Here is a 114,707-nt window from a genome sequence, read left to right as displayed (position 1 = left end):
CGTCCTGAGTGCAGGGATGGAACCCCAGCCAGAGGCCAAAGCGGTCTGACAGCGAGACTTTCTCCTCGACCGCCTCGGACGGGCTGATCGCGGTGGAGCGTTCGTTTTCGATCATGTCGCGCGGCATCAGGTGGCGGCGGTTTGATGTGGCATAGAGCAACACATTTTCGGGCCGGCCCTCAATGCCGCCATCCAATACGGCTTTGAGTGATTTGTAGTGCTGGTCGTCATGGCTGAAGGACAGATCATCGCAAAACAGGATAAAGCGCGCGTCTGATCCGCGCAGCAGTGCCAGCAGGCGCTGCACCGAAGGCAGATCTTCGCGCGCGAGTTCCACGATCTTCAGCGGCAGGCCCTCGGCCAGAACTGCGGCGTGGATCGCCTTGACCAGCGAGGACTTCCCCATGCCGCGCGCGCCCCAGAGCAACGCGTTGTTGGCCGGCAGGCCGCGCGCGAAATGGCGGGTGTTGTCCAACAGCGTGTCACGCGCGCGGTTGACACCGATCAGCAGCGCCAGATCCAGGCGTGCCACGCGGCTGACCGGCTCCAGCCGGTCGGGGTCGGTGTGCCAGGCAAAGGCATCGGCCGCGCCAAAATCAGGGGCCGGGCGCGGGCTTGGGGCCAGCCGCTCTAATGCGGCGGCGATGCGGGAAAGCGCGTCTTCGGTCATGCCGGGTGGTCTTCCTCATCCGCCTCTGGGTCTTCCCACAGACCTTGGGCGCGCAGCTCTGCCTCGCGCTTTTTCTCGATCCGGCGGATCAGGAAAATTGACACCTCGTAAAGCGGATAGACGGCCAGAAACAGGATCAGCTGGCTCAGGATATCGGGGGGCGTGACCAGGGCGGCAGTCAACAGGATCATCACGACCGCATATTTGCGCGTGCCGGCAAGCCCGGCGGAGGACACCAACCCTGCCTTGCCCATCAGGGTCAGCAGCACCGGAAGCTGGAAGCACAGGCCAAAGGCGATGATGAGTTTCAACGAAATATCAAGCGTTTCATTGACCTTACCCTGAAACACAATGTCGATGCCTTGCTTTTTGACCGCTTCAGTCAAAGGAGTCGCCACCGGCATATCAGCAATCGGTGCATCGGAAATGGCAGGCAACAGCGCCGAGACGACAGAGGTCGCATCTGCAAAGCCGAGAAAGAAGGTCATTGCCAGCGGCGTCACGATGTAATGCGAGAACACCGCGCCCAGAATGAACAGCACAGGCGAGGCGATCAGGAACGGCAAGAACGCGTTCTTCTCATTGCGGTACAGACCCGGTGCCACAAAGCGCCACAGCTGATAGGCGATGACCGGGAAAGACAGTGCCAGCCCCGCCACCACGGAAATATGAATCAGGGTAAAGAAATACTCCTGCGGGGCGGTGTATTGCATGATCGGGTTCGGGTTGCCCAAAGCCCGCATCGCATCTTCAATGGGAGTCAACAGGAAGCCAAGGATCGGTTCAGCCACCAAAAAGCAGGCCACCATGGCAATGATAAACGCAGACACCGCCCAGATCAGGCGGTTGCGCAGTTCGGCCAGATGCTCGATCAGGGGCGCAGAGCTGTCTTCGATATCGTCTGCTTTGGTCATACGTCGGCCTTGGGGGTCTGATCGGATTTCGGTTTGCGCGGAGCGCGCGGCTTTTTGATCGGGGCCGAGGCGGAGGCCGCATCGGTGGCCGCCGGGGTCGCAGCAGGCGTGGCGGGCTTCTTCAGCTTGGCCGCAGTTTCCTTGACAATGGCCTGCCGCGCGGCCTTGGCATCGGCCAAAGCCTGCGTCGCTGGACCCATCGCCGGGGCCGGTTCAGGGGGGGGCGCTGCAGGCGGGGCGGCTTGCGGATCAGGTTGCAATGCGGGCTTGGCCGCAGTGGTCGGGCGGGCTGCGTTTTTCAACGGATCCCACTTTTCAAACTTTGCAGTGGCTTCCTTGACCGCCTCCAGCCCCATTGATTTGGCAGAGGTCACGCTCTTCAGATCTTTTGCCACATCTTTCACACCGGACTCGTCCGCCGCCGCTTCCATCGCCCGCGAAAACTCGCGCGCCATGCCCCGCATCTTGGCGGTAAAGCGGCCCAGACTGCGGAACAGTTCGGGCAGGTCTTTGGGGCCAATCACGATCAGCGCGACGATCCCGATGACAAGCAATTCGGACATGCCGAGATCTAACATGGCGCAGGGCTTCCTTTCCAGTCAGCGAAAAATCAGGTCAGACCTTGTCTTTTTCCGCTTCGGGCGTCACGTCACGCGCAGGCGTATTCGATGCGTTTTCAATTTCTTCCGAGCCGTCCTTCACACCCTTTTTAAACGCGGTGATGCCTTTGCCCACCTCGCCCATCAGGGATGAGATCTTGCCACGTCCAAACAGGACCAACACCACCACCGCGATAAGTAGAAGGCCGGGAAGGCCAATATTGTTAAGCATGTGAAATCCTCCTGCTGATCAGAACGGGGTGTTGCCCGTCCGTGCTATAGTCCATGTATCGCCCTCACACCGATGTTCCTAGCCATATTCATCCCGACAGACAGGGCGTTGCCACCAGATACCTGACAGCTATATGTCAGTTGCCCCCTACCGGAACCCGCCATGCGCCGCACCGACCGCCTGTTCGACTTGATCCAGATCCTGCGCGACGGGCGGTTGCACCGTGCCGGAGAGATGGCAACCCGTCTGGGCGTGTCGGTGCGCACGATCTGGCGCGACATGGCCACGCTGATGGCATCTGGCCTGCCGGTCGAGGGAGAGCGCGGCGTAGGCTATATCCTGCGCGCGCCGATCACCCTGCCGCCGATGATCCTGACCGGAGCCGAGCTCGATGCTCTGCGCGCGGGCGTGCGTCTGGTGGCAGCGGGGCCGGATCAGACCCTTGCCCGTGCAGCCCGCATTCTGGCCACCAAGATTGCAAGCGTAACCCCGGCCCCGCCCGAGGCGGATGCAGATGATCTGTTCGTCTTCACCGGCAAGGAAACCAACCGGGCCACCGCGCATGTGCCTTTGCTGCGCCGCGCCATCAAGGCCCGGCAGCGGTTGACGCTGACCTATATCGATCCCGAGGGGCGCGAGACCCACCGCGACATCCGCCCGCTTGCGCTGGATCTGACAGGCAGGATCTGGACACTTGGCGCATGGTGCGAACAGCGCAGTGGCTTTCGCAGCTTCCGCGTAGATAGGATCATGGCAATGGATGAAACCGGCGAGACCTACCCCAATGAACGCGGCAAAACGCTGGCCGATTACCGCGCGCTGATGTCGGGTGAGGGCTGAACGGCTAGCGCGCCGGAAAGACAAAACAGCGATCGCGCCGGATCATCAGCCACAGCACGGTGCCGACCTTGGGCAAGAACACCCCCGGCACACTCGCCATCAGGGTTGATCCATCAAACGCCATGCGAAACTCGACCAGACTTTCGCGCCCCAAATACCGCGACCGGATCACAGAACCACTGGCCGGCGTGCCTTCTTGCGGCGTCGGATTAGGGCCGCGCCCGGCGCGGTCAAAGTCGATCTTCAGATGCTGGGGCCGGATCACGATGTCCACCGCCGCGCCGTCCTGCTGGCCCGGTGTCAGAAACGCCCCAAAGGGGGTCTCAGTCAACGCGCCACGCGACACGCCACGGATCACGTTGATATCACTGAAAAATGCAGCTGCCGCCTTGTCGACAGGGGTATTATAGACGTTATAGGGCGCGCCACTTTGCACAATGCGCCCGCCCCGCATCAACGCAATTTCATCGGCCATCCGCATCGCCTCATCCGGCTCATGAGTGACCAGCACAACAGCGGTGCCCTCGGACTTCAGAATATCCAGCGTGGTGTCGCGGATGCCATCGCGCAAGCGGTTGTCCAGACCTGAAAACGGCTCATCCATCAGCATGACACGCGGCCGCGGGGCCAAGGCCCGTGCCAAAGCCACGCGCTGCTGCTCGCCCCCCGACAATTGATGTGGATGCTTTGCACCAAAGCCGCTCAGTGTGACCCGCTCCAGCAGTTCATCCACCCGCCGCATCCGCGCCGCCCGGTCGCCCTTTAACCCAAAAGCGACATTGTCGGTCACCGTCAGATGCGGGAACAACGCGAAATCCTGAAACATCAACCCGACCGAGCGGTGTTCGGGCGGCAGATGCCGCCCCGGCCCCGACACCTCTGCGCCGTCAATCACAATGCGGCCCGCGTCAGGCCGGTCGACCCCGGCAATCATCCGCAGCGTGGTGGATTTCCCGCAGCCCGATGGTCCCAGCAAACAGGTCACCTGACCCGCCGCCACCTCAAGGCAGACATCATCCACAACCACCCGGCCCGCAAAGGACCGGCTCAGATGATCCACAATCAGGCGGGGCTGTGGCACTTGCATCGGTTTCCCAGTGTTTTCGTCAACTTGCCCTAACAGCCCATCCGCCCCAGAGCAAGACCCGCCCCTGCCGCATTTTCTGTTCTCAAATATCCCCGCCGGAGGCCCGCCGAGAAGACGCGCCAACGGCGCGCGACGAGACAAAAACCGCGCGCGCGCAGCGCGCTCAATAAGATCAGTCCGGGCAGATCAGTCCGGGCAGATCAGTCCGGGTACGTGCTACTCAGATCGTGGCATTGGTGGCACCACCGTCCAGCAAGATATTCTGCCCGACGATAAACCCCGCGTGAACTGAACACAAAAACGCACAGGCCGCGCCAAATTCGGCCGCCGTGCCATAGCGCCGCGCAGGGATGGTGGCGGCGCGCCGCGCGCGGGCCTCGGCCTCGTCAATCCCTTCGGCCTTCATCACGCCTGCGTCCAGGGCTGCGGCACGGTCGGTGTCGTGGATGCCCGGCAACAGATTGTTGATCGTCACCCCATGCGGCGCCACCTGCCGCGCTGTGCCCGCGACATAGCCGGTAAGACCCGTGCGCGCGGCATTCGACAGGCCCAGTTGCGCAATCGGTGCCTTGACCGACTGGCTGGTGATATTGATCACCCGGCCCCAGCCCGCGTCAATCATGCCAGGCAAAAGCGCGGTCATCAGGGCAATCGGTGTCAGCATATTGGCATCCAGTGCACGGATGAAATCATCGCGCGCCCAGTCGCTCCACACCCCCGGAGGTGGGCCACCTGCGTTGGTCACCAGTATATCGACCGCCCCTGCCGCCGCCAGCACCTGTGCCCGCCCGTCTTCGCTGGTGATATCGGCAGCAACCGTAGTGACCGTCACCCCGTAAGCCGCCCGGATCGCGGCTGCGGTCGCCTCCAGTGCATCGCCCCCGCGCGCATTCAGCACCAGATCGACTCCGGCCGCCGCCAAAGCCTCAGCGCAGCCCCGGCCAAGCCCTTTGGACCCGGCGCAGACCAACGCCCGTTTTCCCTTGATCCCCAGATCCATAGTCGCCCCCATACCTTCGGTGTTTCCCTGTGCGTAGCAGCCCAAGCCGCGTTGACGCAAGAGCGCCTTCGGGCTAAGGCAAACAGCGTGGTCTCTGGGGCGGCCATCAGCTTTCAGAACGGATAAACGCAGCATGACCCCTCCGCTTCCCGATCCGGCTACGCTTCCCGGCCACGCCTGTCAGGTGTTTCCGGCGCAAAGCATTTACGTCATTCACGGCGTCAACAGCGGCGATGGCCTGACCGGTCCGCATGAGGTATGCGAAGGAGATATTTACGCGCTGGAAGAGGGTGTGCAGGCGCTGCGGTTGATCCTGTCGCATGGACAGGACGGCCAACGGGTGGCCAGTGGCAGCCAGATCGGCAGCCCGGGTGATTCTGTTCGGCTAGAGGCGCGCTATACCCTGATGGCCCCCGATGGTGACAAGATCGACCTGCTTTTGATGCGGCTTGACGACGGGACCGGGCTGGCTTTGCCTCTGTCGCCGATGTCCGCATTGGCGGATTATACACTTGTCGCCATTGACGACACACCCGAAGCAGTGCGGCTGGCCGATCTGCTGTGTGTGTCCTTTGCGCGCGGCACCATGATCACCCTTGCCGATGGCCGCCAGCACCCGATTGAGGCCCTGCGCGCCGGTGACAAGGTTCTGACCCGCGATCATGGCCCGCAGCCTTTGCGCTGGCTGGGCAAGGCCACCTTGCGCGCCCAAGGCGTTTTTGCGCCCGTGGTCATCACCGCTGGCACGCTTGGCAACGCTGGCGATCTGATCGTCAGCCCGCATCACCGCATCTTTTTGTATCAGCGCCAGCGACGCGCGGGGCTGCAAACCTCGGAACTGCTGGTCCAGGCCAAGCACCTGGTCGATGATGAACGGGTATTCCAGCGGATCGGCGGCTTTGTCGATTATTTCTCTTTGGTGTTCGACCAACACGAGATCATCTATGCCGAGGGCGTGCCCGCCGAAAGCCTGATGGTGAATGATGCGACCCTGTCCCGCCTGCCTGCCGATATGGCACAGGATGTAAAAGCGCAGTTTCCCGGCCTGGCTCAGGTGCAACATTTCGGGACCGAGGCCAGCCGCCAGTTTCTGGACGAAGTGGGCCGTGAGGCGTTGTATTCGCCACCGCGTCGGGGCCCCGAGGAAAAGTAGCGCGCCGGGGGTGATGGACGCGCGTTTCGCTTTGCGATAAACGCGCCGATATGTTGACCAATCGCCCCCCGCTTCCGCCCGAAATCGCCCGCAGGCGCACATTCGCCATTATCGCTCACCCCGATGCAGGCAAAACCACGCTGACCGAAAAATTCCTGCTGTTTGGCGGTGCTATCCAGATGGCCGGACAGGTCCGCGCCAAGGGAGAGGCGCGGCGCACCCGGTCTGATTTCATCAAGATGGAGCAGGAACGCGGGATCTCGGTTTCCGCCTCGGCCATGTCGTTCGATTTCCGCGAATATCGCTTCAATCTTGTCGACACCCCCGGCCACTCGGATTTTTCCGAAGACACCTACCGCACGCTGACGGCGGTGGATGCGGCGGTGATGGTGATTGACGGCGCCAAGGGTGTGGAAAGCCAGACACGCAAGCTGTTCGAAGTCTGCCGCCTGCGCGATCTGCCGATCCTGACCTTTTGCAACAAGATGGATCGCGAGGCGCGCGATACGTTTGAGATCATCGACGAGATTCAGGAAAATCTGGCGATTGATGTGTCGCCCGCAAGCTGGCCCATCGGGTCGGGCCGCGATTTTCTGGGCTGCTATGACATTCTGAACGACCGGCTGGAACTGATGGACCGCGCTGACCGCAACCGGGTGGCCGAAACCATTCAGATCAATGGGTTGGACGACCCGAAGCTGGCCGAACACGTGCCAGCAGAGGCACTTGCCAAGCTGCGTGAAGAGTTGGAAATGGCGCGCGCATTGTTGCCCGCGCTTGACCGCGAGGCGCTGCTGAATGGGTCCATGACGCCGATCTGGTTCGGCTCAGCGATCAATTCGTTCGGGGTAAAGGAACTGATGGACGGCATCGGCAAATTCGGCCCCGAGCCGCAACCACAACCCACTGCCACCCGCAAGGTCGCGCCCGAAGAAACTGCCGTGACTGGCGTGGTGTTCAAGGTGCAGGCCAATATGGACCCGAAACACCGCGACCGCGTGGCCTTTGTGCGGCTTGCCTCTGGCCACTTTGCGCGCGGCATGAAGCTGACCCATGTGCGCAGCAAGAAACAGATGGCGATTGCCAACCCGGTGATGTTCCTCGCCGCCGACCGTGAACTGGCCGAGGAAGCCTGGGCCGGTGACATCATCGGCATTCCGAACCACGGCCAGTTGCGCATCGGTGACGCCCTGACCGAAGGCGAGGCTTTGCGCTTTACCGGTATCCCGTCCTTTGCGCCCGAATTGTTGCAAGGCGTGCGCGCTGGCGACCCGATGAAAGCCAAGCATCTGGAAAAGGCGCTGATGCAATTCGCCGAAGAAGGTGCCGCCAAGGTGTTCAAGCCAATGATCGGGTCCGGCTTTATTGTCGGCGTCGTCGGGGCCTTGCAGTTTGACGTGCTGGCCAGCCGGATTGAGGCGGAGTATGCCCTTCCCGTTCGGTTTGAGGGCAGCCAGTTCACCTCGGCCCGCTGGGTGCAGGGGCCAAAGGCCGAAGTGGAAAAGCTGATCAACATCAACAAGCAACACATCGCTACCGATCACGATGGCGACGTGGTGTTCCTGACGCGCCTGCAATGGGACATTGACCGGGTGTTGCGCGACTATCCCGAATTGCGGCTGACCGCGACCAAGGAAATGATGGTCTGACGAGGCCCTTGGCGCCGCGCTACTGCGCGGCGTCTTGCTGTGCCAGATCAGCTTCCGACACCTCATCCGTGATAACGGTGAAGGATTGCAACAGATGTGGCCCGAAAGACGTGATCATCGGCACATCGACTGCATCGCGCCCATACGCAATCACGATCCTCCCGATCCGCCGCATGTTGTTGCGCGGATCAAACGTGTGCCACGCCCCGCCCAGATACACCTCCATCCACGCTGCGTAATCCATCGGGTCGGCGGTGTAGGGGATGCCGAAATCCCCCAACTGGCCGTTCACATACCGCGCCGGTATGTTCATGCAGCGGCACAGGGTGATGGCGAGATGCGCGAAATCGCGGCACACTCCGCGCCCCTCTTGCCACGCATCAAAGGCGCTACGGGTGTTGCGCGCGTCCTGATAGTTGAACGTGATATGGCCATGCACATAGTCGCAGATCGCCTGCACCCTGCCCCAGCCCGGCGCGGTGTTGCCAAACAGATCCCAGGCAAGCTGGCTCATCCGGTCCACCTCGCAATAGCGCGACGACAACAGATACATCAGCGCCTCATCTGGCAGGTCTGATACGTCATGTTCGGGTGCATCGGGTGTGACCGGGTCCAGCAGACCACTGTCGCGCATATAACCAACCCCGTGAAGCCGGATGACCCCCGATGGCGCGTTGAACCGGCGGCAGATATTACCGAAGCTATCGGTATAAATCTCTTCTTCCACATCGGGAAAGCGGGTGTGAACCTCAGGGCACAGCATATCGCCCGCGCGCTCTGTCCGGGCGCTGACCATGGTCACAACAGGTGTCTCGCGCGCGCAGTATAATGTGAAGTCATAGCCGTAACGGATAAGCATAGAGAGCCCTTTCAATCGGCTAGGCGCTTCACGCGCGGAACAAGCGTAGCATAGGGGCGCAGCTGTCCCTAGGCGTGTGTGACGATTCAACGTGTTGGCAGGGTATTGGTTGCATCCGTTGCCTCAAAAACCGCCACATTGACCTGAGCCGCGTTTTAAGATAGGGCAATACACAGTCCCGCATACGGCGGGCTTGTTGCCGGGGCGCCGGATTGGATGCGTCCCTTTTCATGATTTGTGGGCCGATCCCACAACCAAAGGACGCTGATGCTTAAATTCTCTGACCTCGCGCTGGACCCGCGCGTTCTGCAAGCCGTTATTGATACCGGCTATGAAACCCCTACCCCCATTCAGGCACAGGCGATTCCCTTCGCTTTGGAAGGCCGCGATGTGTTGGGAATTGCCCAGACCGGCACCGGAAAAACCGCAAGCTTTACGCTGCCGATGATCACCCGGCTTGGCCGTGGTCGCGCCCGTGCGCGGATGCCGCGCAGCCTTGTGCTGTGCCCCACGCGCGAATTGGCTGCTCAGGTAGCGGAAAACTTTGACGCCTATGCCAAGCACACCAAGCTGACCAAGGCGCTGCTGATTGGCGGCGTGTCCTTTGGTGAACAAGACAAGCTGATCGACCGTGGCGTTGATGTGCTGATCGCAACGCCGGGCCGCCTGCTGGACCACTTTGAGCGTGGCAAACTGCTGCTTACCGGGGTGGAGATCATGGTGGTGGATGAAGCCGACCGGATGCTGGACATGGGCTTTATCCCCGATATCGAACGCATTTTCCAACTGACCCCGTTCACCCGCCAGACCCTGTTCTTCAGCGCAACCATGGCGCCTGAAATTGAGCGGATCACCAACACCTTCCTGACCAACCCGGCACGGGTTCAGGTTGAGCGGCAGAATTCTGCCTCGGCCACCATCGAACAGGCGCTGATCCAGTTCTCGCCATCGCGCAAAGATCGCAGCTTTACCGAAAAGCGCGCTGTCCTGCGCAGTCTTATCAAGAGCGAGGGTGAAGCCTGCACCAACGCGATCATTTTCTGCAACCGCAAGATGGATGTGGATGTGGTGGCCAAGTCGCTGAAAGCCCACGGCTTTAATGCGGCGCCTATCCATGGCGACCTGGAACAATCGCAGCGTATGAAAACGCTCGATGCGTTCCGTGACGGGTCGTTGCATTTGCTTGTGGCCTCTGACGTGGCCGCACGCGGACTGGACATTCCGGCGGTCAGCCATGTGTTCAACTTCGACGTGCCGTCGCACCCCGAAGATTACGTCCACCGCATTGGCCGAACCGGCCGCGCGGGGCGTCTGGGCAAGGCCTATACAATTGCGGTGCCGAACGACGACAAATACCTGTCGGCCATTGAATCGCTGGTCAAGCAACCGATCCCACGTGGCGTCCTGCCAGAGGGTGCGTTGACGGGGCTGGACGAATCCTCCTCCGACCGCCCGCGTGAAGCGCGTGGCGATGCGCGCGGCAAGACCCGTGACCGTGACCGCAACCGCAAACCCAAGCGCGATGAAACTGCGGCCCCCGCCAGCATGGTGCCGATTGAACAGCCCGAAGCGGTTGTGGCGCCTTTGGCAGAGGTGGCCGAAGCGCCCGCGCCGCGCCGCGAAGAACGTCGCGACGACCGCCGGACCGAACGTCGGGACGCTCCGCGCGATGATCGGCGCTCGGAACGTCGTGAAGATGCAGCTGCCCCGCCCCAACAGCGTGAGCGCCGCGATGATCGTCGGGGCGACCGTCGCGATGATCGCCGGGATCACGCGGTTGTCGGCATGGGCGACCATGTGCCAGATTTTATCCTGCGCAGCTTCAAGATTTCGGCCGTCACGCAAGATGATGTCGAAGATGAGCCTGCAACCGGCACTGACGGTTGATCTGCTTTTCATCCCACCAAATATCAAAGGCCCTGCAGCGATGCAGGGCCTTTTCTTCGGTCTGAAGGACCGGGGGCCTTTCAGCCCCCGCGTTATTCTGCCTGAAGCCGGCTGACCACAACGGTCACTTCCGGCTTTTTGCCAATTTCTTCCATCGCAACCTGCCGCACGATGCGGCGCAAAGCCTCGTCGAGTTTGGCGTCATCGCGCAAGACCTTAGCCCCGGCGCTTTCAAGATAGGCCGACAGATCGCCTTCCAGCGTCTCGGCCAGATTACGCTCTCCGCGGCCCACTTCGGGCAGGCCCGACAGTTCGACCCAAGCCTCGCCCAGCGGTTCGTCGGATTCGTCCAGAATGACAGTGACCATCGCATGACCGTTCAGCGCCATGCGAATACGGTCTCGCACCACACCGTCCAGCGCGCCGATCAGAACATTGCCATCCAGATACAGCCGTCCGGTTTCGATATACTCGACGACTTTCGGGGATTCGCCCGTCAGATCCATCATCATGCCATTGGTGACGATTTCGGCCGCGATCCCGGATTCGGTCGCGATCTTGGCATGTTCGCGCAGGTGGCGGTGTTCGCCGTGCATCGGGATCAGCATGTCGGGCAGCAACAGGCGGTGAACATGCTCCAGATCAGGGCGGTTGGCATGGCCCGACACATGGTAAAGCCCGCCGGAATCGTCCACCACATCAACGCCCATTTCGGAAAACGCGTTCATGATCTTGAGCACACCGCGTTCATTGCCCGGAATGACTTTGGATGAAAACAAGAAGGTGTCCCCGTCTTTCATCTGCAATCCCAGATACTTGCCCCGGCTAAGCTGCGCCGATGCCGCCCGGCGCTCGCCCTGTGATCCGGTCACCAGCAGCATCAGGTTGCCGCGCGGAATATCCAGCGCTTCTTCAGGGGACACAAGTCGCGGAAAGCCGGTCAGCACGCCGGTTTCTTCCGACGCCGACAACATCCGCCGCATCGACCGGCCCAACACGCAGATCGACCGATCCGACGCGCGCGCTGCCTCGGCCAGCGTTTTCAGACGGGCGACGTTTGAGCCGAAGGTGGTCGCCACCACCATCCCCCCGCACGAGGAAATCAGATCCTTGAGCGCGGGGCCAAGGGTGGATTCCGACCGGCCCGGATGGGTGGAAAACACGTTGGTTGAATCGCACATCAGCGCCTTGATCGGACGCTCATCGGCAATGGACTTGATCGCCACATCATCCCAAGGCTCGCCCACAACCGGGTTGGCGTCGATCTTGAAATCGGCGGAATGAAAGACCCGGCCCGCAGGCGTGTCGATCACCAAGGCGCTCGCCTCGGGGATCGAATGGCTGACCGGCACGAATTGCACCTCGAACGGCCCGGCCTTGATCACGGCAGGGCGCGGCTCAACCGTAGTAATTGTGTCCAGCGGCAGACCAACCTCGTCCAGCTTGAGCCGGCCAATGGTGGCGGTGAAACGGCGGGCATAGACGCGTGATTTCAGCTTGGGCCAAAGCAGTCCAAGCGCGCCGATATGGTCTTCGTGCGCATGGGTGATGAAGATACCATCAATCCGGTCGGCCCGTGCTTCCAGCCAAGAGATATCGGCCATGATCAGATCAACACCGGGGCTGCCATCCATATCGGGGAAGGTCACGCCCAGATCGACCACGATCAGCCGTTCGCGGCCCACGGGGCCATAGCCATAGACATAGCAGTTCATCCCGATCTCGCCCGCGCCTCCGAGGGGAAGATAGATCAGACGGTTCGCGCTCATGCAGTTTCCTTGTTGAAGTCGTGGATCAGGACGAGGCCATGCATGGTCAGATCGTCCTCGATCATGTGAAATAAGTCGGTGCCTTGGGCGAACAAGGAGGCAAGCCCCCCGGTCGCAATAACTTTGGTGGGACGGTCGCGTTCGCGGCGCACTTCGCGCACGATGCCCTCGACCAGCCCGATATACCCCCAATACACGCCTGATTGCATACAGGCCACCGTATTCGTGCCGATGGTTTTGACCGGTTTGGCGACATCAATATGCGGCAAGGCGGCGGCGGCCATGTGCAGCGCCTCAAGGCTGAGGTTGACGCCCGGGGCGATCACCCCGCCGACATAGGCGCCGTCTGTATCCACCACATCGAAGGTGGTGGCGGTGCCGAAATCAACCACGATCAGATCGCCGCCATGCCGATGATGCGCGCCCGCTGTGTTCACCAGCCGGTCCGGCCCCACGGTCGTGCCCTGATCTACACGCGGTGCCACCGGCAGGCGGCATTCCGGCTTACCCACGACCAAGGGGCGACAGTTGAAATAGCGATCACACAGCACCCGCAAATTAAACACCACGCGTGGCACCGTGCTGGAGATGATAGCCTCGGAGATGGTGGCTTTGGTGCCGGTCATGGTCATCAACGACGAGAGCCAGACGAAATATTCATCCGCCGTGCGCTTGTGATCCGTGGCGATGCGCCAGGTGGACATGAACCGCGTGCCATCCCAGATGGAAAACACGGTGTTGGTATTGCCGCAGTCAATGGCGAGAAGCATGAGGATGAATTCCGGGCGTTGGATCTGGTGGACCGGGCCGGACCGAGGGCTTCACACCCTCGGACCCCCGTGGAGTAGTTTCGCCAAGATGAAGGCGCGGGTGATCAAAAGAACACCTCGGCGGCGGGGATGGCAAGGGTTGTGTGGGGCGTGCGCAGGATCAGGTTCCCATCGGCGTCGATGCTTTCAAAGATGCCTTGTCGGTCATGTGTCCCCGTCCGGGCGCGGATCGGCTCTCCCAGACGGGCCGCGCGGCCCAACCATGCGGTGCGGATCGGGGCGAAACCCTGAGCGATAAAGACTGCTTCCCATCTGGCATAGGCCGGGGCGAGAAGGGCCAGGAAACCCTCGGGCGTGAGACGTTGACCGGACTCTGAGAGCACAGAGACGGGCGGCGTGGCACCCGGCTCGACCTGAGCGGCGTCTGGATGGCCAATCAGGTTCACGCCGATGCCAATCGCAAGGGTTTGGCTGCCCTGCCCTGCGGTCTGGCATTCCAGCAAAATACCCGCGACCTTGCCCCCCGACAAAAGCACATCATTGGGCCATTTGAGGGCGATGGCCTGCGGGCTGCCTGTTGCCACGCTCAGGGCATCATGCAGTGCAAGTGCTGCAACGAAGCTGCGCAGGGCGATGGTCTGCGGCGGCTCGGATGGCTGCATCACATGGGTTGCATAGAAGTTGCCACGAGGGCTGGCCCAGGGTCGCGCGCGGCGGCCCCGGCCTGCGGTCTGCTCGGCTGCCAGAATCCACGCAGGCCCCGGCAGATGCGGGGCCCGGCGAAAGGCTTCGGCATTGGTGCTGTCAACGAAAGGCAGGGCAACGCGCCCTACCCGGTCTGGCCATGTGCTATCGGACAAGAGCTTCGGCGGCGAGCGCCGCGACAGGTTCCAGCCCGAACAGGTTGACGATGCCCAGGACCATGATCACAGCCACGCCGATCATCATCACCCATTGCACGGGGGCCATGTTGCTGTCGGCGGGTTCGCCTTCTTTGCCAAAGTAGATGAAGAAGACGATGCGCAGATAATAGAACGCACCGATGACCGATGCGACAGCCCCCGCAATCGCAAGCCAGACCATCCCTGCATCCACCGCTGCCTTGAGCACATAAAACTTGCCGAAAAAGCCCAGCATTGGCGGCACGCCGGCAAGGCTGAACATGAGGACCAGCAAGGCAAGGGCCTTGAGCGGTTCTTTTTTCGAGAACATGTTGAGCGACTGGATGTCGGTGATCGGGCGGCCATCGCGTTCCATCGACAAGATGAACGCAAAGGTGCCCACGTTCATCGTGACGTAGATCGCCATATAGATCAGCATGGCCTGTACGCCCTGGGCTGTCCCAGAGGCAAGACCCACCAGTGCATAACCCATGTGGGCAATCGAGGAATAAGCCATCAGGCGCTTGATATCGCGCTGCCCGATCGCGGCAATCGCGCCAAGGAACATCGACACCACGGCAAGCGCTGCCAAAACCTGCGTCCATTCGGCAGGGATGCCGCCAAAGGCGTCATGCACCAGACGCGCGATCAGGGCCATCGCCGCAACCTTTGGCGCGGTGGCAAAAAATGCGGTGATCGGGGTGGGCGAGCCTTCATACACATCCGGCGTCCACATGTGGAAGGGCGCGGCCGAGACCTTGAACGACAGGGCCGCCAGCATGAACACCAGACCAATGGTCAGACCCACCGGCGTATCACCGCCCAGCGTGGACAGGATGCCCGCAAATTGCGTGGTGCCCGCATAGCCATAGGCGAGCGATGCGCCATAGAGGAACATGCCCGACGACAGCGCCCCCAGCAGGAAATACTTCAGCCCGGCTTCCGACGATTTGGTGCTGTCGCGGCGCATGGCGGCCACGACATAAAGCGACAAAGATTGCAGCTCCAGCCCCATATAAAGCGTCATCAGATCGCCTGCCGACACCATGACCATCATGCCGATCACGGCCAGCGTCACAAGGATCGGGAATTCAAACCGCAACAGGTCACGGCGCTGCATGTAATCTTGTGCCATCAGCATCACGCAGGCCGCGGACACAAGGATGATCACCTTGGCAAAGCGCGCAAACGGGTCGTCAGTGAACAGCCCGCCAAAAGCCATACGCTCGCCCGCGGCGCCAAAGCCGATGTAGAGCGCAAGCGCGAAGAACAGGCCAGAGGTGGCCCAGACCAGCGTGGCAGCGGTCTTGTCCTTGCCCCCGTATGCCCCGAACATCAGCGCCCCAAGCGCAAAGGTGGCCAGAATGAACTCTGGCAGGATGGTGTTGAAATCAGCTGCGGTCATGGTTCCCGCTTCCTTTACTGCTGGGCCAGTTGCGTATCACCCAAGACGGGGATCGCGGCCTGATAATCGGTCACAAGAGCGGTGACGCTGGGGCCGATGATATCGGTGACCAGCGACGGATAGACGCCCAGAAGCAGGGTCATGAACACCAAGGGCGCAAAGATTGCCTTTTCGCGGCGGGTCATGTCGGTGATCGACTTGAGCGCCTCTTTGATCAGCTCTCCCATCACCACGCGGCGATAGAGCCACAAAGCATACGCCGCCGACAGGATCACACCCGAGGTGGCCACGGCAGCGACCCATGTGTTCACCTGGAAAACGCCGACCAGCACAAGGAATTCGCCCACAAAGCCAGAGGTGCCCGGCAGGCCCACGTTGGCCATGGTGAAGAACATGAAGATCATCGCATAGGCCGGCATCCGGTTCACCAGACCGCCATAGGCGTCAATGTCCCGAGTGTGCATGCGGTCATAGATCACGCCCACACACAGGAACAACGCGCCCGAGATAAAGCCGTGGCTGATCATCTGGAAAATCGCGCCGTCAATGCCCTGCTGGTTGGCGGCAAAAATCCCCATCGTCACATAGCCCATATGGGCCACCGACGAATAAGCGATCAGCTTTTTCATATCCTGCTGCGCAAGGGCCACAAGCGAGGTGTAGACGATGGCAATCGCCGACATCCACAACACAACGGGCGCCAGCACATCCGACCCCACCGGGAACATCGGCAGGCTGAAGCGCAAAAAGCCGTAGCCGCCCATTTTCAGCAAGATCGCAGCAAGCACCACCGACCCTGCGGTGGGGGCCTGCACGTGCGCATCCGGCAACCATGTGTGCACCGGCCACATCGGCATCTTGACCGCAAAGCTGGCAAAGAACGCCAGAAACAGCATGGTCTGCAATCCGCCGACCACCGTAATCCCCAGCACCGAGAATGTCTCGGACGCAAAATCATGGGTCAGCAGCGTTGGAATATCCGTCGTGCCCGCATCCCAATACATAGCGATCATCGCGACCAGCATCAGGACAGAGCCAAGGAAGGTATACAGGAAGAACTTGAACGCGGCATAGATCCGCTCTTTGCCGCCCCAGATCCCGATGATCAGGAACATCGGGATCAGCCCGGCCTCAAAGAACAGGTAGAACAGCACCAGATCCAACGCGCAGAACACGCCCAGCATCAGCGTTTCCAGCATCAGAAACGCGATCATGTATTCCTTGACGCGGGTTTCCACTGTCCAGCACGACGCGATGGTGATCGGCATCAGGAACGTGGTCAGCATCACAAACAGGACCGAGATACCATCGACCCCCATCTTGTATTTCAGGCCAAGGATCCAGTCGTATTCTTCAACGAACTGCATGCTGGTGTTGCCCGGATCGAACCCAGCCAAAATGAACAGCGAGACAAGGAACGTTGCCGATGTGGCCAGCAGCGCCAGCCACTTGGCGTTGTTCTGGGCAGCGACGTCATCGCCACGCAGGAACAGCGCCATGATGACGGCAGCCACTGCGGGAATGAAGGTGATGATGGAAAGCAGGTTGTCCATGGATACTCTTTCGCCCCCTTACTGCGCGCCAGACAGCGTGAGCCAGGTGATCAGGGCAACAACCCCAAGGACCATGGCGAAGGCATAGTGAAAAACATAGCCGGACTGCGCCCGACCGGCGAGGCGGGTCAACATGGGAATAATCCCCATCGCCACGCCGTTGATGGACCCGTCAATAACAGCCCCATCGCCCTTTTTCCAAAGGAAGCCCCCCAGCCACTTGGCGGGGCGCACGATTGTCCAGTCATACAGCTCGTCGAAATACCATTTGTTCAACAGGAAAAGGTAAAGCGGGCGCTGGTTGGCCGCCAGTCGCCCCGGCAGCGACGGGTTCTTGATGTAGAACAACCACGACAGCGCAAAGCCAAGCACCATGGCAACAAAGGGGCTGACCTTGACCCATGTTGGCACATAATGCGCGTCATGCAGCACGGTGTTTTCCGGCCCGATAAAGATGGCGCCTTTCGGTGCCACAGCGGCCTGATGCGCGGGTTCAGCTTCTGCGGCGCCTTCGGCAGCACCTTCTGCGGCTTGGGACGCTACGACGGCTCCTGCCACCGGGGCGGCCTCTGCCTGTGTCTCGTGATGTGCAGCATCCAGACCGAACCAGTTGCGCACCTTGTCTTCATCGCCAAAGAACACGCTGTACCAGATCATCCCCGAGAACGCCGCGCCAAGCGCCAGCACCCCCAGCGGGATCAGCATGACGGTCGGGCTTTCGTGCGGCTCGTGGGGGTGGTCATCGTGACCGTGTACGTGGCCATGCCCCACCGTACCGGCGCGGTTCTTGCCGTAAAAGGTCATGAACATCAGACGCCAGGAATAGAAACTGGTCATCCCTGCCGCGACCACCAGCAACCAAAACGCGCCTTGATTGCCAACAAAGGCCGATTCAATCACCGCATCCTTGGACAGGAACCCGGCGAACCCAATATGGGTCAGCGGAATGCCGACACCCGTGATCGCCAGCGTGCCGATCATCATCGCCCAAAACGTGTAGGGGATTTTTTTGCGCAACCCACCATAGTTGCGCATGTCCTGCTCATGATGCGTGGCGTGGATCACCGAGCCTGCGCCCAGAAACAGCATCGCCTTGAAGAACGCATGTGTGAACAGGTGGAACATGGCCACCGAATAGACGCCCACACCCGCCGCCACGAACATATAGCCAAGCTGCGACATGGTGGAATAAGCGATCACGCGCTTGATATCGTTCTGCACCAGACCAATCGTTGCTGCAACAAAGGCCGTCGCGGCCCCCAGCACGGTGATCATCGTCATCGCCGAGGGTGCATATTCATAGACCGGCGACATGCGGCAGACCAGAAACACACCGGCAGTCACCATGGTGGCCGCGTGGATCAGCGCCGACACCGGGGTCGGGCCTTCCATCGCGTCGGGCAGCCATGTGTGCAGGAACAGTTGCGCCGATTTCCCCATCGCGCCAATGAACAGCAGCACGCCAATCAGGTTGGCCGCGTTCCAGTCGGCCCACAGGAACCGGACGCTGGTTTCTGCCAGGGCCGGAGCGGCGGCAAACACCTCATCAAAGCGGATCGAGTCGGTCAGGTAGAACAGCGCGAAAATGCCAAGGGCAAAGCCGAAGTCACCCACGCGGTTGACCACGAACGCCTTGATCGCGGCCGCATTGGCGCTTGGCTTTTTATAGTAGAACCCGATCAGCAGGTATGAGGCCACGCCCACGCCTTCCCAACCAAAGAACATCTGAACAAGGTTGTCAGAGGTGACCAGCATCAGCATGGCAAAGGTAAAGAACGACAGATAGGCAAAGAACCGTGCACGGTAATGCTCGTGATGGCCCCAGTTGTCGTCATGCGCCATATAGCCGAACGAATACAGATGCACCAAGGCCGACACCGAGTTCACGACGACCAGCATGATCGCGGTCAACCGGTCAACCCGGATGCCCCATTCACTGCCCAGCGTGCCAGATTCGATCCAGCGCAACAGCACCACGCGGTAGGTCTCACCGTCAAAGGTCAGAAAGATGATCCATGAAAGGAATGCCGCCAGAAACACCAAGCCGGTGGTGATGATCTGCCCGGCACGTTCGCCAATGATGCGCCAGCCAAAGCCGCAGATCAGCGCGCCAACAAGGGGCGCCAGAAGAATGATCGTTGCCATGGGTTCAGCCTTTCATCACGTTGACGTCTTCAACGTCGATCGTTCCACGGTTGCGGAAGAACACCACCAGTATCGCAAGCCCAATCGCCGCCTCGGCCGCCGCAACGGTCAGGATGAACATAGTGAACACCTGCCCCACCAGATCGCCCAGATGGCTGGAAAACGCGACCATGTTGATGTTCACCGCCAGAAGCATAAGTTCAATCGACATCAGGATGACGATGACATTCTTCCGGTTCAGGAAGATGCCGAAAATGCCGATGACGAACAAAGCCGCCGCGACTGTCAGGTAATGTTCCAGACCAACCATTCTCAAGTCCCTCCGGGTCTTTGCCCCGTTTTGTCTTTGTCGCAGAGGCGGGGTGAACCCCGCCCTACCCTATTTCTGAAGCCTTAGAGACCTTGCCCCGGCTTTACGTCTTTCAGCTCCATCGCCTTGGCCGGATCGCGCCACATCTGATGCAGCACGTTCTGGCGCTTTACATCCTTGCGGTGGCGCAGGGTAAGCAAAATTGCACCGATCATGGCGACCAGCAGGATCAGACCCGAAAGCTGAAACAAAAGCAGATACTTGTCATAGATCAACAGCCCCAGTGCGCGGGTGTTTTCCACCTGATCCATCGCGGGTGCCACCGCCTGACGCAAGCCCATCGCGCCTTCGGCCTGAACCCAAGCACCAATGCCCAGCGACAGCTGCATCAGCAGCACCACGCCGATCAGCAGACCCAGCGGCATGTAACGCGCGATCTCGCCCTTGAGCGCGGCAAAGTCGATGTCGAGCATCATCACCACGAACAGGAACAGAACCGCGACCGCGCCGACGTAGACGATGATCAACAGCATCGCCACAAACTCGGCGCCCAAGAGCACAAACAGCCCGGCCGACGACAGGAACGCAAGGATCAGCCAGAGCACCGAATGCACCGGGTTGCGGCTGATGGTGACCATAAGACCTGCCGCGACCACGACGATCGCAAAGGCATAAAAGGCATAATCTGCGACGGTCATTCGTCAGTCCCCTCAGTATCGGCAAACACGCTTTGCGCAATTTCCAGCGCTTTTTGCATGGCCGGCAGGCCGCCGAACATGCTCATCTGCCAGATCACCTCGGCGATTTCGCGCTGTGTGGCCCCGGCGGCAAGCGCATGGCGCACCGACAGTTTCAACTGCGGCTCGGCTTGCGCGCCCAGAACGGTCAGCGCGGCAATGGTGACCAGCAGGCGGGTTTTGGCATCCAGCCCTTCGCGGTTGAAGGTCTTGCCGAACCACATCTCCATCATGTCTTTTGGCATGGTGGGGAACAGCTTTTCCATCCCCCCCATCTTGATGCCCTCGGCCCCTGGATTGAAAGAGCGCAGCATTTCCTGCCCGCTTTCCATCATCTGTTGCAGCATCTTGGTGTAAGCGTCATTCATGGCCATCACCGATACGGTGCGTCGAGTTCGAGATTGCGGGCAATTTCCGCCTCCCAACGCGCGCCATTATCAAGCAGTTTGTCCTTGTCATAGAACAACTCCTCGCGGGTTTCTGTGCTGAACTCAAAGTTCGGGCCTTCGACTATGGCATCAACTGGGCAGGCTTCCTGACAAAAACCGCAATAGATGCATTTGGTCATGTCGATGTCATAGCGGGTGGTTCGCCTGCTGCCATCGTCACGCGGTTCGGCATCGATGGTAATGGCTTGGGCCGGGCATACCGCCTCGCACAGCTTGCAGGCGATGCAGCGTTCTTCGCCATTGGGATAGCGGCGTAGCGCGTGTTCGCCACGGAATCGTGGCGACAGCGGCCCTTTTTCATGCGGATAGTTCAGCGTGGCCTTAGGTGCGAAGAAGTACTTCATCCCCAGGGCAAACCCCTTGAGAAAATCCTGTAACAGGAAATACCGGGTCGCGCGGTTCCAGTCGATGTTAGCCATCATCAGCCCCCAATCGTCCAGCGGGCCCAAGCGCCGCCCAGAACTTCGAATTTCGCAAGGAATGCCACCAGCACAACCCAACCCAAGCTCAGCGGCAGGAAGACTTTCCAGCCAATGCGCATCAGTTGGTCGTAGCGATAGCGCGGCACGATGGCTTTCACCATGGCGAACAGGAAGAAGAAGAACGCCATTTTGATGAACATCCAGAAGAAGCCATCAGGCAGCCCCGGAATGGGCGACAGCCAGCCGCCAAAGAACAACAGCGTCATCAGAGCGCACATCAGGAAGATGGCGATGTATTCTCCGGCCATGAACAACAGGTATGGGGTCGAGGAGTATTCCACCATGAACCCGGCCACCAGCTCGGACTCCGCTTCCGGCAAGTCAAACGGCGGGCGGTTGGTTTCGGCAAGTGCGCTGATGAAGAACAACACCACCATCGGCAGATGCGGCAGCCAGTACCACGAGAACAAGCCATAAGCCCCGTCCTGCGCCGCGACGATGGCCGAGAAGTTCATCGACCCGGTCGAGATGATGATGCCAATGATGATCAGGCCCAGCGACACCTCATAGGAAATCATCTGCGCGGCGGACCGCAGCGAGCCGAGGAACGGGTATTTGGAGTTCGACGCCCACCCCCCCATGATCACGCCGTAAACCTCAAGCGAAGACACCGCGAACACGAACAGGATCGCCACGTTGATATCGGCCAAAATCCAGCCATCGTTGAACGGGATCACCGCCCAGGCCAGCATCGCCAACACGAAAGACAACATGGGCGCGAGGAAGAACACCGGGCGGTCAGCACCCGCAGGCACCACGATTTCCTTGACCACATATTTCAGCGCATCGGCCACCGATTGCAGCAGGCCAAAGGCCCCCACAACGTTTGGCCCCCGTCGCATCTGCACCGCGGCCCAGACCTTGCGGTCGCCATACACCAGAAACAACAGGCTGATCATCACGAAGCCCACGATCAGCAGGCTTTGCGCCGCGACCAGAACCAACGTGCCCATTGGCGTTGCCAGAAAGTCAGACATTCTCAGCCTCTCATCTTCAAATCGTCGGTATCCCAAGCGCCCCACAATCACGCACCGTCACTTCGGCGTCGATCGTGCGGAGTCCGGGTGGCAGTGCGGCCGAGATCAGATAGACCGCGTCCCCCCGCCAGGTATTTCCTGTCTTCGCCACTGTGGTCCGCACATGGCGCGCAAACCCAAATCCACGGATCAGCGCGTATTGTGCAGCCGCACAGCGGCCATATGCTTCAACATCATCATTTCCGCGCCCACCCTGAAGGGCGACGCGGAAGCTGACCATGTCGTCTTGCAACAGCACGGTCTGAATGCCCTGATACGATGGCACGAAGTCGCCCTGTGACACGGCCCCAGTCTCGGCACAAGCCGACAGCGCCACGAAAGCGGCGGTCAGGCTGGCAAGAACGGGCGCGTGGGGCATCGGCTACTCCGCCGCCAAAGGTGTGGCCGCCCGCGCTCGGGCCATGGCGGACAGTTCCGCCATCACCTGCGACGACCGCGCAATCGGGTTGGTCAGGTAGAAATCGGGGACCACGGGGCGGAAGGTTGCCTTTGCCGGGTCGCGCAGCGCAAGCGGGGTCCAGCCATTGTCGGCCAGATCATCAATCTGCCCCAGATGCGGATGAGCCGCGACCAGTGCACGGCGCAGGGCGGCCAGTGAATCCCACGGAAAGGTTGCCCCCAGTTCTGCTGACAAGGCGCGCAGAATAGCCCAGTTTTCCTTGGCTTCACCCGGCGCAAAGCCCGCGCGCATCGCCAGTTGCGGACGGCCCTCGGTGTTGACGAACAGGCCATTTTCCTCGGTATAGGCGGCACCCGGCAAGATCAGGTCGGCCCGGTGCGCGCCACGGTCGCCGTGGCTGCCCTGATAAATCACGAACGGGCCAGCTGCGATATCCACCTCATCCGCGCCAAGGTTATAGACCACCTGCGCGCCATCCATCGCGGCAGACATGCCGCCATCGGTCACAGCGCCAACATCCATGGCGCCGACACGCGCAGCGGCAGTGTGCAGCACCAGAAACTTGGCCCCCATCACCTCGGCCAGTTTCATCGCCTGAGACAGAACCGCCTCACCATCGGCTTCGTTCAAGGCACCCTGGCCAACGATCACGATCGCATTCGCCGTCTCTGCCGCGTCAGCGGTCGCCTTGACCAAGGCCGCACGGTCATTGCCCGCGTGGCTGTGGTCATAGGTCAGATCTGCCGCCTGCCCGATCAGCGTGATATTCGCGCCCTTCGCCCATGCCTTGCGGATACGGGCGTTCAGTACCGGAGCCTCGTCGCGCGGATTGGTCCCGATCAGGATGATCGTCTTGGCCGTGTCAATATCTTCAATCGCCGCCGTGCCAACATAGGCCGAGCGGTTGCCAGCGGGCAGCTTTGCCCCATCGGTGCGGCATTCAATGCGGCCACCAAGGCCTTCGACCAACGTTTTGAGGCTGAACACAGCCTCAACCGGGGCCAGATCGCCGACGATAGCCGCAACGGTCTTGCCCTTCATCGCGGCCGCAGCGACGGCCAAAGCCTCACCCCAGCCCGCTTTGCGCAGCTTGCCATTCTCGCGGATATAGGGCGTGTCCAGCCGCTGGCGGCGCAGACCATCCCAGATGAACCGGGTTTTGTCGGAAATCCATTCCTCGTTCACGCCATCATGGTTGCGCGGCAGGATGCGCATGACTTCGCGCCCCTTGGTATCGATACGGATGTTGGACCCCAAAGCATCCATCACATCGATGGATTCGGTTTTCGTCAGCTCCCACGGCCGCGCGGTAAAGGCATAGGGTTTGCTTGTCAGCGCGCCCACCGGGCACAGGTCAATGATATTGCCCTGAAGGTTCGAGTTCAGCGTCTCATTCAGGTAGCTGGTGATCTCACTGTCTTCGCCGCGCCCGGTCTGGCCCATCTGGGTGATGCCCGCAACTTCCGAGGTGAAGCGCACGCAGCGGGTGCAGGAAATGCAGCGCGTCATGGTGGTGGCGACCAATGGGCCAAGGTTCAGATCCTCGGACGCGCGCTTTGGTTCGCGGTAGCGGCTGAAATCAACGCCGTAAGCCATCGCCTGATCCTGCAAGTCACACTCGCCGCCCTGATCACAGATCGGGCAATCCAGCGGGTGGTTGATCAGCAAAAACTCCATCACGCCTTCGCGGGCCTTCTTGACCATCGGGCTGTTGGTTTTCACCAAGGGCGCTTCGCCATTCGGACCGGGACGCAGATCACGAACCTGCATGGCACAGCTTGCCGCCGGTTTGGGCGGGCCGCCGACCACTTCAACCAGACACATCCGGCAGTTGCCCGCGATTGTCAGGCGCTCGTGATAGCAAAAGCGCGGGATTTCCACGCCTGCCACCTCGGCCGCCTGAATGATGGTCATAGCGCCATCAACCTCGACTTCGATGCCATCAATGCTGATCTTCTTCAGGTTCGTCATCTGCTTACTCCGCAGCCATCGTGGCAAAAGGGACGGACAGCCGCCCCCGCGCCGTGTTCTGAGCCGTGTTCTGGGCCGGGCAGCGCACTGCCCGGCTGAATATGTGCGCCAAGGTCACCGTGTTACCCTCAGCAATGCGCCGACAAGACTGCCGCGCGCGATCTCTTCCGTGCCCGCCGCGCAATAAGCGTCAGCCTTGCCCGGAACCGCCCCTTTGGACGCCAGCCAAGCCGCAGCTTCGGCGCGCCCACGCGCTTTTTCAGACTTGCTTTCCACAAAGGCCCGCACTTCGGCAGCGCTATAGCCCTGCGACAAAGCATAATCGCGCAGCTTCAAAAGTTCGTTCAGCGCGCGCAACTTGCGCGGCTGCATCGTCGGGCAATTGTCCGCAATCGCATCGGCAATAAACCCGCTGCGCAGCGTGTCGTTGATCCGCTTTTCCTGATTGATCGGCACCAGCGCAAAGGCGGGCACGGCAAGCATCAGGGCGGCAAGTGTCATCGGGATCAGTTTCATCAGGGCCTCCTTGGCATTCCATGCCAAGGAGATAGGCGCTGTTTGCGCTGATAGGCGATGACAAGACCGGGTGTTCACGCAAACTTGGGCTGTTATCGGATAGCGCATCAGACGCACCCCCCGACATAAACCCATGTACCCGCCTCAAACCGGTCATAGACACCTGGGCGCAGGCGGCGGCCCTGCGCGGCATAGGTGGCATCGGCCACCCGGCGCGCGGCGGCCCCATCATACTGGCGGAAGGGTTGGCCATTGTTGGTCACCCGCAACGGGGCAACAGACGGCGCAGCCGCACCCTGACCAGCACCTTGCGGGGCTGGTTGCACACAAGCGCCAAGCGCCAGCGTCAGGGAAAGGGCGGCGCTCTTGCCCATCACTCAGCCGCAACCGCGCTGATGCGCCCGGTCTTCTTGGCCTTGATCCGGTCTTCGATCTCATCGCGGAAATGGCGGACCAGGCCTTGGATCGGCCAGGCCGCGGCATCGCCAAGAGCGCAGATCGTGTGGCCCTCAACCTGCTTGGTCACCGACAACAGCATGTCGATTTCCTCTACCTCGGCCTCACCACGCACCAGACGGTCCATCACCCGCATCATCCAGCCGGTGCCTTCACGGCAGGGCGTACACTGGCCACAAGACTCGTGCTTATAGAACTTTGACAGCCGCCAGATCGCCTTGATCACATCGGTGGACTGATCCATCACGATGACAGCCGCCGTCCCAAGACCCGAGCGCTGCTCGCGCAGCCAGTCGAAATCCATGATCGCATCATCGCACTGCGCCGCGTTCAGCATCGGCACCGAAGACCCACCGGGGATCACCGCCTTGATGTTCTTCCAGCCGCCGCGCACACCGCCGCAATGACGATCCAGCAGCTCTTTCAGCGGGATCGACATTGATTCTTCGACCACGCAAGGCGCGTTCACATGGCCCGATATGGCGAACAGCTTGGTGCCTGCGTTGTTTGGGCGACCAAAGCTCGCAAACCACTCCGGCCCACGGCGTAGAATGGTCGGCACAACGGCAATAGATTCCACATTGTTCACGGTTGTTGGGCAACCATACAGGCCAGCGCCAGCCGGGAACGGCGGCTTCATCCGCGGCATGCCCTTCTTGCCCTCAAGGCTTTCCAGCAGCGCGGTTTCCTCGCCACAGATATAGGCCCCGGCCCCATGGTGGAGGTAAAGGTCAAAATCCCAGCCCGATTTTGCGGCGTTCTTGCCCAGCAGGCCCGCGTCATAGCATTCGTCTATCGCGGCTTGCAGCGCCTCTTTCTCGCGGATGTATTCCCCGCGAATGTAGATGTAGCAAGCGTTGGCATTCATCGCAAAAGCCGCGATCAGCGCACCCTCGATAAGCGTATGCGGATCGTGACGCATGATTTCGCGGTCTTTGCAGGTGCCCGGCTCGGACTCGTCAGCGTTGATCACAAGATATGCCGGACGCCCATCGGACTGCTTTGGCATGAACGACCACTTGAGGCCGGTCGGGAACCCCGCCCCGCCGCGCCCGCGCAAGCCCGATGCCTTCATCTGTTCGATAAGCGTATCGCGGCCGCGTGCGATGATCGCAGCCGTGCCATCCCAATGACCACGCTTTTTCGCCCCGGCAAGGCTGCGGTCATGCATCCCGTAAAGGTTGGTAAAGATGCGGTCCTGATCCTTGAGCATCGTCTTTTCCTTATCCCCGACGCGAGCGCCAGATCTGATACGTCACAACCAGCGCCCAGATGAACGCGGCAATTGCGGCAAAGTCGAACAGAAAGACATAGCGGGCATCCCAGCCCCGTTGTCCGCCCAGATATTGCACGCCAATCCAAAGCAGCATGGTCCCGGCCAGAACGAATGCCACAAGCCGGGCCTGAAGCGCCAGTTTGCGTGCGTGGTCTGGGTCTGGCCGGTTCATTCAAGCCCCTTAGTAGTCGTTGGTCTTGGCCCGGATGCGGAATGCCTCCAGCCCTTCGGTCACGATGATCTTGGCCTGTGGCACCCATTTGTCGCGGGTCACACGGCCACGGAACCCTTTCAGATTCTGGTCCATCCAGGCGATATCTGCCCCGGACCAGCCAGCAATCTGGTCAAAGTGGAAAAAGCCAAGCTCGTGGCACAGCTTTTCCAGCACAGGGCCAATGCCCTCAATTTCTTTGAGGTTGTCAGCGGCCCCACCGCGCGCAGCTGTCAACCCCTTGGGCTTCACCGCTTCGGATGCCACAGCGCTGGCTTCGGCTGGGGTGCTTGCCGGGTCATCCTTTGACACTGGCTTGCCCTTTGACTGCGCTGGCGCTTCCTGCACCGTCACGCCAGTATCATCCGCCGGACGGCCCGCACCCGGTTTGGGTTCGCTGAACTTGGCACCACTTTTCGGCGCTTTCGGTTTGCCCAGCCATGGCGTGGTCAGCGGCACTTCGGTGCCATCAATCCGCTTGACCGTCTCGCCGATATCCACCGCAAGCTGCGCGCTGGCGTTATAGGGTTTGCGCCCCGCCTCATGGTCTTTGAGCGAGGTCAGCCCGGTCAGCGGCTCGGACGCGTAACGCCCGTTTTGCGGGCCGGGAACCGGCACTTCGCCAGCGCTGAACCGCGCGATCAGGTCGCGCAGCTTTTCAGGCGTCAAATCTTCGTAGTAATCCTTGCCGATCTGGGCCATCGGCGCATTGCTGCACGCACCCAGACATTCGACCTCTTCCCACGAGAATTTGCCATCTGACGACACTGTATGTGGCTGCTTGGCAATCAGTTCCTGACACACCGCAATCAGGTCTTCGGCACCGCAGATCATGCACGACGTTGTGCCGCATATTTGGATATTGGCAATTGACCCAACCGGTTGCAGCTGGAACATGAAGTAGAATGTCGCCACTTCCAGCGCGCGGATATAGGCCATACCCAGCATACCCGCCACATATTCAATCGCCGGACGCGTCAGCCAGCCATGCTGTTCCTGAGCGCGCCACAAAAGCGGGATGATGGCAGAGGCCTGCCGCCCCTCGGGGTATTTGGAAATCTGCCCCTGCGCCCAAGCAAGGTTTGCGGGCGTGAATTCAAACGAGGCAGGCTGGTCTTTGTGAAGGCGGCGCAGCATTAGCGGTCGATCTCCCCGAACACGACGTCCATCGTGCCGATGATGGCAGAGACGTCAGCAAGCTGATGCCCCTTGCAGATATAATCCATGGATTGCAGGTGCAGAAATCCCGGCGCGCGGATCTTGGCGCGGTAGGGTTTGTTGGTACCGTCGGCCATCAGATAGACGCCGAATTCACCCTTGGGAGCCTCAACCGATGCGTAAACCTCACCAGCGGGCACGTGGAACCCTTCGGTGTAAAGTTTGAAATGGTGGATCAAGGCTTCCATGCTGGTCTTCATCTCGCCACGCTTGGGCGGCGTGATCTTGCCACGGGCCAGCACATCGCCCTTTTCCACCCGCAGTTTCGCGCAGGCCTGCCGGATGATGCTGGTCGACTCGCGCATTTCCTGCATGCGGCACAGATAGCGGTCATAGCAGTCGCCGTTCTTGCCAATCGGAATCTTGAAGTCAAATTCGTCATAGCATTCATAAGGTTGGCTGCGGCGCAAATCCCATGCCAGACCAGAGCCGCGCACCATGACACCAGAGTAGCCCCATGTCAGGATATCTTCCTCTGTCACGATACCGATGTCGGCATTGCGCTGCTTGAAAATGCGGTTTTCGGTCAGAAGTGTGTCGATGTCATCCAGAACACGCGGGAATTCCACCGCCCATTGGTCGATATCTTCCACCAGCCGGTCGGGCAGATCAACGTGAACGCCACCGGGGCGAAAATAGGCGGCGTGCAGGCGGGCACCACAGGCCCGCTCATAGAACACCATCAGCTTTTCACGTTCCTCAAAACCCCAGAGCGGCGGCGTCAGCGCCCCCACGTCCATGGCTTGCGTGGTCACGTTCAGCAGGTGGTTCAGCACCCGACCAATCTCGGAATAAAGCACCCGGATCAGCGATGCACGGCGCGGAACCACTGTTCCGGTCAGCCGTTCTATCGCCAAACACCATGCATGTTCCTGATTCATCGGCGCCACATAGTCGAGCCGGTCGAAATAGGGCAGGTTTTGCAGATAGGTGCGGCTTTCCATCAGCTTTTCGGTGCCACGGTGCAGCAGGCCAATATGCGGATCGCAGCGTTCGACAATCTCGCCGTCAAGCTCCAGCACCAAGCGCAAAACGCCATGGGCCGCAGGGTGTTGCGGGCCGAAGTTGATGTTAAAATTGCGGATTTTCTGCTCGCCCGTCTCAAAGTCGGTCGAACCGTCGTCATAGGTGTTCTTGCGGATATCGCCGTCCATATTATCCTGCCTTGCTCATGACGTGAGGCCCGATTTTCGACACATCAAGAAAACTCGGACGCTTTGCATCCATTGCTGACAAATCCCAACCGCGTGGCACCGCGTTGCCAAACGCATCGTAGACGCGTCGATAAACCGAAGCCAGCAGCCAGCGAAAGATCATTATTTGGTCTTCCGTCATTTTTGCCTCGACTCCGGCCCTGACACGGCGGCTGTAATCTCCCGGCTTGAAGCCGATATTCAGGAAATTACACAGTTCCAGCATGGCGTTATCCGAGAACAAAGTCTCGTAAAACATGTATTTGACACGATCCTTGGGCAAATGCCCAAGCGCAAACAAAGTGCCAGGATAATTGCTCCGCGCGAGCATATGATCTTCATGCCCCTCAAGCAGTGAGGAAATCAGCATCTCTGCGGTATACTGAACCTGACCACTGGCCCTGCGCCTGCGCAGTTCCATCTGCACCTGGGACCACAGACGGCTGACCGGATCGCGCAGAATGTAGATCATTTTGGCACCGGGGAAAGCCTGAAGCATCGAGGTCATAACCCCTGGCCCCAAGGTGCAATAGGCTGGCGTGATATCGGCCACCCAAGGCGACGCCCCGGCGTCCTTCACCATAAACCGACGGTAAGCGGCGTGGTCTGACTCTTTGGATTCGTGCATCTTTACAAGGTCAAGCACCGTATTAAGCGACACCGGATCTCCCGGTTGCGCGCCCCGATTTTCCGCCCCATCACCTGCCGTTTCGAGCATGCTTTGCACGGCATTGCGTCGCGCATGATAGAATCCTGCCTGATTGGGATCATGCAACACGTTGAAATAGTGCATTTCCTTCACTGGCGGAACATGCACCTGCGGATGCGCGGAAAAATAGTCGTAAAGCCAAGTGGTCCCTGCCTTTTGCGCACCAACGCAAAAGAGGTGGTTTGGCACAGGTGCAGACACCTATTTGCCCCCCTCGGCAGACTTGCGCGGTGCCCCCGCCTTGTCGTCACCGGGCAGCACGTATTGCGCGCCTTCCCATGGCGACATGAAATCAAACTGCCGGTATTCCTGCACCAGATTGACCGGCTCATAGACCACGCGCTTTTGCGCCTCATCGTAGCGCACTTCGGTGTAGCCGGTGGTGGGGAAATCCTTGCGCAGCGGATGGCCGCGGAAACCGTAATCGGTCAGGATGCGGCGCAGGTCAGGGTGGCCGGAAAACAGGATGCCGAACATGTCGAACACTTCGCGTTCAAACCAGTTGGCACTAGGGTACACATCAACCAGTGACGGCACCATGTCCTGTTCCCCCACCGCGATCTTGATGCGGATGCGGTGGTTTTGATACATCGACAGGAAATGATAGACCACATCGAAGCGACGCTCGCGGGTCGGGTGATCAACCGCAGTAATATCCACCAACGACGAAAACCGGCAGCCCGCATCGACACGCAAAAAATCGCTGAAATCAGCGATATGGCTGGCGACCACCTCCAGCGTCAGTTCGCCAAAAGCGATCCGGCTGGACAGCACATCATTGGGCCGCTTCATCTCGATATGGGCGGCAAGCTCTTGCAAGGCTTCCGATATCTGGGCTTCGGACATGTCGTTTCTCCTCAGCGGGTCAGGGTGCCTGTGCGGCGGATCTTCCGCTGCAACTGCAAGATGCCATACAAAAGCGCCTCAGCGGTCGGGGGGCAGCCCGGAACGTAGATATCGACCGGCACGATCCGGTCACAGCCACGCACCACCGAATAGCTGTAGTGGTAATAGCCGCCGCCATTGGCGCACGATCCCATGCTGATCACATAGCGCGGTTCCGGCATCTGGTCGTAAACCTTGCGCAGCGCCGGGGCCATCTTGTTGGTCAGCGTACCCGCAACGATCATCACGTCAGACTGGCGCGGGGAAGCGCGCGGCGCAAAGCCAAAGCGCTCCACGTCATAGCGCGGCATCGAGGTGTGCATCATCTCGACCGCACAGCAAGCCAGACCAAAGGTCATCCAGTGCAGCGACCCGATGCGCGCCCAATTGATGATATCTTCGGTCGAGGTCAGCAAAAACCCCTTGTCCTGCAAATCGCGGTTCAGGGCTTGGGTAGCGACATCCATATCACCGCCTGCCGTGTTGGCTCCTGCCATCACTCCCATTCCAAGGCCCCCTTCTTCCATTCATAGGCAAAGCCCACAGTCAGCACGCCAAGGAACACGATCATCGACCAGAACGCAGTCATACTGATTTCTCCAAAGGCAACCGCCCAAGGGAACAGGAACGCGACCTCAAGGTCAAAGATGATGAACAGGATCGACACGAGGTAAAACCGCACGTCAAATTTCATCCGAGCATCATCGAACGCGTTGAACCCGCATTCATAGGCCGACACCTTTTCAGGATCGGGATTTCGCACCGCAAGCACTGCGGCAGCCAGAAGCAAAACAAGCCCCAGCCCAATCGCAAGTGCGAGTAAAACGATGATTGGAAAATACTCTCGGAGAAGTGCGTCCACGAGATGCTCCTTCGGCTGGCGACTGCGAGCTGCGGATGCTGGCGATCCGCTTGCACTCTTGCGAACTCGTTTACTCTGCTCCCCCACCGGGGTCAACGGAGAGGGGCACGAAATCCGTCTGGAAACGCACGAGATTCGTAAATTGTATGCACTTGAATACTGCGCGCCCGCGCCGCATGCCGCAGCGCAGCGTCCGAATCGGCGGTGGCTGCGGTCCCGGCGGATCGCGCCCACGCCTTGCCCCACCGCCCCACGGGCAAGGCGCGTGGCCCCAGCCCGTTCCGCCGCGCCATACCGGGACGGCGGAGCCATGTAACACATTGATTAATAGTTGCATTATTGCGAATAGATCCCTGACGCCAAGGGGTTGCGCGCGGCGCGGCAGCGGTGCTGCGGCAGGGGCAAAGGCCGATGCGACCACCGATTCACCTCCCATACGCGCAGCACATAGCTGAAAGTCTGCGTCACTATTTCAATTTCGCCAGCAAACCTGTCACCAATGGCACCACGCAAAAGGAGCCCTTCGGCGATGAATGCATTTAATCCAACGGTCGAATTTGACGCAATCCGCGACGGTGTGGCGCGGGTCTGTGCCGGGTTTCCCGGCAGCTACTGGCGCGATCTGGACAGCCGCCGCGCCTATCCGACAGATTTCGTCAACGCTTTGATCCGCGAAGGATGGCTTGGCGCGATGATCCCCGAGGCCTATGGCGGGTCGGGGTTGAGCCTGTCGGCGGCGGCGGTGGTGCTTGAGGAAATCCACCGTCAGGGCTGCAATGCCGCCGCCTGCCATGCGCAGATGTATACGATGGGCACCTTGCTGCGCCATGGCAGCGAGGACCAGAAACGCCAATACCTGCCGGGCATCGCCGATGGGTCGTTGCGGCTTCAGGCCTTTGGCGTGACAGAGCCGAGTTCCGGCACCGACACGCTGGCGCTCAAGACCTTTGCCCGGCGCGAGGGGGATGAGTATGTCATCAACGGCCAGAAGATCTGGACCTCGCGGGCCGAACATTCCGACCTGATGATCCTGCTGGCACGCACCACCCCCCGCGAGGAGGCGCAGACGCGCACCGATGGGTTGTCGGTGTTCCTGATCGACCTGCGCGGCAAGATCGGCAATGGCATCGACATTCGCCCGATCCGCACCATGATGAACCACGCCACCACCGAGGTTTTCTTTGACAACCTGCGGATCCCCGCCACCGCCCTGATCGGCGACGAGGGCAAGGGCTTTCGCTATATCCTGTCGGGGATGAATTCCGAACGCATCTTGATTGCCGCCGAATGTATCGGCGATGCGAAATGGTTCATCGACAAGGCCTCGACCTATGCCAAGGAGCGGGTGGTCTTTGGCGCCCCGATCGGGCGCAATCAGGGGGTGCAATTCCCGCTGGCCCGCGCCTATGCCCATATGATCGCCGCCGAGGCCATCGTCTACCGCGCCGCGGCCCTGTATGACGCGGGCCACAATCCGGGGGTCGAGGCCAATACCGCCAAAATGCTGGCCGCCGATGCCAGTTGGGAGGCCGCCGAGGCCTGTGTGCAGACCCATGGCGGCTTTGGCTTTGCCGAAGAATATGACGTGGAACGCAAATTCCGCGAGGCGCGGCTATATCAGGTGGCCCCGATCAGCACCAACCTGATCCTGTGCTACATCGCCGAACAGGTGCTGGGCCTGCCCAAAAGCTACGGGGCACCCGCATGACCGCCGATCTGGACGGAATTCTGGTGGTTTCGTTGGAACAGGCGGTGGCGGCCCCGCTTGCCACGTCGCGACTGGCCGAGGCGGGGGCGCGGGTCATCAAGGTCGAACGCCCCGAAGGCGATTTTGCCCGCCGCTACGATACGCTTGTCCATGGGGAAAGCGCCTATTTCGTCTGGTTGAACCGGGGCAAGGAATCCATCGCGCTGGACCTGCGCCGTGCCGAGGATCTGGCGCTGTTGCGCGCGATGGCGGCCCGGGCGGATGTCTTTGTGCAAAACCTTGCCCCCGGTGCTGCGGATCGTCTGGGGCTTGGCCGGGACGCTTTGTGCGCGGCACATCCGGGGCTGATCTATGTCTCGATCTCCGGCTATGGCGAGGAGGGGCCGTATCGCGACCAAAAGGCCTATGACATGCTGATTCAGGCCGAGTCCGGGCTTTTGTCGATCAACGGCACCGCGCAAGGCCCGGCGCGGGTGGGGATTTCAGTTTGTGACATTGCGGCGGGGGAAACCGCCTTTGCGGGCATCCTGCAATCGCTGATCGCGCGGGAGCGCAACGGCATTGGACGGCATGTCGAGGTATCGCTGTTCCAGACGATGGCGGACTGGATGAACGTGCCCTATCTGCAATCGCATTACGGCGGGATGGCCCCGGCGCGGATGGGGGTGCAGCACCCCAGCATCGCGCCTTATGGCGCCTTTGTCTGTGCCGATGGCCGCGCGGTTCTGCTGTCGGTGCAAAGCGACCGCGAATGGGTCAGCTTTGCCGCGGGCATTCTGGGCCGGGCGGACCTTAGCCAAGACCCGCGCTTTGCCACCAATGTCGCGCGGGTGGCGCATCGCGACCAGATCGACGCGCTGATTGCCCCGGTGATGGCCGCCCTGCCCCGCGATCAGGCCATTGCGCTTTTGAACCGGTCGGGCATCGCCTGCGGGCGACTGTCGGATCTGGCCGATCTGGCAGACCATCCACAGGCCCGCCGCACCCGCGTGGCCACGGCAAGCGGACCGGTGGATCTGATGGACCGGGGTTTGCGGTTTTCCGATGCGCGCGATTCCCTGCCTGCGGTGGTGCCGGGCGTCGATGAACATGGCGCGGCCCTGCGCCACGAATTCGCGCCGCCCCCCTAGGCAGACCCCAGCGGCAGGTTGCGCGCCACCGCCACAAAGGCGCGCAATTGCGGGCTTTGATTGCTGCGTTTCCACACCAGAACCGTGCGGGACCGAAACTGCGGATGCATGATCTGGCGCACCTCGACCGTGCGGCCCAGAAAGCCGATCAGGCTTTCGGGATAGATCGTCACACCCAGCCCCGCCGCAACCAGACCGATCAGCGCCAGCGTATTTGACGCCTCCAGCGTGACCCGAAGCTTCACGCCCTCGGCGCTGAACAGATCATCCAGCCGCCAGCGGTATTCATCCCATTCGCGCATATCGCCAAGGATTAGATCCTGATCGGCCAGATCGACCGGGGTGATCGTCGGGCGGCGCAACAGGTCGTGGTTGCGCGGCGCCACCACATACAGCGGCTCCGAGGTCAGCGGCAGACTGTAGTAATCGGGATGATCAAACGGTCCGATCATATACCCCACATCCACCTCATCCTGTGCCAGCGCGATCTTTTGCCCTTGGGTGCGGATATAGCGCAGCGCCACTTCGACATGGGGGTGGGCGGTGCGAAAGCGCGCCACCGCCTGCGGCATCGCCTCGGTCGCGGCAAAGGCCATATAGGCCAGCCGCAGAGTGCCGGCCTTGCCCTCGGCAATGCGGCGCGCAGCAACGACCGTATCGTCATAGCGCTGCACCAGATGGGCGTTGTCATCGTAAAACCGTCGCCCCGCCTGAGTCAGCGCCACATCGCGCGTGGTGCGTTCCAACAGGCGAAACCCCAGCGCATGTTCCAATTTCTGAATCCGGCGGCTGAGCGCGGATTGGTCAAGGTTCAACCGGTCCGCCGCGCGGCGAAAGTTCAGCTCTTCGGCCAGCACCAGAAAGGACTGCACATGTTCCACCCCGGCAAATCGCGCCATATCCCGCCCCGATCAGTAATGCATATCGCGCATCAATACTTGCGAACATGCCATTTCTCCAAGCGGATTTTATGCGGCATCTTGGTGTCATCGCTTTCGATATTGGGCAAGGACTTCAGGTCGGCGCCCGTCATTTTCTGCATCAATGGAGAACAAAAATGAGTGATGTTGACGCCAAGGAACTGGACCGTCTGCTGCAACAGGCTTTTGACACCGCGTCAAAGCTGTATCAGGAACGCGGGTTCCAACGCCGCGTGGGCTTTGGCAAGCGCCCCGCTCTTGTCAGTGTCGATCTGGCCAATGCCTGGACCCGCCCGGGCAACCCGTTCACCTGCGATCAGGAAAAGATGGACGGCGAGATCATTCCGGGCATGCAAAAGCTGCTCAAGGCGTTCCGTGCTGCAGGCCTGCCGGTGATCCATGTCACCACCGCCTATGAAATCACCGACCGCAACGCCGATTTCACCGACATGGGCCTGTGGCACAACAAGATCCCGATTGATGTCGTGAACCTGAAAGACAAGGATCTGTGGGCCATCGACAGCCGCATCGCCCCGGTTCCGGGCGAATACACGCTGCTGAAAAAACGCGCCTCGGCGTTTCATGGCACCGAACTGGGCGGCATCCTGCGCGCCAACAACGTGGATACCATCCTTGTGACCGGCGTGACCGCCTGCGCCTGTGTGCGCCAGACGGTCTGTGACGGCATCGCCGATGGCTTCCGCCCGATCGCGGTCCGCGAATGTATCGGCGACCGCGTGCCGGGCGCTGTGGCATGGAACCTGTTCGACATCGACGCCAAGTTTGGCGACGTCCAGACGGTCGAGGAATGTCTCAGCTATATCAACGGTCTCGCGGCCAAAGCCGCAGCCTGACCCCGGCGACGGGCCGCCCCCGTGCGGCCCGCCCCTCTTTCCACGGCCAAAAGCGCCGGGACGTTCAACAGGAGAGCAATCATGGCCAGAATTGGCGTCGATGTGGGCGGCACGAACACCGACCTTGTTCTGGAATGCGCAAAGGGCGTGTTCTACCACAAGGTGCCAACCACCCTCAAAAACCAGTCCATCGGCGTGGTGCAAGGCGTGCAGGGGATCTGTCAGATGGCCGGGATCGCGCCCTCTGATGTCGAGACCATCGTGCATGGCACCACCACCGCAACCAATATCACCATCGAACACAACGGTTCCGATTGCGGGATGATCACCACCCAAGGCTTCCGCGACATCCTGCACATCGGGCGGCACAAGCGGCCCTATAACTTCTCATTGCATTTCGATGTGCCGTGGCAAAGCCAGCCGCTGGTCAAGCGCCGCAACCGGGTGGCGGTGGCCGAACGCATACTGCCGCCCGACGGGCGGATCGAAACGCCGCTGGACGAAGACGCGGTCCGCGCCGCCTGCGCCCTGTTTCGCAAGCGCGGGATCAAGTCGATCGTCATCGGCTTCATGTTCGCCTTTCTGAACGACGCTCATGAAAAACGGGCGCGCGACATCGTGCTGGAGGAAATGCCGGACGCCTACATCACGCTGTCGTCCGAGGTGGCGAATGTGATGCGTGAATATGAACGGTTTTCCACAGCCGCGATGAATTCCTATGTCGGGCCGAAAACCGCCTTTTACCTGCGCGATCTGGATGCCCGCCTGCGCGAGGCGGGTGTGACGTCCCGTCTGCGGATCATGCAATCGAATGGCGGCGTGTCGACCGTCGATGCCTGCGCGCGCCGTCCGGTGCGCATCCTGATGTCGGGGCCTGCGGGCGGTGTGATCGGCGGCGCATCCGAAGGCGTGATGGCCGATGAGCCGAACATCATCACCGTCGATATCGGCGGCACCTCGGCCGATATTTCGACCATCCCCGGCGGCGTGGTCAAGATCATGAACCCTCGCGACACCTTTGTCGGCGGCCATCCGGTGCTGACCCCGATGATCGATCTTGTCACCATCGGCGCGGGCGGCGGATCGGTTGCCTTTATCGACGAGGCCGGGGCCTTTCACGTCGGCCCGCGCTCTGCCGGATCGGAACCGGGACCGGCCTGCTATGGCCGGGGCGGCACCGAACCCACCGTCACCGACGCCCAGATCGTACTGGGTCGGCTGGACCCGGACATGGCGCTTGGCGGCGATCTGAAGCTGGATGCCGCCCTGTCCTTCCGCGCGGTCGAGGAAAAGATCGCAAAGCCGCTGGGGCTGAGTGTGACCGATGCGGCACTTGGGATCATCAAGATCATCAACAACAACATGGCGCTGGCGATCCGGTCCAATTCGGTGGCGCGCGGGGTTGATCCGCGGGCGTTTTCCATCATGCCCTTTGGCGGGGCTGGCCCCCTGCACGGGGTCGCGCTGGCCGAGGCGATGGCCTGCAAGGATGTAATCGTGCCGGTCGCCCCCGGCATCACCGCCGCGGTCGGCCTGCTGAAAACCGACCTGCAATATGAACATACCGAAGCGGTGATTGTAGAGTTGGGCAAGGCCGGGGCCGCCGATCTGGCCCGCATCAATGCCGCGACCCAAAGCCTGCGCTCCCGCGTGCAAGAGGAGCTGGACAGCGACGGCATCGCGCGAACGGCGCAACAGATCACCGTGATCGCGGAATGCCGCTATCATGGTCAGGGGTTCGAGCTGCGCGCCACCCTGCCCGAGGGCGAGATCACGGCCGAGAACCGCCATGTGATTTCCGACAGCTTCCACGACCGCCACCAGACTGATTACGGCTACAGCTACCGCGAGGCCGAGGTCGAACTGATTACCCTGCGCGCCATCGGCTCTGCCTCGGTGCGGCGGGTCGATATTCCGAAAATCGCCCGCACGGACGGATCGGGCATCGCACATGCGCTGATGTTCACCCGCCCCACCACCTTTGACGATGGCCGCACGCTGGACACCCCGCGCTATGACCGAACCAAGTTGCGGGCGGGAGATCTGGTCGAGGGCCCGGCGCTGCTGCACCAGCACAATGCCACCACGCTGATCCCGCCCGGATATGTCGCCGAGACGCTGGATTACGGCAACACCCGCATCCGCCCCATCACCGCGTAAGGAGGGCCCGTCATGAACAAAATCACCCCGATCGCCGAGACAGTCGATCCGATCACGCTTCAGGTCATTCGCGGCAGCTTCGAGACGATTGCCGAGGAAATGGGCCATGTGCTCTATCGCATGTCGTTTTCCTCCATCATCCGCGAAAGTCAGGATCTGGGCGCGGGCCTGTTTGATGCCGATTTCAACACGCTGTGCGAAAGCGAAAGCACGCCGATGCACATCGGGTCGATCCCCGGCTATCTGCGCGGCATTGCGCAGACGTTGGAGGATGGCGAATGGTATGAGGGCGATGTGGTGGTGCATAACCACCCCTATTACGGTGCCTCGCATACCCCCGATCTGGCCATCGTGGTCCCGGTGTTTTATCAGGACCGTCTGGTCGGCTTTGCCGGAAACACCGCGCATCATGTCGATATCGGCGCGGCCACCCCCGGCCTGATTATCGACGTGCCAGATGTCTTTGCCGAAGGCATGTTGTTTGCCGGAACCAAGCTTTATCGCAAGGGCGCGCCCAACAATGCGATGTGGAACTATATCCGCCGCAATTCCCGTGCCGCGGGCCAGTTGGTGATGGACATCGAGGCACAGGTCGCCTCGGCCCGGATGGGGGCGCGCCGCTTTGTCGAACTGCTGGAGAAATACGGCGAAGACACGGTCTTTGCCGCCGCACGGCAGTTGATGGATTATGCCGAGCGCATGACCCGCCAACGCATCAGCGCCATTCCCGACGGCGATTACACCGCCGAAGGCTGGCTGGACGACGATGGCCGCAATCGCGATGCGCAGTTGAAGGTTAAGGTGACCGTCCGGGTGCGCGGCGATGAGGTCGAGGTTGACCTGACCGGGTCGGCCGACCAGACCCCCACCGCCTATAACGTACCGTTCGAGGGCTCGACCAAGGTGGCGGCCTATGCGGGGTTTCGCAAGCTGCTGCTGGATGCCGCGACATCCGATCTGCGGGTGCCGTCGAACGAGGGCTCGTTCCGCCCGATCAAGGTGACGGCCCCCTTGGGGTCGATCTTCAACCCGCGCGCCCCCGCCAGTGCAGAAGCGCGCTTTACCCAATGCAACCGAATGATCGACCTTATCATCCGGGCGCTGGCCCCTGTGATGCCCGATCAGGTGATCGCGGGGTCGTCTGCCTCGATCAGCTTTGCCGCCTATTCGGGGCTGCGGCCCAATGGCGATTACTGGGTGTTTCTGGAGGTAAACGAGGGCGCCTATGGCGGGCGGCCCCGGTCGGACGGGCCGGACTGCATCGACAACCTGATGGCCAACACCCGCAACAACCCGCTTGAAGATCTTGCGATGCATATCCCGATGATCTGCGACCGCTATGAGTTGCGCGATGACGCCCCCCCCGGCGCGGGCGCGCATCGTGGCGGGATCGGGGTGGTCAAATCGCAACGCGTGCTGACGCCAGCCTTTATCACCCACGAATCCGAACGCCACACCGATGCGCCCTGGGGCATCTTTGGCGGGGCTGACGGCGCGGTGGGGCGTTGCACCATCACCAACCCCGACCGTCCGGGCGAAGAGCAAGAGATGTATTCCAAATTCTCGGGACTGGCGGTACAGGCCAATGATGTGATGACCTATTACAGCCCGAATGGCGGCGGCTATGGTGATCCACTGACGCGCCCGCCGCTCAAGGTGCTGGAGGATGTGCTGGATGGTTTCGTGCGCGAGGCCGATGCGCGCGACAGCTACGGCGTGGTGCTGGACCTTGACGCGGAAACCGTGGACATGCCCGCAACCGAGTCCTTGCGCACAAAAATGCGCACCATTCGCGGCTGAACCTTCTTCTGTCGGCACAACAGCTATGCAAGGCCCCGCCCCGATGTGCGGGGCCTTGTTCTGTGGGCGAAATGGGGCAGAGTTGAAAAAAGTCCGCCGGGGGCCTTGCACCCTGCCCTCCCAAGAAAGGCCCTAGCATGTCCCGTTTCCTGATTACAGCCGCCGCCCAGATGGGCCCGATTTCCCGGTCGGAAACCCGCAAGCACACCGTGCGCCGCCTGATCGAGATGATGCGCGAGGCCCGTGGCCGGGGCGCGGAACTGGTGGTGTTCACCGAACTGGCGCTGACCACCTTTTTCCCGCGCTGGATGATCGAGGACGAAGCGGAACTCGACAGTTTCTATGAAAGCGCCATGCCTTCCGCCGACACGCAGCCCCTGTTTGACGAGGCGCGGCGATTGGGGATGGGGTTCAACCTTGGTTATGCCGAACTGGTGGTCGAAAACGGGGTGAAACGGCGGTTCAACACCTCGATCCTGGTGAATTCCAAGGGCGAGATCATCGGCAAATACCGAAAGGTCCACCTCCCCGGCCATGACGAACCACAGCCCGGACGGGCGTTCCAACATCTGGAAAAGCGGTATTTCGAACCCGGCGATCTGGGCTTTGGGGTGTTTCGCGGCTTTGGTGGCGTGATGGGCATGGCGATCTGCAATGACCGCCGCTGGCCGGAAACCTATCGCGTCATGGGCTTGCAGGGCGTCGATATGGTGATGCTTGGCTATAACACGCCCTTTGACCATACAGGCGACGAGGCGGTGAACAGTCTGACGCTGTTTCACAACCACCTGTCGATGCAGGCGGGGGCTTACCAGAACGCGACATGGGTGGTCGGCTGCGCCAAATGCGGCACCGAAGAAGGCTCGCGCATGGGCGGGCAAAGCGTCATCATCGCGCCTTCGGGCGAGATCGTGGCACAGGCGGTCACCGTGCAGGACGAGGTCATCACCGCCAAATGCGATCTGGATATGGGCCGCATCTACAAGGAAACTATCTTCAACTTTGCCCGCCATCGGCGCCCGGAACATTACGGGCTGATCGTGGAACGCACGGGCGCCATCCTTCCCCCCGAATGACAGGAGATTTGCGATGACCACCGTGATCAAGGGCGGCACCATTGTCACCGCCGACCGCAGCTATGACGCCGATGTGCTGATCGAGGGCGGGCGCATCACCGCCATTGGCGAGGCGCTGTCGGGGGATACGGTGATCGACGCGACGGGGGCCTATGTGATGCCGGGCGGGATTGATCCGCACACGCATCTGGAAATGCCTTTCATGGGCACCAGCACCGCCGAGACATGGGAAAGCGGCACCTTTGCCGCGGCCTCGGGCGGCACGACACTGGTGATCGATCACATCATCTCTGACCCGGATGAACTGCTCACCCCGCTGGATTTGTGGAACGCGCGCGCTGCGCGGCAGGCCAGCATCGACTACGGCTTTCATATGTCGATCACCGGCTGGTCGGAACGGGTGTTCGACCAGATGGAAACCGTGGTGGCGCGCGGGGTCAACACGTTCAAGCATTTCATGGCCTACAAGGGCGCGTTGATGGTCAATGACGACGAAATGTTCGCGTCCTTTACCCGCTGTGCCGGGCTGGGGGCCATTCCCTTTGTCCATGCCGAAAACGGCGATCTGATTGCCGGATTGCAGCAAAAGCTGATGGCCGAGGGCAATTCCGGCCCCGAGGCGCATGCCTATTCCCGCCCGCCCGAGGTCGAGGGCGAGGCGACAAACCGCGCGATCATGATTGCCGATGCGGTGGGGGTGCCGGTCTATATCGTACACACCAGTTCGGAGGAGGCGCATGAGGCCATCCGCCGCTGGCGCCAACGCGGCACGCGGGTCTGGGGCGAGCCGCTGATCCAGCATCTGATCCTTGATGAAAGCGTCTATGCCCATCCCGACTGGGATTTTGCCGCGCAACGGGTGATGAGCCCGCCGTTCCGGGACAAGAAACACCAAGACAGCCTCTGGGCAGGTCTGGCCGCCGGGTCCTTGCATGTGGTGGCCACCGATCACTGCGCCTTTACTACCGCGCAGAAACAGGCAGGCCGGGGGAATTTCACCAAGATCCCCAATGGCACCGGGGGGCTGGAGGACCGCTTGTCGCTGCTCTGGACGCATGGGGTGATGACGGGCCGAATCACGATGAATGAATTTGTGGCCGTCACCTCGACCAATATCGCGCAAATCCTGAACATCTATCCGCGCAAGGGGGCGGTGATGGTGGGGGCCGATGCCGACATCGTGGTGTTCGACCCCAAGGCCAGCCGCACCATCCGCGCCGTCGATCAGAAATCCATCATCGATTACAATGTGTTCGAGGGCTATGAGGTGACGGGCATGCCGCGATACACCCTGTCGCGCGGCGATGTGGTCTGGGGGCCGGGGGCGGTGCAGCCGCAACCGGGCCGGGGTCGGCACATCGACCGACCGGCCTTCCCCGCAACGTCGCAGGCGCTGACCACCTGGCGCGCCCTGACCGCCCCGCGCCCTGTTGCGCGCTCCGAGGCGATGATGCCGATCGGCGTTTGACCCGATCCGACACGACAGACACAGGGCGCATCCTGCCGGGTGCGCCCTGTTGTGTAGCGCCCAAGTGTGCATGGATTTTGTACACCAGCGCACAACTTTTGGAAAATCAGATAGCTTTGAAACGGATAGCTTGGCGCACTATCAGCCTGTTTCGGCATATCTTGCAGTGAAAACCCCTTATTTCCAGTAACTTCATCGCGTCATCGTTGTTCTGATCCGGGGCGCCGGACGATGCCCCGAAAAGACGGTATGCAAAAATCCCTTTGTCAGACCCGCGATCCATGCCCCATGCTATCGGTCAAGCTCAACCGCGCGTCAGCCCTGCCCTTCCGGGACACAGGTCGCCGCGCCAGTGACACACAGAGGGCAGCAAGATGATCAGGGTCGGGGTCGACGTCGGGGGAACCTTTACGGATCTGGTGCTGGAACGTGTGGACAGCGCCGGTCAGCAAAAGGTGTTTACGCACAAGGTCTCGTCCACGGTGGCGGATCAATCCGTGGGCGTGGTGCAGGGCGTGGTCGAACTCTGCGCCATTGCGGGCGTGCAACCGGGCCAGATCGACGCGCTGTTCCACGGCACGACCGTGGCCACCAACATCGTGATCGAACGCAACGGGGCCGAGGTTGGGATGATCACCTCGCAAGGGTTCCGCGACATCCTGCACATGGGCCGTCACAAGCGCCCGCACAACTTTTCATTGCAATTCGATGTGCCGTGGCAAAGCGCCCCTCTCATCAAGCGCCGCAACCGGATTGCGGTTGCCGAACGGCTGATGCCGCCCGACGGTCGGGTGGACACGCTGCTTGATGTGGATGCGGTCGAGCGCGCCGCCGAACTCTTTGCCCAACGCGGGCTGGAGGCGGTGGTGATCGGCTTTCTCTATTCCTTTGTGAACAATGACCATGAATTGCGCGCCAAGGAGATCGTGCGCCGCGTTATGCCCGATGCCTTTGTCTGCGCTTCCAGCGAAGTGGTGAACACCATCCGCGAATATGAACGCTTTTCCACGGCGGCGATGAACGCCTATATCGGCCCGCGCACCGCCCGCTATCTGGACAACCTGCAACGGCGCTTGCGCGAGGCAGGCGTCACCGCCTTTGTCCGCATCATGCAATCCAACGGCGGCGTGACGACGGTGGAACAGGCCTGTCGCAACCCGGTGGGGCTGTTGCTGTCGGGGCCTGCGGGGGGCGTGATCGGCGGGCGCTGGACCGGCGAGGCCTGCCAGCAGCGCGACATCATCACCATCGACATCGGCGGCACCTCGGCCGATATCAGCGTGATCCGCGATGGCGATCTGACCATCAAGAACCCGCGCGACACCGAGGTGGCCCATATGCCGGTTCTGGTGCCGATGATCGACATCGACGCCATCGGCGCGGGCGGCGGGTCCATTGCGTATATCGACAGCGGCGGCGCGTTCCGGGTCGGTCCGCGCTCGGCCGGGGCGGAACCGGGACCGGCGTGCTATGGCAAGGGCGGCACCCTGCCCACGGTCACCGATGCGCAGGTCGTGCTTGGGCGGCTTGACGCCGAACATTTCCTTGGCGGCGGGCTGAAGATCGACCCTGCCCTGTCGGAAACCGCGATCCGCACCCATCTGGCTGAACCTTTGGGCCTGTCGGTCAAGGATGCGGCGCTGGGGGTCTTGAAGATCATCAACAACACCATGGCGCTGGCGATTGCATCAAATTCCGTCGCACGCGGGATTGATCCGCGCAACTACAGCCTGATGGCCTTTGGCGGCGCCGGGCCGCTGCATGGCGTGGCATTGGGCGAGATCATTGCGGTCAAGAACGTGATCTCGCCGCTGCATCCGGGCATCACGGCGGCCATGGGACTTTTGGTGACGGAACCGCGCTATGAATATACGCAATCGTCGCTTACCATCCTGCAATCGGCCACGCCCGAGGCGCTGGCGGGGCTGAACGCCGCCTATGACCGCCTGCGCGCCGAAGCCACGGCCCAGCTTGCCGCCGATGGCATCGCGCCTGACGGGCAGATTTTCACCCGCATCGCGGAATGTCGCTATGTGGGTCAGGGGTTCGAATTGCGGGTTGAGGTGCCGGACGGCCCGATCACGGCAGAATCTGCCCAAGACATCGCGCGCCGCTTCTTTGCGGTGCATCGCACCGAATACGGCCATGCCTTCGAGGATCAGGCGGTGCAGATCGTTACCTTGCGGGTCATCGGATCGTCCCGGTCCGAGACCCTGCGCCTGCCGCCTTTGGAAAAAGGCGGGCGGCGCAACCCGTCCGAGGCGGCGCTTTATGCCCGCGCCACCACCTTTGACGATGGTGCCACGATCCAGACCACCCGCTTCGACCGCATGAAGCTGCGCGCCGAGGATGTGGTCACAGGGCCTGCGGTGATCGTGCAGCAAAATTCCACCACCATCGTGCCGCCCGGTTATCAGGCGCGCGTGATGAAACTGGGCGATCTGGTGATCGACCGCACCCATCAGGAGATCTGAGGCCATGACAAAGACCATTGATCCGATCACCCTGCAAGTCATCGGCGGCGCGCTGCATGCCATCGCCGAACAGATGGGCAACGTGCTGTATCGCATGTCCTATTCGTCGATCATCCGCGAAAGTCAGGATCTCGGCGCGGGTCTGTTCGATCTGGATTACAACACGCTGTGCGAGTCGGATTCGACACCGATGCACATCGGGTCCATCCCCGGCTATCTGCGCGGGATCGAACAGAGCCTGCCCAAGGAGTCGTGGCGCGAAGGCGATGTGGTGATCCACAACCACCCCTATTTTGGCGCCAGCCATTCGCCCGACATCGGCATCGTCATGCCGATCTTTTACCATGGCGAACTGGTGGGCTTTTCCGCCAATACCGCGCATCATCTGGACATTGGCGCCGCCACCCCCGGCCTGATCATCGACGTGCCGGATGTCTTTGCCGAAGGCATGTTGCTGAACGGCCTGAAACTGGTCGAGTCGGGGCGGCGCAACGACACGCTGTGGCGCTATATCAGCGGCAATACAAGGGTGCCGGGTCTGGTGATGCGCGACCTTGAGGCGCAGATCGCTGCCGCCGAACTGGGCGTGCGCCGCTATTGCGAATTGATGGACACCTATGGCCGCGACACTGTGGAACAGGCGTCGCGTCAGTTGATGGATTATTCCGAAATGATGCTGCGGCGCGAAATTGCCAAGATCCCGGATGGCGATTACTTTGCCGAAGGGTTCATGGATGATGACGGCCGCACCCGCGGCAAGCGCCTGCCGATCAAGGTCACCGTCCGCGTGCGCGGCGATGATGTCGAGGTGGACCTGACCGGATCGTCGCCGCAGGTGCCGACCGCCTTCAACGTGCCGTTCGAGGGCTCGACCAAGGTGGCGTGCTACTTTGCTTTTCGCGCGCTGCTGCTGGATACCTATACCCACCCCGAATACATTCCGCAAAACGAAGGCAGCTTTCGCCCGGTCAAGGTCACGGCGCCCCTTGGGTCGATCTTCAACCCGATTGCGCCCGCGTCCTGCGAGGCGCGGTTCAACCAGATTCAGCGCGTGGTCGACCTTATCATCAAGGCGCTGGCCCCGGTCCTGCCCGACAAATGCACCGCCGGAAACGCGGCCTGCCTGTCCTTTGCAAGCTATTCCGGTCTGCGCCCTTCGGGGGAGTATTGGGTGCTGATCGAGGTGAACGAGGCCGCGATGGGCGGGCGCCCCAGATCGGACGGGCCGGACACGATCGAGGAGTTGATGCGCAACACCCGCAACAACCCGCTGGAAGATCTGGGGATGCATCTGCCCATGGTCTGCGACCGCTATGAAATCCGCGACGATGTGTTCCCCGGCGCGGGAGAGTTTCGCGGCGGAATGGGGGTGGTCAAATCCCAACGCTTCCTGACCCCCGGTTTCATGACCCACGAGTCCGACCGCAACGAAGATGTGCCATGGGGCATCTTTGGCGGGCATGAGGGGGCGACGGCGGCGGTGCGCATCCACAACGCCAATGGCACGGATGAACCGCGCGACGTGGACGCAAAATTCTCGGGGATGCGGGCGGAATTGAACGATGTGGTCACCTATCTGTCGCCTTGTGGCGGGGGCTATGGCGATCCGCTGAACCGCGACCCGAAAAAGGTGCTGGACGATCTGCTGGACGGCTACATCACCCCGGACCACGCTCGTACGGTCTATGGGGTTGTGTTCCAGCCCACGACCGATGGCTACGGCTGGGGTCTGGACATGGCCGCCACCACCGATCTGCGCGCCAGCCTGCGCGTCGCCTAACGCAAGGGGGAAAGACACGCAGCATGGAGTTTCTGGACCTCCAGTATTTCGTCAGTATTGCCGATACTGGCAGCTTTACGAAATCAGCCCTGCAAAACAACGTGGCGCAATCCGCGCTCAGCCGCCGGGTGCGTGATCTGGAAACCGAGATGGGCAATGCCCTGTTTTACCGCAACGGGCGCGGGGTGGTGCTGACCGAGGCGGGGGAAACCTTTCTGACGCGGGCGCGCGGTATCTTGGCCGAGGTCGAGGCCCTGCGTCAGGACATGCGCCAAAGTACGGGGGCGCTGGATGGCACGGTCAAGCTTGCCGTGCCGCCCTCGGTCGGGTTGATCCTGCTGGCCCCGCTTTTGTCGCAGATCCGTATCGATTATCCCCAGATCCGAATGAAGGTGCTGGAGGGCTTTTCCGGCCATGTGGCGGATTGGCTGTCGGCGGGCAAGGTCGATCTTGCGGTGCTTTACAAGACGAAATCTTCGGCGCTGCTGGATGCCGAGCATCTTCTGTTCGAGGATCTATATCTGATTTCGGGCGCGCAGGCCCCGGTCTTGGGCGATGGTGGCGCGGTCAGCCTTGCGCAGATCGCGCCAGAGGAACTGGTCTTGCCCGGTCTGCCGCACGGGTTGCGGGTCTTGGTGGATTCCGCCAGTGCGCAGGCGCAAGTGCCGCTCAACATCGCGATGGAGTTGGAAACGCTGCCCACCATCTGCGATCTGGCGGCCACCGGCACCATCCGCACCATCCTGCCGCTGACGGCGGTGCAGGCCGGATTGAAGGCGGGCAAGCTGGTGGCGCAAAAGATCGACCAACCTGCGATCAGCCGGGAATTGATCCTGGCCCATGCCCCCCACCGCGCGGCAGCTCCGGCGACCAAGGCCGTGGTGCGTCTGATCCGTAGCCATATTGCAGAGCTTGTCCGTTCCGGCCTTTGGGTCGGGCGGATTTAATCATTCTCAAAGGGACACCATCATGAGCGACGTCTTTCCGACCCTGTTCTCGCCCGTCACACTTGGGCCGCTGACCCTGCGCAACCGGATTGCCATGGCCCCGCTGACCCGCCAGATGGCAGAGCCAGATGGCACGCCCACAGACGAGATGGCCGCCTATTACGCGCGGCGCGCGCGGGGGGGGCTTGGGCTGATCATCACCGAAGGCACCTATGAGCAAGAGGCGTTCCAGTCCCGCGCCTATCTTTCGCAACCGGGCATCGCCACGGCGCGCCATGTGGCGGGCTGGGCAAAGGTGTGTGATGCGGTGCATGACAATGGCGCCAAGATCATCATCCAGCTGATGCATGGCGGGCGGGTCTGCGATCCGCGCACGCTGAACGGGCAACCGGGCGTCAGCGCGTCCGACACCCAAAGCGGGGGCTGGACGCTTTACACCGACAACGATTACGAAAAGCAGATCCGCAACATCAAGGGCGACTGGCCGCTTGTGACCTTTCCGCCCGCCCGCGCCTTGACGGTCGAGGAAATCCACGCGGTTGCAGATGGTTTTGCCGACGGCGCACGCCGCGCCATCGAGGCCGGGGCCGACGGGGTCGAGGTGCATGGCGCCAACGGCTACCTGCTGTGGCAGTTCATCACGCCCAAAACCAATCTGCGCACGGACGACTTCGGCGGGTCGGCAGAAAACAACACCCGCTTTGCCCGGCTGATCGGGGAAAAGATCCGCGCGGCCATCGGGCCGGACAAGCTGATCGTGCTGCGCCTGTCGCAGGACGGCGTGGATGATTTCACCGGGGCTTGGCCGGGCGGCACCGACTATGCCCGCGCGGTGGGCGAGGCACTGAAAGGCTCGGCCTATGACGCGCTGCATTGGGCCAGTTTCAACTATCTCGACAACCGCGACCCGAACGACCCCACGCCGATGCCGACGGTCCTGAAACAGGCTTCTGGCCTGCCAGTCATCACCAATGGCGGCATCGCGGACGGCCCGCAATCCGAGGCGGCGCTGACCTCGGGGGCGGCGGATATGGTGGCCATAGGGCGGCCGCTGTTTGCCCAACCGGACTGGCCCTATATCGTGCGCTCGGGTGTGGACTATCCTTGGCTGCCGTTTGATCGCAAATATGTGGTGCAACCGCCGCTGGATCTTGGCCTTGCCTATCCGATGGGTCTGGTGGACCCTGAATGGCCCTTGCCCTGACGGCACGGCCCCACAGGACGCAAGTAGATGACAGAATACGCAGACTGGATGCAGCGCAGCATCACCCGGCAGGATGTGGTCAGCGATCGGCTGATCGGCCAGATGCAATCCACCCTGCCCGATCATCTGGCACCGGGTCCGGTGCCGCTGGGGCTGTTCTGGACCTTGGCCCCCGATGCGCTGACGTCCGACCGTCTGGGGCGTGACGGCCATCCCCGCCAAGGCATCTTTCTGCCGGAACTGCCCCTGCCCCGCCGGATGTGGGCGGGGGGGGAAATCCGGTTTCACGGGGATCTGACCCCCGGCGACGTGGTAACAAAAACCAGCCGGATCGCGTCGATCGTGCCAAAGTCAGGCTCCACCGGGGATCTGATCTTTGTGACGATGCAGCATGACTATGCGGTGGGCGGCCAAAGCGTGATCGACGAACGGCAGGATCTGGTCTATCGTGCCGACCCCGCGCCGGGGCAGGCTGTCCCCGCCTACCCGCCCGCGCCAGACCTTGGCCCGGCGATTGCCCGCCGCGCGCTGCACAGCGACCCGGTGCTGCTGTTTCGCTTTTCCGCCCTGACCTTCAACGGCCACCGCATCCATTATGACGCGGATTACGCCCGCCAGACCGAAGGCTATGACGGGCTGGTGGTGCATGGCCCGTTGCAGGCGATGGTGATGCTGAACATGGCGGCGCAAGTGCTGGGCCGAACTCCGGCGCGGTTTACCTATCGGGGGCTTTCGCCGCTGATTGCTGGTCAGCCCGCTGTGATCGAGGCGCGCCAGAACGGCACCGACCTTGTGTTGCGGGTTGTTAAACCCGGAGGCCCTGTCACCATGAGCGCGAGCGCATCCGCCTAATCGCCCGCGGCCCTGACCAGCGCCTCGGCCCGGAACCCGCTGGGGGTCTGGCCGAATTTTGCCTTGAACAGACGCGAAAACTGCGCCTGATCGGAAAAGCCGAAGCGGTAGGCCACATCCGACATCGGGCCGGGATTTGGCATCAAGAGCAGATCACGCGCCGCCAGAAGGCGCTGTTCGCGGATGAATTGCGACACGGTGCAGTTCACATCGGAAAACAACTCGTGCAAATAGCGTTTGGAAATGCCACAGCCCTCGGCCACGGTTTCGGGCGACAGTGTGCCTTGGGCCAGATTGCGACGGATCACCTCCTCTGCGCGGCGTCGATGGGCCGCGCGCACCGAAGACCCGGCGCCCTGTTCAATATCCGCGCCGCGGTCCAGCGCCAGCGCCAGAAGCTCGATCAGATGCCGCCCCAGAACCCGCCCGCTGGCCGGGTCCTCGGCCCCGGTGCGCTGCACCTGCTGGGCCATGGTGGTGAACAGGCTGCCGATGCCCTCGCGGCCGTTGATGACATGGGCGCAAAACAGATCAGGATTGCGCAGCCGTTCCGCAAGCAGGGGCTTGTCGATTTTCAGCACGCACAGGTCATTGGCCGCGCCATAGGAAAACCTATACGGCTCGTCCCCGCGCTCCAGAATGAACCCGCCGGGATCACAGCGCACCTCGCGCCCCAACTGCCGAAACTCGACCGGGGACTGGCGCGGGATGGTTATCAGATACTGTTCTTCGGACGCGGCGGCGATGTGGTGGCGGTGGCGTTCATATTGCACGGCTTCGGTCCGCAGGCGCGACAAGGACACATCGCCCGCATCCTTCATGTCCAGCGTGCCCTGAAAACTGGCCGCGTTGCGAAAGGTCAGGTCCAGTGGGAAATAGGCACGCGCAATCACCGCATTCCAATGGTCGGCACGCGCCGATGCGGGAAGACTGTCTGTGCTGTGCGACCGAATGTTCACGTGCGTCCTCCGCTGTGGGGCAAAGGGTTCCTGCGCCATTGGGTGCGCTTCCACGTCATAAGTCAATTCCCGCAAGCGCCCTGCATAGCAGAAATCCACCGCCTTTACCGTGCGGTGCCCGATCTGCAGACCGTTGCGCGCTCTGTGACAAACGCTTGTGCGCCCGCAGACAAGACGCGCGCCGCAATCAACGGCAGGCTTGGCCCATAAAGAAACAAAAAGGCCGGGATTCGGTACGTTCAGGGAGCCTGCACATCCCCTCGCCCAAGGGCGGGGCCCTCCCTGTCTTGCCAAAGGCCCGATCCCCGAACCGGAGGTTGGCATGGCCAAACGCAACGTCGATCCGATTACGCTGTCCGTGGTGCGCGGAGTGCTGGAAACCACACAGCGCGAGATGACCCTCGCGCTGGAACAGACCGCCAGAAGCTCGGTCTTCAACCTTGCGCATGACTATTCCACCGCGCTGTTCAACGCGACGCCGGAAATGATCCTGCAAGGACAGGATATTCCCATTCACCTTGGCTCGCTGATTCCAGCGATGAAATCGGTGGCCGGGTATTTCGAGGGCGACATCCACGACGGCGACCTGATCTTGCACAACGATCCCACCTATGGCGGCAGCCATATCATCGACACCTGCATGTATATGCCGGTGTTCTACGAGGGCGAGCTGGTGTTCTGGACGGTGTGCAAGGGCCACCTGACCGACATCGGCGGGCCAGTGCCTGCGGGCTACAACCCCAATGCGACCGAAATCTATGCCGAAGGCCTGCGCATCCCGCCCGTCAAGATCTGGGACAAGGGCAAGCCGCGCAATGATGTGCTCAACCTTTTGCTCATCAACATGCGCGCGCGCCGCGACCAAGAAGGCGATTTCAACGCGCTGATCGGTGCCTGTCAGGTGGGCGCGCGCAATCTCAAGCGGTTGATGGACAAATACGGCAAGGCCTTGGTGCAGGAGTGCATTGCCGAACTCCTCGACATGGCCGAGGCGCATATGCGCGGCCTGATCGCCGAGGTCCCGGATGGCACCTATACCGGCACCGCCATTCTGGAAGATGCGGGCCACGGCTATGGCGATTTCGAAATCACCGCCACCGTGACGATCAAGGGCGACGGCTGTCACATCGCCATCCAGTCGCCGCCGCAGATCCCGTATTTCATCAACAGCTATGAGGGCAACAGCCATTCCGGCGTCTATCTGGGGCTGATGATGTTCGCGCAATTGCCGCCCCCCTACAACGAAGGGCTGTATCGATGTGTCAGCACCGACATGGGGCCAAAGGGCACCTTGTGCAATGCAAAGGCCCCTGCCCCGCATATGAACTGCACCACGACGCCGATGGAAACGCTTACCGATGCGGTGCGGCTGGCCTTTGAACAAGCGGCCCCGCACAAGGTCTCGGCAAGTTGGGGCCATGCCAATGGCTGCAACATCGCCGGATGGGACAAGCGCCACGACGAGGAATATGTCACCATGGTGCTGGCCTCGATCATCTCGGGCGCCGGGGCCACCGCGCAGGCCGACGGCTGGCATGCGGTCGGGCCGGAATGTTGTTTTGGCGCGCTGACCAGCGGAGACATCGAAATGCTGGAACACAGCTACCCTATCATCATCCACCGCTATGGGCTGATGGAGGATTCAGGCGGCGCGGGCAAGCATCGCGGCGGCTCCGGCACCTGTTGGGAGGTGGAACCACTGGACACGCCGATGACGCTCATCACCTTTGGCGAAGGCCGCCGGATCCCCGCCATGGGGGCGGCGGGCGCAAAATCCGACTGGATCGAGAAAAAGGTCGGGCGGCTGGAAATCACCCGCAACGGCGAAACCCAGATCATCACCGACAATGTGATCGAGACCATCCAACCAGGCGAACGCGCCGCCAACAAGAACCCCGGCGGCGGCGGCTATGGCCCGGCCTTTGCGCGCGAGGTGCAAAAGGTGGTCGAGGATGTCCGCAACGGGCTGGTCAGCCTAGAAGGCGCGCGGCGCGACTATGGCGTCGTCATCACCGACCGCAGCAGCCTGAACGTCGATCATGCGGCAACGGACGCGCTGCGGCGGGCGGGCACCTGACCTGCCATTGGCGCATCTGTTCACGACTTTCCTCGGGCGACTTGCGGGGCAGACAACCCCCGCCGTTCCGCCACATCGCCGCCTGACGGGCGGGCGCACTCAAAAGGATACACCCCATGCAACACAAATACCGTCTGGGAATTGATGCCGGCGGCACCTTCACCGATTTCATCCTTGCCGACCGTTCGGGCGACCTGCGCATCTTCAAGGCGCTGTCCACACCGCAAGACCCGACGCAGGCCATCCGCAACGGTCTGGCGCTGATCGAGGAAGAAACCGGCATCACCGCCACGGAGATCGTCTCCAACGCCGACCTGTGCATCAACGGCACCACGGTGGGCCTCAATGCGCTGATCCAGCACAAGGGGGCGCGCACCGGGCTGATCGCCACAAAGGGACATGAGGACAGTATCGAAATCCGTCTGGGCCATAAGGAAGACGGCTATCGCTACGACCCGGAATATCCGCCCGCGCGGATGCTGGTGCCGCGCTATCTGCGCTGTCCGGTGCGCGAGAGGGTAGTGTCCACCGGGGCGGTGCATACGCCTTTGCACGAAGAAGATGTCCGCGCCGCCTGCGAACATTTCCTGCGCGAAGGCGTGGAATCGGTGGCGATTTCCTTTGTCTGGTCGGTGCTGCACCCCGAACACGAGTTGCGCGCCGCCGAAATCGTGCGCGAGATGATGCCCGGCGTGCGCCTGACCGTCGGCAGCCAGCTTTACCCGCAGGTGCGCGAATACACCCGCACCTCGACCGCCATCGTCAACGCCTATCTGGCCCCGATCCTCTCGGCCTATGTCGAGGCGGTGGACGGCTATTTCCGGTCCTTGGGCGCGCGCAACCCGGTGCGCTATTTCCAGTCGAACGGCGGGCTGGCGCTTGGCTCGGTGGTGTCGGACCAGTCGGTCTATGCCATCAACTCCGGCCCCGCCTCCGCCCCACAGGCAGCACTTTATATCGGCGAGCCATGGGACCTGAAGAACATTATCACCGTAGACATGGGGGGCACCTCGTTTGACATCACGCTGACCCGCGACGGGCGCGCGAATGTGTCAAAGAACATCGACTTTCTGCGCTATCGCATTGGGATTCCTATGATTCAGGTCGAAACGCTTGGCGCGGGCGGCGGGTCGATCGGGTGGATCGACTCGATGGGGCTGTTGCAGATGGGGCCACAATCGGCCGGGTCCGAACCGGGTCCGGCCTGTTACGATCAGGGCGGCGAGCGGCCGACCACGACGGATGCGAACCTTGTGCTGGGCTATCTCAACCACGATGGTCTGGTGGGCGGGCGTCTGCCGCTGAACGTCGAACAGGCCCGCAAGGCGATCACGGCCGATCTGGGCCACCCCCTTGGGTTGAGCACGGAACAGGCCGCTTACGGCATGTTCACCATCGTGAACAACAACATGGTCAACGCCATCCGCCGCGTGTCGGTCGAACGCGGCTATGACCCACGCGATTTCGTGCTGAACTGTGCAGGTGGGGCGACGGGCGCGCATATCACGGCGCTGGCGCGGGAAATGGGCATCCGCCGGGTGCTGGTGTCGAAACTTGCCTCGGGCCTGTGCGCCTATGGCCAGATCATCTCGGACGTCAAATACAACTACATGGCCCCCGCCCCGGTGCGTCTGGAGGGGGCAGATGCCGCCGCCAAGCTGGACGGTCTGTTCAACGGGCTGGAGGACAGGGGTCGCCGCGATCTGGCCGAAGACGGCTTTGGCCCCGACCGCATCTCGATCCGCCGCTCGCTCGACATGCGCTATGTCGGTCAGGTCCATGAATGCACCGTCGATGTCGATCCCTTCGCGCTGGACGCGGCGGCGCTGGAAAAGCTCAAGACGGCCTTCCATGCCCGTCACGAAGAACTCTATACCTATTCTGAACCCGGCAGCGTAGTCGAAGTGGTCAATGTCGAAAGCGCAATCTGGGGACGTGTGGACCGTCCCAAGCGAATTTCTGTTGAAAAGGGCAAAGGGGCCGACCATGCTCTGGCCGGGACACGCGCGATGATCTTTACCGCCGACGGGGAGTCGCGGGAAACGCCGGTCTATACGGGCGCAAAACTTGGTGCGGGCGACCAGATCATCGGTCCTGCCGTGATCGAGGAAGTGACGACAACGGTGGTGATCGAACCGGACTGGACGGCAGAACTGCACGAGTCTGGCGTCTATGTTCTGGATTACAAAGGCTAAGCCACGGACGTTTCATGTGGGGTCGTCACAGGCGCCCCCACCCAAAGTCAGGAGAAACAGGTGTGACGATCATCAATTGCGACATGGGCGAAGGCTTTGGCCTTTATCACATCGGCGATGACAAGGGGCTGATGCCGCTGATCGACGTGGCCAATGTGGCCTGCGGCTTTCATGCGTCCGATTTCAACCACATGCGCAAGACGGTGCACCTTGCCAAACAGCACGGGGTCAAGGTGGGCGCGCATCCGTCGCTGCCCGATCTGCAAGGCTTTGGCCGGCGCGAGATGAAGATCGGGCGCGAGGAATTGCTCAATTGCCTGATCTATCAGATTGGCGCGCTCAAGGGCTTTCTGGACGCTGAAGGCATGGTGTTGAACCATATAAAACCGCATGGCTCGCTCTATGGCATGGCCGCGCGGATGGAGGACATCGCCCATGCGGTGGCCGATGCTGCCGACATCTTCAGGGTGCCGCTGTTTGGCATGGCAGGCACGCTGCATGAACAGGTCTATACCGCGCGGGGACACATTTTTGTGTCTGAATTCTATGCCGACCTTGATTACAATGACCAAGGCGGGCTTATCATCACCCGCGAACATGCCGCAACCGACCCCGCGGCGGCGTCTACCGCTTGCCTGCGCGCGATTTCGGATGGGGTGGTGCGGTCGGTGGGCGGGGTTGACGTGCCGGTGCGCGCCGACGCGATCTGCGTGCATTCCGATACGCCGAATGCGGTGGCGGTGGCGCAGGCGGTGCGCGATGCGGTGCGCCCCCGCGCCTGATTCGACCAGACAAACAAGAACCGACCAACAGGAACAAGACCATGGCCAAACAGATCCTCTCTCCGCTTCCCGGCACCTTCTACCGCAAACCCAGCCCCGATCAGCCGGCCTTCAAATCGGTTGGCGACGCGGTGGCGGTGGGCGATGTGATCGGGCTGATCGAGGTGATGAAATCCTTCAACGAGGTGGTGGCCGATCAGGCCGGCATCATCACCGGCTTTCCCACCGATGACGAAGAACCCGTGATGGCGGGCCAGCCGCTTGTCGAGTTGGAGTGACGATGCTCATCCGCAAACTTCTGATCGCTAACCGGGGCGAAATCGCCGTGCGGATCATCCGCGCGGCAAAGGAACTGGGCATCCGCACCGTGCAGGTCCACAGCGCCGCCGATGCCGACAGTCTGGCCGTGCGCATGGCGGATGAGGCGGTGAACATCGGCCCGCCCTCGGCTGCGAAATCCTATCTGAACATCCCCGCGATTTTGCAGGCCGCAGCCAGCACCGGGGCCGATGCCGTGCATCCCGGCTACGGCTTTCTGGCCGAAAACGCCGATTTTGCCGATGCGGTGGTGGCGGCGGGCATGGTCTGGGTCGGGCCTTCGGGCGATGCGATCCGGGTCATGGGCGACAAGGTGGCCGCGCGCATCGCCGCTGAAAGCGCGGGCGTGCCGGTTGTGCCAGGGTCGGATGGGCGGATCGACGATCTGGCACAGGCGCGGGCCGTGGCGCTGGCCATCGGCTTTCCGGTGATGATCAAGGCCGCGGCGGGCGGTGGCGGGCGGGGCATCCGCATCGCGCATGACATGGCCGAATTCGACCGCCTGATGCCGCAAGCCAGCGCCGAGGCCAAGGCCGCCTTTGGCGATGGTGGGCTGTATATGGAAAAGGTCATTGAACGCGCCCGCCACATCGAGGTGCAGATTCTGGGCGATGGCGCACGGGCCGTGCATTTCTTCGAACGCGAATGTTCCTTGCAGCGTCGCCGGCAAAAGGTCTGGGAGGAAGCGCCCTCGGCCACCCTGCCCCAGCCCATGCGCGAAAAACTCTGCGCCTCTGCCGTCGCCTTGGCCGAGGCGGTGGGCTATCGCGGGGCGGGAACCTTGGAATATCTCTATGACGATGCCACGGGGCATTTCTATTTCATCGAGATGAACACCAGGATTCAGGTCGAACATCCGGTGACGGAAATGATCACCGGCGTCGATCTGGTGCGCGAGATGTTGCGCATCGCAGGCGGCGCGCCGCTGCGCTACCGGCAGGAGGACATCTCCCTCAAGGGCCATGCGATCGAGGTGCGGATATGCGCCGAAGACCCCGCGCGCAATTTCCAGCCCGGTCCCGGCACGATCGAAGCGCTGACCGTGCCGGGCGGCGCGGGCGTGCGCTTCGATACGATGCTGTATCAGGGCTATACCGTGCCGCCGTTTTACGATTCCCTTCTGGGCAAGCTGATCGTCTGGGACGAAGACCGCGCCTCGGCCATCACCCGGATGCAGCGCGCGCTGGAGGAATTGCACATCACCGGCCTGCCCACCACAAAACCGCTGCACCAATTGCTGGCCCGCGACCGGCAGGTGGCAGTGGCCGATTTTCACACCCGCTGGCTGGAGCCGTGGCTGCAAGAGAACGCACATCGTCTTGGGACTGAGGAGACAACGGAATGAAGACCAGATACTCCTTTGGGGGGGATGAACACATCTTTGTCGAATGTGACGAGGAAATGTCGCTTGAGGCGTTCTTCAAGGGCATGTCGATCACCAACGCGCTACGCGAGGCAAAGATCAAGGGCGTGACCGAAATCTGCCCGGCCAATGCGTCCTTTCAGGTGCGCTTTGACCCCGACGTGATCGCGCCCGACGACATGATGCGCGAGCTCAAGGCGCTGGAGGCGGCGGCCCAGTCCGCGCCCTCGACGCTGGACACGCGCATCATCGAGGTGCCGGTGCTCTATAACGACCCGTGGACGCACGAGACGCTGATGCGGTTTCGCGAACGCCATCAGGACCCGACCTCGACCGACATCGAATATACGGCCCGGATCAACAATCTTGACGGCGTCGATGGCTTTGTCAAAGCCCATTCCGGCGCGCCGTGGTTCGTGTCGATGGTGGGGTTCGTCGCGGGTCTGCCGTTCCTGTATCAGATGGTGGACCGTGCGCGGCAGATCCAGTCGCCGAAATACCTGCGCCCACGCACCGATACGCCGCGCCTGACCGTGGGGCATGGTGGCTGCTTTGCCTGCATCTATTCGGTGCGCGGTGCGGGCGGGTATCAGATGTTCGGCATCACGCCGATGCCGATCTATGACCCGGCGCAGACCACGCCCTATCTGCAGGATTTCATGTGCCTGTTCAAACCGGGGGACATCGTGAAATGGAAACCCATCGACCGCGCCGAATATGATCATACGGTCGCCGAGGTCGATGCCGGGCGCTGGATGCCGCGCATTGCCCCCGTGCGCTTTTCGCTGGCAGAGTTCCAGAAGGATATCGACGGCACCAATGCTCGTGTGATGGAGGCTCTCAATGGCCATTAACGTGCTCAAACCCGGCCTGTCGACCACGGTGCAGGATCTGGGTCGTCCGGGATATTACCACATCGGGATTCCGCAATCTGGGGGCATGGACAGCTTGTCGCTGGCCGCCGCAAACCTGCTGGTCGGCAACCCCGCCGGGGCTGCGGTGCTGGAGGCGGTGTTCATGGGGCCGGAATTGGAATTCACCGCCGATGCGGTGGTGGCCGTCACTGGGGCCGACATGCCGCCAAAGGTCGATGGCGCGGAACAGGCGGGCTGGACCTCTTTTGGGGTGAAAAAGGGGCAGGTTCTGTCCTTCGGCTTTCTCAAGTCGGGGGCGCGGGCTTATATCGCGGTCTCGGGCGGCATCGACGTGCCGGTGGTTCTGGGCTCGCGCTCGACCTATACGCTGGGCGCGCTGGGCGGACATGAGGGGCGCAAGCTGATGGCGGGGGATGTTCTGCCGGTCGGGACTGGCAGCGGCACGGCTGGCCGCACGGTCCCAGAGACCCTGCGGCGCAAGCCCGGCGCACCTGCCGAATTGCGGATGTTGCCGGGGCTGTACTGGCACCGCATCACCGAAGCGGCGGGCGCGCAATTCTTTGACGACACCTGGAAAGTCGCGCCAGAGGCCGACCGCATCGGATACCGGTTCAAGGCCGGCACGCCGCTGGAATTCGTGCCACGCGACCAACCCTTTGGCGCGGGGTCGGACCCGTCGAACATCGTCGATGCCTGCTATCCCTATGGCTCGGTGCAGGTGCCGGGGGGGACCGAACCCATCGTGCTGCACCGCGATGCGGTGTCGGGGGGCGGGTATTTCATGGTAGGCACGGTGGTATCGGCCGATATGGACCTGATCGGCCAATTGCAACCACACACACCGACGCGCTTCGTCAAGGTGACGATGGAACAGGCGCTGGCCGCGCGCAAGGACCGGGCGGCGGTGCTGGCCGCCATCGAGTCGAGCCTGAGCTGACCGCGACACAAGACACGATCCGCGCGGGCGGCTCCATCGCCCGCGCCCTGTTGAAAGACCCGTGACCATGGACAATGTTTCGCCCGCCACCCTGACTGCCCCGCCCGTCGTTCTTCGGCGACGTCTGCGCGTGCGCGGCACCTCGATCACGCTGCTGGACCCGGTGCGGATGCGGGCCGCCGCCGATCTGGGATTCGATGTCGATTTCGAATTGCTGGAGTTTCCGATCTGCCAAAGCCGGGCCGCGATGGACCCCGAAGGCTATGACGTCTACGAGCAATGCTTTCACAACCTTGATATCGTCTGGTTCTGGGGCGCATTGCAGCCCATCGACATCAGCCGCATCCGCGATTGGGGCAACATCAGCGCGCTGGCCAAGGAAGGCGGCGTCAGCAAATACGCGTGGCGCGGCCACGGCGACGCACCGGTCAAGAAACTGTATGTGCAACCGGGCGGGTTTCTGGGCCCCAAGCCCACACGGCAGATCTCGATGCTGCCCACGGTTCACAACATGGACAGTTTCGGCTTTGACGCGCGGGTGTTCGGCACCGGGCCGGATGTGCGGCCAAGCTGGTCGTGGCTGCTGGACCGGCGCGCCAAGGGCCGGATCGCGCTGGTGGACGAACCGGCCATCGGCCTGTTTGATGCAGCCCTTGCCGCCGAAGCCTCGGGCGAGCTGGAATTTGCCGATATCGGCAACATGACCATCGAGGAGATCAATGCGCTGATGGCGCTGCTGGAGGATCGCCGGGCGCAGGGCTATTTCTGCGGCGCGTGGCGCGACGGCGAGGCGGCGGCAAACCTGATCCGCAACGGGTCGGTTGCGGTGCAAAGCATGTGGTCGCCGGTCTATGGCAAACTGGGCGCGGGCTTTGGACATTTCGTCGAATCCGCCCCGATCGAGGGCTACCGCGCCTGGCATGGCGGGGCCAGCCTGTCGCGGCATCTGCGCGGCGCGGGGCTGGACATGGCCTATGAATACCTGAACTGGTGGCTATCGGGATTTGCGGGCGCGGTCATGGCGCGTCAGGGTTATTACATCTCGAACCCAGAGCCGATAAAGGCGCATCTGACGCCCGAGGAATGGGCCTATTGGTATGACGGGGCCGCAGCCCGGCACGACCTAGCCGGCCCCGATGGCGATACGGTGGTCAAGGCGGGCGCCCGCCGTGCGGGTGGTCCCTATCACGAGCGCAGCCGACGGATCGCCATCTGGAACACCGTCATGGATGAATACAACTATGCCACACGGGCATGGGACCGCTTTATCGGGCGCGTCCGCGAGGGGGTGGCCGCATGATCCGTTCGGCCAATCCCCTTGCGCAAGAACCGCGCTATGAGCTGATTACCCGCGTTTTGCGCAGCAATATCCGCAGCGGCACCATACCCGAAGGCTTTGTGCTGCTGGAAGGCCCGATTGCCGCCGTGATGCAGACCAGCCGCGTGCCGGTGCAATCGGCGCTGCGGCAATTGCTGGATGAAAACCTGATCCACCGTTTTGACGGGCGCGGCTATCTGGTGGGCAGCGGGGCGCAACCCGTGGTGCCGCTGCGCCGCGATATCCGCGACCTGCCGCTGGACATCCCAGCCGAGGTGGATGAGGCGCTGCAAACCCGCGGCACATGGCGCCATGTCTATGATCAGGTCGAGGAAGAGGTCGCCTCGTGCCAGATCTTTGGCGAATTCCGCATCGTTGAAACCGAATTGGCCGACTATCTGGGCGTCAGCCGCACCGTGGTGCGCGACGTGCTGGCCCGGTTGCAGGAACGTGGCCTGATTCGCAAAAGCGCCAGTTCGCACTGGATCGCCGGGCCACTGACCGCCCGCACCGTGAGCGAGAAATTCCAGCTGCGTAGCATCGTCGAGCCTGCGGCCTTGCGACTGGCCGCGCCGCATATCCGTTATGCCGATGTCGAGACCGTGCTGGACCGGATCGGCAAGGATCCGGCGATTTCGTCGGAATATCTGGGCGACGCGCTGCTTGAACTTTGTATCGCGCAGGCACCGAACACGACCCTCGTCGAAATGATCCGCAGCAATGGCCTGCTGCTCTCGGCGGTGGATCGGGCGCTGATCGGCCTTGGCCTGCCCCGCGACGAGACCACGATCGAGCAATATCACACACTGTTCGACCTGATTGCCCGCCATCCCATTGATTCTGCGGCAGAATACCTGCGAGACCACCTGTCTATCGTGGCCCGCCGTTATCTGGCGCGGATGAAGATTGTCGCCGTTATCAGTGAAACCGGCTCTTTCTCCCCCTACCTTAGTCCGGTCTAAAATGAACATCGAATTGTAAGTCCATTTTTTTACTCGACGAAGCTTTGGCGTCGGCTGGATAATTGTGCGTATTTTTGCTTTCATTGCCCATATGCGAGCAATATCGAAACTTTTTTAACGGTTGACAGGTTATTAAAACCGTTATTTCATACGATATACAGTTTTTATGTTTCGACCGCTGCGCCACGATGGGACAAGGCGGATGACCAGAACTAGGGCAGCCTGCTCCGGCGGCTGGCCTTTACGCAGACGAGGTGATGGTGGAAACGGCAGTCTTTCGACTTGAGGGGGTGACAAAGCGCTACGGCGATCTTGTTGCGCTGGACAACGCCACCCTGTCGGCGGGCGAGAACGAGTATATCTCGTTCCTCGGGCCGTCAGGGTCGGGCAAAACCACGCTCTTGCGCGTCATTGCCGGGTTCGAACAACCCGAACAGGGCCGGGTATATTTTCAGGGTCGCGACATCACCAACACGCCCGCGCATGAACGCGGAATCGGGTTCGTGTTTCAGAACTTCGCCCTGTTCCCCCACCTGACCGTGATCCAGAATATCGGCTTTGGCCTGACGCATGGCAAACACGGGCTGAGTGCGGCCGAGATCGACCGCCGCAGCCGCGAGATGATTGATCTGGTTGGCCTTTCGGGAATGGAAGACCGGGGCGTGGACCAGATTTCGGGCGGCCAGCGTCAGCGCGTGGCGCTTGCCCGCACCCTCACCATGCAGCCAAAGCTTGTCTTGCTGGACGAACCTCTGGGCGCGCTGGATGCCAACCTGCGTGGCCGGATGCGCAACGAATTGCGCGCCATCCGCGAACGGCTTGGCGTGACCTTTGTGCATGTGACGGGCAGCGAGAACGAAGCCCTTGCCATGGGCGACCGCGTGGTCGTGCTGGACCGGGGGCGCATCATCCAGAGCGGCACGTCGGACCAGATCTATGACACGCCAGCCTCGCCCGATGTGGCGCATTTCCTGAACCGTTTCAACATGTTCGACGGCACCTTGTCGGGCAACCAATTCAGCGGCGTCTTTGGCACTGCGCCTGTGTCGCGCGCATCGCGCGCCGACCGAGATGTCTATGCCATCCGCTATGACCGGATGCGGGTGCTGCCCGTTTCGGCAACACCCGACGGCCCGGCGGTCAAGGCGACCTTCATCGCCGCAGAATACCTTGGGTCGTCGATCATGAACTTCTTTGAGGCCAGCGACGGGCATGTGATCGAGATGGAACACCATCTCAGCCTTGGTGCCCCCGACAGCTATGAACCCCGGCAGGACTACCTGCTGACGTGGAACCCCGAACAGGCCATCGTCTTTGGCCGCGAGGCAGCGTGATGTCCGATACCCTCACCATCGAAAAGCGCCAGAACGCCACCACCCGGTTGCTGCTGGCCCCCGGCATCATCTGGATGTGCCTCTTCCTCGTGGCCCCGATCCTTATGATCGTCTATGTGTCCTTCTGGACCCAGACCACCTTTACCATCTCGCCGGAACCGACGCTGGCAAGCTGGAAACAGTTCTTTGGCTCGGCCACCTATACCGGGTCGCTCTGGACCACGATTCGTATCTGGCTGATCGTGCTGACCACCACATTTCTGGTTGGCTACCCCACGGCGCTCTTTGTCGGATTGCTGATCAAAAGCAAGACCTTGTCCACCATTCTTCTGGTGATCTGCGTCATCCCATTCTGGACATCCTTCCTGATCCGCGTGCTGGCCTGGCGGCCCATGCTGGGCAAAGAGGGAGCGGTGAACATCGTCTTGATGAAATTGGGCATCATTCGTGAACCGATCGAGGTTCTGCTGTTTACCGAATTGTCCGTCATCATCGGCATGACACAGATATACTGCGTGTTCATGGTGGGCCCCATCGCCTTCATGCTGGCCCGCATTGACCGCAACATCATCGAGGCCGCGCGCGACCTTGGGGCCGGGTTTGGCCGCATCTTCTGGAAGATCATCTTTCCGCTGTCGCTGCCCGGTGTCGTCGTAGGGTCGATCTTTGTCTCTGTGATGGTTTTGGGTGAATTTGCTACCTCTGGCGCCTTGTCGGGCCGCAAGGTCAACCTGTTGGGCAATATCATCGTCACACAGGTCGGGTCGCTGAAATGGGCAATGGCCTCGGTGGTGGGGGTGATCCTGACTGTGGTCATCGGCATCGTGATTGCAGGCTTCCTACGCATCGTCGACCTGAAGCGGGAGCTGTAAGTCATGGAATCGCGTATCCTTAAACCTTTGCTTGGTTTCTACGTCGGCCTGTTTGTTCTGTTCCTCTATGGTCCCTTTGTGGTGCTGACGATCATCTCGTTCCAGCAAGGGCCAGAGGGCGGGCCGCAGTTTCCGATCATCGAATGGTCCACCTATTGGTATCGACATATCTTTGGCCTGACCCCGCCGTCGCGTATCGCGCCGCTTCCGGTGGGCGAGGCGTTAATGCGCTCGCTGATCCTTGCCTTCATGACCATGGTTGTCTCGACCGTTCTGGGCGTGATGTCGGCGCAGGCCTTTCGGCGCAAGTTCAAGGGGTCGACAGTCGTGTTCTACCTGATCGTGCTGGGCATGATGGTGCCGGGCGTTCTGACCGGGCTTGGCACCTCGCTTTTGGCCAATAACGTGATCGGGATTGAACGGCACTGGTATACCACCGCCTTTGCCACCCATGTCGCCTATACCTTCCCCTTTGCCTTCCTCGTGATGCTCGCCATCCTCAACCGCTTTGATGCAAGCGTGGAAGAGGCGGCCTGGTCGCTGGGCGTGGACCCTTGGACCACGTTCCGCAAGGTGACCTTTCCGCTGATCTTTCCGGGTGTCTTGTCGGCGATGCTCTTTGCCTTCACGCTGTCCTTGGATGAATTCCCGCGCACGCTCTTTGCCTCTGGTCGGGATCAGACCTTGCCGCTGGCGATCTACGGCACCTTCTCGGTGGAAATTCACCCCAATATCTTTGCCTTCGGGGTGCTGACCACGCTGTTCTCCTTTGCGCTGCTGTCAGTCTACGGGATCCTGATGGCGATGTCCGTGCGCCGCGCCAAGAAAGCCGCCATGCAGGAGGATATCGCATGAGCGTGGCAATCGTCACCGGGGCCGGATCGGGGATCGGGCGCGCCATTGCCGAACGTCTGGTGGCCGATGGCTACAAGGTTCTGGTCAATGACTTCCGCGCCGAAGCGGCGGCAGAGGTTGCGGCAGGCCTTGGCGCATCGGCCCACGGCATCGGCGGCGATGTGTCGGACGAATCCGATGTTGCTGCGATGGTGGCGGCAGCCGAGACGGCCTTTGGCCCGGTGACCCATCTGGTCAACAACGCGGGCCACGTGCATCAGGGCCGGTTTCTGGACCTGACGGTTGCTGACTTCGACAGGATGATCGCGGTCCATTTGCGCGGCAGCTTTCTGTGCACGCACGCCGTGCTGCGCGGGATGCTGGACCGGGGCGCGGGCGTGATCGTCAATGTCGCTTCGCAACTGGGTCAGATCGGCGGGGTGGAGCTGGTGCATTATTCCGCCGCCAAGGCCGGGATCATCGGCCTGACAAAGGCCCTGGCGCGTGAAGTGTCGGCGCAGGGCGTGCGCGTCAATGCGGTCGCCCCCGGCCCGATCAACACCCCCTTGGTGCGCAGCCTGTCCGAAGATTGGCAACGCGCCAAGGCCGCCACCCTGCCCTTGGGCCGTTTTGGCGAAGCTGAGGAAGTGGCCGCCACGGTGGCGTTTCTCTGCTCGCCCGCGGCGTCCTTGTTTGTGGGCCAGACGCTTGGCCCGAATTCCGGAGATGTGATGCTATGACCGACACCGTTCTCATCACTGGCGCAGGCATCGGCATTGGCCGCGCCGCCGCCCTGGCCTTTGCCCGCGACGGCCATCATATCGTCGTGACCGACGTGCTGGAAACCGAAGGCAACGCCGTTGTGGCCGAGATCATGGCCGCAGGTGGCAGCGCCGAATTCCACAAGCTGGACGTGCGCTCGACCGAAGCCGCCGATGCGCTGGTGGCACAGATCGAGGCCACGCGCGGCGGGATCGATGTGATCGTCGCCAATGCCGGGATCGCGCACAAGGTGCCCCTGCCCGCCCTGACGGATGAAAAATGGGACCACACCTTTGACATCGACCTCAAAGGCATCTTCCGCGTGATCCGCCCGGCCCTGCCCGGCATGAAGACGCGCAAGAAAGGCTCGATCATCGCGTTGTCCTCGATCATGGGCGTCGCCTATGGCTGGGACGAACATGTGCATTATTCCGCCGCCAAGGCCGGTGTCGTCGGTCTGGTGCGCGGCCTCGCGGTGGAGCTTGCCCGCGACGGCATCCGCGTCAACGGTGTGGCCCCAGGCTACATCCGTACCGCGCAACTTTTGTCCAAGGAAAACTCGCTTGGTCCCGAAGGGGCCGAAAAGGCGGGGGAATTCATTCCGATGGGGCGCATCGGCGAACCCGAAGACATCGCGGATGTGATCCAGTTCCTTGCATCCAACGCTGCCCGATACATGACCGGACAGGTCATTGTCGTCGACGGTGGACTACTCGTCGGGCGCTACTGACCCGGCGATAACAAGAAGACCAAGACAACAACCAACACGGCAATCAGGAGGTATCTGAGAATGACAATGAATTCCCTATCCCGCCGCCGCTTTCTGCAGGGAACTGCAGGATCGGTCGCCCTTGCAGCCGGCGGTATGCCCTTTCTGGGCGCGCAGCAGGCCTTTGCCCAGGATCTCGCGTCGCAGGAATTGCGCACGGTCGGCCTGTCGGTGACGGTGCAAGAGCGCATCCTCAACGACTTCAAGACGGCATCGGGTGTGCGTGCGGTGTCGGGCAAGGCCGACATCTTCCCCAACACCCAGACCGAACTTCTGTCCGGCTCCACCGCTTATGACTGCTGGGAAACCATCGGCGAGCGTCTGCCATCGATCGTGATGACCGATCTTGTGGCCCCGATCCCGGTGTCGGCGCTGTCGAACTGGACCGGCGTGGGCGAAAGCTTTACCACGCCATCCGACAAATGGGACCGCAGCGCGCAGATCGTCGGCCAGATCTGGACCGACGAGAGCCAGACCGCACTAAACATGGTGCCGACGGTCTATAACTTCGACTCGATCGGCTATCGCCCCGACCTCGTGTCCGAGGAAGAGGCGTCGATGTGGTCGTCGCTGTTCGACCCCAAGTTCAAGGGCAAGACCGGCCTGAACGTTGACCCGCTGATCGCCTTTGGTCAGGCCGTGATGGCCATGAACGAATTGGGCCTGCTGGAAGTGCCAAACCCAGGCAACCCGGACGCAGCCGCCATCGAAGAAGCCGCGAAGTTCCTGATTTCCAAGAAGAAAGAAGGCCAGTTCCGTGCGCTTTGGGGCGACTTCGGCGAACTCGTCAACCTGCTTGCCTCGGGCGAGATGATCTTGGCCGACGCATGGCAGCCTGCCGTGATGGCGGTCAAGGCGCAGGGCGTGCAATGTTCCTATGCCACCATGAAGAACGGCTATCGCGGCTGGGCCATCGGGGTTTCGGCGCTGAAATCCTCGCCCAACTTTGACGCGGTCACCGCCTATGCCGATTACTGGCTGTCGGGTCCGCCAGCCGTGGCTGTGTCGGAACAGGGGTACTATTCGCCCAACGACAAGGTCAAAGCCATCATGGCGCCAGAGAAATACGCGTTCTGGTATGAGGGCGCGCCATGGGTCGGCGCTGAAGAGCGCGGCATCAAGGAAGGCGATTTGCGCGACGGTGGCTCGCTTGCCACCCGTGCGGCCAACGTCGCCTACTGGCACCAGTGGCCAGCAGAATACGACCTGCTGATCCAGAAGTGGGACGAATTCCTGTCCGCCTGATCCACCCTTGACCCTTGCGACCGGGGCGACACCCGCCCCGGTCGTGCAAAGACATGAACCCCGAGGACGAGCCCGTGGCCTACGACCTATCGCTTTCCAACATCGGCAAGGTATATGACAACGGCACGCCCGCCGTCATCGACTTCAATCTGGATGTCGACAAGGGAGAGTTCATCGCCTTTCTTGGCCCATCAGGCTGTGGAAAGACCACCACGCTGCGCATGATTGCGGGGTTTGAATCGATCACCTCGGGTGATCTGATGATCCGGGGCAAGCGCATCAACGACATGCTGCCCGAACATCGCCCCACGTCGATGATCTTTCAGAATTATGCGCTGTTCCCGCATATGACCGTGCGCCAGAACGTGATGTTCGGGCTGGAGGTCAAGGGCCTGCCCAAGGCCGAGGCCGATCGCAAGGTGGACCGCATCCTTGACAAGCTGGGCCTGACCGAAGTGGCGGGGATCCGCACCACCCGGCTTTCGGGCGGCCAGCGTCAGCGCATCGCCCTTGCGCGCAGCCTTGTGGTGGAACCCGATATCCTTTTGCTGGATGAACCCTTGGGCGCGCTGGATGCCAACCTGCGCAAAAGCATCCAGAACGAATTGAAACTGCTGCAACGCGATCTGGGCATCACATTCGTTTTTGTGACCCACGCCCAATCCGAGGCGCTGGCCCTGTCGGACCGCATCGTGGTGATGAACGCGGGCCGCGTCGAACAGATCAGCCCGCCGCGCGAACTTTACACCCGCCCGCAAAGCATTTTCGTGGCCCGCTTCATCGGGGCGAACACGCTGATTGCCGGAACCGTTCGGTCGGGCGGCAGTGAGGACGTGATGGTGGACACCGCCTTTGGCCCCTTGGCCGCCCATGCCCCTGCGGGCGGGACCTCTGCCGGGGCGCAGGCTTCGATCGTTCTGCCGGCCGAGTCGATGCATGTTCTGCCCGGCACCATGGCCGAGGCCGAGGTGCGCGCCCAGCATGGCAGCAATGTGATTGCCTGCACGATCAACCGCTTGCAGCTTGTCGGCCATATTCTGCAAATCGCGCTGACCCTGCCCAATGGCGAGGCGGTGTCGCTCGAAGGCCATGCCGACAAGTATCGTGACACGCTGACGGCGGGCAGCACTGCCTTTGTGGCGTGGAACCCGTCCGATGCCACGCTGATCCTGCAATAGGCCAGACCATGACTGCACCCACCGCAAGCATTCTGGCGCAAGACCTTCGGGCGGGGCGCCGCGATCCGGTTGATCTGGTCGATGAGGTCTTTGACCGCATCGACGCCCATGACGACCCTGCGCTGTTCATCCGCCAGACCCGCGACCGCGCCCGGGCCGAGGCGCGGGCCGCGCGCGAGCGGCTGCAGGCCGGGTTTCCGGCAAGCCTGCTCGACGGCGTGCCTCTGGCGTGGAAGGATCTGTTCGACCTTAGGGGCACGGTCACGACTGCAGGCTCGGCGGTACTGCGCGACGCAGCCCCGGCCCCACAGGATGCAGCGCTGGTGCAGGCCGCGATGCGGGCGGGTCTGGTGACCATCGGCACCGTCAACATGACGGAATTTGCCTATTCTGGCATTGGCCTGAACCCGCATTACGGCACGCCGCGCAATCCGCGTGCGGGGGGTGTCGCCCGCTCGCCCGGCGGGTCCTCCTCGGGCAGCGGGGCGGTGGTGGCGGCGGGTATCGTGCCCTTGTCCATCGGCACCGATACCGGCGGGTCCATCCGTATTCCGGCTGCGTTCAATGGGGTGGTGGGCTACAAGACCTCGACCGGGCATCACCCGATGGACGGCGTCTTTCCCCTCTCGCCCACGCTCGACACACTTGGCCCCTTGGCGCAGACGGTCGAGGATTGCGTGCTGGTCGACACAGTCTTGCGCGGTCTGACGGCCCCGCGCGCGGTGGCCTGTGCCGCGACCGAGATTGACTGTGTGATCCCCGACGCGGTGATGTTCGAAGACCTTGACCCGGCGGTCGCCCGCGCCTTTGACGACACCGTGCAGCGCCTGTCACGGGCGGGCGTCCGGGTGCGGCGCATCGCCTTGCCCGAATTGTTCGAGACCGCCGAGATCATCGCGGCCCTTGGCCCGCTCACCTCGGTCGAGGCGGCCATCGTGCATGAGACGCGGTTGAACACGCCCGATGAGGCGCGGATTGACCCCCGCGTGATCCGCCGGATCCGCATGGCCGACAAGATGACAGCGGTGGATCTGTCGCGGCTCTTGTCCCATCGCGCACGGCTGATTGCGGCGGTGGGCGCGCGGATCGGCACCAGTCTGCTGATCTGTCCCACCACCCCAAGCGTGGCCATGCCGACGGCCCCGCTCGAAGCGGATGTGGAGGAATTTTTCCGCCACAATTTCCGTACCTTGCGCAACACCGCCCTTGGCAATTTTCTGGATTGGTGCGGCCTTTCTATCCCCAATGGCATCGACGGCGACGGCATGCCAACCGGGCTGATGATCTGCGGCACCCATGGGCGCGACACCGCCCTTTTGTCCGCAGGACTGACACTAGAGACCCTCGTCCGGGGCTGATCCCGGCCAAAGACCAACAAGGAGGAACGACAGAATGGCTAAGAAAATCATGTGTGCCTTTGGCACCGACATCGACTCGGTCGCCGGATGGATCGGGTCCTATGGCGGCGGCGACAGCCCGTCCGACATCCAGCGCGGGATTTTCGCCACCGAGGTTGGCGTGCCGCGCCTGCTGCGCCTGTTCAAGAAATACGACCTCAAGACCAGCTTCTTCATCCCCGGCCACAGCCTTGAGACCTTTCCCAAGGAAATGGAGATGATCGTCAAGGACGGGCATGAAATCGGCGCGCATGGCTATCTGCACGAAAACCCGATCGCGATGACCCCGACGCAGGAAGAAGACGTTCTGGTCAAGTCCATCGAGTTGATCGAAGGCCTGACCGGGCAGAAACCGCGCGGCTATGTGGCGCCGTGGTGGGAAATGTCGAACTCGACCGCGGCTCTGCTGCTCAAGCACGGCTTTACCTATGACCACAGCCAAGGCTACCGCGACTTCCAGCCCTTCTATGCCCGCGTGGGCGACAGCTGGAACACCATCGATTATTCCAAATCCGCCAAGGACTGGATGCATCCGCTGAAGCATGGCACGGAAATCGACCTCGTGGATATTGCGGCCAACTGGTATGTCGATGACCTGCCGCCGATGATGTTCATGAAAAAAGCGCCAAACAGCCACGGCTTTGTCAACCCGCGCGACATCGAGGAACTGTGGCGCGACCAGTTCGACTGGGTGTATCGCGAAATGGACTACGGCGTGTTCGCCTTTACCATCCACCCCGATGTGGCCGGCCGTCCGCAGGTTCTTATGATGCTGGAGCGGTTGATCGAACACATCAACAAGCACACCGGCGTCGAATGGGCGACCTTTGAGGATATCGCAAACGATTTCCGCAAGCGCTATCCCTTTGCCAGCGGAAATCGTCCCGAAGTCATCTGACCTTACAACCGGGCGCGCGGGAACAGTTCCGCGCGCCCCTTCCTGCAAGACCGCCTGCGAAAGGTCATCCCATGTGCAATGCCTGTGGCAACCCCGCCGCCCCCGGTCACTGGACGGACGCCGGAACGACAACCCCCGGCGACCGGCTACGCGCGCGCTTTCACCGTGCGGCTGTGCTGCGCAACGTGCTGCGCCCCTACGGTCTGACCGCGCATGACGACGGATCGGTGCCGGGCATCCAGCTTTCCACCTTGTCGGGCGCTGTCACCATGGTCGATACGCTGGAGGATCTGTGGCAAGAGGCCGAACGCCTGGCGGGCCGCAAAATCGATCCGCTGGACCCGCGCTATCTGAATGACTGATCCCGTGCCCGACACCCGCCTGCGGCTGACGCTTCTGGGCGGCTATCTTGGGTCGGGCAAGACCACATGGCTGCGCCATCAGTTGCATGTGGGGGCTTTTGGGCCGCGCGTACATGTCATAGTGAACGAGGCCGCCGAGGTTCCCGTCGACGACGCCTTGCTGTCGGGCGCATCGGGCATGACCCTGCTGGCGGGGGGGTGCTGTTGTTGCACGGGGCGCGCGGCGCTGATCGACGCGCTGCGGGCGCTGTGCGACCAGCGCAGCCGGCTTTCTGCCGATGCGCCCCGGCTGGACCGGGTGGTTCTGGAAACCAGCGGCCTTGCCGATCCCGGCTCGATTGTGGCGGCGATCCAGTCCGACCCGGTTCTGGTGCATCATATCGTGGTCGAGACCACCATCGTTGCAGTGGATGCGCTGCACGCGCTGGCGCAACTGGCAACCGAACCCCTTGGGCGGCGGCAGATCGGGGCGGCGGATCATCTGGTGCTGACCAAGGCCGATGCGGCAGGCCCCGCCGATCTGGCACGGCTGCGGGCAACGCTAGGCCTGCTCAACGGCCATGCGACAGTCAGTGCCAGCGTCCTGGGGGCCGAGGTAGCCTTGCCCCCCCTGCCCCCCGGCACCCTGCCCGCCGACCTGCCGCCGCTTGGCCCCGATGACGTGCGCGGCCCGATTCAGCCGACACAGGTTCACATCCCAGACGGGCTGGACTGGGCGTCGTTTGCGGTGTGGTTGTCGGCGCTGCTACATGCGCGCGGCGAGGATCTGGTGCGCGTCAAGGGCGTGGTGCGCACGCCCGCCGGGCGCTTGCTGTTGCAAACCGTCCGCAAGGTAGTGCAATCGCCGGAAATCCTGCCCGATCAAGGGGATGCGCGCAGCGACAACGTCATCGTCTTCATCGGGCGCGGCTACCGCCCCGAGGATATTTCCCGCTCGATGCAGCGGTTTCTGGACCTGCCTTTGCCTCTGCCGGTTTAGCCTGTACGGGCCTTGCGATAGGAATCCTTCAGCGCGATCAGGTCGCCGTCAAACCGGAACAGGTCGCAGCCCTGAACATCCACCTGCCGCCCCGACCGGTCCGTGCCGACAAAGCGCCATTCCGAAACACCGATCTCTCCCAGCACGCTGTGACGGTCCTCGGTCCATGCGGCTTGTGGAAACTGGTCGAACATCGCGGCATAGGCGGCGCGCACGGCGTCGCGGCCCTGATACTGCGTGCCTTGCGCCAAAGGCCCGGCCGAGGCGTGAAAGGCGCAATCCGCCGCCATGCAATCCATCAGCGCGTCCACATCGCGCGCGTTCCACGCCGCCATGAACCGCACCAGCACATCGCGCCGCTGATGGGCTGCATGGTCGCGCACGGTTTCCACCTCCAGAAAGGCCAAGGGGGCGGCACCTGCGTTGATGACGTTATGTTCCACCCCCGTCCGCCGGGAATAGGGCACACCTTGGGTCAAATGCGCCTGCGCCTGTGCGCCGCCGGGGTTTTCCAGCGCCAAGGTGCCATCCGTCAGCGGCACGATCACATAATCATGGCCATGCACATGCCAGCCGGTTTCCGCCCCCGGCGCAAAGCGCCATTCGGTGACCCGAAAGGTGTCATCGTCGATATGCACAACCGGTTCGGCTTTGGCGCGGGTCATTTTCGGCTCCTGTCGCTGGTCTTTAATCAGTAAGGTCTTGTGGCGCAGGGTGACGCCAGACTTGCATCGGGCCAAGGCGCACATGGGTGAAATCGCCCTCAAGCCAGCAGCCCATGCGCTGAGCGAGGCGGATGGACCGGATGTTGCCCGGATCAATCAGGCTGATCGCCGTTTGCCAGCCCAAGCGGCCATAGGCATGGGCGCGCGAGGCAAAGGCCGCCTCCAACGCGATGCCCCGGCCTTCGGCATGGCCCATCATCACCCAGCCCACCTCGGGCTCGGGCCAGCCTTCGGGGAACCACAGCCCGACATGACCGCAAAACCGGCCCGTGGCCTTTTCCTCAACCGCCCAGAACCCATAGCCGCGCAACGCCCAATGGCCCAGATGCGTGGCCAATCCGCGCCACGCCAGTTCCGGCGTCAAGGGGCCGCCGATGAAACGCGACCGTTCGGTGGCGTAAAACCCAGCGAAATCGGCGAAATCGGATTGGCGATAATCGCGCAGCACAAGGCGTTCGGTTTCCAGATGCGGAATCGTGAAAGTGACGGAAGTCATCAGCGTGCACCCCGGATCAATCAAGCCAAGGTTAGCCGTCAAATCCCCGAAGCAATAGGGAAATCTGCTATGCCGCAGCGGCACGGCACCGGGTGCAGGCCCGCTTCAGTCCCCCATCTGCCCCAGCGTCACCCGCTCGATCTCGCCCTGCCCGACGGCCAGAACCTCGGCCCGGATGATCCGCGCGATCAAAGCCACATCTTCGGGGCTGAATGTCAGCGGCAGCCGCAAGTCGATCAACCCGGCCAGAACGGCATCGGTTTGCGGCAAGGACTGGGGCGATGCGTAGCGCCAATGCTCATAGCGGCTAGTAAATCCAACCGGATCTGGAGCACCAAACCATTTCAACTCTACCCCGCGCGCGGCACAGCGCGCCACCAGTGCGGCCACCCGGCCCGGATCCCACCCCGGCAGGGTGAACTGAAAGCTGGAAGGCACGAACGCCTCTGGCTCCGGGCGCGGGATCAGGCGCAGACCGTTGGTCTGATCCAAACCCCGTTCCATCACACGATACAGCGCAGTCCAGCGCGCGGCACGATCGGGCAGCAGGGCTATCTGGGGTCGCAGGATCGCCGCGCGCAAGTTGTCCATCCGCCCCGAGACATTCGGCACGTCCAGCCGCAGCGCCTCGAACACCTCGGGCGGAGGGGCGGCAAGATGGCGCTCATACAGCATGTAGCTGCCCGACAGCAAAACAGACCGCGCCGCAAGACCGGCATCATCTGTCACCAGAAATCCGCCCTCGCCCGAGTTCATGTGCTTGTAGGTCTGCGTCGAATAGCAGCCGATCACCCCATGCCGCCCGGATGGCACGCCGTTCCAAGCGGCCCCCATCGTATGCGCGCAATCCTCGATCACGCGCACCCCAAGACTGTTGCACAAGGTCATCAGTCTATCCATGTCACACAGATGCCCGCGCATATGCGACAGAACCAGAACCTGCGCCCCCGTTGCACGGGCCATCTGTTCCAGATGGGGGAAATCAATGGTCAGATCTCGCGTTGTCTCGATGAAAACCGGCCGCGCGCCAATGCTGGCAATCGCGCCCGGCACCGGGGCAAGGGTAAAGGCATTGGTCAGGACCGGCGCACCGGGACAGACCTGCACCGCCCGCAAGGCCGTGGCCATGGCATAGCCGCCCGAGGCCACCGCAAGGCAATAGCGCGCGCCGGTGAACTCCGCGAACTCTTGTTCCAGCAGCGCGGTTGGCGACACTTCGCCCGCCGCCGTGTTGTAGCGGTGCAGGCGGCCATGGCGCAAAATATCCAACGCCGCAGCTATCCCTTCTTCGGGGATCGGCTCTTGCTGGGTGAAACTTCCGGTAAATCGCTCCATCCTAGAGACCATGCTGCGCAAAGTGCAGGTCGTCAATGGCTTGGCGCGGGCGTGACGCTATGGCACGGTAGCGTTCAGAAAAAAGGAATCCCCCAATGCGTAATCTATGTGCCGCCATCCTTTTGGCGCTGTCATTCGGCCAGACTGCTCAGGCAGATCTGGTGATCGAAGGACGGGCGGCGCAGGCGCTGCACTGTGCGGCAATGCTCTTCATCGTCTCGACCGAGCTTTATGACATCGGCGAAATCTCTCGCAACACCCGCGACAATGCGCAGCGTGCCGCCCTTGTGATCCTGGATCAGGTGCCGGGGAGTGAAGACCAGCGCCGCCGCGCCATGGTGCAGCGGTTTGAACGCATCATGACAAGCCGGACGCTGGAGCAATTGGTCAAAGAATATAACGCTACTGCAAGATGGTGCCGCAGCGCCTTTTTACGGTGAGGATCAGCGCAGCATCCGGGCTGCAAGCTCTGGCAGGTCGTCGAAATGGTCCAAAAGGGCTTCGGGCGCCAAGCGTTCAATGCTGCGCCCCTCTGGCCCAAAGGTGACCAGCGCGACCGGAACCCCGACCGCAAGGCCGGTTTTGCGGTCGGTATCCGTATCCCCGATCAGCATGGACCGGCCCACGATGCCGCCCACCTGCTCAACCGCCGCGATATAGGGCGCGGGGTCGGGTTTGCGGGTGGGCAGGGTATCGGCCCCGATCAACGCCCCGAACAGCCCGCGAATGCCAAGGCGAAGTGTCAGTTCCTCGGCCAGACCTTCGGGCTTGTTGGTGCAGATCGACACCGCAAATCCGTTCCGGCGCAGGGCCTCGACCGCAGCAACTGCGCCGGGGTACAGCGTGGTATGCACATCAATCGCCTGCGCATAGGCGTCGAGCAGCACCGGGTATTGCGCATCGATCATCGCGTCATCAAACGCACCCAGTCGTGAAAAGCCCAGCCGCAGCATGGCCCGCCCGCCATGGAACGCGCACAGCGCATCCCCCGGACCCAGCAGGTCGCCATGGCCCAAACCCCGAAAGCAGGCATTGGCAGCGGCCAGAAGATCGCCGCTGGTATCTGCCAAGGTGCCATCGAGATCGAAAACCACTGTGCGCATTGATTGTAACCTTGCGTGAGGAACACGGCCCTTGCGGCCCAGTGTGCCATGGGTAAAACGGGGGAACCAAGAAAGAAAGGGGCAGCATGCCGGTATCTTTGGTCATTCTGGCAGCAGGTCAGGGCACACGGATGAATTCCGACCTGCCCAAGGTGCTGCACCATATGGCAGGCAGCCCTTTGCTTCACCACGCCATGCAGGCGGGCCGCAGCCTTGGGCCAGAGCGGGTGGTGGTGGTAACGGGCCACGGCGGCGACGCCGTGACGCGCGCAACGCTTGCCTTTGACGAAGACGCGCTGACGGTGGTGCAGGCAGAACAGTTGGGCACCGCCCACGCGGTTGCCCAAGCAGCCCCCCTGCTGGCCGATGCATCGGGCGATGTGATTGTACTGTATGGCGACACCCCGCTTGTGCGCCCCGAAACACTTCAAGCGATGCAGGCCGCCCGCGCCCGCCATGCCATTGTTGTGCTGGGCTTTCACGCCGCCGATCCTGGACGCTATGGCCGGCTGTTGGCTGATGGGGACTCGCTGCTCAAGATTGTCGAATACAAAGATGCCTCCGATGAGGAACGCGCAATAAGCCTTTGCAATTCAGGCGTCATATTTGCCGATGCCAAACTGATGTTCAGCCTTGTGGGCGAAGTGGGCAATGCCAACGCGGCGGGCGAATATTACCTGACCGACCTACCCGAACTTGCCCGCAAACGCGGGTTGTCGGCGGGTGTGGTAATCTGCCCCGAGGATGAAACCCTTGGCGTGAACACAAGGATTCAACTGGCCGATGCCGAGCGCGCTTTTCAAACCCGCGCCCGCGCCGAGGCGCTGGAAAACGGCGTCACCCTGACCGCGCCTGAAACGGTGTTCTTTGGCCTTGATACCGTGGTGGGCCGCGATGCCATCATCGGCCCCAACGTGATTTTCGGCCCCGGCGTCACCGTGGAATCAGGTGCGGAGATCAAGGGCTTTTGCCATCTGGAGGGCTGCCATATCAGCCGGGGGGCCACTGTCGGCCCCTTCGCCCGCCTGCGCCCCGGTGCCGAGTTGGCCGAAGATGTGCATGTCGGCAACTTCGTCGAGATCAAGAACGCCATTCTGGATGAGGGGGTAAAGGTCGGCCACCTAACCTATATCGGTGACGCGGATATTGGCGAGCATACCAACATTGGCGCGGGCACCGTTACTTGCAATTATGATGGCGTGATGAAGCACCGAACCCGGATCGGCAAGAATGCTTTTATCGGATCCGATACCATGCTGGTCGCCCCGGTAAGCGTGGGCGATGGCGCACTGACCGCCTCTGGCTCGGTCATAACCGAAGATGTGCCGGCCGAGGCGCTTGCGATCAGCCGTGCCAAACAAGTGAACAAACCCGGCCTTGCTGCCAAACTTTTTGCGCGACTGCGCGCCATCAAGGCCGCAAAGGCCAAAGGATAATCCCATGTGTGGAATTGTTGGTGTTCTGGGCAATCACGAAGTTGCCCCCCTGCTGGTCGAAGCGCTGAAACGGCTGGAATATCGTGGGTATGACTCAGCGGGCATTGCCACGGTGAACGGCACAAAGCTGGACCGCCGCCGCGCGGTGGGCAAGCTGGTGAACCTGTCGGACCTGTTGGTGCATGAGCCTTTGGCCGGAAAATCCGGGATCGGGCACACCCGTTGGGCCACCCATGGAGCGGCAACGGTGATCAACGCCCATCCGCACAAGGCAGGTCCGGTTGCGGTCGTACATAACGGCATCATCGAGAATTTCCGCGAGCTGCGCGAGGAGCTGGCGGGCGCGGGCTATGCACAAGAAAGCCAGACCGACACCGAAACCATCGCCCTGCTGGTACAACAGGCGATGGATGGTGGCGCCACTCCGGTTGAGGCCGCGCGCCAGACCCTCAAACGCCTGCACGGGGCCTTTGCGCTGTGCTTCTTGTTTGATGGCGAGTCTGATTTGCTGATCGCCGCGCGCAAGGGCAGCCCTTTGGCGATTGGCCATGGCACGGGTGAGATGTTTGTGGGGTCTGACGCGATTGCCTTGGCGCCAATGACCGACCGTATCACCTATCTGGAAGAAGGCGACTGGGCGATCATTACCCGGCAAGGCGCTGAAATCTTTGACGATCACGACCGCCGTGCCAATCGGGCGGAAACCCGCATCCAGATTGACGCAACGCGCATCGACCGGGCTGGCTACAAGCATTTCATGGCGAAGGAGATCGCGGAACAGCCGGTGGTTCTGGCCGATGGCCTGAGACACTATACGCGCGGCGGGGTGAACCCCGCCCTACACCTGCCCGAAGGTGTTGATTTTACCGGGGTGGACCGCATTGTTCTGGTCGCCTGTGGCACGGCGTCTTATGCCTGCCATGTTGCGAAATACTGGTTCGAACAGCTTGCGGGTCTGCCTTGCGACATCGATATCGCGTCAGAATTCCGCTACCGTGAGCCGCCCCTTTCGCCAAAGCAATGGGCGGTGTTCGTCAGCCAGTCAGGCGAGACCGCGGATACTCTGGCCGCCTTGCGCTATGCACGCGAGCGGGTGGCAAAGGTGGTGTCGGTGGTCAATGTGCCCACATCGTCCATCGCACGCGAGTCTGATCTGACGCTGCCGATCATGGCCGGGGTAGAGGTGGGCGTGGCCTCTACCAAGGCGTTCACGTCGCAACTGATGGTGCTGGCGCTGATGGCGCTGAAGGCAGGGGTGGACCGTGGCCGGCTGGATACGCAGGCCCTTGGCCGCCATCTGGAATCACTGCATGCGCTGCCGGGGCTGATGAACCACGCCCTTGGTCAGTCGGGTGAAATTGCAAAGCTTGCCGAAGATCTGGCCCGCGCGCAGGATATTTTATTTCTGGGCCGCGGCCCGATGTATCCGATGGCACTGGAAGGCGCGCTTAAACTGAAAGAAATCAGCTATATACACGCCGAAGGTTATGCATCGGGTGAACTGAAACACGGCCCCATTGCGCTGATTGACGCGGATGTGCCGGTCATTGTTCTGGCCCCGCGCGATGCCCTGTTCGACAAGACCGTGTCGAACATGCAAGAGGTGATGGCGCGCAATGGCAAGGTGCTGCTGATCTCAGACGCCGCTGGTCTGGCCGAGGCTGGCTCTGGCGTTTGGGCAAGCCTTGCGATGCCCGCTGTCGATGCGATTTTCGCGCCGATCCTTTACGCCGTGCCAGCACAATTGCTGGCCTATCACACCGCCATAGCAAAGGGGACCGATGTGGACCAACCACGTAATCTGGCCAAATCGGTGACAGTGGAATGACCCCGTATCAAGCCCTTGAGGCACTTGAAGCGCTGACCGATCCGGCAAAGGCGGCCGAGGCCGCAGAGTATCACAAGGCCCCGCCCGAGGCGGGCCGGCGCTATCTGGGACTGACCCCGGCGCAAATCGACGAACATGTCGCCACATGGCGCGCCGATCTCTCGGTCGAGGGCCGGGTGTCATTGGCCGAAGGCTTGTGGAACACCGATGTGCATGATGCTCGCGTGGCGGCCGCCAAGCTGCTGACACAGGCACGGCTGCGCCCGGATGACCGGGCGTGGGCAGTGATCTGCGACTGGGTGGACCAGCTTGACGTCTGGGCGCTGGCCGATCTGGTCACGACCGCCGGGCAAAAGCGGGTGGTGGCCGACCCGGCCCGGCTGGCCGATCTGGAACAATGGGTAGAGAGCGAAAACCATTGGGTGCGCCGCGCAAGTCTGCTGATGCTGCTGCCATGGGCCAAGATGAACAACCTGAAAGACGCAGATTACGACATCCGCGAAACCGGGCTGGTCTGGGCAGAACATCTGGTTCCCGACCGCAACTGGTTTATCCAAAAGGCGATTGCCGACTGGCTGGGGGTGCTGTCAAAGCACGACCCCGCCCGCGCGGCCGAGTTCATGGATGGTCCCGGTCTTGGGCTGAAGACCTTTGCCCGCAAAGAGGCCGCCCGGCGCCTGCCAGAAGCCCCTATGGCCGACTGACTTTCCCGCCCCCGACCGCCGCCGGAACCCCGGTGGTGGCGGGCGCGCTGGTGGGCAGGCCCCGCAGCACCCGCACCGCCAGATAGGCAAAGGCTTGCGCCTCGAGCATATCGCCGTTCAGACCGATCGCTTCTACCGGTTCGGCCACAAGACCAAGCCGCTGTGAAAGCTGCGCCATCATCGCGCCGTTGTGCCGCCCGCCGCCACAGACGAACAGGCGCGCGACGGGGGCAGGAAAATGCTCGGCCCCACGCGCAACCGCTGCCGCAGCACAGGCAGTCAGGGTCGCCGCAGCATCAGCATCGGACACATACGCCACAGCAGAAAGCAGCGCCGGAAAATCGTTCCGGTCCAAGGATTTTGGCGGCATCTTGAAGAAATAGGGGTGGTTCAGGAAAGCCGCGACCACCGCCTCATCCACCGTGCCCGAAGCGGCAAGCGCCCCGCCCTCGTCTTGTGCCACGCCGCGCCGCGCCAGCATCAGATCATTGATCGGCGCATTCGCAGGCCCGGTGTCAAAAGCCAGAAGCGCGCCGGGCTCATCGGGCCGCGACAGACCCGGATCAACCCATGTCAGGTTGCCTACCCCACCAAGGTTCAGGAACGCCACAGGCTCTGTCAACCCGGCGTAGCGGGCGCAGGCGTGGTGAAAGAACGAGGCCAGTGGCGCGCCCTGCCCGCCCATCTGCACATCGTTTGACCTGAAATCCCACACCACGGGGCAGCCCAGCACATCCGCCAGCAGCGCACCATTTCCGGCCTGATGCGTGCCACGTCCACGCGGATCATGCGCCAGCGTCTGGCCATGGAAACCCACCACCTCGGCCCCGGTAAAGCGCGCCAGTACCTCGGCATGGGCGGCCTCTACCACTTCGGCAGCCGCCTCTACGCCCGGATCACCCGGCCAGTGGCCAAAGCCCGCGCGGATCACCGCACGTTCGGCCTGTGTGTAGGCCCGGTAAGCGTCTGGCCCGAACTCGGTGATGGTATGGCCATCGGTGAGCACCATTCCCGCATCCACCCCGTCAAGCGAGGTGCCAGACATCGCCCCCAAAGCCCAGACCGGTCCCGATACTCGCATCTTTCCAAGCCCCCGCACGCCCGCTATACCCCCCGAAGTCTATGACACGAGGACGCTATGACCTACCATCCGAAATCAGATTTCATGCGCGTGATGATGACCCGTGGCTTTCTGGCCGATTGCACGGATTATCAGGCGCTGGACGAGGCGTTTCTGAAGGGGGTCGTGCCGGCCTATATCGGCTATGATGCCACCGCGGCGTCGCTGCATGTGGGGCACCTTTTGAACATCATGGTGCTGCGCTGGTTGCAGAAATGCGGCCACAAGCCGATCACCCTGATGGGCGGCGGCACCACCAAGGTGGGCGATCCGTCGTTCCGCGCCGAAGAACGCCCGCTGCTGACCGCCGCGAAGATCGACGAGAACATCGCCGGGATGCAGCAGGTCTTTGCCCGCTACCTCGCCTATGGCGACGGGCCGACCGATGCTATCATGCTCAACAATGCCGAATGGCTGGATCATCTGAACTATCTGGAGTTCCTGCGTGACATCGGGCGGCATTTCAGCGTAAACCGGATGCTGTCGTTCGATTCCGTGAAGTCCCGGCTGGATCGCGAACAATCGCTGTCCTTCCTCGAATTCAACTACATGATCCTGCAGGCCTATGATTTCCTTGAAATCAACCGCCGCTACGGTTGTCTTTTGCAGATGGGCGGGTCAGATCAATGGGGCAATATCGTCAACGGCGTCGATCTGACGCGTCGCGTGGTCGATCATGAGGTCTACGGCCTGACCACGCCGCTTCTGACCACATCTGACGGGCGCAAGATGGGCAAATCAGCCAATGGCGCGGTCTGGCTGAACGGCGCGATGCTGGCCCCCTATGAATTCTGGCAATTCTGGCGCAACTCAACCGATGCCGATGTCGGGCGCTTTCTCAAGCTGTTCACCGAACTCCCGCTGGAGGAATGTGACCGTTTGGGCGCGTTGCAAGGGTCAGAGATCAACGCCGCCAAGATCATCCTCGCCAATGAGGTGACAACACTTCTGCATGGGGCAGACGCGGCAGCGGCGGCAGAGGCCACCGCACGTGAGGTGTTTGAGCGGGGCGGCATCGGCGACGATCTGCCCACCGTTACCCTGTCGCCAGAGGAAATGGCCGACGGCATCGGTATCGTGCAACTGTTCGTGCGCGCGGGGCTTTCAGCAAGCGGCAAGGATGCCAAGCGCCTGATCGCGGAAGGTGGGGCAAAGGTGAATGATGATATCGTGACCGACAGCGCCCTGCGCTACGGCGCGGGCGATCTGGCCGAGCCATTGAAGCTGACCGCAGGGAAAAAGCGGCACGCGTTGGTGACACTGGGCTAAAACGGCGTCTTGCCAGCGTCACAGGCCCCGGCTAGCGTGCCGGGGCCTATGCAATTTCAGGATGCCCCCCATGCACCGCCCCACTGCCTTCACCGCGCCCGGCCGTTTCTGGCGCGGCAATCTGCATACCCATTCCACCAGGTCCGATGGCGTGCTGTTGCCCGAAGAGGTCTGCCGCCGCTACCGGGCCGAGGGATATGACTTTTTGGCTCTGACCGATCATTTCGTCGGCGCCTACGACTATCCCATCGTCGATACACAGCCGTATCGTACAGAAGACTTCACGACCATTCTGGGTGCGGAACTCCATTCCGGCGCGATGGCAAATGGCGAGTTGTGGCATATCCTCGCCGTCGGCCTGCCGACCGATTTCGCGCCCTCGCACAGCCCCGACTTCCACCCCGTCGAAGGGCAGGAAACCGGCGCCGAACTTGCCGCCCGCGCCGTCGCCGCCGGGGCCTTCGTTGCCGTCGCCCACCCGCAATGGTCGGGCCTGACGCTGGCGGATGCGCGTGGCATCACCGCAGCCCATGCGGTCGAGATCTACAACCACGGTTGCGCCATGGGCTGCGACCGCCCCGACGGCGCGGCCATCGCCGACCTTTTGCTGTCTGAAGGCCGCCGCCTGACCATGATCGCCACCGACGACGCCCATTTTTACGAACCTGACCATTTCGGCGGCTGGGTCATGGTCAAGTCGCCCGAGAATACCCCCGAAGCCCTGCTTGCCGCCCTCAAATCCGGCGACTTCTATTCAAGCCAAGGACCGGAACTGCGCGACATCCGCCTGTTTGATGATCGGATCGAGGTGGAAAGCTCGGCCGTCGCGGCCATGATCGTGCAAGGCCAGGGTACAGCCGCCCGCGCCGTGCATGGCCATTCGATGACCACGCCAAAGCTGGACCTGACACGGTTTGGCGACAGCCCTTGGCTGCGCGTTACGCTGATGGATGCGGCGGGCAAAAAGGCCTGGTCCAACCCGATCTGGCGTTAGCGCGGGCTGACAGGACGGGTGTCTCCGGCAGGAGTATTTTTACCAAGATGAATGCGCCATAGTCCATTATTCATCCTGGCTGAAATATTCCGGGGGGAGCGCCCCTATTTATTCCAGCCGGGCCGGAAAGCCCTCGGCGCGCAGATCAGTGCCAAGCGCGTCTTCCAACAGTTTGACGATCTGCGTCGATTGCGCTGCCCCACCATAGGCCGCGCGGCCTTTGACAAAGGTTTGCATGGTCTGCCCCGCCAGATCCAGCGGCACACCGAATTCCTGCCCGAAACCCATGGCAAACCCCAGATCCTTCAGCGCAAGGTCCATGGTAAAGGCAATGTCATAGCTGCCGTTCAGGATCAGCTGGCCCTCGGTCTCGTGAACGAAACTGCTGCCGGATGACGCGGCAATTGCCTCCCACGCCGTTTTGAGATCCAGGCCGCCGCGGCGTGCAAGCATCAGCGCCTCGCCATCAGCGACCAGATGGATGAAGGCCAGCATATTGGTGATGACCTTGATCACCGCCGCCGATCCCAACGGCCCCATATGGAACAGCCGGTTGCCAATTGCCATAAGGGCGGCGCGGTGCAGGTCGAGCAGGTCAACGTCGCCGCCCACCAACACAGTGATTTCCCCCCGCGCCGCCAGATGCACGCCGCCCGTCACCGGGGCTTCCAGCATCCGCAGACCTGCGGCCTGCGCCAGACCTGCAAGCAGCACCACATCGTCGCGGCCAAGGGTAGAGTTTTCCACCCAGGTCATGCCAGGCCGTGCGGTGGTCAGAACCTGCGTCAGTACCGCTTCTGACACGGCGGGCGATGGCAGGCAGGTAAAGACATGGTCCACCTGCGCCGCAAGATCGGCGGGGCTGTCGGCCACACCTGCCCCCATGGCGCGATGCCTGTCGCCAAGGGCCGGGTCGCGGTCATAGACCACCACCTCATACCCTGCGCGGATCAGACTGGCCGCGATATGCCCGCCCAGATTGCCCAGCCCGATATAGCCGATCTTCATGCCCTGCTCCTCCCGCTTCTGGACCACACTCACCGGAAATGCATCGCGTATTTTGCCCGGATCGCCGCATCAATCTCGGGATCTATCCGACTGCCTGCTTTGGCAAGGATCGCATTCTTGCGCTCCAGCGCCTTTTCCAGCAGCAAAGGCTTGCCCGCCTCGTTCCATTCCTTTGGGCTCATCCGGTTGCCAACAGCCGGATAGATGTATTCGGTCTGCATCAGCCGCAGGGTCTGGTCCGACCCAAGGTAATGACCCGGCCCACCAAGGCAGACCTCTTTCATAGCCTCGATGCTGGTGCTGTCCTCGGTCACATCAATGCCGCGCACACAGCGCATCGCCTGCCCCAACAGATCATCGCCCAGCACAAGGCTTTCCAGACAGAACCCCAGCAGGCTGGCATGCATCCCCACCGCCTCGTAGCACATGTTCAGCCCCGACAGACCCGCAAGCACGTTGGTGATGCCCTGCTCCCACCCGGCTTGCATGTCGGGCAGCTTGCTGTCGGAAATGCCCGAGGCAGCGCCGCCGGGCAGGCCATAGAACTTGTGCATCTGACTACAGCCCGCCGTCAGCAAGGCCTGCTCGGCACTGCCCCCCGACATCGCCCCGGTCCGCAGATCGCTGACAAAAGGCCAGGTGCCAAAGATGCAAGGCGCGCCCGGTCTGATGGAATTGGCATAGACCACGCCCGCCAGACACTCGGCCACCGCCTGCACAATGGTCAACGCAATCGGCGCGGGCGCCGTCGCCCCCGCCTGCCCCGCCGACAGCAGCAGCATCGGCATGCCGCGCCGGATGCAATCCTCCATCGTGATGCAGGATTCCTCGGCAAACTTCATTGGTGGGACGACAAAGCAGTTGGAATTGCTGACAAACGGCCGCTCCAGCCACTTTTCCTCGCCGCCCGCCACCATGTAAAGCAGATCAAAGCAATCAGCCACATGCGACGGATCGCTGAACGAGGTGCCCACATGCTTTGCCGTGCCCGAAAGGCTGCCGTACAGCGTGTTCAGGTCCATGTCGCGGTTATCAATCACATCGCGGCACACCATGGTGCGCTGGTAAAAGTGGATGTTGTCCAGATTATCCACCAACCGCGCCGCATCATACAGATCCTGCGCGGTTGAATCGCGATATTCCAGCGTGAACGGATCCACGATATGCACCGCCGCCCCCGCCGTGCCGTAATGCACATTGGTTCCGGTCAGATGCAGGTCATGGCGCGGATCACGGGCAAACAGCGTGATGTCACGCGCCGCCACATTCAACATGTCCTCGACCAGCGCGCGCGGAAAGCGCAACCGACCGTCATTGCCCTGAATGGCCCCGGCGGCTGTCATCACCTCCACCCCCGAGGGCGGCGCCTGCGAAAGGCCGATTTCCTCCAGCGCCTGCAAAGCCGCCTGATGGATCCGCGCCATCCCGGCATCAGTCAGCGGCCGATACTGTCCCCCCGGCATGCCGGGCCGAATGGGCCGCATTGCATCCGACAAGGGCGCCGAGCGCAAAGCCACCCGCGCCCCCCGTCCCCCCGACCGCCGCGCCCGCGAGGGCTCACACAGCTCACCCAGATCCGTCATCGCTCTGCCCTCATTTTCTGTTCAAAACCATCCTCAGGGGCACGCCGCCCGTCACGCACGCATTCGTCCCGACATCGGATCATACAGCGGCACCAAAGACGCCTCTGCCTTAAACCGCCGCCCGGCAATCTCGATCTCATAGGTGGACGCCAGCACATCGGCCTCGCTTTGCCCCGCGCAAGGCACATAGCCCAGCCCGACACATCCCCCCAGAGCGTGGCCATAGTTACCGCTCGTGACCGGCCCCACAATCTGCCCGTCGCGCACGATCGCCTCGTTGTGAAAAATCATCGCCTCCGGGTCGCGCACCAGAAACTGCACCATCCGCCGCCGCACCCCCGCGTCCTCACGCGCCAGCACCGCATCGCGCCCAAGAAAATCGGCCTTCTTGCGGCTGACGGCAAAGCCAAGCCCCGCCTCCAGCACATGATCCTCATCGGTGATGTCATGGCCCCAATGGCGATAGGCCTTCTCGATCCGGCAACTGTCCAGGGCATGCAGCCCGCACAGCTTCATCTCGGGGGCGGCCGCGACCAGCGTCTCGAACACATGTGCCGCTTGATCGGTAGGCACATAGATCTCCCAGCCAAGCTCGCCCACATAAGACACCCGGTGCGCGCGGGCCAATCCCATGCCGATCTCGATCTCGCGCGCCTGCCCAAAGGCGTGGCTTGCATTGGTAAAATCCTGCGGGCTCACCCGCCCCATCACATCGCGCGCGCCCGGCCCCATCAGACACAGCACGGCCTCGCCCGCCGTCACATCGGTGACAACGACGAAATCATCCGCCAAATGCGCCCGAAGCCATGCAAGATTACGCGCCAGCGTCGCCCCCGGCACCACCAGCAGGAACGCGGTCTCGCTCAGCCGCGTCACCGTCAGATCGGCCTCGATGCCGCCCTTGCCGTTCAGCATCATGGTATAAACGATGCGCCCCGCTGCCACATCCATCTGCGCCGAGCAGACCCGGTTAAGAAACGCGCACGCGTCGCGCCCCTCAACCCGGATCTTGCCAAAGCTGGTCATGTCGAACAGGCCGACACCCTCCCGCACCGCCGTATGTTCGGCCCGCTGGTTGCCCCACCAGTTCGCGCGGCCCCAACCATACTGATACTCCCGCGTCTGCCCTTCATCGGCAAACCAGTTCGCCCGCTCCCATCCTGCCACCTCGCCAAACACCGCGCCGCGTACGGCAAGGGCGTCATGCAGCGGGCTGCGGCGTATCCCCCGGCTGGTCGCCATCTGGCGGTAAGGGTAGTGATCGGCATACAAAAGACCCAGCGTCTCGCTTACCCTTTCGCGCAAATACTGGCGGTTTTTCTGAAACGGCTGGGCGCGGCGGATATCCACCTCCCACAGATCAAACGGAGGTTCCCCTTCCGTAATCCAATGCGCCAAGGCCATCCCCGCCCCACCACTGGAGGCAATACCAATGGAATTATATCCAGCCGCCACCCAATACCCCGCAACCTCCGGCGCTTCGCCAAGGTAATAGCGGTCATCGGGGGTAAAGCTTTCCGGTCCATTGAAAAACGTGTGAATCCCCGCACTCTGGAACAATGGCATCCGCTCCATCGCGGCCTCAAGGATCGGCTGAAAATGGTCCCAATCCTCAGGCAGCGTGTCGAACTCGAAATCTGCGCGGATGCCACCCATGCCCCAGGGCTTGGCCTTTGGCTCAAATGCGCCCAGCATCATCTTGCCGGCGTCGGATTTGTAATAGGCGCATTCATCGGGCACCCGCAGCACCGGCAGATGGCCAAGCCCGGAAATCGGTTCGGTCACCAGATAGAAATGCTCGCAGGCATGCAGCGGCACCGTCACGCCATTCTGCGCTGCCAGATCACGCCCCCACATCCCGCCGCAATTGATCACCACATCGGCTGCGATGTGCCCCGGCCCCTCCGGCCCCGCATAATCCACCCCGGTCACCCGGCCGTTCGCCACGGTGACGCGCTCCACCAGCACCCCTTCGGCAATCATCGCCCCGCGCATCCGTGCGCCGCGTGCAAGCGCCATCGCGATATTGGCCGGATCGCACTGCCCGTCCAGGGGCAGATGCACCCCGCCAACCGCATCCGACACGTTCAGATGCGGATACATCGCCTTGATCGCAGTTGGCGACACCTCCTCCACATCCACGCCAAAGATCCGCGCCATGGTGGCCTGACGCCGCAACTCCTCCATCCGGTCCGCCGTCAGCGCCATCGAGATGCTGCCCACCTGCCGCATCCCCGTGGCAATGCCGGTCTCCGCCTCCAGCCCGACATAAAGCTCCGCCGAATACCGCGCGAGCCGCGTCATGTTGGCACTCGCCCGCAACTGCCCGATCAAGCCCGCCGCATGCCAGGTGGTGCCCGATGTCAGCCGCTTGCGCTCCAACAGCACCACATCCGACCAACCGGCCTTTGCCAGATGATAGGCCACCGAACAGCCCGAGATGCCGCCCCCGATCACCACCGCCCGCGCCTTGTCCGGCAATCCCACGTCAAACCCCATTTTCTGTTCCCAAATATCCCACGGGGGTCCGGGGGTGTGAAACCCCCGGTCCACCCTGTCAGCCGCGCAAACGCGCGTTCGTTGCATCCCAAACCGGCGCGTCAGGCAGCACCTGTGCCGCCAGCCTCTCCCCGAACACCTCGACCTCCACCTCTGTGCCCGGCGCGCACAAATCGGCCCGCAGCATCCCTAGTGCAAGGCACGCGCCCACCCGGTGGCCCCAATAAGCGCTGGTGGTTTCCCCAACCACGGCACCGCCGTGCCAGATCGTCGACATGTAGGGCGGGTCCAATTCGCCTGCCGCCACCCGCAAGGTGACAAAGCGCTTCGTCACCCCCGCCTGCTTTTCCGCCGCCAAAGCCGCGCGCCCTCGGAAATCGGGCTTGGCCCAGTCGACAAACCGCTCCAGCCCGCCTTGCAGCACCGTGTAATCCGTCGAAAGGTCACCCTTCCAGGCGCGATATCCCTTTTCAATGCGCAAAGAGTTCAGCGCGAACATGCCAAACGGGCGCAGACCATGGGCTTGCCCTGCCGCCCAGACAGCATCCCAGACCATCGCAGTGTCCGCCACGCGGCTGTGAATCTCCCAGCCCAGCTCGCCAGCAAAGCTGACCCGCATCAGCATCACCCCGGCCCCTGCGATCGTTGCCTCCTGCCACGTCAGCCAGGGCCGCGACAGGTCAGCGTCTGTCACCGCTCGCAGCACATCGCGCGCCTTTGGACCGGTCAGGATCTGCGTGCTCCATTCGGCGCTGTGGTCGCTCAGCACCAGGCCCGGCGCCAGATGCCGGACCAGCCACGCCTTGTCATGCTCTTGTGCGGTCGCGGCCGTAATCAGCAGGAGTTCATCCTCGGCGATGCGGGCGACCGACATCTCCGTGACGATCCGCCCCTTGTCATCCGCGAAATAGGCCAGCCCGAGGCGACCCACCCCCGGCACCCGCCCTGTGATCTGTGCGCCCAGCCAGTCAGCCACCCCCGGCCCCTTAATGGCAAAGCGTGAAAAGCCCGGCAGGTCCAGAATACCGCAGGCATCGCGCACCGCCTCGCACTCGGCCTTGACCGCCCTAAACCACGGGCCCTCACGGCGCCATGTGCGTTGCGCCGCCTCAGAGCTATCATCGCCCTCGCCCGCATACCAAAGTGCGCGCTCCCAGCCGTTGTAAGGGCCAAACTGCGCCCCCAGAACCGCCACCCGGTCATGCACGGCGCTGGTTTTCTTCATCCGGCCTTCGGGCCAGACATGATGCGGAAAATGGATAGCATATTCGTGGCCGTAAACCTCCATCCCCTTGGCAACGCAGTAATCGTGATCCTCAAAACCGGTAAATCGGCGCGGATCGCATGACCACATATCCCACTCGGTCGCCCCTTGGGTCACCCATTCGGCCAGCACCTTGCCCGCACCGCCCGCCTGACAGATGCCAAAGGTGAACACCGCCGCCTCGAACGCATTGGGCACACCCGGCATCGGCCCGATCAGCGGGTTGCCATCGGGCGTATAGGGGATCGGCCCGTTGATCACCTTTTGCAGCTTGGCCTCGGCCAGCAACGGCACCCGCGCCATTGCGTCCGAGATCTGGAACTCCAGCCGCTCCAGATCATCGGGGAAAAGCTGAAAGCTGAAATCCTCCGGCATTGGATCATCGGGCGTGGCCCAATGCGCGCGGCAGGTGTTTTCATAAGGGCCAAGGTTGAAGCCCATCTTTTCCTGCCGCAGGTAATAAGACGAATCCACATCGCGCAACAGCGGCAGCTTGTGGCCGACTTCCTTCGTCCATGCTTCCAGCTCGGGGATGGCGTCGAACAGCATATACTGATGGCTCATCACCATCATCGGCACCCGGCGGCCGAACATGCGACCCACTTCGGCCGCGTAATAGCCGCCCGCATTCAGCACATATTCGGCCCGGATCTCGCCCTTTGGCGTGGTCAGCACCCACTCCGACCCGGTCCAGCGCGCCGCTGTCACCGGGCAGAAGCGCTCCACATGTGCGCCCATGTCGCGGGCGCCCTTGGCAAGCGCCTGCGTCAACTGCGCAGGGTCAATATCGCCGTCGTATGGATCATACAGCGCGCCCGTCAGATCATGCGTTTCCAAAAAAGGATAGCGCGAGTGAATCTCTCCTGGGCCCAGAATGTCCAGATCCATCCCCTGATAGCGCCCCATGCCCGCCACGCGGCGAAATTCCAGCAGCCGCTCCGCACTGTGGCCCAGACGCACCGACCCGGTAACATTGTAATTCATCGGATAGCCGACCCGCTCTCCCAGATCACGGTACAGACTGGCCGAATAGCGCTGCATGTTCATGATCGACCAGCTTGCCGAAAACGTCGGCACATTGCCCGCCGCATGCCATGTGCTGCCGGCGGTCAGCTCGTTTTTCTCCAGCAAAACGCAATCCGTCCATCCGGCCAGCGCCAGATGATACAAGGCAGATGCCCCCACCGCCCCACCGCCGATGATCACCACACGCGCGCTTGAAGGCAAAGCTGCCATACCCCGGTCTCCCCTGTCTTTGGCCGCACTATCCGCCCGCTTGACACAGCTTTCAATTCGCCCGGAACCCGGCTATTGATCGGAAAAACCGATCAGCTTCATTTTGGCCCCAATACTCCGGGGTGCGGGGCAGCGCCCCGGGGTCAGCCACAGGAAAAAACCCATGCAGATCGACCAGATCGACACCTTCCTTGACCTGATCGAAACCCGCAGCTTCAACCGCACCGCGGAACGGATGGGCCTGACCCAATCCACCGTCTCAGGGCGTCTCGTGGCATTGGAACAGGCGCTTGGCGCGCGGCTGTTCACCCGCTCGCGCGCGGGCACGCAGCTGACCACCGAAGGGCTGAAATTCGAGCCGCACGCAAGGCTGCTCCGGCAGGAATGGACGATGGCCCGCCGCGCGGTGATGGCCAGCGGCACAGCGGCGCTGACGTTGCGGATCGGGGTGCAGAACGACCTTGCCCCCGCGCATCTGGGCGCGCTGGTGGCCGATTTCCGCGCGCTGCTGCCGCAAGCGGCACTCTATATAGAACCGGATTACTCCACCCAGATGTGCGCCGATCTGGTCACCGGCGCGCTGGATTTCGCGCTGATGTTCACGCCAAAGCCGCAGCCAGACCTGTATTTCGACACTCTGGCCGAGATCCCCTACCACCTGATCTCGACCGAGGCCGATACCCTTGCGGCCATATCGGCAGAAACCTACGTCTGCGCCAATTTCTCGCCCGCGTTCGAGGCGGCACACCGCCAACTCCTGCCACATCTGACAGCAGCCCACCTGTCCGTCGGGCAAAGCAGCGCCGTGGCGCTGTTGTTGGAACGCATTGGCGGGTCGGGCTATGTGATGGAAAGTCAGGCCCGCGCTATGGTGGCGCAAGGCGAGTATCAAATGGTCACCGATGCGCCGGTGATCCGCCAGCCGGTCTATGCCGCGATGCATCTGCGCAACCGCACTGCGGCCACGCACAAGCGGCTGATACAAGCTGCGCGCCGAAGGTTGCAAACCCCCGGCGCGCGCTAGGGCTTATTCCGCAGCCTTCACCGTGGACGGATTGTTCGGATGCGTCGTCCAGTTGGCATAATCGCCCACCGGGGTCTTGGTGCGCGGGTCCACCGCCCCTTTGGGCATCTCGACCATGGTGATGCAGTTTTCCACCGGGCAGACGTTGACGCACAGGTTGCAGGCGACGCATTCGTCGTCCATCACCTCAAACACCCGCTCCGAACTCATCGAAATGGCCTGATGGCTGGTGTCTTCGCAGGCGGCGTAGCAGCGCCCGCATTTGATGCAATCATCCTGGCTGATATGGGCTTTGGTCACATAGTTAAGGTTCAGGAACTGCCAGTCGGTGACATTGGGCACCGCGCGGCCCACAAGGTCAGCGGTCGTGGTCATGCCCTTGTCGTCCATATATTGCGACAGGCCCGAGATCATTTCCTGCACGATCTTGAAGCCATAGGTCATCACAGCCGTGCACACCTGCACATTGCCCGCCCCCAGCGCCATGAACTCAGCCGCATCGCGCCATGTCGTCACCCCGCCAATACCGGAAATCGGCATGCCGTAGGTTTCAGGGCTGCGCGCAATCTCGGCCACCATGTTCAGCGCGATCGGTTTGACCGCCGGGCCGCAATAGCCGCCATGCGTGCCTTTGCCGTCGATCATCGGCTCGGGGCTGAAGCTGTCAAGGTTGACGCTGGTGATCGAATTGATGGTGTTGATCAGCGACACCGCATCCGCACCACCACGCTTTGCCGCCTCGGCCGGTTTGCGGATGTCAGAGATGTTCGGGGTCAGCTTCACGATACACGGCATGCGGCTGTGCTGTTTCACCCAGCGGGTGACCATCTCGATATATTCGGGCACCTGCCCCACGGCAGACCCCATGCCGCGTTCGGCCATCCCATGCGGGCAGCCAAAGTTGAGTTCCACCCCGTCGGCTTCGGTGTCTTCAATCCGGGAAAGGATGTCTTTCCACGAGTCCTCATCACAAGGCACCATCAGGCTGATGATCATCGCCCGGTCCTTGTAGTCGCGCTTGACCGATTTGATCTCGCGAAGGTTCACCTCCAACGGGCGGTCGGTGATCAGCTCAATGTTGTTCAGCCCCAAAAGGCGACGGTCCGCGCCCCAGATCGCGCCATAGCGCGGGCCGTTGACGTTCACCACCGGCGGCCCTTCAGAGCCAAGGGTTTTCCACACCACACCGCCCCACCCGGCCTCGAACGCGCGACGCACGTTGTATTCCTTGTCTGTTGGCGGCGCCGAGGCCAGCCAGAACGGGTTTGGGGATTTGATGCCAATAAAGTCTGTTGTCAGGTTTGCCATGTCAATTTCTCCGTAGGGCGGGGTTCACCCCGCCACCCCCAACAGGAACGTGTGAATCTCCTCAGCCGCGTCGCGCCCTTGGGCCACGGCTGTCACGGTCAGGTCTTCGCCCCCGCCAGTGCAATCGCCCCCGGCCCACACCCCGGCGGGCAGGCCGGCGATCTTGCCGCCCGCAAGCGTGGCCCCGTCCGGCGCGCCGGTCAGGGTCTGGCCGATGGCCTTAAACACCTGATCGGCCTTCAGCCGGAACGTCTCTCCGCTGGCTTTCAGCCCTTCAGCCGTGTCGGCCATATAGCCAAACTCGACCTCGCGCACCGCACCATTGCCATGTACCGCGACGGGGGCCGCGTTGCAGATGATCCGCACGCCCGCACTGGTCGCATGTTCCTGTTCATAGGCGCTCGCGCTCATTTTTTCCTGACCGCGACGGTACACAATGGTCACGTTCTCTGCGCCCAGCAGTTTGGATTGCACCGCCGCATCCACTGCCGTCATGCCGCCGCCGATCACCACCACATCGCGGCCCACGGCCAATGTGCCAAGATCCGACGTCTGGCGCAGTTCCTCAATGAAATCGACCGCGTTGGCGACACCCGCCTTGTCCTCGCCATCCGCGCGCAAGGCGTTCACGCCACCCAGACCAATGCCCAGAAACACCGCGTCATGGCTGCCAAGCAACCCGTCCAGCGTGACGTCGCGGCCCAGCTCCACCCCGGTTTTCACCGTGATGCCGCCGATTTGCAGCAGCCAGTCCACTTCCTTCTGCGCGAAACCCCCGGTCGATTTATAGCTGGCGATGCCGTATTCGTTCAGCCCCCCCGCCTTGGCCCGGCGTTCGTACACCACCACGTCATGCCCGTGCATGGCAAGCCGGTGCGCGCAGGCCAGACCCGCAGGCCCTGCGCCCACAACCGCCACCGACTTGCCGGTGCTGGCCGCGCGGGTGAACGGGTGCAGCCCCTTAGCCATCGCGGTATCGGTGGCAAAGCGTTGCAACCTGCCAATTTCCACCGGCTTGCCCTCTGCCGCCTCGCGCACGCAGGCCTGTTCGCACAGGGTTTCGGTGGGGCACACCCGCGCGCACATGCCGCCCAGGATATTCTGCGTCCAGATCGTGGTTGCCGCAGACTCGGGCGTGCCGGTTGCGATCTGGCGGATGAACAGCGGAATGTCGATGGCCGTAGGGCAAGCCGTGATGCAGGGCGCATCATGGCAGAAATAGCACCGGTCAGAGGCCACCAGCGCCTCGTGCCGGTCAAGCGGTGCCGTGTGATCGGCAAAGTTTGCGGCGATGCGGTCGGCTGGCAGGCGCGCGGGCGCAATGCCGGGCGTCAGCGGGCTGTTGGTCATGGGCTGTCGTCTCCCTGTTCTTTGTGGTCTTTTCAAAAAACTGGCACAGGTCCGTTTTTTTATCAAATGGTAAATTTTATCACGCCATATAATTTCAGGACCAAGCCGGTTTCCTGCCCAAAAATTGCGCAGTTGAAAGGGTGCTTTTCTCGCCCGAAATCGCGGGCTATAAGCATGCAGCCCCGACCAAGGCCGTTGCGCCATGGTAAGACGGTCACCAACTGGCACCCAAGCCAACCAGAGGACGGTATGAGCAAACATTCCCCCGACGCAGATGTGGCCTTTATCGCGGCCCTTGCAGAACTTTTGAACAAGAACGACCTGACCGAACTGAGCGTGAAGCGCGAGTATGGTGAGGATGACAGCCTTGATGTGCGCGTGGTCAAGCAGGCCAATATCGTGACGACACAGATGGCGGCCCCTGCTCCGGTCTATGCCGCAGCCCCGGCGGCTCTTGCGGCGGCCCCCGCCGCTGCTGCTGCCAATGAAGACCCGTCGCAGCATCCGGGCGCGGTCACCTCGCCCATGGTCGGCACCTGCTATCTGGCGGCCGAACCGGGGGCGACGCCGTTCATCACCATTGGCGCCACCGTGGCTGAAGGTCAGACCGTTCTGATCATCGAAGCGATGAAAACCATGAACCACATCCCGGCCCCGCGCGCAGGTGTGATCAAGCGCATTCTGGTCGAGGATGGCACGCCCGTTGAATTCGGCGCGCCCTTGTTGATCATCGAGTGACGCCGATGTTTGAAAAAATTCTGATCGCCAACCGCGGGGAAATCGCGCTGCGCGTGATCCGCGCCTGCCGCGAAATGGGGATCAAATCGGTCGCCGTCCATTCCACCGCTGACGCGGACGCCATGCATGTGCGCATGGCAGACGAGTCTATCTGCATTGGCCCTGCCCCCAGTTCGGAAAGCTATCTGAACAAGGCCGCGATCATCTCGGCCTGTGAGATCACGGGCGCGCAGGCGGTGCATCCGGGCTATGGGTTCTTGTCGGAAAACGCCAGCTTTGCCCAAGCCTTGCAAGACCATGGTCTGACCTTCATCGGCCCGAATGCGGAGCATATCCGCATCATGGGCGACAAGATCACCGCCAAGGTCACTGCCAAAGATCTGGGGATCCCGGTCGTGCCGGGGTCTGACGGTGGCGTTGCCGATTTTGAGACCGCTATCGGAGTTGCCGAAAACATCGGCTTTCCAGTGATCATCAAGGCCACCGCAGGCGGCGGCGGGCGCGGCATGAAGGTGGCAAAAAATGCCGCCGAACTGGAGGTCGCCTTCCGCACCGCGCGGTCAGAGGCCAAGAACGCCTTTGGCAACGACGAAGTCTACATCGAGAAATACCTGCAAAAGCCCCGCCATATCGAGATTCAGGTCTTTGGCGACGGCAAAGGCAACGCGGTCCACTTGGGCGAGCGGGATTGTTCCTTGCAGCGCCGCCACCAGAAAGTGTTTGAAGAAGCCCCCGGCCCGTCGATCACCCCCAAGATGCGGGCTGAAATCGGCAAGGTCTGCGCCGATGCGGTCGCAAAGATCAACTACATCGGCGCGGGAACAGTCGAATTCCTGTATGAGGACGGCAAGTTCTATTTCATCGAAATGAACACCCGTTTGCAGGTCGAACACCCGGTCACCGAGTATATCTTCGGCGTCGATCTTGTGCGCGAACAGATCCGCGTCGCCTCTGGCATGCCGATGTCGTTCACTCAAGACGAGCTGGAAATCAACGGCCACGCGATTGAGGTGCGGATCAACGCAGAAAAGCTGCCCAACTTCACGCCCTGCCCCGGCAAGGTCAAGATGTTCCACGCGCCGGGCGGCTTTGGTGTGCGGATGGATAGCGCGCTTTATTCCGGCTATTCGATCCCACCTTACTACGACAGCCTGATCGGCAAGCTGATCGTGCATGGTCGCGACCGGCCCGAAGCACTTGCCCGTCTGCGCCGCGCGCTTGGCGAATTGATCATCGACGGGGTTGATACCAGCACACCGCTGTTTGAGGCCCTGCTCAACGAGCCTGATATCCAGACGGGTGAGTATAACATCCACTGGCTGGAAAAATGGCTGGCCTCCCAGTTTGGCCAATGATCTGAAAGGGGGCCGCTGGCCCCCTTTTCACTATTGTCCCGGTTTGAGCGTTCATTGATGCCCCATCAGACCGAAATCACCCCCGATATTCTGCTTCGCGCCTATGGCATGGGGATTTTTCCCATGGCAGAATCTGCAACTGACCCCACCATTCACTGGGTTGATCCGCGCAGGCGGGGCGTGTTCGCGCTTGACCATTTTCACATCTCGCGCAGCCTGCGACGCTCCCTGCTGCGCGCTGACTACCGCGTGACGGTTGACACCGATTTTGCCGGCGTGGTTGCGGCCTGTGCCGACCGCGACGAGACGTGGATCAACGATCAGATCTTTGCGCTCTACCGCGCCCTGCATGATCAGGGGCGCGCGCACAGTCTGGAGGTCTGGGATGGGGCCACACTGATCGGTGGCGTTTACGGCGTGGTGCTGGGGTCGGCGTTTTTTGGCGAATCGATGTTCTCGCGCCGCACCGATGCGTCAAAAATTGCGCTATCTTGGCTGATTCATCGCTTGCGCGCGGGCGGGTTCACCCTGTTTGACACGCAATTTCTGACACCGCATCTGGCCAGCCTTGGCGCGCAGGAAATTCCACGTGCCGAGTATCATAGCAGACTGGAACGGGCACTTGGGCGGCAGGCGCACTTCGCTCCGCCCGGCTATGCGCCCTACCCTTCGTTGATTTCTTCCAGCGGCGCGTCGGGGTCTTCGACAGGCTCTGTCACCTCTGGCGCTACAAAGCCGGACTCGCAGGACAACACCCAGATATCATAGCGCGGATGATCCATCGCTGACAGCGCCGGGCTAGAGGCCAGCATCCAACCTGCAAACATCGGCTGTGCCGCAGCGGTGTCCATCACGGTCATATGCGCCTGCGCATCCGCTGCCGGGTTGTCGCGTGGATAGCGGCATTCATCCAGTTGCACTGTCAGGCGACCCAACCGCACAGACTGCCCGCGCGACAGCGACAGATCCTGAACCCGGCCTGTCACCTTATCCAGAAACCGCAGCGTGCCCCCCGGAGCCGAAGCCATTTCCTGCGCCATCCCCGGCGTAGAGGCCAGAGTTGGGGCCAGCAGCAGCGCCAGAATGCAAAGCCGGTTCATTCTTCAGCACTCGCCGGCGCGTCAGAGCCGCCGCTGACGAATTTCATCAACAGCGTGATCAGGCTGACTGCCCCTTGGGTGTCTTCAATCTCATCGCCGGGAGCCAGATTTTCCAGCGATCCGCCGGGAATGATCTCGACAAAGTTACCGCCAAGCAAACCCTCGGATGAGATCAGGATCGCGCTGTCTTCGGGCAGCAGGATGTCTTTACGCAGCTGGATCGTCGCGTCGGCAAAAAACGTTTGCGGGTTCAGTCGCATGTCACTGATCGTGCCAACCTTGATGCCCGCCATGCGCACATCAGAGCCTATGTTGATTCCATCCATGCCCCGAAAGCTGGCGGTCAGCGGATAGGTTTCCCCCACCCGCGTCATCAACCCGGAAGAATTGGCGGCATAGGCCAGAAAACCCACAGCGACAGCCAGCACCGCAGCACCCGCGAAAATTTCAGCGCGTTCCGAAGCCATTATTCAGGCTGCCACGCTTCGTAATCGGCGCGTGGCGCGGGCGTGGTGCGACGCAGCGACCCGGCGGGCGCATAGGCACCGACGGTTCCGGTCAGGTTTTCCTGATGCGGCTTTTCCCAGACCTTGTGGGTCAGCGGGGCCTTGGTTGGCGGATCATCCCACGTGAAATGCAGCCAGCCATGCCAATCGGGCGACACACGGGTTGCCTCCATGTCGCCGTTGTAAATGATCCAGCGCTTTTTGGCGTCTGCGGTCTGGTAATAGATATTGCCCTGATCATCCTCGCCCACCTTTATCCCCTTGCGGGCGGTAAAGATCTGGGTGCCGAGGGTCTGGCTGTTCCACCATGTCAGCAGGCGCTTGAGGAAATACATCGGGAGCCTCCGGTTACTTGTGCCTGATATGGCGGAAATGACGACCAAGGTCCAGTGTCAAGCCGAAGCGGGCGGCTGGTTATTGCCCGGATCTGATGCGTCGGGAACAAAGCGGCCGATGCCATGAAAAAGGCAGGCCACTGGCCTGCCCTTCCCCGGTCAATCAGCGCGCAGGCTGTCAGCCCGCATTCGCAGTTTCTTTCTTCTTCGGCGCTTCGGTGTACACCAGCATCGGCTTGGCCCCGGCGTTTACCGCCTCGTCCTTGACGACAACTTCTTGCACGCCTTCCATCCCCGGCAGTTCAAACATGGTGTCCAGCAAGATATCTTCCATGATCGAACGCAAGCCGCGCGCGCCGGTCTTGCGCTTGATGGCGCGCTTGGCGATGGCGACCAGAGCATCGGGGGTAAAGGTCAGCTTCACGCCTTCAATGTCGAACAGGCGCTGATACTGTTTGACCAGCGCGTTCTTCGGTTCGGTCAGAATGGTGACCAGCGCCGCTTCGTCCAGATCGGTCAGGGTTGCGATCACCGGCAGGCGGCCGACAAATTCCGGGATCAGGCCGAACTTCAGCAGATCTTCGGGTTCCAACTCCATGAACAATTCGCCCACGCCGCGGGCATCGGGGTCTTTCACATCGGCACCAAAGCCAATGCCTGACCCCTTGCCGCGCTGCGCGATGATCTTTTCCAGACCCGCAAAAGCACCGCCGCATATGAACAGAATATTCGTGGTGTCCACCTGCAGGAATTCCTGCTGAGGATGCTTGCGCCCACCCTGCGGCGGAACCGAAGCCACGGTGCCTTCCATGATCTTCAACAGCGCCTGCTGCACACCTTCGCCCGACACATCGCGGGTGATCGACGGGTTGTCAGATTTACGGGTGATTTTATCAACTTCGTCGATGTAGACGATGCCGCGCTGAGCGCGTTCGACGTTGTATTCGCTGGCCTGCAACAGTTTCAGGATGATGTTTTCGACATCTTCACCGACATATCCAGCTTCGGTCAGCGTGGTAGCGTCGGCCATGGTGAACGGCACATCCAGAATGCGCGCCAGCGTTTGCGCCAGCAGCGTCTTGCCGCACCCGGTCGGGCCAATCAGCAGGATGTTGGATTTCGACAGTTCGATGTCGGACTTGGACGAATGGTTCAGCCGCTTGTAGTGGTTGTGAACCGCGACCGACAGCACGCGCTTGGCGTGGATCTGACCGATCACATAATCATCCAGAACTTTGCAGATATCGCGCGGAGTCGGCACACCATCGGTAGATTTCAGACCGGTCGTCTTGGTTTCTTCGCGGATGATATCCATGCAAAGTTCGACGCATTCATCGCAGATAAACACTGTGGGACCGGCAATCAGCTTTCGCACCTCGTGCTGGCTTTTGCCGCAGAAGGAACAGTAAAGCGTGTTCTTGCTGTCGCCGGAATTGTTCGCCATGGGTTTCCTCAAGCCTTGTCAAAGGAAAGTCTAGGCCAAGCCTCAACCCTCCACAATGTCAAATCGCCCCCCGGACACATCGCACGGGGGGCAAAACGTCACTTCGTCGTGTCATCCAACTTGTCGCGGTTGGCGACGATCTCATCAATATGGCCCCATTCTTTCGCTTCTTCCGGGGTCATCCACTTGTCACGCTCCATTGCGGCGCGCACCGTGTCGTAGTCTTGCCCGGTGTGGCGCATGTAAAGCTGATACATCCGTTCACGGGTCTGTTCGATGTGGCGGGCCGAGATCATGATGTCAGCGGCGGTTCCCTGCATGCCGCCCGAGGGCTGGTGCACAAGAAATTCGGCATTCGGCAGCGAGAAGCGCTGCCCCTTTGCCCCCCCGACAGCGATCACCGACCCCATCGACGCCGCCAGCCCGCAGACCAGCGTTGACACCTTTGGCCGGATATACTGCATCGTGTCGTAAATGCTCATCCCTGCCACGACAGAGCCGCCGGGCGAGTTGATATACATCGAGATTTCTTTCGATGGATTTTCCGCTTCAAGGTGCAAAAGCTGTGCGACCACCAGCGTGGACATGCCATCGTGAACAGGGCCGTTTACAAAAATGATCCGCTCTTTGAGCAGGCGCGAGAAGATATCATAGGCGCGTTCCCCACGGCTGGTCTGTTCGACAACCATAGGAACAAGGTTATTCGTGAAGTAATCTACGGGGTCGCGCATGGGGCCTGCCTCTTTGATGTCTGATAGCTGAATACGGGGCGGTGGTTGACAGAGTCTTAGTAGGGCGATGCGGGGGCCGCAAGGGCAGGCGGTTTTTTCATCTCTGCAGATGCAGGCCCGCCAGTCTTGATCACAGGGGCGTGTGCCCTAGTTCCCGCTGACAATGGAGATGATCCCGCCCCCTCGCGATGCGACGCGCAGCCACGCCCTTGCGCAGCTTGCCCGGTTTATTCCGGTTGCAGGTGATGATTATACAAAGAATCGCAACCTGCACCGCCCCGGCCATCCTCATGTGTCGCAACTGTCTCCCTATCTGCGGCACCGGCTGCTGACCGAGGCCGAGGTGATCAAGGCCGCACGCGCCGCCCATGGTGATCGGGCCGATAGTTTTGTGGCCGAAGTGTTGTGGCGTGCCTATTGGAAGGGCTGGCTGGAGATGCGTCCGCAGGTCTGGCGCGAAACCCAGGCCGGGGTTTACGCGGGCCTTGCCCGTCTGGACCGGGACCGCGACCTGACCCACACCTATGAAGCGGCCTGTGCAGGCAAGACCGGGATCGAGGGGTTTGACGGCTGGGCGCGCGACCTGACCGGGACCGGATATCTGCACAATCACCAGCGCATGTGCTTTGCCTCTATCTGGATCTACACCCTGAAACTGCCTTGGGAATTGGGCGCGGATTTCTTTTTGCGCCACCTGCTGGATGGTGACCCGGCCTCGAACACGCTGTCCTGGCGTTGGGTTGCAGGGTTGCATACGCCGGGCAAATCCTATCTGGCGCGGGCAGAGGTGATCACCACCCTCACCGACGGGCGTTTTTGGCCTAAGGGTCTGGCGCAAACGGCCTTTGCTGTCGCGGGGCCATCCAATCCGCCTGCTGGACCCTGCCCACAGGGCGGTGCGTGGGACCGCCACCTGCCGACCGCGCTGCTGTTGCATGAAGAAGATCTGTCGCCCGACTGGTTGCTGGAAGCCGGGTTGCGCCCGCACTCGACTGCGATTCTGCTGGCCCCTGATGCCCGGTCTCCTCGTCCTGTGTCCCCGCTGATAAAGAGGTTCCTTCGCGTTGCGGTCGAGGATTGCACCCGGCGGCTTGGGTCTGGTCTTGCGGGCCTGCACGGCCCTGTTCAGGGACCGGGCGCAGTTGATGCGCTGGTGGCCTGGGCGCGCCAGACGGCTGCGGTGCAGATCGTCACGCCCTTTGCCCCCGTTGGACCGGTTGCGGGATTGATTGGCTTGCTTGATGCGCGGCTCGCGGCGGAAAACATCAGGTTGATCCGGGCGATGCGGCCCTATGATGCCGCACTTTGGCCGCATGCCACACACGGCTTTTTCCGCTTTCATCAAAGCGCGCGGGCTCTGGTCTAATCGCGACCCGAGGGCGCATCATAAAAGGCGCGACGCCCCAGCACCACGCGGGCCGAGGCCGTGACAAGGCACAAGCCACCAAACACCAAAGCAGCAGCCGGGAATACCGACGGCACCAGACACAGCAGCGTGAAAAACGCGATGGTCTCTGTCCCCTCCAACAGCCCAACCGCGTAATAGAGTGATTTTTCGCCCTGCTGCGTGGTGCTCATGCGCCGTTTCGCCGCAATAATCGCATAGCCCAGAAAACTGGCAGCATTGATGTAGAAAGCGGCCAGAAGAAAGGCACCGGCAACCGCATTCTGGCCCGGATCACGCAAGACAAAGGCCAAGGGAATCGCGGCATAGAACACGAAGTCGCAAAAAATGTCGAAATAGCCACCGAAATCCGTCTTGAATGTCGCGCGCGCCACGGCCCCATCCAACCCGTCCATCACCCGCCCGATCAACAAGGGCACAAGCGCAAGCCAGCCCGGCATCCCCACCGCCAGCAGCACCGCTCCCAACAACCCGAATCCCAGCCCCACCAGCGTGACCCCATCCGCCGTCGCCCCGCGCGCTGCCAACCAGTGTCCTCCCCGGTTCAGGGGTGGGTCGATCCATCTGCGCATGACCCCGTCCAGCATGATCTGTCCACTCCCCTACCGCCTGCTTCAATCCGGCGCATTCGTTGCAAACCGGGCGTTCGTTACACGGGCTGGCGCAGGTGTGACTGACCGTCACGAACAGTTGTCCAGTCCAATTTCTCCTTGCACGCAAGGGTCTGCCCTGCCTATCCCGAAGACGTTACCCGCGACAAGCGGGCACGGCCGCCGACAAGTTCATCACACAGGGGTTCCCATGAACAGACGCCATTTCCTACTTGCCTCCGCCCTTATGTTGGCCCTGCCCGCTCAGGCACAAACCGCATGGGACAGCACGCTTGAAGCAGCCAAGGGGCAGACGGTTTATTGGCACGCCTGGGGTGGTGATCCGAAAATCAACGATTTTATCGCCTGGGTTGGTGAGCAGGCACAGGCGCGCCATGGCGTCTCGATTGAACATGTCAAACTCGCCTCAACCGCAGACGCGGTCGCGCGTGTGCTGGGCGAGCGGGATGCAGGCATCACCACGGGCGGCGCGGTGGACCTTATCTGGATCAACGGCGAGAATTTTGCCGCGATGAAGGATCAGGGACTGCTGTTTGGCCCCTTTGCGGAACAATTGCCGAACTGGCCGTTGATGGATGTGGCCGGAAAACCGGCTGTGGTGACCGATTTCACCCTGCCGACCGAAGGTTTCGAATCGCCTTGGGCCATGGCGCAATTCGTCTTTGAATATGACAGCACCCGCTTGCCCGAACCGCCCCGCAGTCTTGCCGCGCTGAAAGACTGGATCATCGCGAACCCCGGTCGCTTCAGCTATCCGCAACCGCCCGATTATCTGGGAACCACTTTCCTCAAACAGGTGGCTTACGGCACTCTGGCCGACCCGTCGGTGATGCAACAACCGCTGGATGAAGCGACGTATGATGCGACAGTCGCCCCCATGTGGGCGTGGCTGGACGAAGTAACCCCGGCGCTGTGGCGGGCGGGAAAGGCCTATCCGCAAAACGAACCCGCGCTTGGGCAGCTTCTGGCCGATGCCGAGGTGGATGTAGGCTTTGCCCTGAACCCCGGCCGCGCAAGCGCCGAAATCGCCGCCGGAAACCTGGCCGATACTGTGCGCACCTTCACACTTGAGGGCGGCACGATCGGCAACGCGTCCTTTGTGGCCATTCCGTTTAACGCCGCCCATCAGGCAGGCGCGCAAGTGGTGGCCAATCTGCTTTTGGACCCGGAAATTCAGGCCCGCGCGCAAGACCCGAATATTCTGGGATTCCAGACTGTTCTGGATCTTTCCTCACTTGCCGACACCGACCGCGCTCGCTTTGATGCGTTGGAACTGGGCGTGGCCACCCTGTCGCCTGCTGATCTTGGGCCTGCGCTGCTGGAACCGCACGGCAGCTGGATGGTGCGGATCGGACAAGACTGGATCGCACGCTACGGCGTTGCCCAATGAGCACGGGCGGCCTGCTTCGGTGGGCCCCCCGTCTAACACTGGCGCTGCTGGTGGTGCCGGTGGCGGCCGGACTTCTGGGCACGGTGATCCCGGCTTTTTCCCAAGATGCCAAGGGCCTGCGCGCGCTTCTTGATTGGCCGGGATTGCCTCGCGCTGCGATCCTGTCCTTGACCACGGGGGTTGCTGCGACCGCGCTTTCGCTTGCGGTGACGCTGTTATTGGTGGCAAGCCTGTGGGGCACGCGGGCCTTTGCGCTGATCCAGCACATGCTGGCCCCCCTGTTGTCGGTGCCGCATGCCGCTGCGGCCTTGGGGCTGGCCTTTTTGATCGCACCGTCGGGCTGGATCGTGCGCTTGGTGTCGCCATGGGCGACGGGGTGGGCGCTCCCGCCTGATCTGTTGATTCTGAACGATCCCTACGGTTTGTCGCTGACCTTGGGTCTGGTCACCAAAGAGGTGCCATTTCTGTTTCTGATGGCCTTGGCGGCCTTGCCGCAAACCGATGTAACGCGCCGCATAAATGTGGCGCAAAGCCTTGGCGCGGGCCGCGTGGCCGCATTTGTGATCTCGGTTTTCCCAAGCCTTTACAGACAGTTGCGACTGCCTGTTTATGCAGTCCTTGCCTATTCGATGACCGCTGTTGAGATGGCGATGATCCTTGGCCCGACCCGTCCCTATACGCTTTCGGTGCAAGTGGTGATCTGGATGGCAGACCCGATGCTGACCGGGCGGGCCACAGCCTCGGCGGGGGCGATTTTACAACTGGCGCTGGTGGGGCTGGCGTTGGGGCTGTGGGTTGGCTCTGAAAGGCTGGCGCGGCGCCTGCTGGTCTATCTGGCAGAAGCGGGGCTTCGGGCGCATGGGTTAGATCCGGTTGCCCGCTGGGTCGCTGTGGTGGCGGGCGCCCTCACATCAGGTGCGCTTATTTTAGGGCTGGCCGGGTTGGCGGTGTGGTCGGTGGCGGGCCTTTGGCAGTTTCCCGATGTGCTGCCAGAAAGCCTGACCCTGCGGACATGGCTGCGCGCCGCCCCTGATCTTGTGTCCACCGGGGGGGTGACCCTTGGCATCGCCGCCCTTGCAACGGCGCTGTCACTTGCGTTGGTGCTGGCCTGTCTGGAGGCCGAGCATCGCTTTGCCCTATTGCCCGGATCGGGTGCGCTGTGGGTGCTGTATCTGCCCTTGCTGGTGCCACAGGTGGCGTTTTTGCCGGGCCTTCAGATCGCGGCCCTGCGCAGCGGTGCCGAAGGGCATTGGGTGGCGGTTTCCGCCGCTCATATGGTCTTTGTGCTGCCTTACGTCTTTTTATCGCTGGCCCCCGCCTACCGCGCGTGGGACTCGAGGATTGCGGTTGCCGGAATGGCCTTGGGAGCCACGCCGTCGCGGGTGTTTTGGCGGTTGCGTCTGCCGATGGTGCTGCGCCCTGTGCTGACGGCAGCAGCGGTCGGCGGGGCGGTGTCGGTCGGGCAATATCTGCCAACACTGCTTATCGGCGGCGGCAGGATCGAGACGCTAACCACCGAAGCCGTCGCCCTGTCTTCGGGCGGAAACCGCCGTCTGATCGGAGCCTATGCCTTGTTGCAAATGATCCTGCCCGCTGTTGGGTTTGCCTTGGCGCTTCTGGTGCCTGCCCTACTGTTTCGCAACCGTCGCGGCATGTCGGTGGCGTCATGACGGGTGTGCTGGAGCTACAGGGCCTGTGCGTCTATCACGGGGCAGCGCAGGTTGTGGCGCTCGATCTGGCTGTCGCCCCCGGCGAGGTGCTGACAATAATGGGCCCGTCGGGGTCAGGCAAATCAACAGCACTTGCGGCGGTGATGGGCACCCTGTCGCCCGCGTTTCGAACCGAAGGGAGGGTTATCCTGATGGGGCGCGACATCACCACCCTGCCCGCGCACCAACGCCGGGTTGGCCTGCTGTTCCAGGATGACGTGCTGTTTCCGCACCTGTCTGTCGGGGAAAATCTGGCCTTTGCCCTGCCCCCTTCAGTCAAGGGGCGGCAGGCGCGGCGCGCAGCGATTGACGCCGCACTGGATGCCGCCGATCTTTCAGGCTTTGCCGCGCGCGATCCGGCAACACTTTCGGGCGGGCAACGGGCGCGGGTGGCGCTGATGCGCACACTTTTGGCCCAACCCTGCGCGCTGCTTCTGGATGAACCGTTTTCGCGGCTGGATGCCAGCCTGCGCGCCCAAATCCGCAGCTTTGTTCTGTCGCGCGTGCGCAATGAGGGGCTTCCGGCAGTGCTGGTCACCCACGATGCAGAAGACGCGGTCGCCGCCGGTGGCCCGGTTGTCAGCCCGCTCGGCCAGCCGGTCGCGCTTTGACGGGACAGATTGAACGGCCCAGAATCAACGGGCCAGAACCAGTTCTGCCCGCAGCCCGCCCAGACTGTCAGACCGGCCCAGCAGCAAGCGCCCGCCATGACTGCGCGCCACATCTGCCGCAATCGACAGGCCCAAGCCAACGCCGCCGCCCTGATTGGGATCACGCGCGCCACCAAGCCGGGCAAAAGGGGCCATCGCGGCTTCGCGTTGCGCCTCTGGGATCCCCGGCCCGTTGTCTTCGACCACAAAACGCACCGTCCGCTCGGTTGCCGACAGGGTCAGCCTGACCTGATCGCCATGGCGCTGCGCATTGCCCAGCAGATTTTCGACCGCGCGCTGCACCGCCTGCGGTCGCAGGCGCAGCGTGATCGGCCCTGACAGCCGCGACTCCCACGCGAGACTACGGCCTGAGCGCGCGGCATTATCCACAATGCGCGCGGCAATCTGGGCCGGGTCTGCCTCGACCGGTTCTTCCATCGCATCGCCACGGGCAAAGGCCAGAAACTCATCCACCAGCCGCTCCATCTCGCGCACATCCGACAAAAGCGCCTGCACTTCCTCATCTTCGGGCAGCATGGACAGACCAAGCCGCAACCGGGTGATCGGGGTGCGCAGGTCGTGGCTGACCCCGGACAGCATCAACGTGCGGGTTTCAATCGCGCGTTCAATCCGCGCGCGCATGTCCAGAAACGCCCCCCCCGCTGCCCGCACCTCCAACGCGCCGCGCGGCCTGTAAGGCACCGCTTCACCCTTGCCAAAGGCTTCAGCAGCCTCGGCGAGCCGCTTGATCGGTCGCAATTGGTTGCGCAGGAACATAAAGGCGATCAAGGTCATCAGAATCGAGGCCAGCATCATGATCACCAGCAACTGATGCGGGTTAGAGGCTGAAACCCGACCGCGTGGCAGCGACACTTGCATCGGCCCGAAGCGAGTGGCTTCGGTCAGCAAGACCCTGCCCTTGACGCTGGCCAGATCAACCGACAGCACATTTGGCAAACGCTCACGCAATTCGGCAATCACCGGGCGCGCGGTCAGATCGGCCCAGTCGCGCGTATCCTGCGCCGCGATTGACACGGCGGGCAGTTCCACCACCATCTCTACCGCCTCGGCGAGGGGCTGGACCGTTGCAAGCGCCGACTCAATGCTGCTGGAGCCATCGACAGCCTCGCGCAGGAGCGCCAGTTCCATCACAACACCATGCACCAATTGCCGCGTCACCCCTTCGAAATGCCGCTGGATAAAGGCAATAGAGACGATCAACTGAATGGCTACGGTGGGCACAATCAGAATCAGCGCGGCACGGCCGAACAGGCTGCGGGGCAAAAAGGGCTTGAGGCTCAGGCGCATCGCGTTAGCCTAGCCGCAGCACAGACCAAAGGGAAGCGGACAACAGATGCAGACGGGACGTGTGGAGTGGGTCACGCCGGATATAAGGCGCATTCTGGCACCCAACCCGTCGCCGATGACCGGACCAGGGACCAACACCTATATCCTTGGGCAAGGCAAGGGTGTGGTCGTTGTTGACCCCGGCCCGGCAGATCCACAGCATATTGATGCCGTGCTGGCGGCCCTTGGTGCCGAGACGGTGGCAGCCATTGTTGTCACCCATGCTCATAAGGACCATTCGGCTGCGGCCCCGCTGCTGTCGGCGCGCGCCGCGGCACCGATACTGGCCTTTGGCGATGCAAGATCGGGCCGCAGCGCGGTGATGCAGCGCCTGGCCGCCGAGGGGCTGGTGGGTGGTGGCGAGGGCGTGGACGATGGCTTTCGCCCCGACAGGCTGCTGACCGATGGTGATGTGCTGGATAGTGGTGGAAAGGGTCTGCGGGTGATCCACACCCCCGGCCATATGGGAGGGCATATCTGCCTTGGATTTGGTGACGTTCTGCTGTCTGGCGATCATGCGATGAGCTGGGCTTCCAGCCTGATCTCGCCGCCTGATGGCGACATGGCAGACTACATGGCCTCGCTTGCGCGGCTGGCGTCTGAGCAGTGGAGCCTGATGCTGCCCGGCCACGGCGCCGCCGTTCAGGACCCCGCCGCCCGCCTGCACGCGCTGATCCGGCACAGAAAAGAGCGCGAGGCCGAAGTCTTGCGCGTGCTGCACAGCGGCCCATCCGATCCCCTGCGCCTGACCGCACAGATCTATCACGATACCCCCACCGCCCTGCGCCCTGCAGCCCAAAGAAACATTCTGGCGCATCTTATTGATCTTTCAGAAAGAAAAGTGATCACCTACAATGACCCACCCGGCCCGCAAACAATCTTCACCCGATCTGACATTGCCTGACGATTTTTCCCCAAAGCCCCTTTACGCCCCCAAAACCACTTGCTATACGGCCCACATGTTCCGGCGTAGCTCAGCGGTAGAGCAGTTGACTGTTAATCAATTGGTCGTAGGTTCGATCCCTACCGCCGGAGCCAAAAATCCCTACAAAAACAGCTACTTACCGAAGGCCTAACGGCCTCGGTGAGTGCTGCTTTTGGGGTCATAAGCCCACCAATAGCAGCCGCCGCCAGTCGCTGACTCGTACAGCAAAACACCCCCGCCTTGCGGCGAGGGTGCTGGGCAGGTCACGCAAGTAAAGGAGGCCCCACGCCCTGTCTGCGTTCGTTGGATTTATCGGGGAACTGAACGCTATGCCCCGTCGCGGGTGGCGAGCCCGCTCCCGCCGCTCTGCCAGTCCCCTTACATGGCAGCGGATTTGTCGGTCCCCTTGCACCGATGGCACAAGCGAATCCGTGTGGTGTCGTCGCTGAAGAACGGGTTTGCGCACTTGAGGCACACGCGCCAGCCAACATGCCGCACCACTTGGGGCGGCGTGCGATCCAGATCGAGCACAGGCTCGCGGCGCTTGCCGCCGTCCCACGCCCACGGCGCAGGTTCGCTGAAACCGGGCGGCGCGCGGACCCCATAGCGCCTATCGGTCATCGCGCGGAGCCTTCCCACATGCCGTTGCGCTGCCGGTGCCAGTGGTTCCACACCCCGTCAGCCTCCCATCGGCGCAGAGCAGCGAGCACGAGGGGGAAGTCCACCCTGTCCAGCCCCTCGGCACCGTCAGCGAAACCATCAACCGACCCGTAGAGCTGGACGATGGGCGACGGGGTTGCGGTGCGGGCGGTCTCAAGCCGCTGGACGCGCCGCAGAAGGGCTTGAACGCTGGGCATGTGGTCAGTCCGATTCCAGCGCCCGCAACGCTGCGCCAAGGCGCGGGGCGGCGGCAAGGTGCTGGTCGGCATAGCGCTTGCGCGCTGCGACCGCCTCGGCGTCCCGCTGGTGGATGGCCTGACGGTCGGCAAGAGTTGGAGGGGTGGCGCGGTCGCCACCAGCTTTCAGGGGGCGGTCGTCGCTCATCCCATCACCCCCATTTCCTTGAGCAGCCGCAGCGCTTCAGCGCGAGGCGCAGCTTCGTTGCAGTTTTGCAGCACGTCCATGCAGGTGTGAACAACCAGATTGCGATTGTCCGCTTCCTCTGCGGGCGCATGGTCACTGATGAGGTCTTCGCTGGGCAAGAACCCGAGCGCTTGGGCCTCACGCAACGACAGCGGCATCACCCTGATCGTGACAGGCATGGGCGCTGTGCTGGCGGCAGCTTCTGCCAGCCTGAGGGCGTGCCCGTATTGGTCCACGGTATGCAGCAATGCCCTACGGCCCGATACGGCAGTGACCACGAACAAGTCGTCAGGGCCGGGTGCCATGGTAGCGACGCGACCGCCGCCGGGTGTCCAGATGTTTGTCATGTGATCGTCTTAGCCTCCAATGTGATGATGCGGCTCTCAAGGTCTTCAACCGCGCGGATGCCCGCGACGGATTGGATGCACCCGATAAGGATGCGGGCGGTGTCGGCGTCCAGCTTGCCCTCGCTCACCGCAATAAGGATTTGGCGGGCCTGCTCCGACATGGGCGCGTCGTCGCTCAACTCGAACTGGACCCGTTCCGCCTGTGCCCGGATGGGTGGCGCAATGCGGGCAAGGGCGATGTTCGCCGCCTGCATGTCGCCCTCCAACGCCTTCGCCGTGACAACCTTTGCGATGGCTACCGCGTCGTCGGCAAACGCAGCTTGCAGCTTCTGCCGCTTGTCGATGATGCCTCGCGGACGTCCGGCCGGGTTTGGGCTGGGCATTCCGGGCGTCCACTTGGAGGGCGCGGTGGTTTCAGATGCTTCAGTCATGCGGGCGATTCCGTGATGTAATCATGTTTCGATCAGATACCGCCGAGCGCCTTCTCAGCGGCTTCCTGTGCCTTGCGGACCATGTTCGCCTTGGACGACTGCCCGCCGATGGCGCGCTCCATCTCGATAAACACCCTGCCAGCGCGGGTCTCGATCAGTTCCTTGGCGGCGCGCATCGCTTTGAGGCGCTTGGCGGTCGCGGGGTTGCTGCGCTCGTGGTAGAGGCGCAGGTAGGTTTTCTGGAAGTCGGCGGTCAAGCCGGACAGGTATGGAGGCGCGCCGAGGATTGCGGTGACGGTATCGTGGTCCCCGCCGTCAATCGCATCCGCCACAAACTTGTGCAGCTTCTCGCTGGGCAGTTGGCGCGCATAGTCGCGGATTTGATTGGCGATGGTGCTGGCGGCACGCGCCTGCACGGGCTGCGACAACTCGCCGTCAAGATAGGCGATGCTGCGCTCCAGATTGCTCCGGGTCGCGTCGAAGGTCCGGGTGATCTTGTCGAGGTGCTTCTTGGCGAAGTTGTCCACCTGGAGCAGCTTCTGCTCGGCGGTCCAGCCGGGGTTCTTGCCCACGACCTCGCGTGTATTGTGGACCGCCCGCAGCCCCTCATAGGCGGTGCTGAACGCGGTTTGCGTGGCTCCGAGGACGTCTTTCATTTCCTCGAAGTCTTCAAGCTCCTCCACGACCTTGGGGTGAAGGGAGGGGGAGACTCGGATGTCAATTTCGTCGGACATGGTGCTGATAACCCTGATAGAGGCTTGCTATGTGCTGCAAGGTTACCTGTTCTCGGGATAGGTCAGCTACTTTTTTCTTTTTGTATCAATGTTTTAAGTGGCTCAGAACGTCTTATTGCATATATGCGGGACACTGAGACTTGTCACCCCGTCACGATTTGGGAAAGACTTTCGAGTCACTGTGCCGTTGCTGGCAGCCTGCATCTAGGCTTGCATTGCCACACCTCCTACCACATCTTGAACTCGGGCGAACCGTCGCAAAAGGTTGACAATGGAAGAGTTTAGTCAGGAATGGTTTGAACTAAGGGACCTTCGGAAGAGGCTATTTTCCCGTGCTGTTTGGATCCCTGTATATGGAAGCATTCTTCCCATTGAGAGGGGGAAATACCCTGAACTAGGACATGTCGAAGAAGTGCTGGCCGTTGGGTCGGCGGTTGTCTTCAACAGCAAGCGCGAGAAGGCGGAAGGTCTGGATTGGCACTATTGGTCGCTCGACAATACAACTCCATACTTGAAGGATGATGGGCAGTATCTTGAGGCGGAATCCTTTTATGATGACCCCGACGGTCGCTTAGGGCTTAGGCTGGTCCTGACTCAATATCTCAATTCTTCTCATCAAAGACAGATCTTCATCAATCAAGATTTTATATTGGCCTATGGCCTTCTGGAGGAGGGCGACTATTGGGTGCGTCCCAATGAGGGGTATGAGCAAGTAATAAGGCTGACGCGGAAGGGCGACGGAACGGTATCCTTCGTTGAAATCCGCGCGGAATACCTCAAGGACTATTTGGCGGCGAGAGACGCTGCTCTACGCCTGTACTACTACCGGCAACGTCGCGCGGTTATTCAGGACAATCCTAATTTTGATTGGCCCGAAGATTTTTCGCTCGTTTCTGAACCCAACGACCGACTGGAAGTCCGCTGCAACGAAATCGACGCATCAGGTGATTTCCCCGGTACGACGTGGGCTGTTTTCACTGCGTGGAGAACTGACGTTGACCCTGAGGAGGAAGTCCCCGACTTCTCCGGCAACGACGATGAAGCCACGGAGACGGCGACCAGAAAAGGCGTTCGCGGCGATGAGGGCGGTCGCTTCCATGTTTGTGGTGAGATGTGGCGCGGTGAATGGATCGAACCCGCCGCAAAATCCTGTCTGATCGGTTACGGAGAACCGGACGAAACCCTCATGGTCCGACTTGACGGCGGTGGGGGGCGTGTTGACCTAAAGACCCTCAATCGAGAGGAAGTCGGCAAATATTTGTGGTTTCAACCCAGTGTGGTGAATGACCTGTTGTCCCGTCGAGGCGCGACCATGAAGTGGTACACCCGCGATACTGGTGGAGTTTCACCATCTCCAGACTGGCTCCTACATTTCGGTGTGAACAAGTTAGGGCTAATCAATGCTTACGCATATGACATTGCTCGCAGACCGCTATGGGAGCGACGGATATGGGTCGCGCACAACTGTCGCCCAGATGGAGGCGTGTCCGCTGAACTGATGCAGGCTCAAATGGCCTGCAAACCCGCAGGTACCAAATCTCCAGAATTTCTGCTTCATAGCGCAATTTCATGGCTCGACGGAGTCTTTCAACAGAAGTTTGAAGCAATGCTTCTAAGAGATCATCATGAGGTTGAAGAACTGGAAGGGCGAATTCATCGCTTTCGCGGTGTCGATGAGAATGGGCTGCGTTCCCTAGCCAAGGACGTTGTGAAGGCAACGATTGAGCGGATTAACAAAACAAACCTGCTCCGCGCGCTCGGGGAGGGTAAGACCGACCAAGGGACACTCAAGTTGCTCCAGAAGTTGTTGGCGAAGTACACCGAAGAAAGCTATGCATACAAACGAATGACACCACTTTTCGGAGTGTATGATCTGCGTGGTGCTGATGCACACCTATCAAGTTCCGACATTGAGGAATGCTATTCAAGACTTGGTGTGGATCGTTCGGCACCGCTAATTCAACAGGCCGCGCAGCTTATTGAAAACGTTGCAGAGGCATTCGGTGTGACAGGGGGCGACTTGAGACGTCACGCGCCCGACCCCTGACCTAGTTTGGCTAGTGGAGGCCAATGCGGCGACCGGCAGGGTGGGCTTGCCGTAGGCTTGCGCCCAAGGGCAGGCGCGCCGCGCAGGCTAACCATTCAAGCACGTTGCGGGCTATGGCTCGTTGAACAACTGTAAACCGCTCGACCGTTGCGCGCGCGGGCGGGCGCGTAGGGGGTGCACAAAGCGGCACTGCACAGTGTCCCCCCTATATACCCCCGCACACTGTGTGCCGGGACACGGCACAGTGTGCACACGGTGGCACAAAGCATACCGTGTGCCACTGTGTGCACTGTGTGCCCTCAGCTCAATAGGGCTTGCTCGGGTCGCGCATCACCATCCACCGTTCCGCCCAAGTTCGGTTCGGGCGCTGGTATGGTTCCTTTGCCAAGATGCCATCGCGCTCCATGTCTCGCACCACCTCGTTCGTCTGCTTCGGCTTTCGCAACCTGCGCGGCCAGCGCGGATCGCCGCTAAGCGTTGCGTGTGAGAACGGCAGTGCAAAAGTTTGCCACGGAAGTGGCGGGATAGTCCTGCTGCGGGCAGAGTAAAACTTTGCCACTTTGGCCCTTTCTGGCGACAGGGAGGGCGGGGGTATTTTAATCGTGGAACTCTATCGGAAGGTC

The 114,707-nt window shown here is 61.9% G+C and carries 106 protein-coding genes and 1 tRNA gene (1 of these 107 running past the window's edge); 53 read left to right on the top strand and 54 right to left on the bottom strand.

Going from position 1 to position 114,707, the window contains the following annotated elements; translation table 11 throughout:
* The 4 genes in view from Q8K08_RS19565 to Q8K08_RS19550 are tightly spaced (at most 52 nt apart) and all read right to left on the bottom strand, a layout consistent with a single transcriptional unit that may run on beyond the window.
* Positions 1-670, bottom strand: the 5' portion of a protein-coding gene (locus Q8K08_RS19565; RefSeq protein ID WP_304797493.1) for an ATP-binding protein. The gene continues 170 nt to the left of window position 1, outside the view; the window shows 670 of its 840 coding nt (coding positions 1-670); its start codon is at positions 668-670; its stop codon lies beyond the left edge, outside the window.
* Positions 667-1,584 (bottom strand): twin-arginine translocase subunit TatC, encoded by a 918-nt coding sequence (gene tatC, locus Q8K08_RS19560; RefSeq protein ID WP_304797491.1) that lies wholly within the window; start codon positions 1,582-1,584, stop codon positions 667-669. Before tatC ends, Q8K08_RS19565 begins: the two co-directional genes overlap by 4 nt.
* The gene (gene tatB / locus Q8K08_RS19555; protein ID WP_370870567.1) at positions 1,581-2,147 is read right to left on the bottom strand and encodes a Sec-independent protein translocase protein TatB; all 567 of its coding nucleotides are present in this window, start codon (positions 2,145-2,147) and stop codon (positions 1,581-1,583) included. Before tatB ends, tatC begins: the two co-directional genes overlap by 4 nt.
* 52 nt (positions 2,148-2,199) lie before the next feature.
* Positions 2,200-2,415 (bottom strand): twin-arginine translocase TatA/TatE family subunit, encoded by a 216-nt coding sequence (locus Q8K08_RS19550; protein WP_304797487.1) that lies wholly within the window; start codon positions 2,413-2,415, stop codon positions 2,200-2,202.
* 162 nt (positions 2,416-2,577) lie between these two features.
* Here Q8K08_RS19550 and Q8K08_RS19545 point away from each other — a divergent pair, with 162 nt between their 5' ends.
* Positions 2,578-3,255, top strand: a complete 678-nt coding sequence (locus Q8K08_RS19545) for a YafY family protein (RefSeq protein WP_304797485.1) — start codon at positions 2,578-2,580, stop codon at positions 3,253-3,255.
* Between the two features lie 4 nt (positions 3,256-3,259).
* On the opposite strand, the gene Q8K08_RS19540 is transcribed toward Q8K08_RS19545, so the two are convergent.
* Positions 3,260-4,342: an ABC transporter ATP-binding protein gene (locus Q8K08_RS19540; protein WP_305251419.1), complete on the bottom strand. Its 1,083-nt coding sequence runs from the start codon at positions 4,340-4,342 to the stop codon at positions 3,260-3,262.
* Between the two features lie 220 nt (positions 4,343-4,562).
* On the bottom strand, positions 4,563-5,342 hold the full coding sequence (locus tag Q8K08_RS19535) for an SDR family oxidoreductase (RefSeq protein ID WP_304804866.1): 780 nt from the start codon (positions 5,340-5,342) through the stop codon (positions 4,563-4,565).
* Positions 5,343-5,475: 133 nt separating this feature from the next.
* On the opposite strand from Q8K08_RS19535, the gene Q8K08_RS19530 reads away from it, so the two are divergent.
* Both Q8K08_RS19530 and Q8K08_RS19525 read left to right on the top strand, forming a co-directional pair.
* Positions 5,476-6,495 (top strand): Hint domain-containing protein, encoded by a 1,020-nt coding sequence (locus tag Q8K08_RS19530; protein ID WP_305251417.1) that lies wholly within the window; start codon positions 5,476-5,478, stop codon positions 6,493-6,495.
* A 50-nt stretch (positions 6,496-6,545) separates the two neighbouring features.
* The gene (locus Q8K08_RS19525; RefSeq protein ID WP_305251415.1) at positions 6,546-8,144 is read left to right on the top strand and encodes a peptide chain release factor 3; all 1,599 of its coding nucleotides are present in this window, start codon (positions 6,546-6,548) and stop codon (positions 8,142-8,144) included.
* A 19-nt stretch (positions 8,145-8,163) separates the two neighbouring features.
* On the opposite strand, the gene Q8K08_RS19520 is transcribed toward Q8K08_RS19525, so the two are convergent.
* Positions 8,164-9,003 (bottom strand): transglutaminase family protein, encoded by an 840-nt coding sequence (locus Q8K08_RS19520; protein WP_305251413.1) that lies wholly within the window; start codon positions 9,001-9,003, stop codon positions 8,164-8,166.
* A gap of 267 nt (positions 9,004-9,270) precedes the next feature.
* Between Q8K08_RS19520 and Q8K08_RS19515 the strand changes: the two genes are divergently transcribed.
* The gene (locus Q8K08_RS19515; RefSeq protein WP_305251411.1) at positions 9,271-10,890 is read left to right on the top strand and encodes a DEAD/DEAH box helicase; all 1,620 of its coding nucleotides are present in this window, start codon (positions 9,271-9,273) and stop codon (positions 10,888-10,890) included.
* 92 nt (positions 10,891-10,982) lie between these two features.
* Here the strand turns inward: Q8K08_RS19515 and Q8K08_RS19510 are convergent, their stop codons facing one another.
* The 23 genes from Q8K08_RS19510 to Q8K08_RS19400 all read right to left on the bottom strand — a co-directional run bounded on the left by Q8K08_RS19510 (position 10,983) and on the right by Q8K08_RS19400 (position 32,125).
* Positions 10,983-12,659: a ribonuclease J gene (locus Q8K08_RS19510; protein WP_305251409.1), complete on the bottom strand. Its 1,677-nt coding sequence runs from the start codon at positions 12,657-12,659 to the stop codon at positions 10,983-10,985.
* On the bottom strand, positions 12,656-13,429 hold the full coding sequence (locus Q8K08_RS19505) for a type III pantothenate kinase (protein ID WP_304800791.1): 774 nt from the start codon (positions 13,427-13,429) through the stop codon (positions 12,656-12,658). The genes Q8K08_RS19510 and Q8K08_RS19505 overlap by 4 nt, the downstream gene beginning before the upstream one ends.
* A gap of 104 nt (positions 13,430-13,533) precedes the next feature.
* On the bottom strand, positions 13,534-14,289 hold the full coding sequence (locus Q8K08_RS19500) for a biotin--[acetyl-CoA-carboxylase] ligase (protein ID WP_305251407.1): 756 nt from the start codon (positions 14,287-14,289) through the stop codon (positions 13,534-13,536).
* The gene (nuoN, locus tag Q8K08_RS19495) at positions 14,279-15,715 is read right to left on the bottom strand and encodes an NADH-quinone oxidoreductase subunit NuoN (protein WP_305251404.1); all 1,437 of its coding nucleotides are present in this window, start codon (positions 15,713-15,715) and stop codon (positions 14,279-14,281) included. The genes Q8K08_RS19500 and nuoN overlap by 11 nt, the downstream gene beginning before the upstream one ends.
* A 14-nt stretch (positions 15,716-15,729) precedes the next feature.
* Positions 15,730-17,268 carry an NADH-quinone oxidoreductase subunit M gene (locus tag Q8K08_RS19490; RefSeq protein WP_305251402.1) on the bottom strand — a complete coding sequence of 513 codons (1,539 nt, stop codon included), beginning with the start codon at positions 17,266-17,268 and terminating at the stop codon, positions 15,730-15,732.
* Between the two features lie 18 nt (positions 17,269-17,286).
* Positions 17,287-19,413: an NADH-quinone oxidoreductase subunit L gene (nuoL, locus tag Q8K08_RS19485; RefSeq protein WP_305251401.1), complete on the bottom strand. Its 2,127-nt coding sequence runs from the start codon at positions 19,411-19,413 to the stop codon at positions 17,287-17,289.
* 4 nt (positions 19,414-19,417) lie between these two features.
* Entirely contained in the window at positions 19,418-19,723 is a 306-nt protein-coding gene (nuoK, locus tag Q8K08_RS19480) for an NADH-quinone oxidoreductase subunit NuoK (RefSeq protein ID WP_103333769.1), read from the bottom strand.
* Between the two features lie 83 nt (positions 19,724-19,806).
* Positions 19,807-20,421 (bottom strand): NADH-quinone oxidoreductase subunit J, encoded by a 615-nt coding sequence (locus Q8K08_RS19475; protein ID WP_118150873.1) that lies wholly within the window; start codon positions 20,419-20,421, stop codon positions 19,807-19,809.
* The gene (locus tag Q8K08_RS19470) at positions 20,418-20,828 is read right to left on the bottom strand and encodes a carboxymuconolactone decarboxylase family protein (protein WP_305251398.1); all 411 of its coding nucleotides are present in this window, start codon (positions 20,826-20,828) and stop codon (positions 20,418-20,420) included. Before Q8K08_RS19470 ends, Q8K08_RS19475 begins: the two co-directional genes overlap by 4 nt.
* A gap of 5 nt (positions 20,829-20,833) precedes the next feature.
* On the bottom strand, positions 20,834-21,328 hold the full coding sequence (gene nuoI / locus Q8K08_RS19465) for an NADH-quinone oxidoreductase subunit NuoI (RefSeq protein ID WP_304797589.1): 495 nt from the start codon (positions 21,326-21,328) through the stop codon (positions 20,834-20,836).
* A gap of 2 nt (positions 21,329-21,330) precedes the next feature.
* Positions 21,331-22,368 (bottom strand): NADH-quinone oxidoreductase subunit NuoH, encoded by a 1,038-nt coding sequence (nuoH, locus tag Q8K08_RS19460; protein ID WP_304797584.1) that lies wholly within the window; start codon positions 22,366-22,368, stop codon positions 21,331-21,333.
* Between the two features lie 16 nt (positions 22,369-22,384).
* On the bottom strand, positions 22,385-22,786 hold the full coding sequence (locus tag Q8K08_RS19455; protein ID WP_304797586.1) for a hypothetical protein: 402 nt from the start codon (positions 22,784-22,786) through the stop codon (positions 22,385-22,387).
* Positions 22,787-22,789: 3 nt separating this feature from the next.
* A complete protein-coding gene (gene nuoG, locus Q8K08_RS19450) occupies positions 22,790-24,799 on the bottom strand; it encodes an NADH-quinone oxidoreductase subunit NuoG (RefSeq protein ID WP_305251394.1) in 2,010 nt (669 codons plus the stop codon).
* A 114-nt stretch (positions 24,800-24,913) separates the two neighbouring features.
* Positions 24,914-25,315: a DUF5333 domain-containing protein gene (locus Q8K08_RS19445; protein WP_304802477.1), complete on the bottom strand. Its 402-nt coding sequence runs from the start codon at positions 25,313-25,315 to the stop codon at positions 24,914-24,916.
* Between the two features lie 107 nt (positions 25,316-25,422).
* Positions 25,423-25,689, bottom strand: a complete 267-nt coding sequence (locus Q8K08_RS19440; protein WP_305251392.1) for a hypothetical protein — start codon at positions 25,687-25,689, stop codon at positions 25,423-25,425.
* Entirely contained in the window at positions 25,689-26,984 is a 1,296-nt protein-coding gene (gene nuoF, locus Q8K08_RS19435; RefSeq protein ID WP_305251390.1) for an NADH-quinone oxidoreductase subunit NuoF, read from the bottom strand. Before nuoF ends, Q8K08_RS19440 begins: the two co-directional genes overlap by 1 nt.
* 10 nt (positions 26,985-26,994) lie before the next feature.
* Positions 26,995-27,219 (bottom strand): DUF5337 domain-containing protein, encoded by a 225-nt coding sequence (locus Q8K08_RS19430; protein WP_305251388.1) that lies wholly within the window; start codon positions 27,217-27,219, stop codon positions 26,995-26,997.
* Positions 27,220-27,228: 9 nt separating this feature from the next.
* Entirely contained in the window at positions 27,229-28,395 is a 1,167-nt protein-coding gene (locus Q8K08_RS19425; RefSeq protein WP_305251386.1) for an NADH-quinone oxidoreductase subunit E, read from the bottom strand.
* Positions 28,395-29,630 carry an NADH-quinone oxidoreductase subunit D gene (locus Q8K08_RS19420; RefSeq protein WP_304800847.1) on the bottom strand — a complete coding sequence of 412 codons (1,236 nt, stop codon included), beginning with the start codon at positions 29,628-29,630 and terminating at the stop codon, positions 28,395-28,397. Before Q8K08_RS19420 ends, Q8K08_RS19425 begins: the two co-directional genes overlap by 1 nt.
* Position 29,631: 1 nt before the next feature.
* Positions 29,632-30,579, bottom strand: a complete 948-nt coding sequence (locus tag Q8K08_RS19415; protein WP_305251384.1) for a sulfotransferase — start codon at positions 30,577-30,579, stop codon at positions 29,632-29,634.
* On the bottom strand, positions 30,580-31,209 hold the full coding sequence (locus Q8K08_RS19410) for an NADH-quinone oxidoreductase subunit C (protein WP_304800867.1): 630 nt from the start codon (positions 31,207-31,209) through the stop codon (positions 30,580-30,582).
* Positions 31,210-31,235: 26 nt separating this feature from the next.
* Positions 31,236-31,769 (bottom strand): NADH-quinone oxidoreductase subunit B family protein, encoded by a 534-nt coding sequence (locus Q8K08_RS19405; RefSeq protein WP_304800851.1) that lies wholly within the window; start codon positions 31,767-31,769, stop codon positions 31,236-31,238.
* Positions 31,760-32,125 carry an NADH-quinone oxidoreductase subunit A gene (locus tag Q8K08_RS19400; protein WP_103333782.1) on the bottom strand — a complete coding sequence of 122 codons (366 nt, stop codon included), beginning with the start codon at positions 32,123-32,125 and terminating at the stop codon, positions 31,760-31,762. The genes Q8K08_RS19405 and Q8K08_RS19400 overlap by 10 nt, the downstream gene beginning before the upstream one ends.
* A gap of 529 nt (positions 32,126-32,654) precedes the next feature.
* Between Q8K08_RS19400 and Q8K08_RS19395 the strand changes: the two genes are divergently transcribed.
* Positions 32,655-33,833: an acyl-CoA dehydrogenase family protein gene (locus Q8K08_RS19395; protein WP_304800855.1), complete on the top strand. Its 1,179-nt coding sequence runs from the start codon at positions 32,655-32,657 to the stop codon at positions 33,831-33,833.
* A complete protein-coding gene (locus Q8K08_RS19390; protein ID WP_305251381.1) occupies positions 33,830-34,963 on the top strand; it encodes a CaiB/BaiF CoA-transferase family protein in 1,134 nt (377 codons plus the stop codon). The genes Q8K08_RS19395 and Q8K08_RS19390 overlap by 4 nt, the downstream gene beginning before the upstream one ends.
* On the opposite strand, the gene Q8K08_RS19385 is transcribed toward Q8K08_RS19390, so the two are convergent.
* Complete coding sequence (locus Q8K08_RS19385) at positions 34,960-35,862, bottom strand: LysR family transcriptional regulator (protein ID WP_305251380.1); 903 nt, start codon at positions 35,860-35,862, stop codon at positions 34,960-34,962. The genes Q8K08_RS19390 and Q8K08_RS19385 overlap by 4 nt on opposite strands.
* A 158-nt stretch (positions 35,863-36,020) precedes the next feature.
* Between Q8K08_RS19385 and Q8K08_RS19380 the strand changes: the two genes are divergently transcribed.
* From Q8K08_RS19380 to Q8K08_RS19335, 10 genes are all read left to right on the top strand, one after another.
* Complete coding sequence (locus Q8K08_RS19380; RefSeq protein ID WP_304800861.1) at positions 36,021-36,737, top strand: isochorismatase family protein; 717 nt, start codon at positions 36,021-36,023, stop codon at positions 36,735-36,737.
* 81 nt (positions 36,738-36,818) lie between these two features.
* Positions 36,819-38,897 carry a hydantoinase/oxoprolinase family protein gene (locus Q8K08_RS19375; protein ID WP_305251378.1) on the top strand — a complete coding sequence of 693 codons (2,079 nt, stop codon included), beginning with the start codon at positions 36,819-36,821 and terminating at the stop codon, positions 38,895-38,897.
* 12 nt (positions 38,898-38,909) lie between these two features.
* On the top strand, positions 38,910-40,697 hold the full coding sequence (locus tag Q8K08_RS19370) for a hydantoinase B/oxoprolinase family protein (protein WP_305251376.1): 1,788 nt from the start codon (positions 38,910-38,912) through the stop codon (positions 40,695-40,697).
* A gap of 137 nt (positions 40,698-40,834) precedes the next feature.
* Entirely contained in the window at positions 40,835-41,773 is a 939-nt protein-coding gene (locus tag Q8K08_RS19365; protein ID WP_304797854.1) for an N-carbamoyl-D-amino-acid hydrolase, read from the top strand.
* A gap of 13 nt (positions 41,774-41,786) precedes the next feature.
* Positions 41,787-43,241, top strand: a complete 1,455-nt coding sequence (hydA, locus tag Q8K08_RS19360; protein ID WP_305251374.1) for a dihydropyrimidinase — start codon at positions 41,787-41,789, stop codon at positions 43,239-43,241.
* Positions 43,242-43,615: 374 nt separating this feature from the next.
* Positions 43,616-45,715 carry a hydantoinase/oxoprolinase family protein gene (locus Q8K08_RS19355; RefSeq protein ID WP_305251371.1) on the top strand — a complete coding sequence of 700 codons (2,100 nt, stop codon included), beginning with the start codon at positions 43,616-43,618 and terminating at the stop codon, positions 45,713-45,715.
* Between the two features lie 4 nt (positions 45,716-45,719).
* Entirely contained in the window at positions 45,720-47,495 is a 1,776-nt protein-coding gene (locus tag Q8K08_RS19350; RefSeq protein WP_305251369.1) for a hydantoinase B/oxoprolinase family protein, read from the top strand.
* Positions 47,496-47,518: 23 nt separating this feature from the next.
* Positions 47,519-48,442 carry a LysR family transcriptional regulator gene (locus Q8K08_RS19345; RefSeq protein ID WP_305251368.1) on the top strand — a complete coding sequence of 308 codons (924 nt, stop codon included), beginning with the start codon at positions 47,519-47,521 and terminating at the stop codon, positions 48,440-48,442.
* 22 nt (positions 48,443-48,464) lie between these two features.
* Positions 48,465-49,646, top strand: coding sequence for a hypothetical protein (locus Q8K08_RS19340; protein WP_304797868.1), 1,182 nt, complete (start codon positions 48,465-48,467; stop codon positions 49,644-49,646).
* A 27-nt stretch (positions 49,647-49,673) separates the two neighbouring features.
* Complete coding sequence (locus Q8K08_RS19335) at positions 49,674-50,498, top strand: MaoC family dehydratase N-terminal domain-containing protein (RefSeq protein WP_305251365.1); 825 nt, start codon at positions 49,674-49,676, stop codon at positions 50,496-50,498.
* On the opposite strand, the gene Q8K08_RS19330 is transcribed toward Q8K08_RS19335, so the two are convergent.
* Positions 50,495-51,457, bottom strand: coding sequence for a helix-turn-helix domain-containing protein (locus Q8K08_RS19330; protein WP_304797872.1), 963 nt, complete (start codon positions 51,455-51,457; stop codon positions 50,495-50,497). The genes Q8K08_RS19335 and Q8K08_RS19330 overlap by 4 nt on opposite strands.
* Before the next feature lie 322 nt (positions 51,458-51,779).
* Between Q8K08_RS19330 and Q8K08_RS19325 the strand changes: the two genes are divergently transcribed.
* From Q8K08_RS19325 to Q8K08_RS19230, 20 genes are all read left to right on the top strand, one after another.
* Positions 51,780-53,534: a hydantoinase B/oxoprolinase family protein gene (locus tag Q8K08_RS19325; protein WP_305251363.1), complete on the top strand. Its 1,755-nt coding sequence runs from the start codon at positions 51,780-51,782 to the stop codon at positions 53,532-53,534.
* Positions 53,535-53,650: 116 nt separating this feature from the next.
* Positions 53,651-55,729: a hydantoinase/oxoprolinase family protein gene (locus tag Q8K08_RS19320; RefSeq protein WP_305251362.1), complete on the top strand. Its 2,079-nt coding sequence runs from the start codon at positions 53,651-53,653 to the stop codon at positions 55,727-55,729.
* A 62-nt stretch (positions 55,730-55,791) separates the two neighbouring features.
* Positions 55,792-56,511 carry a LamB/YcsF family protein gene (locus tag Q8K08_RS19315; protein WP_305251360.1) on the top strand — a complete coding sequence of 240 codons (720 nt, stop codon included), beginning with the start codon at positions 55,792-55,794 and terminating at the stop codon, positions 56,509-56,511.
* Between the two features lie 41 nt (positions 56,512-56,552).
* The gene (locus Q8K08_RS19310; RefSeq protein WP_304797958.1) at positions 56,553-56,789 is read left to right on the top strand and encodes an acetyl-CoA carboxylase; all 237 of its coding nucleotides are present in this window, start codon (positions 56,553-56,555) and stop codon (positions 56,787-56,789) included.
* A 2-nt stretch (positions 56,790-56,791) separates the two neighbouring features.
* A complete protein-coding gene (locus Q8K08_RS19305) occupies positions 56,792-58,174 on the top strand; it encodes an acetyl-CoA carboxylase biotin carboxylase subunit (RefSeq protein ID WP_305251358.1) in 1,383 nt (460 codons plus the stop codon).
* Positions 58,171-59,046: an allophanate hydrolase subunit 1 gene (locus tag Q8K08_RS19300; protein WP_305251356.1), complete on the top strand. Its 876-nt coding sequence runs from the start codon at positions 58,171-58,173 to the stop codon at positions 59,044-59,046. The genes Q8K08_RS19305 and Q8K08_RS19300 overlap by 4 nt, the downstream gene beginning before the upstream one ends.
* The gene (locus Q8K08_RS19295; RefSeq protein ID WP_304797953.1) at positions 59,036-60,004 is read left to right on the top strand and encodes a biotin-dependent carboxyltransferase family protein; all 969 of its coding nucleotides are present in this window, start codon (positions 59,036-59,038) and stop codon (positions 60,002-60,004) included. The genes Q8K08_RS19300 and Q8K08_RS19295 overlap by 11 nt, the downstream gene beginning before the upstream one ends.
* Before the next feature lie 67 nt (positions 60,005-60,071).
* Positions 60,072-61,304, top strand: coding sequence for a PotD/PotF family extracellular solute-binding protein (locus Q8K08_RS19290; RefSeq protein WP_304797950.1), 1,233 nt, complete (start codon positions 60,072-60,074; stop codon positions 61,302-61,304).
* Positions 61,301-62,284 carry a GntR family transcriptional regulator gene (locus tag Q8K08_RS19285; protein WP_305251353.1) on the top strand — a complete coding sequence of 328 codons (984 nt, stop codon included), beginning with the start codon at positions 61,301-61,303 and terminating at the stop codon, positions 62,282-62,284. Before Q8K08_RS19290 ends, Q8K08_RS19285 begins: the two co-directional genes overlap by 4 nt.
* 257 nt (positions 62,285-62,541) lie before the next feature.
* On the top strand, positions 62,542-63,618 hold the full coding sequence (locus Q8K08_RS19280; protein WP_304797946.1) for an ABC transporter ATP-binding protein: 1,077 nt from the start codon (positions 62,542-62,544) through the stop codon (positions 63,616-63,618).
* A complete protein-coding gene (locus Q8K08_RS19275; protein ID WP_304797944.1) occupies positions 63,618-64,490 on the top strand; it encodes an ABC transporter permease in 873 nt (290 codons plus the stop codon). Before Q8K08_RS19280 ends, Q8K08_RS19275 begins: the two co-directional genes overlap by 1 nt.
* Positions 64,491-64,493: 3 nt before the next feature.
* Positions 64,494-65,345, top strand: coding sequence for an ABC transporter permease (locus Q8K08_RS19270; protein WP_305251350.1), 852 nt, complete (start codon positions 64,494-64,496; stop codon positions 65,343-65,345).
* The gene (locus Q8K08_RS19265) at positions 65,342-66,064 is read left to right on the top strand and encodes an SDR family NAD(P)-dependent oxidoreductase (protein WP_304797940.1); all 723 of its coding nucleotides are present in this window, start codon (positions 65,342-65,344) and stop codon (positions 66,062-66,064) included. The genes Q8K08_RS19270 and Q8K08_RS19265 overlap by 4 nt, the downstream gene beginning before the upstream one ends.
* A complete protein-coding gene (locus Q8K08_RS19260) occupies positions 66,061-66,816 on the top strand; it encodes an SDR family NAD(P)-dependent oxidoreductase (RefSeq protein WP_304797938.1) in 756 nt (251 codons plus the stop codon). The genes Q8K08_RS19265 and Q8K08_RS19260 overlap by 4 nt, the downstream gene beginning before the upstream one ends.
* Before the next feature lie 60 nt (positions 66,817-66,876).
* Positions 66,877-68,100, top strand: coding sequence for a PotD/PotF family extracellular solute-binding protein (locus tag Q8K08_RS19255; RefSeq protein ID WP_304797936.1), 1,224 nt, complete (start codon positions 66,877-66,879; stop codon positions 68,098-68,100).
* Between the two features lie 74 nt (positions 68,101-68,174).
* Positions 68,175-69,278, top strand: coding sequence for an ABC transporter ATP-binding protein (locus Q8K08_RS19250; RefSeq protein WP_304797934.1), 1,104 nt, complete (start codon positions 68,175-68,177; stop codon positions 69,276-69,278).
* 8 nt (positions 69,279-69,286) lie between these two features.
* Entirely contained in the window at positions 69,287-70,636 is a 1,350-nt protein-coding gene (locus tag Q8K08_RS19245) for an amidase (protein ID WP_304797932.1), read from the top strand.
* Positions 70,637-70,670: 34 nt separating this feature from the next.
* A complete protein-coding gene (locus tag Q8K08_RS19240) occupies positions 70,671-71,573 on the top strand; it encodes a polysaccharide deacetylase (protein ID WP_304797931.1) in 903 nt (300 codons plus the stop codon).
* A gap of 71 nt (positions 71,574-71,644) precedes the next feature.
* On the top strand, positions 71,645-71,935 hold the full coding sequence (locus Q8K08_RS19235) for a hypothetical protein (protein WP_304797929.1): 291 nt from the start codon (positions 71,645-71,647) through the stop codon (positions 71,933-71,935).
* A complete protein-coding gene (locus Q8K08_RS19230) occupies positions 71,928-72,914 on the top strand; it encodes a GTP-binding protein (protein WP_305251346.1) in 987 nt (328 codons plus the stop codon). Before Q8K08_RS19235 ends, Q8K08_RS19230 begins: the two co-directional genes overlap by 8 nt.
* Here the strand turns inward: Q8K08_RS19230 and Q8K08_RS19225 are convergent.
* The 3 genes from Q8K08_RS19225 to Q8K08_RS19215 form a co-directional block, all read right to left on the bottom strand.
* Positions 72,911-73,579 carry a nuclear transport factor 2 family protein gene (locus Q8K08_RS19225; protein WP_305251344.1) on the bottom strand — a complete coding sequence of 223 codons (669 nt, stop codon included), beginning with the start codon at positions 73,577-73,579 and terminating at the stop codon, positions 72,911-72,913. The two genes, Q8K08_RS19230 and Q8K08_RS19225, sit on opposite strands and share 4 nt — an antisense overlap.
* 22 nt (positions 73,580-73,601) lie before the next feature.
* Positions 73,602-74,135, bottom strand: coding sequence for a GNAT family N-acetyltransferase (locus Q8K08_RS19220; RefSeq protein WP_305251342.1), 534 nt, complete (start codon positions 74,133-74,135; stop codon positions 73,602-73,604).
* 105 nt (positions 74,136-74,240) lie between these two features.
* On the bottom strand, positions 74,241-75,470 hold the full coding sequence (locus Q8K08_RS19215; protein ID WP_304802494.1) for a DegT/DnrJ/EryC1/StrS aminotransferase family protein: 1,230 nt from the start codon (positions 75,468-75,470) through the stop codon (positions 74,241-74,243).
* A 95-nt stretch (positions 75,471-75,565) separates the two neighbouring features.
* Here Q8K08_RS19215 and Q8K08_RS19210 point away from each other — a divergent pair, with 95 nt between their 5' ends.
* Positions 75,566-75,910 (top strand): hypothetical protein, encoded by a 345-nt coding sequence (locus Q8K08_RS19210; RefSeq protein WP_304802492.1) that lies wholly within the window; start codon positions 75,566-75,568, stop codon positions 75,908-75,910.
* 3 nt (positions 75,911-75,913) lie between these two features.
* On the opposite strand, the gene Q8K08_RS19205 is transcribed toward Q8K08_RS19210, so the two are convergent.
* Complete coding sequence (locus tag Q8K08_RS19205) at positions 75,914-76,573, bottom strand: HAD family hydrolase (protein WP_304802491.1); 660 nt, start codon at positions 76,571-76,573, stop codon at positions 75,914-75,916.
* Positions 76,574-76,659: 86 nt separating this feature from the next.
* On the opposite strand from Q8K08_RS19205, the gene glmU reads away from it, so the two are divergent.
* From glmU to Q8K08_RS19190, 3 genes are read left to right on the top strand one after another with little or no spacing between them, the layout of a single operon-like run.
* Positions 76,660-78,009: a bifunctional UDP-N-acetylglucosamine diphosphorylase/glucosamine-1-phosphate N-acetyltransferase GlmU gene (glmU, locus tag Q8K08_RS19200; RefSeq protein WP_305251339.1), complete on the top strand. Its 1,350-nt coding sequence runs from the start codon at positions 76,660-76,662 to the stop codon at positions 78,007-78,009.
* Positions 78,010-78,013: 4 nt separating this feature from the next.
* A complete protein-coding gene (glmS, locus tag Q8K08_RS19195; protein ID WP_305251337.1) occupies positions 78,014-79,837 on the top strand; it encodes a glutamine--fructose-6-phosphate transaminase (isomerizing) in 1,824 nt (607 codons plus the stop codon).
* Positions 79,834-80,541, top strand: a complete 708-nt coding sequence (locus Q8K08_RS19190; RefSeq protein WP_304802486.1) for a DNA alkylation repair protein — start codon at positions 79,834-79,836, stop codon at positions 80,539-80,541. Before glmS ends, Q8K08_RS19190 begins: the two co-directional genes overlap by 4 nt.
* Here Q8K08_RS19190 and Q8K08_RS19185 read toward each other — a convergent pair.
* Complete coding sequence (locus tag Q8K08_RS19185; RefSeq protein WP_305251335.1) at positions 80,528-81,622, bottom strand: anhydro-N-acetylmuramic acid kinase; 1,095 nt, start codon at positions 81,620-81,622, stop codon at positions 80,528-80,530. The genes Q8K08_RS19190 and Q8K08_RS19185 overlap by 14 nt on opposite strands.
* A 57-nt stretch (positions 81,623-81,679) precedes the next feature.
* On the opposite strand from Q8K08_RS19185, the gene tyrS reads away from it, so the two are divergent.
* Both tyrS and Q8K08_RS19175 read left to right on the top strand, forming a co-directional pair.
* On the top strand, positions 81,680-82,930 hold the full coding sequence (tyrS, locus tag Q8K08_RS19180) for a tyrosine--tRNA ligase (RefSeq protein WP_305251333.1): 1,251 nt from the start codon (positions 81,680-81,682) through the stop codon (positions 82,928-82,930).
* 70 nt (positions 82,931-83,000) lie between these two features.
* The gene (locus Q8K08_RS19175; RefSeq protein ID WP_305251332.1) at positions 83,001-83,924 is read left to right on the top strand and encodes a CehA/McbA family metallohydrolase; all 924 of its coding nucleotides are present in this window, start codon (positions 83,001-83,003) and stop codon (positions 83,922-83,924) included.
* 108 nt (positions 83,925-84,032) lie between these two features.
* Here the strand turns inward: Q8K08_RS19175 and Q8K08_RS19170 are convergent, their stop codons facing one another.
* From Q8K08_RS19170 to Q8K08_RS19155, 4 genes are read right to left on the bottom strand one after another with little or no spacing between them, the layout of a single operon-like run.
* On the bottom strand, positions 84,033-84,959 hold the full coding sequence (locus Q8K08_RS19170) for an NAD(P)-dependent oxidoreductase (RefSeq protein ID WP_304804154.1): 927 nt from the start codon (positions 84,957-84,959) through the stop codon (positions 84,033-84,035).
* 2 nt (positions 84,960-84,961) lie between these two features.
* Positions 84,962-86,515 carry a trimethylamine methyltransferase family protein gene (locus Q8K08_RS19165; protein ID WP_305251330.1) on the bottom strand — a complete coding sequence of 518 codons (1,554 nt, stop codon included), beginning with the start codon at positions 86,513-86,515 and terminating at the stop codon, positions 84,962-84,964.
* Positions 86,516-86,566: 51 nt separating this feature from the next.
* Positions 86,567-89,014 carry an FAD-dependent oxidoreductase gene (locus tag Q8K08_RS19160; RefSeq protein WP_305251328.1) on the bottom strand — a complete coding sequence of 816 codons (2,448 nt, stop codon included), beginning with the start codon at positions 89,012-89,014 and terminating at the stop codon, positions 86,567-86,569.
* Between the two features lie 58 nt (positions 89,015-89,072).
* On the bottom strand, positions 89,073-91,514 hold the full coding sequence (locus Q8K08_RS19155; RefSeq protein ID WP_305251326.1) for an FAD-dependent oxidoreductase: 2,442 nt from the start codon (positions 91,512-91,514) through the stop codon (positions 89,073-89,075).
* A 163-nt stretch (positions 91,515-91,677) separates the two neighbouring features.
* Here Q8K08_RS19155 and Q8K08_RS19150 point away from each other — a divergent pair, with 163 nt between their 5' ends.
* Positions 91,678-92,538 carry a LysR family transcriptional regulator gene (locus tag Q8K08_RS19150; protein ID WP_305251324.1) on the top strand — a complete coding sequence of 287 codons (861 nt, stop codon included), beginning with the start codon at positions 91,678-91,680 and terminating at the stop codon, positions 92,536-92,538.
* 3 nt (positions 92,539-92,541) lie between these two features.
* Here the strand turns inward: Q8K08_RS19150 and preA are convergent, their stop codons facing one another.
* A complete protein-coding gene (preA, locus tag Q8K08_RS19145; protein ID WP_305251322.1) occupies positions 92,542-93,846 on the bottom strand; it encodes an NAD-dependent dihydropyrimidine dehydrogenase subunit PreA in 1,305 nt (434 codons plus the stop codon).
* 24 nt (positions 93,847-93,870) lie between these two features.
* The gene (locus Q8K08_RS19140; protein WP_305251320.1) at positions 93,871-95,196 is read right to left on the bottom strand and encodes an NAD(P)-dependent oxidoreductase; all 1,326 of its coding nucleotides are present in this window, start codon (positions 95,194-95,196) and stop codon (positions 93,871-93,873) included.
* A 249-nt stretch (positions 95,197-95,445) separates the two neighbouring features.
* On the opposite strand from Q8K08_RS19140, the gene accB reads away from it, so the two are divergent.
* Genes accB through aat form a run of 3 tightly spaced genes read left to right on the top strand, consistent with a single transcriptional unit; the run spans position 95,446 to position 98,057 of the window.
* Positions 95,446-95,934, top strand: coding sequence for an acetyl-CoA carboxylase biotin carboxyl carrier protein (gene accB, locus Q8K08_RS19135; RefSeq protein WP_304800588.1), 489 nt, complete (start codon positions 95,446-95,448; stop codon positions 95,932-95,934).
* A 5-nt stretch (positions 95,935-95,939) separates the two neighbouring features.
* Complete coding sequence (gene accC, locus Q8K08_RS19130) at positions 95,940-97,289, top strand: acetyl-CoA carboxylase biotin carboxylase subunit (protein WP_305251318.1); 1,350 nt, start codon at positions 95,940-95,942, stop codon at positions 97,287-97,289.
* Positions 97,290-97,346: 57 nt separating this feature from the next.
* Positions 97,347-98,057 carry a leucyl/phenylalanyl-tRNA--protein transferase gene (gene aat, locus Q8K08_RS19125; protein WP_305251316.1) on the top strand — a complete coding sequence of 237 codons (711 nt, stop codon included), beginning with the start codon at positions 97,347-97,349 and terminating at the stop codon, positions 98,055-98,057.
* Here the strand turns inward: aat and Q8K08_RS19120 are convergent.
* The 5 genes from Q8K08_RS19120 to Q8K08_RS19100 all read right to left on the bottom strand — a co-directional run bounded on the left by Q8K08_RS19120 (position 97,952) and on the right by Q8K08_RS19100 (position 101,405).
* Positions 97,952-98,389, bottom strand: coding sequence for a DUF2155 domain-containing protein (locus tag Q8K08_RS19120; RefSeq protein WP_304802747.1), 438 nt, complete (start codon positions 98,387-98,389; stop codon positions 97,952-97,954). The genes aat and Q8K08_RS19120 overlap by 106 nt on opposite strands.
* Complete coding sequence (mlaD, locus tag Q8K08_RS19115) at positions 98,386-98,856, bottom strand: outer membrane lipid asymmetry maintenance protein MlaD (protein ID WP_304802745.1); 471 nt, start codon at positions 98,854-98,856, stop codon at positions 98,386-98,388. Before mlaD ends, Q8K08_RS19120 begins: the two co-directional genes overlap by 4 nt.
* Positions 98,856-99,230 (bottom strand): NADH:ubiquinone oxidoreductase subunit NDUFA12, encoded by a 375-nt coding sequence (locus Q8K08_RS19110; protein ID WP_304802743.1) that lies wholly within the window; start codon positions 99,228-99,230, stop codon positions 98,856-98,858. Before Q8K08_RS19110 ends, mlaD begins: the two co-directional genes overlap by 1 nt.
* A 178-nt stretch (positions 99,231-99,408) precedes the next feature.
* Positions 99,409-100,674, bottom strand: a complete 1,266-nt coding sequence (gene clpX, locus Q8K08_RS19105) for an ATP-dependent Clp protease ATP-binding subunit ClpX (RefSeq protein ID WP_304802741.1) — start codon at positions 100,672-100,674, stop codon at positions 99,409-99,411.
* 98 nt (positions 100,675-100,772) lie between these two features.
* A complete protein-coding gene (locus Q8K08_RS19100) occupies positions 100,773-101,405 on the bottom strand; it encodes an ATP-dependent Clp protease proteolytic subunit (RefSeq protein WP_304802739.1) in 633 nt (210 codons plus the stop codon).
* A 169-nt stretch (positions 101,406-101,574) separates the two neighbouring features.
* Between Q8K08_RS19100 and Q8K08_RS19095 the strand changes: the two genes are divergently transcribed.
* Positions 101,575-102,771, top strand: coding sequence for an FAD-binding domain-containing protein (locus Q8K08_RS19095; RefSeq protein WP_304802737.1), 1,197 nt, complete (start codon positions 101,575-101,577; stop codon positions 102,769-102,771).
* On the opposite strand, the gene Q8K08_RS19090 is transcribed toward Q8K08_RS19095, so the two are convergent.
* Positions 102,768-103,397 carry a CDP-alcohol phosphatidyltransferase family protein gene (locus tag Q8K08_RS19090; RefSeq protein WP_304802735.1) on the bottom strand — a complete coding sequence of 210 codons (630 nt, stop codon included), beginning with the start codon at positions 103,395-103,397 and terminating at the stop codon, positions 102,768-102,770. The genes Q8K08_RS19095 and Q8K08_RS19090 overlap by 4 nt on opposite strands.
* Before the next feature lie 214 nt (positions 103,398-103,611).
* On the opposite strand from Q8K08_RS19090, the gene Q8K08_RS19085 reads away from it, so the two are divergent.
* The 3 genes from Q8K08_RS19085 to Q8K08_RS19075 are packed head-to-tail and all read left to right on the top strand — an operon-like array spanning position 103,612 to position 107,131.
* Positions 103,612-104,811: an ABC transporter substrate-binding protein gene (locus Q8K08_RS19085; RefSeq protein ID WP_305251312.1), complete on the top strand. Its 1,200-nt coding sequence runs from the start codon at positions 103,612-103,614 to the stop codon at positions 104,809-104,811.
* Positions 104,808-106,481, top strand: coding sequence for an ABC transporter permease (locus tag Q8K08_RS19080; RefSeq protein WP_305251310.1), 1,674 nt, complete (start codon positions 104,808-104,810; stop codon positions 106,479-106,481). Before Q8K08_RS19085 ends, Q8K08_RS19080 begins: the two co-directional genes overlap by 4 nt.
* Complete coding sequence (locus Q8K08_RS19075; RefSeq protein WP_304802729.1) at positions 106,478-107,131, top strand: ATP-binding cassette domain-containing protein; 654 nt, start codon at positions 106,478-106,480, stop codon at positions 107,129-107,131. The genes Q8K08_RS19080 and Q8K08_RS19075 overlap by 4 nt, the downstream gene beginning before the upstream one ends.
* A 24-nt stretch (positions 107,132-107,155) precedes the next feature.
* Here the strand turns inward: Q8K08_RS19075 and Q8K08_RS19070 are convergent, their stop codons facing one another.
* Positions 107,156-108,478, bottom strand: a complete 1,323-nt coding sequence (locus Q8K08_RS19070; RefSeq protein ID WP_304802727.1) for an ATP-binding protein — start codon at positions 108,476-108,478, stop codon at positions 107,156-107,158.
* 46 nt (positions 108,479-108,524) lie between these two features.
* Here Q8K08_RS19070 and Q8K08_RS19065 point away from each other — a divergent pair, with 46 nt between their 5' ends.
* Positions 108,525-109,421 (top strand): MBL fold metallo-hydrolase, encoded by an 897-nt coding sequence (locus tag Q8K08_RS19065; protein WP_304802725.1) that lies wholly within the window; start codon positions 108,525-108,527, stop codon positions 109,419-109,421.
* A gap of 59 nt (positions 109,422-109,480) precedes the next feature.
* A tRNA-Asn gene (locus tag Q8K08_RS19060) sits at positions 109,481-109,555 on the top strand.
* Positions 109,556-110,303: 748 nt separating this feature from the next.
* Here the strand turns inward: Q8K08_RS19060 and Q8K08_RS19055 are convergent.
* The 4 genes from Q8K08_RS19055 to Q8K08_RS19040 are packed head-to-tail and all read right to left on the bottom strand — an operon-like array spanning position 110,304 to position 112,037.
* Positions 110,304-110,486 (bottom strand): hypothetical protein, encoded by a 183-nt coding sequence (locus Q8K08_RS19055; protein WP_305251307.1) that lies wholly within the window; start codon positions 110,484-110,486, stop codon positions 110,304-110,306.
* Positions 110,483-110,872: a hypothetical protein gene (locus Q8K08_RS19050; protein WP_305251305.1), complete on the bottom strand. Its 390-nt coding sequence runs from the start codon at positions 110,870-110,872 to the stop codon at positions 110,483-110,485. The genes Q8K08_RS19055 and Q8K08_RS19050 overlap by 4 nt, the downstream gene beginning before the upstream one ends.
* Complete coding sequence (locus Q8K08_RS19045; protein WP_305251303.1) at positions 110,869-111,303, bottom strand: DUF5681 domain-containing protein; 435 nt, start codon at positions 111,301-111,303, stop codon at positions 110,869-110,871. The genes Q8K08_RS19050 and Q8K08_RS19045 overlap by 4 nt, the downstream gene beginning before the upstream one ends.
* A gap of 32 nt (positions 111,304-111,335) precedes the next feature.
* A complete protein-coding gene (locus Q8K08_RS19040; RefSeq protein ID WP_305251301.1) occupies positions 111,336-112,037 on the bottom strand; it encodes a hypothetical protein in 702 nt (233 codons plus the stop codon).
* A 271-nt stretch (positions 112,038-112,308) separates the two neighbouring features.
* Between Q8K08_RS19040 and Q8K08_RS19035 the strand changes: the two genes are divergently transcribed.
* Positions 112,309-114,084, top strand: a complete 1,776-nt coding sequence (locus Q8K08_RS19035; RefSeq protein WP_305251299.1) for a hypothetical protein — start codon at positions 112,309-112,311, stop codon at positions 114,082-114,084.
* The last annotated feature ends 623 nt before the right edge of the window (positions 114,085-114,707 follow it).

Origin of the sequence: Pseudotabrizicola sp. (assembly GCF_030684215.1) — a bacterium.
In the GTDB taxonomy this organism is placed as follows: Bacteria; Pseudomonadota; Alphaproteobacteria; order Rhodobacterales; family Rhodobacteraceae; genus Pseudotabrizicola.
The sequence above is the reverse complement of the archived record's forward strand: the minus strand, read 5'-3'. Positions and strand labels throughout refer to the sequence as shown.

Coding starts and splice junctions, on each gene's coding strand:
- tatC (WP_304797491.1), bottom strand. CDS start 1,584: ATGACCAAAGCAGACGATATCGAAGACAGCTCTGCGCCCCTGATCGAG.
- tatB (WP_370870567.1), bottom strand. CDS start 2,147: ATGTCCGAATTGCTTGTCATCGGGATCGTCGCGCTGATCGTGATTGGC.
- Q8K08_RS19550 (WP_304797487.1), bottom strand. CDS start 2,415: ATGCTTAACAATATTGGCCTTCCCGGCCTTCTACTTATCGCGGTGGTG.
- Q8K08_RS19545 (WP_304797485.1), top strand. CDS start 2,578: ATGCGCCGCACCGACCGCCTGTTCGACTTGATCCAGATCCTGCGCGAC.
- Q8K08_RS19540 (WP_305251419.1), bottom strand. CDS start 4,342: ATGCAAGTGCCACAGCCCCGCCTGATTGTGGATCATCTGAGCCGGTCC.
- Q8K08_RS19535 (WP_304804866.1), bottom strand. CDS start 5,342: ATGGATCTGGGGATCAAGGGAAAACGGGCGTTGGTCTGCGCCGGGTCC.
- Q8K08_RS19530 (WP_305251417.1), top strand. CDS start 5,476: ATGACCCCTCCGCTTCCCGATCCGGCTACGCTTCCCGGCCACGCCTGT.
- Q8K08_RS19525 (WP_305251415.1), top strand. CDS start 6,546: ATGTTGACCAATCGCCCCCCGCTTCCGCCCGAAATCGCCCGCAGGCGC.
- Q8K08_RS19520 (WP_305251413.1), bottom strand. CDS start 9,003: ATGCTTATCCGTTACGGCTATGACTTCACATTATACTGCGCGCGCGAG.
- Q8K08_RS19515 (WP_305251411.1), top strand. CDS start 9,271: ATGCTTAAATTCTCTGACCTCGCGCTGGACCCGCGCGTTCTGCAAGCC.
- Q8K08_RS19510 (WP_305251409.1), bottom strand. CDS start 12,659: ATGAGCGCGAACCGTCTGATCTATCTTCCCCTCGGAGGCGCGGGCGAG.
- Q8K08_RS19505 (WP_304800791.1), bottom strand. CDS start 13,429: ATGCTTCTCGCCATTGACTGCGGCAATACCAACACCGTGTTTTCCATC.
- nuoN (WP_305251404.1), bottom strand. CDS start 15,715: ATGACCGCAGCTGATTTCAACACCATCCTGCCAGAGTTCATTCTGGCC.
- Q8K08_RS19490 (WP_305251402.1), bottom strand. CDS start 17,268: ATGGACAACCTGCTTTCCATCATCACCTTCATTCCCGCAGTGGCTGCC.
- nuoL (WP_305251401.1), bottom strand. CDS start 19,413: ATGGCAACGATCATTCTTCTGGCGCCCCTTGTTGGCGCGCTGATCTGC.
- nuoK (WP_103333769.1), bottom strand. CDS start 19,723: ATGGTTGGTCTGGAACATTACCTGACAGTCGCGGCGGCTTTGTTCGTC.
- Q8K08_RS19475 (WP_118150873.1), bottom strand. CDS start 20,421: ATGACCGTCGCAGATTATGCCTTTTATGCCTTTGCGATCGTCGTGGTC.
- Q8K08_RS19470 (WP_305251398.1), bottom strand. CDS start 20,828: ATGAATGACGCTTACACCAAGATGCTGCAACAGATGATGGAAAGCGGG.
- nuoI (WP_304797589.1), bottom strand. CDS start 21,328: ATGGCTAACATCGACTGGAACCGCGCGACCCGGTATTTCCTGTTACAG.
- nuoH (WP_304797584.1), bottom strand. CDS start 22,368: ATGTCTGACTTTCTGGCAACGCCAATGGGCACGTTGGTTCTGGTCGCG.
- Q8K08_RS19455 (WP_304797586.1), bottom strand. CDS start 22,786: ATGCCCCACGCGCCCGTTCTTGCCAGCCTGACCGCCGCTTTCGTGGCG.
- nuoG (WP_305251394.1), bottom strand. CDS start 24,799: ATGACGAACCTGAAGAAGATCAGCATTGATGGCATCGAAGTCGAGGTT.
- Q8K08_RS19445 (WP_304802477.1), bottom strand. CDS start 25,315: ATGAAACTGATCCCGATGACACTTGCCGCCCTGATGCTTGCCGTGCCC.
- Q8K08_RS19440 (WP_305251392.1), bottom strand. CDS start 25,689: ATGGGCAAGAGCGCCGCCCTTTCCCTGACGCTGGCGCTTGGCGCTTGT.
- nuoF (WP_305251390.1), bottom strand. CDS start 26,984: ATGCTCAAGGATCAGGACCGCATCTTTACCAACCTTTACGGGATGCAT.
- Q8K08_RS19430 (WP_305251388.1), bottom strand. CDS start 27,219: ATGAACCGGCCAGACCCAGACCACGCACGCAAACTGGCGCTTCAGGCC.
- Q8K08_RS19425 (WP_305251386.1), bottom strand. CDS start 28,395: ATGCTGCGCCGCCTTCACAAAGACCAGCCTGCCTCGTTTGAATTCACG.
- Q8K08_RS19420 (WP_304800847.1), bottom strand. CDS start 29,630: ATGGACGGCGATATCCGCAAGAACACCTATGACGACGGTTCGACCGAC.
- Q8K08_RS19405 (WP_304800851.1), bottom strand. CDS start 31,769: ATGGGAGTGATGGCAGGAGCCAACACGGCAGGCGGTGATATGGATGTC.
- Q8K08_RS19395 (WP_304800855.1), top strand. CDS start 32,655: ATGAATGCATTTAATCCAACGGTCGAATTTGACGCAATCCGCGACGGT.
- Q8K08_RS19390 (WP_305251381.1), top strand. CDS start 33,830: ATGACCGCCGATCTGGACGGAATTCTGGTGGTTTCGTTGGAACAGGCG.
- Q8K08_RS19385 (WP_305251380.1), bottom strand. CDS start 35,862: ATGGCGCGATTTGCCGGGGTGGAACATGTGCAGTCCTTTCTGGTGCTG.
- Q8K08_RS19380 (WP_304800861.1), top strand. CDS start 36,021: ATGAGTGATGTTGACGCCAAGGAACTGGACCGTCTGCTGCAACAGGCT.
- Q8K08_RS19375 (WP_305251378.1), top strand. CDS start 36,819: ATGGCCAGAATTGGCGTCGATGTGGGCGGCACGAACACCGACCTTGTT.
- Q8K08_RS19370 (WP_305251376.1), top strand. CDS start 38,910: ATGAACAAAATCACCCCGATCGCCGAGACAGTCGATCCGATCACGCTT.
- Q8K08_RS19365 (WP_304797854.1), top strand. CDS start 40,835: ATGTCCCGTTTCCTGATTACAGCCGCCGCCCAGATGGGCCCGATTTCC.
- hydA (WP_305251374.1), top strand. CDS start 41,787: ATGACCACCGTGATCAAGGGCGGCACCATTGTCACCGCCGACCGCAGC.
- Q8K08_RS19355 (WP_305251371.1), top strand. CDS start 43,616: ATGATCAGGGTCGGGGTCGACGTCGGGGGAACCTTTACGGATCTGGTG.
- Q8K08_RS19350 (WP_305251369.1), top strand. CDS start 45,720: ATGACAAAGACCATTGATCCGATCACCCTGCAAGTCATCGGCGGCGCG.
- Q8K08_RS19345 (WP_305251368.1), top strand. CDS start 47,519: ATGGAGTTTCTGGACCTCCAGTATTTCGTCAGTATTGCCGATACTGGC.
- Q8K08_RS19340 (WP_304797868.1), top strand. CDS start 48,465: ATGAGCGACGTCTTTCCGACCCTGTTCTCGCCCGTCACACTTGGGCCG.
- Q8K08_RS19335 (WP_305251365.1), top strand. CDS start 49,674: ATGACAGAATACGCAGACTGGATGCAGCGCAGCATCACCCGGCAGGAT.
- Q8K08_RS19325 (WP_305251363.1), top strand. CDS start 51,780: ATGGCCAAACGCAACGTCGATCCGATTACGCTGTCCGTGGTGCGCGGA.
- Q8K08_RS19320 (WP_305251362.1), top strand. CDS start 53,651: ATGCAACACAAATACCGTCTGGGAATTGATGCCGGCGGCACCTTCACC.
- Q8K08_RS19310 (WP_304797958.1), top strand. CDS start 56,553: ATGGCCAAACAGATCCTCTCTCCGCTTCCCGGCACCTTCTACCGCAAA.
- Q8K08_RS19305 (WP_305251358.1), top strand. CDS start 56,792: ATGCTCATCCGCAAACTTCTGATCGCTAACCGGGGCGAAATCGCCGTG.
- Q8K08_RS19300 (WP_305251356.1), top strand. CDS start 58,171: ATGAAGACCAGATACTCCTTTGGGGGGGATGAACACATCTTTGTCGAA.
- Q8K08_RS19295 (WP_304797953.1), top strand. CDS start 59,036: ATGGCCATTAACGTGCTCAAACCCGGCCTGTCGACCACGGTGCAGGAT.
- Q8K08_RS19290 (WP_304797950.1), top strand. CDS start 60,072: ATGGACAATGTTTCGCCCGCCACCCTGACTGCCCCGCCCGTCGTTCTT.
- Q8K08_RS19285 (WP_305251353.1), top strand. CDS start 61,301: ATGATCCGTTCGGCCAATCCCCTTGCGCAAGAACCGCGCTATGAGCTG.
- Q8K08_RS19280 (WP_304797946.1), top strand. CDS start 62,542: ATGGTGGAAACGGCAGTCTTTCGACTTGAGGGGGTGACAAAGCGCTAC.
- Q8K08_RS19275 (WP_304797944.1), top strand. CDS start 63,618: ATGTCCGATACCCTCACCATCGAAAAGCGCCAGAACGCCACCACCCGG.
- Q8K08_RS19270 (WP_305251350.1), top strand. CDS start 64,494: ATGGAATCGCGTATCCTTAAACCTTTGCTTGGTTTCTACGTCGGCCTG.
- Q8K08_RS19265 (WP_304797940.1), top strand. CDS start 65,342: ATGAGCGTGGCAATCGTCACCGGGGCCGGATCGGGGATCGGGCGCGCC.
- Q8K08_RS19260 (WP_304797938.1), top strand. CDS start 66,061: ATGACCGACACCGTTCTCATCACTGGCGCAGGCATCGGCATTGGCCGC.
- Q8K08_RS19255 (WP_304797936.1), top strand. CDS start 66,877: ATGACAATGAATTCCCTATCCCGCCGCCGCTTTCTGCAGGGAACTGCA.
- Q8K08_RS19245 (WP_304797932.1), top strand. CDS start 69,287: ATGACTGCACCCACCGCAAGCATTCTGGCGCAAGACCTTCGGGCGGGG.
- Q8K08_RS19240 (WP_304797931.1), top strand. CDS start 70,671: ATGGCTAAGAAAATCATGTGTGCCTTTGGCACCGACATCGACTCGGTC.
- Q8K08_RS19235 (WP_304797929.1), top strand. CDS start 71,645: ATGTGCAATGCCTGTGGCAACCCCGCCGCCCCCGGTCACTGGACGGAC.
- Q8K08_RS19230 (WP_305251346.1), top strand. CDS start 71,928: ATGACTGATCCCGTGCCCGACACCCGCCTGCGGCTGACGCTTCTGGGC.
- Q8K08_RS19225 (WP_305251344.1), bottom strand. CDS start 73,579: ATGACCCGCGCCAAAGCCGAACCGGTTGTGCATATCGACGATGACACC.
- Q8K08_RS19220 (WP_305251342.1), bottom strand. CDS start 74,135: ATGACTTCCGTCACTTTCACGATTCCGCATCTGGAAACCGAACGCCTT.
- Q8K08_RS19215 (WP_304802494.1), bottom strand. CDS start 75,470: ATGGAGCGATTTACCGGAAGTTTCACCCAGCAAGAGCCGATCCCCGAA.
- Q8K08_RS19210 (WP_304802492.1), top strand. CDS start 75,566: ATGCGTAATCTATGTGCCGCCATCCTTTTGGCGCTGTCATTCGGCCAG.
- Q8K08_RS19205 (WP_304802491.1), bottom strand. CDS start 76,573: ATGCGCACAGTGGTTTTCGATCTCGATGGCACCTTGGCAGATACCAGC.
- glmU (WP_305251339.1), top strand. CDS start 76,660: ATGCCGGTATCTTTGGTCATTCTGGCAGCAGGTCAGGGCACACGGATG.
- glmS (WP_305251337.1), top strand. CDS start 78,014: ATGTGTGGAATTGTTGGTGTTCTGGGCAATCACGAAGTTGCCCCCCTG.
- Q8K08_RS19190 (WP_304802486.1), top strand. CDS start 79,834: ATGACCCCGTATCAAGCCCTTGAGGCACTTGAAGCGCTGACCGATCCG.
- Q8K08_RS19185 (WP_305251335.1), bottom strand. CDS start 81,622: ATGCGAGTATCGGGACCGGTCTGGGCTTTGGGGGCGATGTCTGGCACC.
- tyrS (WP_305251333.1), top strand. CDS start 81,680: ATGACCTACCATCCGAAATCAGATTTCATGCGCGTGATGATGACCCGT.
- Q8K08_RS19175 (WP_305251332.1), top strand. CDS start 83,001: ATGCACCGCCCCACTGCCTTCACCGCGCCCGGCCGTTTCTGGCGCGGC.
- Q8K08_RS19165 (WP_305251330.1), bottom strand. CDS start 86,515: ATGACGGATCTGGGTGAGCTGTGTGAGCCCTCGCGGGCGCGGCGGTCG.
- Q8K08_RS19160 (WP_305251328.1), bottom strand. CDS start 89,014: ATGGGGTTTGACGTGGGATTGCCGGACAAGGCGCGGGCGGTGGTGATC.
- Q8K08_RS19155 (WP_305251326.1), bottom strand. CDS start 91,514: ATGGCAGCTTTGCCTTCAAGCGCGCGTGTGGTGATCATCGGCGGTGGG.
- Q8K08_RS19150 (WP_305251324.1), top strand. CDS start 91,678: ATGCAGATCGACCAGATCGACACCTTCCTTGACCTGATCGAAACCCGC.
- preA (WP_305251322.1), bottom strand. CDS start 93,846: ATGGCAAACCTGACAACAGACTTTATTGGCATCAAATCCCCAAACCCG.
- Q8K08_RS19140 (WP_305251320.1), bottom strand. CDS start 95,196: ATGACCAACAGCCCGCTGACGCCCGGCATTGCGCCCGCGCGCCTGCCA.
- accB (WP_304800588.1), top strand. CDS start 95,446: ATGAGCAAACATTCCCCCGACGCAGATGTGGCCTTTATCGCGGCCCTT.
- accC (WP_305251318.1), top strand. CDS start 95,940: ATGTTTGAAAAAATTCTGATCGCCAACCGCGGGGAAATCGCGCTGCGC.
- aat (WP_305251316.1), top strand. CDS start 97,347: ATGCCCCATCAGACCGAAATCACCCCCGATATTCTGCTTCGCGCCTAT.
- Q8K08_RS19120 (WP_304802747.1), bottom strand. CDS start 98,389: ATGAACCGGCTTTGCATTCTGGCGCTGCTGCTGGCCCCAACTCTGGCC.
- mlaD (WP_304802745.1), bottom strand. CDS start 98,856: ATGGCTTCGGAACGCGCTGAAATTTTCGCGGGTGCTGCGGTGCTGGCT.
- Q8K08_RS19110 (WP_304802743.1), bottom strand. CDS start 99,230: ATGTATTTCCTCAAGCGCCTGCTGACATGGTGGAACAGCCAGACCCTC.
- clpX (WP_304802741.1), bottom strand. CDS start 100,674: ATGGCGAACAATTCCGGCGACAGCAAGAACACGCTTTACTGTTCCTTC.
- Q8K08_RS19100 (WP_304802739.1), bottom strand. CDS start 101,405: ATGCGCGACCCCGTAGATTACTTCACGAATAACCTTGTTCCTATGGTT.
- Q8K08_RS19095 (WP_304802737.1), top strand. CDS start 101,575: ATGATCCCGCCCCCTCGCGATGCGACGCGCAGCCACGCCCTTGCGCAG.
- Q8K08_RS19090 (WP_304802735.1), bottom strand. CDS start 103,397: ATGCTGGACGGGGTCATGCGCAGATGGATCGACCCACCCCTGAACCGG.
- Q8K08_RS19085 (WP_305251312.1), top strand. CDS start 103,612: ATGAACAGACGCCATTTCCTACTTGCCTCCGCCCTTATGTTGGCCCTG.
- Q8K08_RS19080 (WP_305251310.1), top strand. CDS start 104,808: ATGAGCACGGGCGGCCTGCTTCGGTGGGCCCCCCGTCTAACACTGGCG.
- Q8K08_RS19075 (WP_304802729.1), top strand. CDS start 106,478: ATGACGGGTGTGCTGGAGCTACAGGGCCTGTGCGTCTATCACGGGGCA.
- Q8K08_RS19070 (WP_304802727.1), bottom strand. CDS start 108,478: ATGCGCCTGAGCCTCAAGCCCTTTTTGCCCCGCAGCCTGTTCGGCCGT.
- Q8K08_RS19065 (WP_304802725.1), top strand. CDS start 108,525: ATGCAGACGGGACGTGTGGAGTGGGTCACGCCGGATATAAGGCGCATT.
- Q8K08_RS19055 (WP_305251307.1), bottom strand. CDS start 110,486: ATGAGCGACGACCGCCCCCTGAAAGCTGGTGGCGACCGCGCCACCCCT.
- Q8K08_RS19050 (WP_305251305.1), bottom strand. CDS start 110,872: ATGACAAACATCTGGACACCCGGCGGCGGTCGCGTCGCTACCATGGCA.
- Q8K08_RS19045 (WP_305251303.1), bottom strand. CDS start 111,303: ATGACTGAAGCATCTGAAACCACCGCGCCCTCCAAGTGGACGCCCGGA.
- Q8K08_RS19040 (WP_305251301.1), bottom strand. CDS start 112,037: ATGTCCGACGAAATTGACATCCGAGTCTCCCCCTCCCTTCACCCCAAG.
- Q8K08_RS19035 (WP_305251299.1), top strand. CDS start 112,309: ATGGAAGAGTTTAGTCAGGAATGGTTTGAACTAAGGGACCTTCGGAAG.